Consider the following 115,343-nt stretch of genomic DNA (forward strand, 5'->3'; position numbering starts at 1 on the left):
CGGGGAACGCAGGCAGGTTGGCGGCGAACCGGGGGTTCGAGGGCGTACCGCCGGGGATCTTGTAGCCCTTGACGTCCCAGGGCTGCTGAGATTCGGGGTGGGCGTCGATGAAGGCGCGCGCCTTGGCCAGCATCTCCTCGGGCGTGGCGGCGACCTCGTGGACGAGGCCGTTCTCCAGGGCGCGCCGCGGGGAGTACTGGGTGCCCTGGAGCAGCACCTTGAGCAGGGCGTCCGTGATGCCCATGAGGCGTACGGTGCGGGTGACTCCGCCACCGGCCGGGAGCAGGCCGAGCGTGACCTCGGGAAGGCCGATCTTGGAGCCGGGGGCGTCGAGGGCGACGCGGTGGTGCGAGGCGAGCGCGATCTCGTAACCGCCGCCCAGGGCCGCGCCGTTGATGGCGGCGACGACCGGCTTGCCCAGGGTCTCGATGCGGCGCAGCGAGTTCTTGATGGCGGTGCCGGTGTCGAAGGCCTGCTGGGCGAGCTCGGGGCCGACCTGGATCATGTCCTTGAGGTCGCCGCCCGCGAAGAAGGTCTTCTTGGCGGAGGTGTAGATGATGCCGCGGATGGAGTCCTTCTCGGCCACGGCGCGGTCCGCGATGGCGGCGATGGAGTCCTTGAAGGCCTGGTTCATGGTGTTGGCGGACTGATTGGGGTCGTCCAGTACGAGGGTGACGACGCCGGTCTCGTCCTGTTCCCAGCGGATGGTGGTGCTCTCGGTCATGGCTCGGATTCTCCGTATGAGGGTGGCCGGGAAGGACGGTCAGAGACGCTCGATGACGGTGGCGATGCCCATGCCGCCGCCGACGCAGAGGGTGGCGAGGCCGTAGCGCAGGTCGCGGCGCTCCAGCTCGTCCACGAGGGTGCCGAGGATCATCGCGCCGGTCGCGCCGAGCGGGTGTCCCATGGCGATGGCGCCGCCGTTGACGTTGACCTTGTCGAGGCTGAGGCCCATGTCCTTGACGAAGCGGAGCACGACCGCGGCGAAGGCCTCGTTGATCTCCACGAGGTCGATGTCACCGATGGTGAGACCGGCCTTGGCGAGCGCCTTGCGGGTGGCGGGCGCGGGGCCGGTCAGCATGATGGTGGGCTCGGAGCCGGAGACGGCCGCGGAGACGATGCGGGCCCGCGGGGTCATGCCGTAGCGCTCGCCGACCGCCTTGGAGCCGATGGCGACGAGGGCCGAACCGTCCACGATTCCGGAGGAGTTGCCCGCGTGGTGGACGTGGTTGATCTCCTCGACCCAGTGGTACTTCTGGAGGGCGACCGCGTCGAAGCCGCCCATCTCGCCGATGCCGGCGAACGACGGCTTGAGGGAGGCGAGCGAGTCGGCGGTGGTGCCGGGGCGCATGTGCTCGTCGTGGTCGAGGACGACGAGGCCGTTGCGGTCCTTGACCGGCACGACGGAGCGCGCGAACCGGCCGTCCTTCCAGGCCTCGGCGGCCCGCTCCTGGGAGAGCGCGGCGAACTCGTCCACATCGCGGCGCGAGTAGCCCTCGACGGTGGCGATGAGGTCGGCGCCGATGCCCTGCGGGGCGAAGTTGGTGTCGAAGTTGGTCATCGGGTCGGCGAACCAGGCGCCGCCGTCGGAGGCCATCGGAACGCGCGACATGGACTCGACGCCGCCCGCGAGGACGAGGTCCTCCCAGCCCGAACGGACCTTCATGGCGGCCATGTTGACCGCTTCGAGGCCGGAGGCACAGAAGCGGTTCTCCTGGACGCCGGCGACCGTGTCGGGCAGTCCGGCGGCGATCGCCGCGATGCGGGCGATGTCGGAGCCCTGGTCTCCGACGGGGCCGACGACACCGAGCACGATGTCGTCGATGGCGGCCGGATCCAGGCCCGGGAAACGCGCCTGGATCTCGTGGATCAGGCCGACGACGAGGTCGATCGGCTTGGTGCCGTGCAGGGCGCCGTTGGCCTTGCCGCGTCCGCGCGGGGTGCGGATCGCGTCGTACACATACGCTTCGGTGCTCAACGTCAGCAGCCTTTCCAATGAGGGTGGTTCGTGAGGTCTCAGCCGAGCAGGGAACGGCCGATGATCTCCTTCATGATCTCGGTCGTGCCGCCGTAGATCGTCTGGATCCGGCCGTCCGTGAAGGCCCTGGCGACCCGGTACTCGTTCATGTAGCCGTATCCGCCGTGCAGTTGGAGGCAGCGGTCGGCGACGCGCTTTTGCAGTTCGGTGGCCCACCACTTGGCCATCGAGGCGTGCACGGCGTCGAGCTCGCCGTTGGAGTGGTCCACGATGCAGCGGTCGAGGAAGGCGCGGGTGACGGCGCACTCGGTGGCCATCTCGGCGATCTCGAACCGGATGTGCTGGAGCTTGGACAGCGGCCGCCCGAAGGCCTCGCGCTCCTTGACGTAACTCGTGGTGATCTCCAGGAGGTGTTCGGCGGCGGCGATCCCGGCGACCGCGATGCCCATCCGCTCCTGCGCGAGGTTGGTCATCAGGTGGATGAAGGCGCCGTTGAGCTCGCCGAGGAGATTGTCCTTCGGGACGCGTACGTCGTGGAAGAACAGCTCGGCCGTGTCCTGCGACTTCTGGCCGATCTTGTCGAGGTTGCGGCCGCGCTCGAAGCCGTCGGCGCCGCGCTCGACCACCAGGAGCGACAGGCCCTTCGAGCCGCCCTCGGGGGTGGTCTTGGCGACCACGACCACGAGGTCGGCGAGGATGCCGTTGGAGATGAACGTCTTGGACCCGTTCAGGAGCCAGTGGTCGCCCCTGTCCTCGGCGGTGGTGCGGATGCCCTGGAGGTCGGAGCCCGCGCCGGGTTCCGTCATGGCGATCGCGGTGATCAGCGATCCGTCGCAGAAGCCGGGCAGCCAGCGGCGCTTCTGCTCCTCGGTGGCGAGCCCGGTCAGATAGGGGCCGATGATGTCGTTGTGCAGACCGAGCGCGAGCCCGGGGGCCCCGGCCCGGGTGAACTCCTCCGCGAGCACCGCGCTGTAGCGGAAGTCGGCCTGGCCGCCGCCCCCGTACTCCTCGGGCACGGCGAGCCCGAGCAGCCCCTGCCGCCCGGCCGCGAGCCAGGCCTCGCGCGAGACGATGCCGTCCTTCTCCCACTGCTCGTAGTGCGGCAGCACCTCCTTGGCGAGGAAGGTGCGGACGGTCTCGCGGAACGCCTCGTGCTCGGCGGTGAAGATCTGCCGTTTCAACTCAAGCCTCCTGTACGGGAGTTGCCGGATGGTCGGCCAGGGCCGGTACGTCCCAGTCGCGGGCCACCTCCGCCGTGTGGGCGCCCGGCATCGCGGGGGGACGGTGGACGGAGCCGGGCGTGGCGGAGAAGCGGGGCGCGGGTGCGGGCTGGGTGATGCCGCCGTGGTCGGTGAAGGTGCCCCGGGCCGCCAGGTGCGGGTGGTGGGGCGCTTCGGCCAGGGACAGCACGGGCGCGACACAGGCGTCCGACCCCTCGAACACCGCCGTCCACTCGGCGCGGGTGCGGGTACGGAACCGTTCGGCGATGGCGGTACGCAGTTCGGCCCAGCGCGCGATGTCCTTGCGGGCCGGGGCGGCGTCCTCGATGCCGAGGAGTCGGATGAACTCGTCGTAGAACTGCTGCTCCAGGGAGCCGACCGCCATGTACTGGCCGTCGGAGGTCTCGTACGTGCCGTAGAAGGGACAGCCCCCGTCGAGGAGGTTGGCGCCGCGCCGGTCCTGCCAGCCCCCGGCCGCGAGCATGCCGTGGATCATCGTGGCGAGGTGGGCGCTCCCGTCGACGATCGCGGCATCCACGACCTGCCCCGCTCCGCCGCCACGCGCGTGCTGGAGGGCGGCGAGCACGCCGATGACGAGGTAGAGCGAGCCGCCCGCGTAGTCGCCGACGAGGTTGGCGGGGACGGTGGGGCCTTCGTCGGGCTTGCCGATCATGTTGAGGGTGCCGGTGATGGCGATGTACGCGATGTCGTGCCCGGCCCGCTGGGCCAGCGGGCCCTGCTGGCCCCAGCCGGTCATCCGCCCGTAGACGAGCCGCGGGTTGCGGGCGAGGCAGTCCGTGGGACCGACGCCGAGGCGTTCGGCGACGCCGGGCCGGTAGCCCTCGATGAGGACGTCCGCTCGCTGGACCAGGTCCAGGACGCGGGCCGGACCGCCGTCCGCCTTCAGGTCGATGATCACGGAGCGCTTGTTGCGGTTGGTGAGGTCGTACGCCGGATCGATGGCGAGCCCGGCGCCGCCGGGGCGGTCCACGCGCACCACGTCGGCGCCGAGGTCGGCGAGGAGCATGGCGGCGAACGGGCCCGGCCCGATGCCCGCCAGTTCGACCACGCGCACCCCGGCCAGCGGGCCGGTTCCTGTCGCTGTCATCAAGCCCCCAGCACTGTGACACAACTGATGTAACATCAGTGATGCTAAGAACACGTTCCACTCCGCACAAGCCCCAACGAGCAAGCGCTTAGTGCGATGGAGCGCCATTCGGGTGCCGGTTGCCCCGATACGCCCGGCTCGACCACCCTCCTCCCCCGCCCTCGGCCGCGCCAGCGGCATGCCCCGGGCTGCCCCGACGGCCAACGCGCGCTAGCCTCGGCACCCGGCATCAGCCGACGTCAAACACCAGGCAGCAGAACTGCGGAGGCACACGGGTGGAACGGTCGAAGCGGGAATACGACATCGTGCTGTTCGGCGCGACGGGTTTCGTCGGGGCACTGACCGCCGAATACCTCGCGGCCCACGCGCCCGCCGACTGCCGCTGGGCGATCGCCGGCCGCAGCCGCGCCAAGCTGGAACGGCTGCGCGAGCGGCTCACCGAGATCAACCCGGCGTGCGCCACGCTCCCCCTGGTCACCGCCGACTCGACCGACGCGGCCTCGTTGCGCGCGCTCGCCGGGTCGGCTCGGGTCGTCGCCAGCACGGTCGGCCCCTACATCTGGTACGGCGAGGGCCTGGTCGCGGCCTGCACCGAGGCCGGCACCGACTACCTCGACCTGACCGGCGAGCCGGAGTTCGTGGACACGATGTACGTGCGCCACGACGCGCGAGCCCGGGAGACCGGAGCCCGCCTGGTGCACTCCTGCGGTTTCGACTCGGCGCCGCACGACCTCGGGGTGCTCTTCACCGTGCAGCAGCTGCCGACGGGGGTGCCGCTGCGCATCGACGGCTTCGTACGGTCGAACGCGACGTTCTCCGGCGGTACGCTGGCCTCGGCGCTCACCGCGCTCGGCCGCGGCGTGCAGACAGCGCGGGCCGCCCGGGAGCGCAAGCTGCACGAGCCGCGCCTGGTGGGCCGACGGGCCCGCGCCCCGATCGGCGCGCCGCACTTCAGCAGGGAGACCGGTGCGTGGGCGCTGCCGCTTCCCACCATCGACCCGCAGGTGATCGCCCGTTCCGCGGCGGCCGACGAGCGGTACGGGCCCGACTTCCGCTACCGGCACTTCGCCGCGGTGAAGCACCTTCCGGTGGCCATCGGCGGGGTCGCCGCGGCGGGCGCCGTCGCCGCCGCCACTCAACTTCCGCCCGCCCGCGCGTGGTTGATGAGCCGCTACGAGGCGGGACAGGGCCCGGATGAGGCGCGGCGGCAGCGCAGCTGGTTCACGGTCCGGTTCGTCGGCGAGGGCGGCGGGCGGCGGGTCTTCACGGAGGTGTCCGGGGGTGACCCCGGCTACGACGAGACGGCGAAGATCCTCGCCGAGGCCTCGCTCAGCCTGGCCTTCGACAAACTCCCCGAGCTGGCGGGGCAGTTGACCCCGGCCATGGCCATGGGCGACACCCTGATCGAGCGGCTTCGGGCCGCCGGAATGCGCTTCCGGGTGGCCGACATCCGCTGATCCGCGCCCTCGCGTTGACGGTTCAGGTTCCCCAACTCCTCATGAATCAGGGTGAGTTGGCCTCGATCTTCAGGGCGCGGCGGCACAGGGCGTCGGCGTGCCGGGTGGACTCGGGAAGGCGGTAGCGCCGGGCCAGAGCGAGGGTGTGCGCGCAGGCGTTGTCCAGGCTCACCCGGTGGCCGACCGAGACGAAGACGGGCTTGACGTCGTCCTGGGTGCGCAGGGCGCGGCCGACCTCGCTCCCGTCGTCGGCGAGCAGCGCGGCGCTGTCGCCGCGGCGGACCCCCGGCTGCTCGTAGTCGAAGGTGAACGGATTCTTGGCGACGCCAATGGTGGGCAGCCCCGTGAGCACGCCGAGATGGCTGGCGAGTCCGAAACGGCGCGGGTGCGCGAGCCCGTATCCGTCGCAAACGACCGTTCCGGGGCCGCGGTTGAGCCGATCGAGGACGGCGAGCACGGTGGGGATCTCGCGGAAGGCCAGCAGTCCGGGGACGTAGGGGAAGGCCACCCGGCCGACGGCGGTGGCCTCCTCGACCACCTCAAGGGTGGCCGCGTCCAGCACGACCGCGGCGGCGACCACCACGTCCCGCTCGTCGTCGTACGCCACGTCGACCCCGGTGACCAGCCCGACGCCGGGCGGCGGTCCGGGCTCGTCGAGCACGACGCGGCCGCGCAGGTCGTCCTGCACGGCGAGAGCGGCCTCCTCATCGGTCGGCCAGCCGTCCGGAATCCCCGTGATCATCTCCATGCCGCCACCCTAAGCGCTCCGCGGAAAGCACCATGGGCCGGATGTTGACCGGCCGTGGTCGCGCCGTTGGCCGCGCCCTTCAGAGCGCGCACCGCCCGAGGCCTCCCCGGGACCGAGTGGAGGGGCCCGGTGAAGCCGGTCCGGGCCGGGGGCTGCGGACGGGTCCCGAGTAGCCTTGTGATCATGTTCGTACTGGAGTTGACCTACACCGCCCCTCTTGAGCGCGTCGACGAGCTGCTCGAACCCCATGTCGCCTGGCTCACCACGCACTACGCGGCCGGCACCTTCATCGCCTCGGGGCGCAAGGAGCCCCGCGACGGCGGGATCATCCTCGCCGTCGGGGACGACCGTGCGGCGATCGAGCGGCTGACGGCGACCGACCCCTTCGTCGTCAACGGCGCCTGCGCGTACCGGATCACGGAGTTTCTCGCCACCAAGGTGGCACCCGAACTCACCGCGTACCGGCAGGAGTTGCCCAGCTAGGCGCGTCGCGGGAAGCGCCGTTCGCCGCGGACCGCGCCCTTCGGGGCGCGGTACCGCACCGGATCCCCTACTCGGCCAGCCGGGCCACCCGGCCCTGCTCGCCGGACGCCCAGCAGGCCCCCTCCGGGGTGCAGTCGACGGTGTCGTACGAGCCGGTGTCGACGGTCCGCCAGGTGCGGCCACCGTCGCGGGTCAGATCGGTGCCGGTCGGCCCGACGGCGAGCGCGGCCGACCGGGAGTGCGGCAGCCAGGCGACGCCTGAGCGGTAGGCGGCGACGGGCGTCGCGGCCTGCCGCCAGCCGCGTCCGCCGTCGCCGGTGACGGCCGCGGCCAGCGGTGAGCTCTGGCCCGCCCGGTAGTCGCCGCCGACGGCGAGCCCGTGCGTACGGTCACGGAAGGCGAGCCCGAAGACCCCGCGCGCCGGGTCGCCGGCCGGGATGGTGGATTCGGCCGCCGTCCAGGTGAGCCCGCGGTCCGAGGAGTGCAGGACGCGACCGGTGGCGCCGCCGCCCGTCGCGAGCCAGACGTCGCGCGGCCCCGAGCTCACCAGGCACTGGCCGCTCGCGGCGAAGGCCGCCTCGCCGCTCTGGGCGGCCGGCATCCCGGTGTTCGGCAGGACCGTCCAGGACCGGCCGCCGTCCGTGGTGGACAGGACGCGGTACTTGCCGTCGACCGGATCGCTCACCGCCAGCCCGTACCGCGCGTCCAGGAACGTCATGCAGTCGTAGAACGCCTTCGGGTCGGTGTTGCGGAACGACTCGCTCCAGCTGGCCCCGCCGTCCTCGGTGCGGTAGACGCGGGACGCCTCGCCCTCGCCGATGGCCAGCACGACGGCGTGCCGCCCGTCGAAGGCCTCCACGTCCCGGAACTCCAGACCGGCCGCGCCGGGGGGCGACACGTTCTTCCAGTCGCGGCCGCCGTCGGAGGTCCGAAGGACCGTGCCCTTGGAACCCGCGACCCACGCGGTCGACCGGCTCACCGCGGCCAGCCCACGAAAGCGCGCGTCGGTCTTCGTGTCCTTCACGTCCCACTTCGGTGCGTCGTGTCCGTGCCCGTGCGCCTGGGCCGGCGCGGTCATCGCCGCCGCCAACGCCACCCCGCCCAGCCCCACCGACAGCATCCGTCTCGTCTTCCCCATGGCCCTCATGGCGTCGGAAGCTAGCCGAGCGGGCCGGACCCGTCCAGAGCGCGCCCGCGCGACCGGGCGCCGACGCGCAGCGGACTTCGGCCTTCCGCTACCGGCCGAAAGCGGTGGGGTGATAGAGCTAGTGACACAGGTCACGTGAACCGCCGGTGCACGGAATCATGAATTCAGCCGTCTTTCCGGGCGGCAGGAGAACCCCGAGGCTGAGGGAGCAGGGCTTTGTCCACCGTCATCGAGCAGCCCGTCCAGGTACGCCTGATCGCGTCCGCGCCCCGCATGGAAACCGTGCCCGCGACACTTCGCTACGACCGCGACGACCCCTTCGCCGTGCAGATGGCCTTCCCTGCTCCGGCCACCCTCGAAGGCGCCGAGGTCGCCTGGGAGTTCGCCCGCGAGCTGCTCGAAGTGGGGATCGAGGCGCCCGCCGGGGTCGGTGACGTGCGGGTGCGGCCCTACGGTTACGACCGCACGGTGCTGGAGTTCCACGCCCGCGAGGGTGTCGCCATGGTGCACATCCGCACCTCGGAAGTGCGCCGCTTCCTCAAGCGGGCACACCTCATGGTGCCCCTCGGCGGCGAACACCAGTACCTCGACATGGACGGGGACCTCGCCGCGCTGCTGCGCGACGCCTGCTGACCTCCTCGCAGCCCCCCGCCTCCCCTTCCCCCCCCCCCCCGCCCCCCGCGCCGTCTCCGCTCCTGCCCGATCGCGACGGTGCGCGCCTCCCCCGATCAGGCGGACGCGTGGGCCGCGGCGCGCGCACTCGCCACGGCGCGGACCCCGGTTCGGCGACCAACTCAGGCGTTAATTCGTTTGCGGGCCGCGCGGGTGCGGCGTACGTTCGTGACTGGCCCTGTTGTCGTCGAACGGAGAAGGACGTTGCTCGTCTGAGGACCTGAGACACCGTTTCGCGCGCTCCCTTCCGTGTCGCGCGCCCGGTGTGACCTCTGCCTCCGAGCCATGTCCTCCACGACCAGGGCCTTCTTCGCGCCCTGAGCGGTGTCTCAGAACCCCCGTTGCCCTCAGAGCCCCGGCCTCTTCACGCCCCGGCTCTCCTTCCTTCCCCGCAACCGGGAGACCCGTATGTCAACCTTCCCCCTTCAGATCAGCTCGTCCGCGCTGTCCTTCGCGTGGCCGGACGGAACCCCCGTCTTCGAGGACTTCCAGCTGGCCGTCGGCCCCGGCCGAACCGGACTCGTCGGCCTCAACGGCTCAGGAAAGTCAACCCTGTTGAAGCTGATCGCCGGTGATCTGACGCCGACCGAAGGCCATGTCAAGGCCGTCGGCGAGATCGGCTACCTGCCGCAGAACCTGGTGCTCGACACCGCCCTGCGGGTGGACCAGGCCCTCGGCATCGACGCGGTCCGCGCCGCACTGCACGCCATCGAGGGCGGCGACGCGAACGCGCGGCACTTCGAGACCGTCGGCGACGACTGGGACGTGGAGGAGCGGGCCCGCGCCACACTCGACCAGCTCGGCCTCGGCGGCATCGGCCTGGACCGCACGATCGGCGAGGTCTCGGGCGGCGAGTCGGTGCTGCTGCGCCTGGCCGCGCTGCTCCTGCGGCGCCCGGACGTCCTGCTGCTCGACGAGCCGACGAACAACCTGGACCTGCACGCGCGGCAGCGGCTCTACGGCGCGGTCGACGCCTGGAACGGCGTTCTGCTGGTGGTCAGCCACGACCACGAACTCCTGGACCGCGTCGACCGGATCGCCGATCTGCGCGAGGGCCAACTCACCTGGTACGGCGGCAACTTCACGGCGTACGAGAGTGCGCTGCGCGCCGAGCAGGAGGCGGCCGAGCGGATGGTGCGGGTCGCCGAGGCCGACGTACAGCGCCAGAAGCGCGAACTGTCCGACGCCAACGTCAAGTTGGCACGGCGCAAGCGGTACGGGCAGAAGAGTTTCGAGAACAAGGTGGTGCCGAAGATCGTGGCCAACAACCGCAGGAGGGAGGCGCAGGTGTCGGCGGGCAAGCACCGCATCCTGCACACCGAACGCCTCGACCAGGCGCGGGAGCGGCTCGACGAGGCGGTGGAGGCGGTGCGGGACGACGAGGAGATCCGTATCGAGCTGCCGTACACCAAGGTGCATCCGGGGCGCGCCGTGCTGACCCTGCGGGACCTCCAACTCCCTTACGGGGCACGCGTAAAGGGAGAGCTTGAGGTACGCGGGCCGGAGCGGATCGCACTCGTGGGACGCAACGGGTCGGGCAAGACGACGTTGCTCAGGACGCTCGCCGGGCAGCTGGCGCCGGTCGCGGGCGAGGCGGCCGCGCATGTTCCGCTGCGGTTCCTGCCGCAACGGCTCGATGTGCTCGACGACGCGCTGAGCGTGGTGGAGAACGTGGCCCGGTACGCGCCCGGCGCCACGGACAACGCCATCCGGGCGCGCCTCGCGCGCTTCCTGTTCAAGGGACCCCGGGCCGCCCGGCCGGCCGGGACGCTCTCGGGCGGTGAGCGGTTCCGGGCCGCGCTCGCGGCGCTGCTGCTCGCGGAGCCCGCACCGCAGCTCCTCATGCTGGACGAGCCCACGAACAACCTGGACATGGCGAGCGTGCGGGCCCTGACGGCCGCGCTCGACGCCTACGAGGGCGCGCTGATCGTGGCGAGTCACGATGTGCCGTTCCTGGAGTCGATCGGGGTCACGCGGTGGCTGCTGCTCGACGGCGGGCTCACCGACACCACGGCCGAAGCGGTGCGGGACGGGGCCGCCGCGGGCTCCAGAGGGGCGGGCGACTAGTGACTTGTCTCTCGGGTCCACGGTGACGACCTGCACCTATAACAGAACGTAAACGGACGAAGGGGAGGGTGGGCTTGGCCTGGGGCTTACGGCCGCCTTAACCTACGGTCTCGTAACCTACGAATGCGTAGGTATGCCTACCGTCCCCGTTCCCGTCCCCCTGGAGCAACCCCGTGACGATCACTTCTCCCCACCTCGGCAGTTCGGACGCGTGGACCGACGCCCGACTGCTGTTCGCGCTGGAAGAGGTAGTCGAAAAGGAGCTCAACCGGCACCTCAAGGTCGCCAAGGACTGGATGCCGCACGAGTACGTGCCGTGGTCGGACGCCCGCAACTTCCCCGGCCTCTTCGAGGACGGCGAAGCGTGGGTGCCGCAGCAGTCCAAGGTCACGGACATCGGCAAGATCGCCCTGGTGGTCAATCTGCTCACCGAGGACAACCTGCCCAGCTACCACCACGAGATCGCGTCGCTGTTCGGCCGGGACGGCGCCTGGGGCACCTGGGTGCACCGCTGGACCGCCGAGGAGGGCCGCCACGGCATCGTGATGCGGGACTACCTGCTCGCCTCGCGGGCGGTGGACCCGGACAAGCTGGAACAGTTCCGGATGGCGCACATGAGCGAGGGCTTCGAGTCGGACAACCGGCACTCGATGCTGCACTCGGTCGCCTACGTCGCCTTCCAGGAGCTGGCGACCCGCGTCTCGCACCGCAACACCGGCCACCAGTCGGGCGACCCGGTCTGTGACCGGATGCTCGCGCGGATCGCGACCGACGAGAACCTGCACATGGTCTTCTACCGCAACCTGCTCGGCGCGGCCTTCGAAATCGCCCCGGACCTGACCATGCAGTCGGTCCGCGATGTCGTCGTGGACTTCCGGATGCCCGGTCACGGCATGCCGGGCTTCGAGCGCGCGGCCGCCCAGATGGCGATCGGCGAGATCTACAACATGCGGATCCACCACGACGACGTCCTGCAGCCGGTGCTGCGCTTCCTCAAGGTCCTGGAGATCGACGGGCTCGGCCCGGAGGGTCTCAAGGCGCAGGAGGAGCTCGGCATGTACATGGGCGGGCTCAACGCCGAGGCGACCAAGTTCGACGAGAAGCTGGCCGCACGCAAGGCGCGGATGGCCGCGCGCGGCTGAGCCCCTTTCGTCCCTCTGGAGGTGAGCGGCTCCCGGCCGCGCAGCGGGAAGCGGCCCACGTTGGCGAGCGAGTCCGCGCCGGTGAGGCTGACCGGCGCCGGGCGGGCCGGCATGGACCGCCCGGCGCCGCGCCGCCGGTGGACCTCGCCGGTCGGGAGCGGTCAGCGCTGCCGGGTGCGCTGGAGGCGGAGCCGCTCCTTCTCGGAGAGGCCGCCCCACACGCCGAACCGCTCGTCGTTGGCCAGCGCGTACTCCAGGCAGGCCAGCCGCTCGTCGCAGGCTCCGCAGAGCTGCTTGGCCTCGCGCGTCGAGCTGCCTGGGGCGGGGAAGAAGAACTCGGCTCCCGCCTGGGCGCACAACGCGCTCTCCTGCCAGGCGAGTTCGGGCCCGGTGGTGATCGTGTCGTTCAGCATGTGTTCCACAGTGCCCGAAGCTGATCAACGTCCGGTCAACGAACGTTGAACGCCGCCTGGGCCGGGCCGGCGCTCACCGTCCTCGCGGTCCCCGGGACTCGGCGCCTCCGGGCTGCCGCGGTGACCGGCATCCGCTACGACGACGCCATCGAGCTCTTGATGACGGCGAAGCGGGCGCCGTGCGGGTCGGCGAGTTTGGCGAGCCGGCCCACGCCCTCCACATCCGTCGGCGCCATGCGGACCGTTCCGCCGAGCTCCTGGGCCCTGGCGGTGATCGCGTCGGTGTCGGCCACTTCGAAGTAGGGCATCCAGTACGCCCCGGCCTCGACCTCCAGCGGGTCGCTGTCGAGCGGGACGACACCGCCGAACATCGAGTCGGGCCCGGCGCCCGAGGGGTTCACCGTCGTGTAGGTGCCGCCGGGGAAGGGTACGTCCGTGGTTTCCCAGCCGAACACCGTGTGGTAGAACGCGGTGGCCGCCTGGACGTCCGGCGTGTACAGCTCGATCCAGCCCAGCATGTTCTCCTCGTTGGTGGATTCCATACCGGCCATCTGGCCGGGCTGCCACGCCGAGAAGCCGACGCCGGCCGGATCGCGGAAGGACGCGCTGCGGCCGAGCTCCATGACGTCCACGGGTTCGTGGGTGACGCTGCCGCCGCCCTGTTCGACGGACTTGGCCGTGGCATCGGCGTCCGGGGTCCGGAAGTACACGTTCCAGGCCGGCGCGCTCTGCTCGGGGGGCACCGTCATGCCGCCCGCGATGGTCTTGCCGGCGGCCTGGAAAGTGCCGTATCCGCCGACTTCGGGCCCGCCGGGCCGCATGGTCCAGCCGAAGAGGCCGGTGTAGAACGCGGCTGCGGCGTCGAGGTCCGGGGTGGCCAGATCGATCCAGCTGGGAGAACCCGTGACATAACGGGTGGTGAGCATGGTGAGCTCCTTCGTGTGTCCCGTTGTCCTGCGTTTCCGAGTCTTGCACCGGGCACTGACAACGCGGCGCGAGCGCCCTCGCGGGCATGCGGAAGCGGGGCCCGCTATTTCTCCTTCGCGGCCCGGCTCGGCTGAACGCGTTTGGGCTCGCCCGGCATCTTGGGGTAGTCCGGCGGATAGGGCATGTCGCCCAGTTCGTGGTCGTGCTCGTCCCGTTCGGCGAGTTCCAGCAGCGGTTCAAGACCGAAGGCGTGGTCGTCCATGTCCGCGTGGAGGTCGCCGAGTTCGGCGTACCGCGCGGGCATCGTCCGCAGGTCGAAGTCCTTGGGGTGTACGTCGTCCAGTTCGTCCCAGCGCAGTGGAGCCGAGACCGGGGCGTGCGGCTTGGGTCGCACCGAGTAGGCGGAGGCGATGGTGCGGTCGCGGGCGGTCTGGTTGTAGTCCACGAAGATCCGCTCGCCGCGCTCCTCCTTCCACCAGGCGGTGGTGACCCGGCCCGCCATGCGCCGCTCCAGCTCACGGCCGATCGCGATGGCGCAGCGGCGCACCTCGGTGAACGTCCAGCGGGGTTCGATCGGGACGAAGACGTGGATGCCGCGCCCGCCGGAGGTCTTGGGCCATCCCGTGATGCCCAACTCGCCCAGCAGCGCCCGCAGTTCGTGGGCGACCGGCACCGCGTCATCAAAGTCGGTGCCGGGCTGCGGGTCCAGGTCGATGCGGAGTTCGTCGGGATGGTCGGTGTCCTCGCGCCGCACCGGCCAGGGGTGGAAGGTCAGGCAGCCGAGCTGCGCCGCCCACAGGACGGCGGCGGGCTCGGTGGGGCAGATCTCGTCCGCGTGCCGGCCGCTGGGGAAGGCGATCCGTGCCGTGGGGATCCAGTCGGGGACGTTCTTGGGGGCCCGCTTCTGGAAGAACGACTCGCCGTCGATGCCGTCGGGGTAGCGCTCCAGCGTGGTGGGACGGTCGCGCAAGGCGCGCGTGATGCCGTCCGCGACGGCCAGGTAGTAGTTCGCCACGTCCAGCTTGGTGTAGCCGGAGCCGGGAAAGTACACCTTGTCCGGATTGGAGAGCCGGACGGTTCGCCCGCCCACCTCCAGCTCGATAGCCTCGCCCTTGCCCATGCAGGCCACGGTAGGCGGAGGGCATCAATGCCGCATATCGGTGAGAATCGATTGTATGGATCTCCCGGTGATGCCACCCGTGAAGCCGATGCTCGCCAAGTCCGTGGCGAGGATTCCGCCCGGCATGCAGTACGAGGCGAAGTGGGACGGGTTCAGGGCGATCGTGCACCGAGACGGTCCGGAAATCGTCATCGGCAGCCGCAACGGCAAGCCGCTGACCCGCTACTTTCCCGAACTGGCCGAGGCTCTCGTGGAGCGCCTGCCCAGGCGCTGCGTCGTGGACGGCGAGATCGTCATCGCCCATGAGGGACGGCTCGACTTCGACCGGCTCACCGAGCGCATCCATCCCGCGGCCTCCCGGGTGAAGCTGCTCGCAGAACGGACCCCGGCGAGTTTCATCGCCTTCGACCTGCTGGCCCTCGGCGACGCCTCGCTCCTGGACACCCCGCAGGCCGAGCGGCGGTCGGCGCTCGAAAAGGCCCTGGACGGGGTCACCGCGCCGGTACACCTGGCGCCCGCGACGACGGACGTGGAGGTGGCCCGGATGTGGTTCGACCAGTACGAGGGCGCCGGACTCGACGGCGTGGTCGCCAAGCCGCTCGACCTCCCCTACCGGCCCGACGCCCGCCTCATGTACAAGATCAAACACGAGCGCACGGCGGATGTCGTGGTGGCCGGATACCGCCACCACAAGAGCGGCCCGGTGGTCGGCTCGCTCCTGCTCGGCCTGTACGACACGACGGGCAGCCTCCAGCACGTCGGGGTGTGCGCCGCCTTCCCGATGAAGCGGCGCGCCGAGCTCATCGAGGAGCTGGCTCCGCTGCTCATGGACGACCCGGTGGCCCAGGGCCATCCCTGGGCGGCCTGGGCCGAGGAAGCGGCGCACGAGAGCGCCCGGCTGCCCGGTGCGACGAGCCGCTGGACCGGCAAGAAGGACCTGTCGTGGGTGGCGGTGCGGCCGGACCTGGTGGCGGAGGTCGCGTACGACCACATGGAGGGCGACCGGTTCCGGCACACCGCGCAGTTCCGGCGCTGGCGCCCGGACCGCACCCCGGCGAGCTGCACCTACGCCCAGCTGGAGGAGCCGGTCCGCTACGACCTGGCGGAGGTCTTGTCAGGGGGTGGGTGAGGGGCAGGCCGGACCCGCCGGCGTTCCGGTGGGGGTGGGCGTCGCCGTCGCGGTCGGGGACGCGCCGGGACAGGCCGGCAGCCCGGGGCTGCCCGACGGCGAGGGCCCCGGGCTCCCCGAAGGACCAGGGCTCGCGGACGGCGAAGGAGACGGACCCGGGCTCTGGGACGGCGACGGCGGCAGCGACGCCGAGGCACTGGCCGCGGGCGGCGTCGGGACCGGGGCCGAGGGGTGGTCGCTGGGCTGCGGCCCGATGACGATGCCGCCGCCCTGCCCGGCGCCCTTGTCCGCGCCGAGCTGCCCGGCGCTGCCCGCGCCCGGCGTGGTCGGCAGTACCCCCTTCCCGTCCGGCACGGCATGGGTGCCCCGACGGTAGAAGTCCAGCCACGACAGGACGGTCCGCAGATAGTCGGCGGAGTTGTTGTAGCTGAGCACCGCACGGTTCAGGTCCGCCGAAACCGCCACGTCACGCGAGTCCGCGCACAGATAGACCCCCGCGGCCAGCGCCGAGTCGAAGACGTTGTTGGGATCTTTCACACCGTCACCATTGCCGTCCTGGCCCCAGGTTGCCCAGGTCGACGGGATGAACTGCATGGGCCCGACCGCGCGGTCGTAGCGCGTGTCACCGTCCAGTGTGCCGTGGTCGGTATCGGCGATGGCGGCGAAGCCCGAACCGTTGAGCACGGGGCCCAGGATCGGGCTGAGGGTCCTGCCGTGCGCGTCGACGCGTCCGCCGCCCGCGTGTCCCGATTCAACCTTGCCGATGGCGGCGAGCAGCTGCCAGGGAAGGTGACAGCGGGGCCGGGTCACCCGCAGCCCCGACTGCGCCTGCTGGTACGCGGCGAGCACGGTGGCCGGGATGCCCTCCTGCGTCCACACCGGATCGATCACCCCCACGGTCGGCGGCGCGCTCGGGGGCCGCGAAGACGAGACCGGCGGCGGCAGTTCGGTGTGGTACGAGCCGTCGGACGGGGGCTGTTCGGCCACGGGGACGGGCCCGCCTACCGCGGGCTTGTCCTGGTGCGGCGGCGCGGCGGCGTGCAGCAGCCCCGGGGCCTGCGAGGCGGTGAGCGCGGCCAGCACGGCGGCCGCGACCGTGGTGGCGGCCAGCCCGCGCCGCAACCGCTGCCCGCCGGGCAGCGCGCGCCCTGCACACCCGTTGCCGCTCAAGTACTCCAGCGCCTTCATGAGCCCTGCCCGAAGGTGTCGATGGCGGAGATCTGCCAGGTGCCGCTTCGTTCATGCACCACGTCAACGGCGAACATCGCTGCTGCGTACGTCGTTTCGGGCTTCTTGCCCGCGGTGCGCGTACTGCTCTGGTCGGCGTAGACGAGGACCCGGGCACGCGAGCCGTCGATCATCTCCACCCCGCTCTCCGTCACGGTCGTCGTCAGGACGAGTTTTTGGTCCTTGGCCTGTGCGCGCACGGTGGCGAGCATGTCGCGATGCTGCTGAACCGCCTTGCCGGTGAGGAGAGTTGAGGCCGCCTTGTCGGCAGGGGCGGTGTCCGCGTAGTTGTACGAGAACAGCGCGGCGACGGCTTTGGCGGTCTGGCCCTTGATCTCGCTGGTACGGGCGAGATCGGTGAGGGCGGCGTTCCGCACGGCCGGGTCGGACCGCAGGGCGTCGGCCCGGGTGGCGGCGAGCGCGCCGAACGCGCCGAGCAGGACGATGAGCGCGCACAGGACGGCGGGCAGCCGGATGGAAGGCAGACGGTCGAGGGACCTCCGGACGGCGGACGACCGCGGTGCGGGGTGCGGCGGCGAGGGCGCGCGAGCGGCCTTTCGGGATTCGTAACCACCCCGCGACTTGGGCGAGTTGGCAAGCACACTCGTCCGCTCCGGCGGCGGCTCGGTGACGGTGCGGGCGACACTGGCGTTCGCCAGACGGCGCCGGCGGTTGACCAGGTGGCGGGTCGTCGACATGGGCGGGGGCTCCTGTTCTGGCGGAAGGGCTGCGGAGGGGGCGAAAGGTGGGGATGGCCGCGGACGAGCCGGAAGAAGGAGGGGCTCAGTTGGGCGCGTTGCTGCCGACCGGGGCCTGGCCGAGGGCGCTCAGCTTCCAGCCGGCGGGCGTACGGGTGAGTTCGCCGAGCATCCGGCTGTCCTTGGCGGCGGGCTGCTGCTTGGGCGCCTGCACGGTGATCCGCAGTGACACCATCACCCTGGCCTTGCCCGCCCGGTCGTCCAGCTCGGTGACCGCGCCGTCCAGCACCTTGGCGGTGGTGACGGTCTGAGCCTGCCGCACCTGCTTCTCGAACTCGCCTCGTCCATCGGACAGTTGCTGGTGCAGATCACCGGTCGTGGAGGCCTGCCACAGATCGAGGCCGTGCGCCACGTCCTTGTGGTCGAGGGTGGAGAGGTTCTGCACGGCCTGCTCGCCGACCGCGAGGACCTCGTCACGGGAGGCGGCGTAGGCGACCGTGTCGTCGTGCGCCGCGCTGTACCAGGACCAGCTCGCCCATACCGCGAAGCCGCCCACGAGCAGGGTGAGCGACATCGCGGCGACGAGCAGTGGCTGGGCGGTGATGCGTGCCATGTTGGTTCTCATCCCTCTCGCAGGATCCGTGCGACGGCGGGCGGTTCGGTCGCGGCCCGTTCGGGGCGGTTCGGTTACGGAACGGTTCGTTGCGGGCGGTTCGGCTGCGGGCGCTGCGGTTGCGGGCGCTGCGGTTGAGGTCTAGCGGGCCTGGATATCCGTGATCTGCCAGTTCCCGCCGGTGAGTTGGGCGGTGATGGACAGCTGCGCGGCGGCGGTGGTGGCGGGCTTGCCCGCGCGCTGCGCCCGCTGGTCGAGGAAGACCAGGAGCTCCGCCCGGTCACGGGTGAGCCGGGTGACCCCCGCGCGTACGACATGAGTGGTCAGCGTCAGCTTCTGCTCGGCGACGCGCTGCCTCAGTTCGCCGAACAGTGCCGCATATTGACCGGCGGCCCTGCCCCCGAGCAGCTCGCGCCCGGCGTCCTGCGTCGAGCTGGTGTCCTGCGGGGCGTACGAGAACACCTTGCCGAGCGTGTTGCTGACGTCGCCGATGACACGCGTGGTGGCACCCGTGTCGGAGAGCGCGTGGTTCGCCAGGCCTGGGCTGTCCTCCAACTGCCGTGCCGCGAAGAGGAGTCCGCCTGCGGCCAGGAGGAGGGCGCTGGTCGCGACGAGGCCCAGCACACGGCGGGCGCGACGGCGACGCGGCTCGGGGTCGGAGGCGTTTTCCTGAGGGGCCTGGTCGTCGGCCGCACCCTCGGAAGCCGTGAAGTCGTCGTTGCCCGCGGGCCCGGGGGGCGCGGCGCCGCTACCGGTCGGCTCGCAAAACCCTGACGGTGACGGATCGACCGGCTCCTTCTCGGGCCGCCCCTTCACGGGGTGCGGTTTCGTTGTGCGCACGCGGTTTCTCCCTACCGGTCGGGGGTCAGGGCGCGGTGACCGGGACCGCGCTGAGTGCCTTCAACTTCCAGCCGGAGCCGGTGCGTTCCAGCGTGGCTTCCAGGCGTTTGCGGTCCGTGCCGGCCGCGCCCGTGGCCGCGGTGAGCTGGACTTGGACGGTCGCGATGACCTTCGCCGTGCCGGAGCGGTCGTCGAGTTCGGTGACGGCGGCGTCCGTGACGGTGCCGCGCGCCGACGCGGCCGGTCTGCCCGTACCGGCCCGGCTCAGTTCCTCGTGGAGCGGTCCGGTCGAGGAGTCGAGCCAGCCGCGCAGCGCCGCGTCGGGGTGGGCGGCATCCAGCGTGGACAGCGCGGCGATCTGCGTCCGCCCCGCCTTCAGCGCCGCGTCGCGCGATGCGGCGTACGCGACCGAGGAGTCGTCCCGGGCCTGCGCGTAGGTCAAGCCCGCGTAGGCGCAGAACGCGGCCGAGACCGTCAGGGCGGCGGCCATGAGGACGCGGCGCGGCCGGCCGGTCCTACCGAGGCCGTTCTCACGCTCGTCCCCCGTCACGGACGTCCCCCCTGTTCGCCGTTGCCGGCCGTCATGCCGAGGAGGCCCGCGAGGTCCGACGGGCCGCCGGCGGGGAGGGCAGGCAGGGCCAGCGCTCCGGGGAGCGGTGTCGACGGGGTCGCGGTGGCGGGCCTCGGGGGCAGCGAACCCGGGGTCGCCGGGGCCGGGACCGGACCTCCGCCGGGGGCGTGCGCCGAGCCGCGGACGTCCATGCCGCTGCTCGCGGGCGCGGCGCACCTGGCCTTGGTGTTGAGGTTCGGGGTGTCGAGCGTTTCGAGGCCGTTGCGGTACGTCGTGCCGCCGTATCCGTCGGTGCAGGGCAGCGGCGCGAAGAAGGTGACCGCCATGCCGAGGTTGGCCCCCTTGCCGTCGATGGCGGTGGCACCGGCGGCGGCCAACGGGGGCAGTTTCACCAGGAGTTCCTCGATTCCGCGCTGCCGGGTGACGGCCACGTCCGCCGTGGTCAGTAGGTTGGCGAGCACCACGCCGAGCTGCGGATCCAGGTCCCGCAGCAGTCCGCTGATCTGCCCGGCCGCATCCGGCGCGGCGGCGATCAAACGGCGCAGATCGGTGTCGGATCCCTTCAGCGTGGCCGCGAGCTGCTGTGCCCCCGACGCGAACGTCTTGATGGCCCGGCCCTCCTCGGCCTGAGTGCGCAGCACGGTTTCGCCGTCCGCGAGCAGCGTCGTGGTGGTGGGCAGCGCCTTGTCGGCCGCCTTCACGAAGTCGCCTCCGTTGTCGAGCAGCACTTGGAGGTCGTCGCCCCGCCCCTCGAAGGCCTTGCCGAACTCGTCGACGACGGTGCGCAGCGAGTCCAACGGCACTGACGCGGCGAGGTCGTTGACGCCGGTGAGCACGGTGGTGACGGGCGCCGGGGTCCGCGTCGCGTACTGGGCGATCTCCGCGCCGTCTCCGAGGTAGGGCGCCCCCGTGGACGTCGGCCGCAAGTCGATGTACTGCTCGCCGACTGCGGACAGGTTGGCCACGACGGCCTCCAGGGCGCTGGGTATGGGCGGCGCCGAGTTGTCGATGCGCAGCTCGGCGACCACCCCGTCGTCGGTGAGGTCGATGGGCCCGACGCGGCCCACCGACACGCCCCGGTAGGTCACGTTGGAGTGGGTGAACAGGCCGCCGGTCTCGGCGAGATGGACCTTCACCGTGTAGTAGTCGCGGATGCCGACGTAATGGCCGACATCGGCGTACGTGAACCCGGTGTAGCCGAGCACCAGCACCCCGATGACGAGGAACGCGAGGTTCTTGAGCCTGGTGGCGAGGGTCAGCATCAGCGCGTTCCCCCCGTGCCACCGACGGCAGGCAGGCCGAGCGGCGCCTTGGCCGCGGGCGGTGAAGTGATCGGCGGGATGATGCGGGTGCCGGGTACGGCCGCCACATCGAGATAGACGTTCAGGTAGTCGCCCTTGATGCCGCGCAGCACCTCGTCCGTGAACGGGTAGGTGAGCAGCACTTGAAGCGAGTCCGGCAGGTCCTTGCCGGAGTCCGCCAGCGCCTTGAGGCTGGGTGCGATCGCCTTCAGATCGGCCACCATGTCGTCCTTGCTCTTGTTGATCGTGGAGACGGCGACCGTGGAGAGGGTGTCGAGGGACTTCAGCATCGTGAGCAGTGAACCCCTTTGGTCCTCAAGGACTTTGAGGCCCGGGGACAGCCCGGTCAGGACGGTGCCGACCTGCTGCTTGCGGGTGGCGAGGGTCGTGGAGAGCCGGTTGACGCCGTCGAGCGCGTCGGTGATGTCGCCGCGGTGCCCGTCGAGATCGGTGACCAGGGTGTCGACGCGCCGGAGCATCGAGCGGACCTCCGGCTCACGGCCGCCGATCGCCTTGTTGAGCTCGGTGGTGATCGTCTTGAGCTGGTTGACACCGCCCCCGTTGAGCAGCATCGAGAGCGCCCCCAGCACCTCCTCCACCTCGGGGTTGCGGTTGGTGCGCGCGAGGGGGATGGCGGCACCGGGTCCGAGGCTGCCCCGCGCGGTCTCCTTGGTCTCCTTCGCGGGCGCGGAGAGCTGGACGAACTTCTCGCCGAGGAGGCTGGACTGTTCCAGCTGGGCATAGGCGTTGGCGGGGAGCTTCACGTCTCCCCTGATCCGCATGGTGACGTTCGCGGACCAGCCGTCCGGCGCGAGCGACACCTCGGTGACCCGCCCGACGGCGACGTCGTTCACCTTCACCGCGACCTGCGGCACCAGGCTCAGGACATCGGCGAAGTCGGCGGTGATGTCGTAGGGGTGGGCGCCGAGGTCGGCGCCGCCGGGCAGTGGCAGTTGGTCGATGCCGGAGAACGACGGCACCGAGCAACCGCCGAGGGTGAGGGCCAGGGCGACGAGCGCCGCGACGCCCGCGCCAAGGCCCGCGACGGCCCGCCTGCTGACCCTCCGGCCGCTCAGCGCCTGACGGGCGGACCGTATCCGGCGGGTGGCCATCGCTCTCATCCCCGGCCCCCGCCCGTGGCCGCGGCATCGGCCGCGCTCCCGTACACCGTCCCGACGGCGGGCAGCGGCAGCGCCGGGAGCGCCTTCAGGCGGGCTTGCGGCACCGGTAGGAGTGCCGCGCTGCCCGCTGTCGCGGGGTGGGGCGGGAAGACGATGTCACCGCCCATGCTGATCTCGTTGATGTCGCCCCGGCCGTCGAGGGTGCGGTGCGCCGGGTCGTAGGCGTTGAGCGCGTTGCCGGCGGCCAGGGGTGCGGTGTCCAGGGCTTCGGCGAGCGAGGCCCGCTGGTCGACCAGGATCTGGGTGAGCGGGACGAGCTTGTCGACCTCGGCCTTGAGGCTGCCGCGGTTGTCCTGGATGAACGTCTTCACCTCGCCCAGCGCCGTACCGAGCTCCTTGAGCGCGCCCGCCAGGTTGTCCTTGTTGTCGGCGAAGAACGAGGTGACGTCGGCGAGTTGGTTCTGGGCGTCGCGTACCGCGCCGTCCTTGTCCTTCAGCATGGTGGTGAACGTCTGTAGATGGGAGAGCGTGGCGAAGAGGTGCTCGCTGCTGCCGTCCAGGGTTTTGGCCGCCTTGCCGAACTGCTCGACGAAGTCCCCGATCGCGGCCCCGTTTCCGTCCAGGTTCTTCGCCCCGGTGTCGAGCAGGCCCGAGAGTGCTCCCGTCGCGTTCGCCCCGTTGGGGCCGAGGGACTTGCTGAGCTGGGTGATGGACGCGTACAGCTGGTCGACCTCCACGGGCGTGGCGTTGCGGGAGGCGGGCAGCTCTGCCCGGTCGGAGAGCTCAGGTCCCCCGGTGTAGGCGGGGGCGAGCTGGACGTACCGGTCGGCGACGACGCTGGGTGAGACGATCGCGGCCCGGACGTCCTTGGGCACCCGTACACCCCGGTCGAGTGTCACGACGACCTTGACCTGTTTGCCCTGCGGGGTCACCGAGTCGACCTCGCCCACTTTCACGCCGAGGATCCGCAGATCGGAACCGGGGTAGATCCCGACGGCGTGGTCGAAGTAGGCGGTGATGCGCTTCCCGCCGGAGTCGGCGAACACGCGCAGACCGCCGAGCACCACCGCGATGATCACCGCGAGGGCCGCGACGACCGTGAGGGCGCGTCGCCGGGTCATGAGTAGCCTCCGTTCTTCGGCGGCATGCAGCCGGCTTTCGGGAGGGAGCCCGCGGGGAGGTAGTTCCCCGGGACGAGCCCACAGAGGTAGGTGTCGAACCAGCGGCCGTTGCCGAGGGTGTTACCGACGAGCCGGTAGTAGGGGCCGGCGAGGGCCAGCGTGCGGTCGAGTCCCTGCTGGTTCTTGACGAGGACGTCGGTGACGCGGCCCAACGCCGCGAGCGTGGGACTCAGTTGGGCCGAGTTGTCCTTCACGAGACCGGTGAGCTGGGTGCCGAGGCCCCGGGTGCCGGTGAGCAGTGCCTGGATGGCGTCGCGGCGCTGCTTGAGTTCGCCGAGCAGCAGCCCGCCGTCGTCGATGAGGGTCTCGAAGCTGCTCTTCTTGTTGGCGAGGGTCTTGGTCAACTGCTCGCTGCCCTTGAGGAGTTGGGCGAGCTGGGTGTCACGCTGGGAGACGGTCTTCGAAAGCGCCGAGAGCCCGGACACGGCGGTGCGCACATCGGGCGGCGAGTCCTTGAAGGTCTCGGAGATGGTCTCGAAGCTCTTGGCGAGCTGGGCGGTGTCGATGTCGCCGATCGTGTTGCTGAGCCCCTCGAAGGCCTGGGTGACGTCGTACGGCGATGTGGTGCGGGCCAGCGGGATGCGGCTGGCGGGGTTCTGCCTGCCGCTGCCGAGCGGGTCGATCGCCAGGTACTTCTCGCCGAGCAGGGTCTTGATGGCGATCGCCGCCGTGGAAGCGTCGCCGATCCAGACGTCCTTCACCTTGAAGGTGACCTTCACCTTGGCGCCGTCCAGCAGGACATCGCGGACCTCGCCGACCTTCACCCCGGCGATCCGCACCTCGTCGCCGCCGCGCAGGCCGGCCGACTCGGAGAAGTCGGCGCTGTAGGTCGTGCCGCCGCCGATGAACGGCAACGAGCCCGCGTTGTACGCCGCGACGCCGACCAGGGCCAGGAGCAGCAGACCGACCAGGCTGACCGTGACGGGATTGCGCTCCTTCATCGGCTTCATGCGCCGCGGGCGCGGCAGGCCCAGGCGGCGCGGGCGCGGCGGACCGGAGCGGGCGAGCCGGGGGCGCACCGGTATGGGGAGTCTCATCCCTGGCACCTCGATTCGCTGACCGGGATGCCGGTGGGCGGGGCGCTGCCGTCCTCGGTGTTCACGCCGGACACCTTGGCTTCGCAGAGGTAGAGGTTGAGCCAGGATCCGTAGCTGGCGATGCGGGTGACGGCGCGCATCTTGTCGGGCGTCCTCTTCAGGAAGTTCTCGATCTGGGGCGCGCTGTCGGCGAGGTTCGCGGACAGTCGGCCGAGCTGTTTGACGTCCTCCTTCAGCGGCTCTCTGCCGTCCTGGAACAGCCCGGCGGTGACCGTCGTCAGATCGCCCATCGCGGCGATCGCCTCGCCGAGCGGCTTGCGGTCCCCCGCGAACCCCGATACGAGTTGCTGGAGCGTCACCACCAGGTCGTTGAAGCCCGCCTCGCGGTCGTTGACGGTGGTCAGGACGGTGTTGAGGTTGGTGATGACCTCGCCGATCACCTTGTCCTTGGCGGCGACGGTCGTGGTGAGCGAACCGATGTGCCGCAGCAGGCTGTCGACGGTGCCGCCCTCGCCCTGGAGGACCTGCACGATGGAGCCGGCGAGTTCGTTGACGTCCTTGGGCGAGAGCCCTTCGAACAGGGGCTGGAAACCGTTGAAGAGCTCGGTGAGGTCGAGGGCGGGGGTGGTGCGCTCGACCGGGATCGTCGCGCCGGGCGCCAGTGTCGCGCCCACCGCGCCGGCCCCCCGGCCCAGTTCGACGTACCGCTGGCCCACCATGTTGAGGTACTTGATGGCGGCGGTGGCCGTGCCCGGCAGGATCCGGCTGCGCTGCACGGAGAACGTGACCTGCGCGAGCCGCCGGTCGACGACCTCGACGCCGTCCACCTGGCCGACCTTCACTCCGGCGATGCGGACGCTGTCGCCCTCGATCAGACCGGTCGCATCGGTGAACCGGGCCCGGTACGTCGTGGTGTCGCCGACCCCGGTGTTGGCGATGGACAGCGCCAGGACGGTGGTGGTGAGTGCCGTCACCAGGACGAAGACCAGTGACTTGACGAGCGGACCCGTGATGCTGCGGCGGTTCACTTGATGGTCACCTCGCTCCCCCGCAGGACGGGTCCGACGAGCAGGCTGCTCCAGTTGGGCAGGGACTGCGGGGCCCGCTTCATGTCGGGGGCGAGCAGTTCGTTCACCAGTTGGTTCTCCTGCGGGGAGTTGGGCAGCCCGAGACCGGCGTCGCCGACCGCCGCCGTCCTGGCGGGAGCGCTCGCGGCGGGGAGCGGGACGCCGAGGTAGGGCACCGGGTAGCAGTGCGGGCCGTCGCCGGCCGGGTATGCGGGGGTGTCGCGCCCGGGGACGTACTTGCCGAGGGAGGGCACTGCCTTCACGGTGACGTGGAGTCCCGGCTCGTCCGTGCCCTTGCCCAAGGCCTTGTCCATGGCGGGGACGAAGCCGGAGAGGGTGCGCAGGGTGCAGGGGAAGGAGGCGGAGTACTCGGCGAGCAGTCGCAGCGTCGGGCGGCTCACCGCGCTGAGCCGGATGATGTTGTCCTTGTTCTGCTGGAGGAAGGCCGTGAGGTCCTGTGCGGTCGTGGTCGTACGGCCGTAGACGTCCAGGAGCCGGCTCTGCTGGTCGACGAGGGTGTTGGTGGTGGTCGTGGCGTCCGTGAGCGCTTTGAGGATGTCGGGGGCGGCGTCGCTGTAGGCCCGGGTGACCTGGACGAGCTGTTTCAGATCGGCGTTGAGGGCGGGCAGGTCCGGGTTGAACTTCTTCAGATGGGCATCCAGGGTGACGAGGGTGTCGCCGAGCTGGGTGCCGCGCCCGCGCAGCGCCTGGGCGACGGCGGACAGCGTGACCGACAGCTTCTCCGGCTTCACCGCGGTGAGCATCGGCAGCACGTGGTCGAGGACTTGCCCCAGTTCGATGGCGTCGCGGGAGCGGTCCTGCGGGATGACCGCATCGGCCGGGAGCGTGCTCGTGGACGGGTGCGACGGCGGTACGAGCGCCACGAACCGCTCGCCGAACAGGGTGGTCGGCAGCATCTGCGCGGTCACGTCGGAGGGCACGCGGCTGAGGCTGCCGGGCTGGAGGGCGAGGGTCAGCTTCGCTCCGTCGCCGTCGGCGCTGATGCCGCGGACCTCGCCGATGACGACGCCGCGCAGTTTCACCTCGGCGCCCGGGTGCATCTCGTTGCCGACGCTTCCGGTCTCGACGGTCACGGTGTCCGAGCGGGTGAAGTCCTTGTCGTACACGGCGATCGAGAGCCATATCAGCAGTGCCGGGACCAGCAGGAAGACGACTCCGGCGAGGCGTTGGCGTACGGTCCGCGCGTTCATCCGGCCACCTTCACGGTCGTGGTGGCACCCCAGATGGCGAGCGACAGGAAGAAGTCGGTGACGGCGATCAGCACGATCGCGTTGCGCACCGAGCGCCCCACGGCGACGCCGACACCGGCCGGTCCGCCGGTGGCGCGGAAGCCGTAGTAGCAGTGGGCCAGGATCACCAGCACGCTGAAGATGAGCACCTTGAGCACGGAGAGCAGGACGTCCGTCGGGGACAGGAAGAGGGAGAAGTAGTGGTCGAAGGTGCCGCGTGACTGGCCCTTGAAGACGACCGTGGTCATCCGGGACGCGAAGTAGGAGCTGAGCAGGCCGATCGCGTACAGCGGGACGATCGCGACGACGCCGGCGATGATTCGGGTGGTGACCAGATAGGGCAGGCTGCGTACGCCCATGCCTTCGAGGGCGTCGACCTCCTCGTTGATGCGCATGGCGCCGAGCTGGGCGGTGAAGCCCGCGCCGACGGTGGCGGACAGGGCGAGACCGGCGACCAGCGGGGCGATCTCGCGGGTGTTGAAGTAAGCGGAGACGAACCCGGTGAAGGCGGCGGTGCCGATCTGGTTGAGCGCGGCGTAGCCCTGGAGGCCCACCACGGTGCCGGTGAACAGGGTCATGGCGATCATCACGCCGATGGTTCCGCCGATGACGCCGAGGCCGCCGCTGCCGAAGGCGACCTCGGCGAGCAGGCGCTGGACCTCCTTGAGGTAGCGCCGCAGGGTGCGCGGGATCCACAGCAACGCCTTGACGTAGAAGGTGAGTTGGTCGCCCGACCGGTCGAGGAGGCTGAAGAGGCCCATCGTTCAGCCGCCCTTCGGGGGGACGATCTGGAGATAGATCCCGGTGAGGACCATGTTCACGAAGAAGAGCAACAGGAAGGTGATGACGACGGACTGGTTGACGGCGTCGCCGACGCCTTTGGGGCCGCCGCGCGGGTTGAGTCCCCGGTACGCGGCGACGATGCCCGCGATGAAACCGAAGATCAGCGCCTTGAACTCGCTGATGTACAGGTCGGGGAGCTGCGCGAGTGCGGAGAAGCTGGAGAGGTAGGCACCGGGGGTGCCGCCCTGAAGGATGACGTTGAAGAAGTAGCCGCCGAGCGTGCCGACGACGGAGACCATGCCGTTGAGCAGTACGGCCACGAACATGGTGGCCAACACCCGCGGTACGACGAGGCGTTGGACGGGTGAGACGCCCATGACCTCCATGGCGTCCAGCTCTTCGCGGATGGCGCGGGAGCCCAGGTCGGCGCAGATCGCCGAGCCTCCGGCGCCCGCGATGAGCAGGGCCACGATGAGCGGGCTGGCCTGCTGGATGACCGCGAGGACGCTGGCGCCGCCAGTGAAGGACTGGGCGCCGAGCTGCTGGGTGAGCGAGCCGACCTGGAGCGCGATGACGGCGCCGAACGGGATGGAGACGAGGGCCGCGGGCAGGATGGTGACGCTGGCGATGAACCAGAACTGCTCGATGAATTCCCGTAGTTGGAAGGGCCGGCGGAAGGTGGCTCCGACCACGGCGACGGCCAGCGAGAAGAGCCGGCCGGTCTGGCGGAGCGCGCCGAGGCCGGGAAGCGGGCGGCGCGGCACGGCGGGCGGTGGAGTGGGCGGGACCGGTGGGGTTCTCTCTGCCTCCGTCGTCATGACGTCGCCCCGCGGGCGGGCGCCATGCCGTCCTCGATGGCCCGCCGGGCCGCGGGCGGCAGCTGGTCGAGCATGCCGAGGACGCGCCGCTTGCGCCGCAGTACCGCACCGCGGGCGGGCAGTCCCGGCGAGGGTTCCAGTTGCGGCACCAGCGGGCGGGGTGGACTCGCCGGATTCCGGGCGCTGTTGAGCTCCTCCTTGGCGAGCGTCGCGGCGTCCTTCTCCTCGGACATCCCGATGGGGCCTTCGCGGCGGCCGCTGAGGAACTGGGCGACGACCGGCTCCTGGCTGGTCAGCAGCACCTCCCGGGGCCCGAAGGTGACGAGGTTGCGGCGGAAGAGCATCCCCATGTTGTCGGGGACGGTGGCGGCGATGTCCAGGTTGTGGGTGACGATCAGCATCGTCGCGTCGATCTGGGCGTTCAGGTCGATGAGGAGCTGCGAGATGAAGGCGGTGCGGACCGGGTCGAGTCCGGAGTCCGGCTCGTCGCAGAGGATGATCTGGGGGTCGAGCACCAGGGCACGGGCGAGTCCGGCGCGCTTGCGCATCCCGCCGGAGATCTCGCCGGGCAGCTTCTCCTCCGAGCCGAGCAGGCCGACCATGTCGACCCGCTCCATGACGATGCGGCGGATCTCCGACTCCTTCTTGCGGGTGTGCTCGCGCAGCGGGAAGGCGATGTTGTCGAAAAGGGACATCGAGCCGAAGAGCGCGCCGTCCTGGAACATGAGGCCGAAGAGCTTCCGGGTCTCGTAGATGTCGCGCTCGGGGCTGCTCACCATGTCGACGCCATTTATCAGGACCCGCCCGCGCTCCGGTTTGAGGAGCCCGATGATCGATTTGAGGAATACCGTCTTTCCAGTGCCGGAGGGACCAAGAAGGACGCTGACCTCACCCGCGGGCAGGGTGAGAGTGATGTCCTGCCAGATGTTCTGCTTGCCGAAGGACTTGGTCAGGCCCTCGACCACGACTTCAATTCCCATCCCACCTCCAGCAGGCCCGCACGAAGTGACACGAGTGCACCGAGAGGCGCACGGTAAGTTGACCAGTACCGCCGAAACAAGAACCCGGACCGTCACATCGGCGAAATCCCTTTTCCTTGTCACGCGTTGACAAGTTCCGGAGCCGGCCTCGCGGACGGCTGAGCAGAAAGTGAGCAGAAGCGGTGGTGCGCGAGGGCGGGGTGCCACGACCGAAGGGAGCTCGGCCGCGGCACCCCGGGGCAGCACCCTGGCCGGTAGGAGGGCCGGCCGGGAGCTTTGCCCGTGCGGATCCCGGCCGTTGGGGGGGCGGCGCCGGGAACGTGGACAAGCAGCGGATACGGGCCCGGACGAGCCGCCCCGGGCCGACCGCACATCGGACGCTACGGCCGGGTAACGTGGCTCGGCAATACCAGTTCCAGAAGTTTCCGCGAGCCCGGGTCCGGCCCTCGGCAACTTGTCACCGAAGTAGTAACTCCCTTCGCCAACTTGTCACCGATTGATGGGTTTCACCTGTCACCGCACACCGGGGCAGGGTTTATGCGCCAGGAACCGGAAGCCTGAGCAGGAATGCGGCGGTTCGCGACCTGGCAGTACGCACCGAACGACAAGAAAAACCGGCCGATTACTCAGCTGCGACACAAGGAACTCCCCTGCTCGGCACAATCTTGAACGGCGGGATTGTGCGCCGATGTTTCTCGCAAGTAACGTCCGCATCGTCACGGATCGTACGTGGCCGAATCCGTACCCGTAGCTGGTGAAATCGGAGGAAATTGCTGTGCGAAGCCCTCTTGGAAAGCTCGCTCTGGTATGCGGCGCCGCGACGGCCGCATTCGCCCTGGCGACCGCGCCCGCCATGGCCGCCTCGCCCACGAACTGGGTCGTCGGCCCCAACTCGCCCGAGAGTTTCACCGCCACGTCCACCAACGTGGTGCTCTCGATCAACGGCATCGACATGACGTGCACCTACGCGGACGCCGGGGGAACGCTCCAGAGCGCCACCGGGAACCCGGCCGCGGTCGGCAGCATCGACCCCGCGCACTTCGGCAGGTCCGGTGAGCCGTGCACCAGCTTCCTCGGCGCGGTGGACACCGTCGCGAACACGCCGTGGACGCTGGACGTGACCGACTACGACGCGGGCACCGGCGTCTCGCAGGGCTACATCTCAGGCGTCAACGCCCGTGTGTCCGTGGCGACTTGCGCCTTCACCGTGACCGGCACCGCGCACGGCACCTACACCAACTCGACCGGCGATCTGGCGATCGCGGCCAATCCGACCGAACTGACCGTCTCCGACCCGACGGCCGGCTGTTCGGGCGTGGTGGGCGCCGGTGACCACCCGTCGTTCCAAGGCGACTACTACGCGGTGGTCAGCGGGACCAGCACGCACCCCACCATCACCGGCTCGTAATGCCGCCTCACACCTCGCGCATGCCCGGGGCCGCCCGGTCCGGCCAACGGCCGGCCGGGCGGCCCACGGAATGCGGTGCGGGCACCGGCCGCCGTCCGGGCGAAGGGAGCTGAACGCCACGTGAAAGGAGCCCGGGGCTCGGCCGCGTGGCAGCCGGGAGTGCGCGCGCGCAGGTCCGTCGCGGCGGCCGTCGTGGTCCTGGCCGGTGTCGTGCCCGGCACGGGGGTGGCCCACGGCGATCAGCGGATCACCACCGAACTCACCTACAGCTGCGCGTTTCCGGCCGGGGCGCAGCCGGTGAAGGTCACGGTCGGCGCCAGGTTCCCGGACCGAGCCGCACCCGGCGTGCCCATCCGCGCCGCCGAGGTCAGCACGGCGCTCACCCTGCCCGATGCCGCCGTCGCCCAGCTCACCGCGCTCCATGCGACGACGACGGGCGCCACCACCCGGCTGACGACGCGGGTGACCCAGAACGGCGCTTTCGCCGACGCGTCCTGGCAGGGCACGGCGCCCTCCGTGCCGCTCGGCTCCCCCGACGGCGCGGTCCTCACCGCAACCGGCGAGGTTCCCACGGTCACCGCGAACAGTCCGGGCGACCTCACAGTGACGGCGACGACGCTGGCGATCGACTTCGCGCCGCGCACCGCGCAGGGCGCCGCCACCGACCCGGTCACCGTCCCGGTGTCCTGCACACCCGCCCCTGGAGCGGACGGCCTCCTCGCCAAGGTGCCCATAGCCGGGGCGTCGTCCTCGCCCACGCCGTCCCCCGGCTCCTCCGCGTCGTCGAAGCCCTCGCCCGACAAGGCGGCCGGCGCCTCGGCCGCCCCGCCCGAGATCGCCGCGCCCAAGGCGCAGGGGACGCCGTCCGCCACCGCGCCGGAGTGCCGCGGTGACACCACCCAGCCGCTCGCGCTCTCGGCGTACGCCACCGGGTACTCCAACGTCACCAAGCTGGGCGGCGCCTCGCTGATCCCGGTCTACTGCGCCAAGATCGTCCAGGGGCCCAACCAGCTCAAGCGCATCGAGGTCAGGCCCGGCGTCTTCGAACTCCATCTGCTCCAGCAGTCGCTCGGGCAGCTCGAATACCAGGGGCGCCGCGAGACACCACCCGCCCCCGCGACCTTCCTGACCTTCGGGTTCATGCCCACCACCGCCACGATGACACTGGAGCAGAGCGGGCCGATGACCATCGACTCGGATCTCAACAACACGGCGGGGCACGGCGAGACGTACATCAGGATTCCGTTGGTGCTGCACCTGGGCGATGTCAGGGTCAACGGGACACCGCTCGACGTCGGCCCCAACTGCCGTACCACCGGGCCGGTTTACTCCGCCGATCCGGATCCTGCGAAGAACACCAAGGACCACATGGTCCTGCTCGGGGTGCTGAAGAAGGGCACGGACACGGTCTGGCGCGGCTACTCGCTCTCCCGCGGCGGCCCGCTGGCCGGCTCCGTGACGATTCCGCCGTTCACCGGCTGCGGGGTGGGCGAGGACCTCAGCCCGCTGTTCACCGCCTCGGTGTCCGGGCCCGCCAACGCGGTCAAGCAGAACCAGGGAGCGCCGTGCGCCTCCGGCATCCCGGACGACCCCGCGAAGCTCTGCACCCCCGACAAGCAGCCGACGACCGTTCCGCCGCCGCTGCGCTGATTTCTGGCCAACTCAGCTGTACGTAGCGGCCGTTGACGCGGCCGATCACACATCCAGACGTCGCGAGCCGGGACGTCAGAGGGGACCGACCTCATGAGACCCGTATCCACTCGCCTGCGGGCGGGACTGCTGGCCGCAGGCACCGCCCTGACCCTTCTCCCGACGGCGGGGCCGGCCGCGGCGGACTCCGCTCCGGCGGCCCAACTGAACGGCAGCTGGGCCCCGTTCAGCCGTTGCCCGGTCGACGATCCGGCGATGCTGGCCGCCGACGGGCGCATCGACATCGTGCAGTGCATCGCCTCCCACTCGGCCGACGGCTCCATCAGACTGGGCAGCACCGAGGTCGTCACCGGCGCCAGCGACCTTCAGCTCGGCGTGGTGCAGCACGCCTCCGGCGCGCCCACCCTGATCGCCCCGGCGGGCGGCGCGCTCATCGCCGACCCGGCCGACATCCCCGGCGGGCTGCTCGGCCTGATGTGTCCCAGCGACATCCCCGTCATCAGCGACATCTGCCGGCAGATCACCAACAGCACCCTCAACCGGGTCACCGCGACCGTCGAATCGGCGGGCACCCCCAGTGACTTCAACCTCACGGCGGGCGCCACCACCGGTCGGCCGATCGTCGCGATACCCATCCGCATCCACCTCCAGAACCCGCTCCTCGGCGGCTCCTGCTACCTCGGCTCCGCCGCCCAACCCATCGTGCTGCGTCCGCAGAACCTCAACGCTCCGGCCCTCGGCATCCAGCGCTTCGACGCCGACGGCACGGTCGATGCGACCGGCGTCATGAACCGGCTCAGCCTGACCGGAGCGAACCAGGGCGACGCCACCTTCGCGGTGCCCGGCGCGAACGGCTGCGGTCTCGCCGGCCTGCTCGACTGGGCGGTCAACCTGAAGACCGGGCTGCCCTCGGCGGCCGGCCACAACAGCGTCGTACTGAACAGCGCGGCCACCTACCTGGCCGGACTGCACGCCCCCGGCACGGTCGTCCCCGACAACGGCAAGCTACTGGCGCAGTACTGGCACTCGGCGCTCCGCTAGCCCGCCCCCGCGCCCGGCCGGAGGCAGCGCGTCACCGGCCGGCCCGCGCGGAAACGGCCGACAACCGATCCCCCAAGAAGCTGACGGATCGCCAAGTGTTGTACCTCACACGGGAGTTGTTCTAGGTTCAGCAGTCCGCGAAGGTACGCACCTGTCGGCCGGTGAGAGCGCTTTGGCCGGCCTGTCTCCACCGGGCGCCGTAGTGCAAGGGAAGTGACATGCCCGCAGCCGCGCAATCGCCGGACATCCAGGACCCGTTGGGACCGCTCCCACAGGAGTTCGCCGCGATCCTGCGGCCCGAACTGCCGGGACTGCTCAAGGAGATCGGCGCGGAAGTCACCCGCGCCTACCCCGAGTACGCCCGGCTCCTCGAAGGGCCCTACGGCGAGGCGATCCGGGTCGGCGTGGAGCAGAACCTCACCGTCTTCGTCGACCAGGTCGCCTCGCCCAGCGCGCCCTCCACGCTCCGCGACGAGATGTGCCGCCGGTTCGGCCGGTTCGAGGCGTACGAGGGCCGGAGCCTGGAGACCCTCCAGGGCGCCTACCGCCTGGGCGCGCGGGTGGCGCTGCGCCGGGCCAAGAAGATCGGCCGCCGCTACAACCTCTCACCCGCCCTGATGCTCAGCTTCGCCGACGCCCTCTTCACCTATGTCGAAGAACTGGAAGCGCTCTCCCGCGAGGGCTATCTGGAGGTCACCTCCTTCTCCGGGGAGCGCTCCGACGCCCTGCGCAGACGGCTGTTGCACCTGATCCTCGCCGGGTCCCCGGTGCCGCGCGCGGCGATCGCGGAGCTCGCCGACCGCGCCTCCTGGACTCTTCCGGAACGGGTCACACTGATCGCGCTCCGCTCCGCGGCGGGGCTGACCCGCGCGGCGCTGGACAACGATGTCCTGGCCGACCCGGGCGAGCCGCTGCCGTACCTCCTGGTGCCGGGCACGGTCGACGAAGTACGAAGACGGATGCTGGACGCGGCCCTGCACGGCTGTCCTGCCGTAGTCGGTCTTGAGGTTCCCATCGGCGATGCGTCCGATTCCCTGCGCTGGGCCCGCCAGGTCCTCGAACTCGCCGAATCCGGCGTCATCGAGAGCCATGCGGCCACCCTTTTCTGCGAGGACCACCTCGTCACGCTGTGGCTGCGCTCCGACCCGGCACTCCTCGACCACCTCGCCCGGCGTGAACTCGCGCCGCTGGAAACCCTGACGCCGGGCCGGCGCGACCGGCTCATCGAAACCCTGCGGACCTGGCTCGCCACCCGCGGCACCGCCGCCCACATGGGCGAACTCCTCGACGTGCACCCGCAGACCGTTCGCTACCGGATGCGCACCCTGGAGTCCGTCTTCGGCGACCGGCTCACCGACCCCGAACACCGGTTCGCCACCGAACTAGTGCTACGCGCCAGAGATCTCGGACACCGCGATCGGGGCTGAACTTGCCCCGGTCGGCGCCATAATCATCCGAATCACTTCGAAAACAACGGATAAATCTCGTCAAGTCCCAAGGCCGCGGCGAACCCGCCGCCGGATATGCCCGTCTGGAAGGGCGGACGTCCGAAGGATGTCCGTACCACCCGCACTACGCCAGAGGCATACCGAATGTCTTCGCATCTGCCGGCCGTCTACCGCGGCGCCAGCGCCCCGCGCCCCCGCACCCTGCTCGACGTACTGGACGCGACGGCGGCCGCCCATCCGGGCGCGCTCGCACTCGACGCGGGCGGCGAGAGGCTCACCTACCAGGACCTGTGCGACCGGATCACCGAACGCGCCGTGCGGCTGACCCGCCACGGCATCGGCCCCGGCGACCGGGTCGGCGTCCGCATCCCGTCGGGCACCTGTGACCTGTACCTCGCCATTCTGGCGGTCCTGCTCTGCGGCGCGGCGTACGTGCCGGTCGACGCCGACGACCCCGAGGAGCGCGCGGCGACCGTCTTCCGCGAGGCCGGGGTGTGCGCCGTCCTCGAAGCCGACGGACGGATACTGCCGGGGCCGGTGGCGCCCATCGGGGCGCGCTGGCGCCCCGCGCTGCCCAGCGACGACGCATGGATCATCTTCACGTCCGGTTCGACGGGACTGCCCAAGGGCGTCGCGGTCACCCACCGCTCGGCCGCCGCCTTCGTCGACGCCGAGGCCCAACTCTTCCTGAACGAGAGCCCGTTGGGGCCCGGCGACCGGGTGCTCGCCGGCCTTTCGGTCGCCTTCGACGCGTCGTGCGAGGAGATGTGGCTGGCCTGGCGGCACGGCGGCTGCCTGGTGCCCGCGCCCCGCTCCCTGGTGCGCGCGGGCCACGAACTGGGCCCCTGGCTGATCGACCGCGGCATCACGGTGGTCTCCACCGTGCCCACCCTCGCGGCGCTCTGGCCGGACGAGGCCCTCGAACAGGTCCGGCTCCTGATCGTCGGCGGCGAGGCCTGCCCCGGCGCCCTTGCGGACCGCTTCGCGGTCAAGGGCCGCGAGATGTGGAACACCTACGGCCCGACCGAGACGACGGTGGTCGCGACCGCCGCCCGGATGCGGCCCGGCGAGCCGGTACGCATCGGACTCCCCCTGGACGGCTGGGAGTTGGCGGTCCTGGACGCCTCCGGGCAGCCCGTGCCCTACGGCGCCGAGGGCGAACTGGTCATCGCCGGGGCGGGCACCGCCCGTTACCTCGACGCCGCCAAGGACGCCGAGCGGTACCGGCCGCTCGCACTGCTCGACACCCAGCGCGCCTATCGGACCGGCGATCTCGTACGCGCCGACGCCGACGGCCTCGTCCACCTCGGACGGGCCGACGACCAGGTGAAGGTGGGCGGACGGCGCATCGAACTCGGTGAGATCGACGCCATGTTGCGCGCCCTGCCCGGCGTGCGCGCCGCGGCTGGCGCGGTGCGCGGCACACCGGCGGGCGGCCAGATCCTGGTCGGCTATGTGGTGCCCGACCAGGGCGGCTTCCACGCCGGCCAGGCGCGCGGGTTCCTCGCCGAGCGCCTTCCGGCCGCGCTCGTACCGCTGCTCGTGGAGGTCACCGAGCTTCCGACGCGCACCTCGGGCAAGGTGGACCGGGACGCGCTGCCCTGGCCGCTGCCCGCACAGCGCGGCTCCGCCGTCGGCCTCGGACAGGACGACGGCTCCACCTCGGCCCGCCTCGCCGGCGCATGGGAACGGATGCTGGGGGTACACCCCGAGCCGGACAGCGACTTCTTCGCCCTGGGCGGCTCCAGCCTCAGCGCCGCACGGCTCGCCTCCGAACTGCGCCGGCACTATCCGGGCCTCTCCGTCGCCGACCTCTATCGCCGCCCCGTGCTGCGGGACATGGCCCAGCACCTCGAATCCCTCGCGGGCCCCACCACCGACGCCCGGCCCGTCCAGCCGGTGCCGCGCAGCGCCGGGGTGGTCCAACTCCTCGTACAGAGCGCCCTGTTCGGCATCGCCGGGCTGCGCGGCCTGATCGGCCTGGCCACCGCCGACAATGCGCTCGGGCTGCTCGCACCGCACGCGTGGGCGCCGCACACCTCGTGGTGGTTCGTGATCATCGGCACCGTCGTCCTGATGAGCGCACCGGCGCGCTTCGCGATCGGCGCCGGCGCGGCGCGGCTGCTGACCCGGGGTATGACGGCGGGGGCGTATCCGCGTGGCGGCCGGGTCCACCTGCGGCTGTGGACGGCGGAGCGCTTCGTCGCCGCCTTCGGCGTCCCCTCTCTCCTGGGAACGCCCTGGGCCCGGCTGTACGCGCGCTCGCTCGGCTGCCGGGTCGGGCCCGGCGTCGCCCTGCACGCCATGCCGCCGGTGACCGGTCTCGCGACGATCGGCCACGGTGCGAGCGTGGAGCCGGAGGCGGACATCAGCGGCTGGTGGCTGGACGGCGCGACCCTGCACATCGGTACGGTCCACATCGGCGACGGCGCCCGGGTCGGCCACCGCAGCACCCTGATGCCCGGCGCCATCCTCGGCGCGGACGCCGAACTGGATCCCGGCGCCTGCCTGGACGGGCAGATCCCGCCGGGCCGGCGCTGGCTCGGCTCGCCGGCCCGCCCGGCCGAATCGTACGAACGCATCGCGGGCAACGGCTGGCCCGCGCCCCGCCCGCACCGCTCGCGCCGCTGGGCCGCCGCGTACGCGCTCTCCCTGGGCGGTCTGCCACTGATCGCGCTGCTTTCCACCGCCCCCGCGCTGGTCGGCGTCTACTACCTGGTCCGCTCCTGCGACACGCTCTCGCAGGTCGCCGTGCGCCTGCTGCTCGCCGCGCCGCCGATCGCGCTGGCCACCACACTGGTCTCGATGCTGGTGCTCGCCGCTCTCGTGCGGATCCTCGGCCGGGGTCTGCGGCCCGGCTTCCATCCGGTGTGCGGCGGTGTCGCCTGGCGCGCCTGGCTGGTGACCCGGCTCCTGAGCGGAGCCCGCTCCAGTCTCTTCCCGCTGTACGCGAGCCTCGCGACCCCGGTGTGGCTGCGGCTGCTCGGAGCCCGGGTGGGACGGCGCGCCGAGATCTCGACGGTACTGCCGCTCCCCTCGCTCCTCACGGTCGAGGACGGGGCGTTCCTCGCCGACGACACACTGGTGGCACCCTTCGAAATCCGCGGCGGCTGGCTGCGGTTGGGCACGGCGACCATCGGCCGCAAGGCCTTCGTCGGCAACTCGGGGATCGTCGGCCCGGACCGCCGGGTGCCGGACGGCGCGCTCATCGGGGTGCTGTGCGACGCCCCCGCGCAGAGCGAGCCGGGCAGTTCGTGGCTCGGCCGGCCGGCGTTGCCGCTGCCGCGGGTCCCGGCCGCCGCCGACCCCGGCCGCACCTTCGAACCGCCGCGCAAGCTCGTTCTCGCCCGGTCCGCGGTCGAGCTGTGCCGGGTGCTGCCGCTGGTGTGCTCGGTGCTGCTCGCCGAGGCCGTGCTGATCGGCGAACAGAGCGTTCTCAACCGGGGCGGCCTGGGGTCGGCCGCGCTGGCCGGGACCGTGCTGCTGCTCGCCGCGGCCCTGGTGGCGGGGCTGACCGCGACCGTCGCGAAGTGGGTCCTGGTCGGCCGGTTCACGCCGGGCGAGCATCCGCTGTGGTCGTCGTTCGTGTGGCGCAACGAGCTGTACGACACCTTCGTGGAGTCGCTCGCGGTGCCGTGGATGGCGGGCTCCTTCACCGGGACGCCGGTCCTCAACTGGTGGCTGCGCAGCCTCGGGGCGCGTATCGGGCGTGGGGTGTGGCTGGAGACGTACTGGCTGCCGGAGACCGATCTGATCACGCTGGGGGACGGGGCGAGTGTGAACCGCGGGTGCGTACTGCAGACCCATCTCTTCCACGACCGGATCATGCGCCTGGACACGGTGCGGCTCGCCGATGGCGCTTCGCTCGGCCCGCACAGCATCGCGCTGCCCGGCACCGATGTCGGCGCCCGCGCTTCGGTGGGTGCTGCCTCGCTCGTGATGCGCGGCGAGAGCGTACCGCGGGACACCCGGTGGGCGGGCAACCCGATCGCGGGCGAGCAGCCCAGCCTCCGGGCATCCCAACTCCCCCAGGATCAAGTGGTGATGACGGCACGTCAGGGTTCGGAACGGGAAGGGAGTGCCGCATGACCCGGTGCAGCCGGCGGTCCCTGGTGCGGGCCGCCGCCCTGTCCGCGATCGGCACCCTGGCCGTGGCCGACGACGAGGCGACCGGTCCCCGGGAGCGCTATTTTCCGCAGCACGGCTCGTACGGCCACGACACCCTCGCGTACGACCTGCGGATCGCCTACGACTCGGCCAGCGGCCGGCTCGCCGGCACCGCCCTCATCCAGGCCGTCGCCCTGCGGCCGCTTGAGCGGATCGAACTCGACCTGGCCCGGCTCAACGCGTACGCGGCGAAGATCGACGGCAAGCCCGCCCGGGTGCGCCAGCGCCAGGGCAAGCTGTATGTGACGCCCAGTCAACTGGTGTCGGCCGGCGAGGTGTTCACCGCCAAGGTGCAGTACGGCGGGCGACCCGGTCCGATCCGTTCGCCGTTCGGAAGCATCGGCTGGGACCGTACCGGTGACAGCCACGACGGGACCCTGGTCGCCTCCCAGCCCTTGGGGGCACCGTCCTGGTTCCCGTGCAACGACCGGCCCGACGACAAGGCGGCGTACACCTTCCGGGTCACCGTGCCGCGCGACCGGCAGGCGCTCGCCAACGGGACGCTCACCGAGTGCCGCAGCGAAGGCGCCACCGATGTGTGGACCTATCACCACCCCGGGCCGATGGCCACCTATCTGGCCGCGCTCTACACCGGTCGCTTCCAGCACGACAGCGTGCTCTCCCACGGGTCGGCAGGTGGTCCCGCGATCCCGGTGCACAACGCCTACCCGTCCCGGCTCGCCGAGGCGGCGCGGCACGACCTGGGCCGCCAGCCCGACATGCTGAGGCACTTCTCGGAGCTGTTCGGCCCGTACCCGTTCGAGGCGTACGGGGCGGTGGTGGTGGACGCCGACCTCGGCGCGCCCGTCGAGAACCAGACGCGTTCGGTGTTCGGCCGCAACCACATCGACGGGCGGCGCGGCTGGGAGACGCTGGTCGCCCACGAGTTGGCGCACCAGTGGTTCGGCAACAGTGTGGGCATCCGCGAGTGGCGGCACATCTGGCTCAACGAGGGCTTCGCGACGTATGCCGAGTGGCTGTGGTCGGAACACATCGGCGAGGACGACGCGGACGAGATCGCGCGGCGCGAGTGGCGGAGCCTGGCGCGGCGCGGCCAGAACCTGCGGCTCGCCGAGCCGGGTCCGCGCCGCATCTTCGACGACCGGCTCTACACCCGCGGCGCCTGCACCCTGCACGCGCTGCGCACCACGGTGGGCGACGACCGGTTCTTCGCGGTGCTGCGCGGCTGGCACGCGGCGCGGCGTGGCCGGATCGGCGACACCGCCTCGTTCATCGCCCACGCGGAGGCCACGGCCGGACCGGTGGTGCGCCCGCTGCTCAAGTCCTGGCTCTACGACAAGAAGCTCCCGGATCTGCCTGTCGAACGGGCCACCTGAGGCGTCCGTCGTATACGGAATTTCTCAACCGAGCTCCGTTCTGCCCGCTTTATCCGTCCTGCGGGCGGTATGAATCGCTTGCCCGGTCCCATATGGCACCCCTTACAGTGCACTCGGCCATTACCGGCCGATTTCGCGGGTGTTAGGGGGAGGGTCTCGTGCGCGTGCGGCGTACCGGGCGGGGGTGGCTGTTCGCGGTGCACGTACTGCGCGGCCAGGCCCAGGTGGACTTCATGCCCAGTGCGGTGACCGGCGCGATCTTCACGCTCGCGCTGTTCACCGCCGGCTGGCAGTACGGCCTGTACGGGCTGATCGGCACCGCGATCGGCACCGGCACCGCGCAACTGCTCGGCGTCGAGGGCGGCAGGGTGTCGGCCGGGCTCGAAGGCTTCAACGCCTGCCTCGTCGCGGTCGGTTTCGCCGTGTTCCTGGGCCCCGCCCGTCCGGCCACGATGGTCCTCGCGGCGGGCGGCTGTGCGATCGTCACCGTCGTGACCGCGGCCGCCACGACACTGCTGCGCGGCTGGGGACTGCCGACCCTGACCCTGCCGTTCTGTCTGATGGCGAGCGCCATGACGATCGCGGCGCCCGCCTTCGGACGGGTCCGGCACGGCGGCCGGGTCCCGGTCGCCTCGGGCCGGGCCGCCGAGGATGCCGTCGCCCTGGCCCTCGCCGATGTACCGCGCGCGTTCTTCGCGAACATCGCGCAGATCTTCCTCATGCCGCAGTGGTACGTCGGACTGATCTTCCTCGTCGGCATCTTCGCGGCCAGCCGGACCGCTGGGGCGATGGCCTGTGTCGGCAGCGCCGTGGGCGTCCTGACCGCCTGGGCGCTCGGCGCTCCCGCCGCCCGGATCGCGGACGGCACCATGGGCTACAACGCGGTGCTCGTCGCGATGGCGCTGTGCGGCGTGCTCCTCGCGGCCGATCGCTGGAGCCTCGGCTTCGCGGTGACGGGAGCGGCGGCGGCCACGGTGCTCGGGCCCGCGCTCAACGCCCTGGTCGCACCGGCCGGCGGGCACGCCTTCACCTGGCCGTTCGTTCTCACCACCCTGGTCTTCCTCGCCTCCGTACCGGCTCTGCCGAGGCTGCGCCGGGCCGGTGCGCCGAGCCTGCCGGCCCCGGCGGGGCGGACCGGTCCCAACGTGCCGCAGGGCGTCTGAGACCGCCCGTCCGCGGCCGCTCGGCCAGGCCCGTTCGCCCCACCCGCCCGGCCTACACGGCATGCGTGCCACCTGCGGCGGTGTGAGGCTGCCAGGGTGACCACCGCCAGCGATACAGCACCCGCTTCCGCGCCGCCCGTGCTCGATGTCCGGCAGCGGAACATCGTCTTCGCAACCATCATGCTCGGCATGCTGCTGGCCGCGCTCGACCAGACGATCGTGGGCACCGCGCTGCCCACGATCGTCTCGGACCTGGGCGGCGCGGCCCACATGTCATGGGTGGTCACCTCCTACCTGCTGGCCGAGACCGTCGCGACGGCGCTGGTCGGCAAGTTCGGCGACCAGTTCGGCCGCAAGCTCGTCTTCCAGGTGTCCGCGATCCTCTTCATCACCGGCTCGTTCCTGTGCGGTCTCGCCACCAACATGTCGTTGCTCATCGCCTGGCGCGCGCTCCAGGGCATTGGCGCGGGCGGCCTCATGGTGACCGCGATGGCACTGATCGCGGATGTGATCCCGCTGCGGGAACGCGGCAAGTACCAGGGGGCGATCGGCGCCGTGTTCGGCGTCGCGACCGTCATCGGACCACTGCTCGGCGGGCTGTTCACCGACCATCTGAGCTGGCGCTGGGCGTTCTACGTGAACGTACCCATCGCGATCCTCGTGGTGATCGCGGCGGCCCGGAACATCCCCTCGGTCCGGTCCGTCGCCAAGCCGGTCATCGACTATCTCGGCATCGGCCTGGTCGCGGCCGGGGCCAGCGCCCTGATCCTGGCGACGAGTTGGGGCGGCAACGAGTTCGCCTGGGGTTCGGCGACCATCATCGCCCTGTACGCGGGCGGTGTGATCGCGCTCGCCCTGTTCTGCTGGGTGGAGACCCGGGCCGTCGAACCGATGCTGCCGATGCGGCTGTTCCGCAATCCCGTCTTCACGGTGTGCTCGGTCCTCAGCTTCATCGTCGGCTTCGCGATGCTCGGCGCGATGATCTTCCTGCCGACGTATCTCCAGTACGTCGACGGCGATTCGGCGACCATCTCCGGGGTCCGCACCCTGCCCATGGTCATCGGTCTGCTCATCGCGTCGATCTTCAGCGGCAACGTGGTGAGCAGGACCGGCCAGTACCGGATCTTCCCCATCGTCGGCTCGCTCGTGATGGGGGTGGGCCTCTATCTCCTGTCGCTGATGGGGCCCGCCGTCGGCGCGGGGCTGGAATCGCTCTACATGTTCGTGCTCGGTCTCGGCATCGGGCTGTGCATGCAGGTGCTCACCATCGCCGTGCAGAACACCGTCGACTACGCGGACCTGGGCACGGCGACCTCGGGCGTCACCTTCTTCCGCACGCTGGGCAGCTCGTTCGGCACCGCGGTCTTCGGCACCATCTACACCAACACCCTCAAGCCGAACCTCCAGGACGGGGTGAGCGCCGCCGCGAAGCTCGGCGGCACGACCCCGGCCCAGCTGGCAAGGGCCGCGCAGTCCCCGGCCGAGCTGCACCGGCTGCCCCCGGCGGTGTCCGCCCCGATCGTGCAGGCCTACGCCGACAGCCTGCACACCGTCTTCCTGTGGACCGTGCCGGTGGCCGCGGTGGGCTTCCTGGTGGCGCTCTTCCTCAAGCAGGTCGAACTGCGCGACACCGCCCGGTCCGCCTCCACCGACATGGGCGAAGGGTTCGCGCGGCCGGGCACGGGCGACTCCGCCAAGGAGCTCGAACTCGCCGTCGGCACGATCGTCCGCGGTACGGACATGACCACCGCGCGCCGCATCGTCGCGGCCTCCGACACCCGGCTCGACGTGGCGGGCGCTTGGGCGGTCATGCAGGTCGAGCAGCACACGCGCATGGTCGGGCACGCGAGCCTCGGCCTGATCGCCTCCCGCCGCCATGTGCCGCCGGAGGTGCTGGTGCCGGTGTTCCAGCGGATGGTCGAGGAGGGGTTCCTGACCCACGAGGGCAACTATTTCTCGCACACGCCGTCCGGTGAGCGCGAGGTCGAGGCCATCACGCACTCCTGGGCGACCTGGCTCAACGAGCAGTTGGAGACGGACCGCGGCCGGCCGCGCAGCGCCGAACTGCGCGCGGCGGCGGACGCCATCGCCAAGCGTCTGATGGCGGAGGACCTGGCGAACGGCATGCCTTCGGTGCGCGAGAAGGTGACCGCGGCCGGCCGCGTCTGAGCTCGCGGACAACGCCCCCACAAGGCCTGATACGGTCGGCAACCGGCAGGTCAGGGACTTCACAGCAAGGGGTGGTGGCGCGATGTCCGCTCGTCGGAGCAGCGGTGCGGACCGGCCCACCTTCACCGAGCAGGCCCGCCACCAACAGCTGATCGAGGCCACCATCGACTCGATCGCCACCCGCGGCTACCCGGCCACCTCGCTGGCCGCCATCGCCGAGCAGGCCGGCGTCTCCAAGGCGGCCGTCCTCTACCACTACGCCTCCAAGGACAAGCTGACCGAGGCGACCCTGGCGCACGTCCTCGACCGGTTCATGGCGTACGTGAGCGAACGCGTCGAGCGCGAGGACGACCCCAGGGGCGCCCTCGTCGCCTATGTGCGGGCGATGATCGGCTACCAGCAGGCCAACCGGCGCCATGTACGGGTGATCGTCGAGATGCTGCTCGACGACCAGGGCGGCACGAAGCTGAAGATGCCGGGCTCTCACGACACCGGTGGCCGCTGGCAGGGGCTCGCGGCGTTGTTGACGGCTGGTCAGGAAGCGGGCGCCTTCCGGGAGTTCGACACCCGCACGGTGGCGCTGGCCATCGGCGGGGCGATCGACGGGGTCATCGCGCACTGGCTGGTCCACCCCGAGCTCGGCCTGGACGCCGCCTCGGAGGAGCTGGTGGCCTTCACGCTGCTCGCCGTGGAGCGCTGAGCCCCGGCGCCGCATGTCCAGCCCAACTAGCCTTGTCTGCGGGCGAATTGGGGGGCGCGCTCGGGCCGTACGCCGATACCGCCCAGGTACGCGGTGAGGCCGCGCAGGGCCGGGACACGGCGGACCAGACGCAAGGGCAACGGGAGCCGGTCATCGCTCAGCGTTCCGTCGAGTGCGGGCTTCAGCAGCATGTCGTGCTCGCCGCGCTGCTGCTTCTGCACCACGGTCACGGGCAGCTCGCGACGGCGCTGGACGCGCCCCAACTCCCGTACGGTGACGGCTTGTTGGCGCAGCGGGGTGGCGAGGATGCGGGCGGCGGCGACCGCGTCCTGGACGGCCAGATTGACGCCCACGCCACCCACCGGGGACATGGTGTGCGCCGCGTCGCCGATGCACAGCAGGCCCTCGCGGTACCAGCGGGGCAGTCGCCCCATCGTCACGTCGAGCAGTTTCACATCGTCCCAGGAGCCGATGGCGGCGGTCACTTCGGCGTCCCAGCCGAAGAGCTGGCCCAGGCGGTCGCGCAGCCACTGGATGTCATGGGTGCGCAGGGCCGCGTCCTGGCCCTTGGGGATCAGATAGGAGGTCTGGTAGTAGTCGCCCCGGTCCATGGTGACAGCCGCCTGGCCACCGCCGAAGCGGGCGAACACCCGGCCCTCCTTGACGCCGCCCCGGGGCGCGGGCACCTTCACCTGCCAGACGTCCATCGGCACCTCGAACGCGTCCTGGAGCAGCCCGGCTTCGCGCGCCACGACCGAGTCCCGGCCGTCACAGGCGACGGTGAGGTCCGCGGCCAGCTCGCCGGGCCTGCCGTGTTCGTCCACGTACCGGACACCGGTGATGCGGCCGCCCTCGGTGCGCAGTGCGGTCACCGCGGTGTGCATGCGCAGCGTGAACGGCGGCTCTTCGGCGGCCGCTTCGGCGAGCAGACCGAGGAAGTCCCATTGCGGAACCATCGCGATGTACTTGTGCCGTCCGGGGATGCGGCGGAAGTCGGCCATGACGACGGTCGTCCCGCCGATCTCCATGCGCATCTCCTCCAGCCTGCGCGCGGGCAGCGCCGCGAAGCGCCCGCCGAGACCAAGTTCGTCCAGGAGGCGCAGGGTCGAGGGGTGGACGGTGTCGCCCCTGAAATCGCGCAGGAAGTCCCGGTGCTTCTCCAGCACCGTCACCTCGATGCCGGCTCTGGCCAGCAAGAGCCCCAGCATCATCCCGGCCGGCCCCCCGCCGACGATGCAGCAGGTCGTGCGCTGTACCGGCGCCGCAGCCCCCACGTTCATCACTCCCCTCGTCGCGACTGGGCTCGACTCTAACCGATCGGTCAGCATTCTGACCGATCGGTAAGCGACGTTCGACTTCGGCGTGGGGGTCAGTCGGTGGGGGTCAGTCGGCGAAGACCGCGTCCAGGTAGACCCAGGCGCCGTCCACGCGGGAGAACCGGCTCTGCTCGTGCAGGGATCCCGCCTCGCCGCCGTGGGTGTAGTGCGCCCGGAAGGTGACCGTCGCCGTGGAGTGGAAGGCGCTGCCGTCGGTGGTGTCCAGGATCTCCAGGCGGGTCCAGCGCATGCCGGGGTCGAAGTCGATGCGCTCGGGCCGGGTGTCGGGGTGCCAGGTGCGCAGCAGGTAGGGCCCGTCCTGGACGGCGAAGGCACTGAACCGCGAACGCATCAGGGCCTCGGCGGTGGGGGCGGCGGCCGGGCCCGCGTGGTAGCGGCCGCAGCACTCGGCGTAAGGGGCGGGCAACCCGCAGGGGCAGGACGTCGGGACGGCGGGGCGTGCGGGGCGCTTGGTGCGACGGGACATGCCTCCATCTGATCACAGCCGCCCGCCTCCGCCCCGCCGTCAGCCCCACCGGGCGGCCGGGACGGGCCCGGCCGTGACGGCAGCGGCCTGGCCGTCCCGCCGTGACCGTGGCGCCAGAGGCCCGGCCCGGCCCGCCGTGACCGCAGCGAGAGGAGCCCGCACAGCCGTCCAGCAGGGCGGTGCACCACCCTCCCCGGCACCCGGCCCCGTCCCGCGGATACGCGGCGCGGCGACGGCAGGGCCCACTGTCCGAGCGCTCCCGATCTCACTACGATGCGCTCATGAGCGGGCCGCCCGCACGCATCTCCTCGGCGCCCTCGCCCGTGGCCTGCCGCCCGTCATCGGCCCACCCACGATCCGCCCGCGAACGCCCCTGACCACCGACGCCTTGACAGGGAATGCGACATGTCCACAGCACGGGACCTGCTGATTGTCAGCATGGACGTCACCGCCGCCGTCCGCCCCGTCGAGCAGGGCGAGCTCTCACTGGCCCTCGCCGGAGCCGAACTGCTCGACCTCGCCGACGCCGACACCCTCGCCCTGGACGGCGACCGCATCGTCCCCGGCACCCCTTGCGACCTCGGCGACCGACAGCTGACCGAAGCCGCCTCGGCCCTCACGCGCCAGGCCCCGTACGAGTCCGTGGAGGACTGGCTGTGGCGCCGGGGCCGCGGACTGCACGCGGCCTACCTCGCCACTCTGGAGACGGACGGGACCCTCACCCGGGCCCCCAGCCGCTGGATGCCGCTGCGTTCCGGCCGGGCGGAGGTGGCCGACTCGGCGGTCCGGCGCGACGCGATGGCCCGCTGGACATCGGGCGAGCCTGTCCTCGCCGGTCTCGCGGCCGCCGCCCGGCTGCGCGACGAGGCACCCGAGGACCTCGCGGACCGCACCGGCGAGGCGGTCGCGACCGTACTGGCCGCCGTGGACGACGCGGTGACGGAACTGGTCGCGGTACGGCAGCGGCGCAGCATCGAGGAGGCGGCCTTCGACAACCTCTGGCGGGGCCAGTGACACGGGGGCGCGCCCCGCACCTCGACTCCCTTTCGCGACAACGGCGTTCCCGACGCGGCGGTCCACCATCCGATATCGGCCATACGTGGAGTTACCGCGGTTAACCCTGTGCCACGACCCCTACGGTGATCCAGACGCGCCGCGAGCGCGGCAACGCGAGTCAGTGGGCAGGGAGTTGAGGCATGAAGCGCAGGTTGAGCATCCTGGTCGCGGTCGGTGTGGTGACGCTGGGGACGGCGGGCGCCGGGAACGCCCAGGCCGGTCCGGCGACACACGGCTGCCCGACGGCGGAGATCTTCGCCACCGACAACACGGCGATCATCACCGATCCGGCCGACCCGCGGCTCAAGACCCGCCTGACCCGCTTCGAGCACGACGTACGCAGGATCATCCACGCCCATGGCGCGCGGCCCGATGCCTCGAAGCTGCTCGACGGCGTCTTCTGGTCCGGCGACCTGAAGCAGGCCACCTATGAGCGCTCGCGCGAGTTCGACGTCAACAGGGTTGGCCCGGAAGGGCTGCACCACATCGCCGCCGTGATCGCCAAGCAGTACCACCAGGAGTCGGTACTGACCTTCCGCTGCCTGGCGCGCAACTCGCCGGAGGCCGACGCGGTGGAGATCCAGGCGCCGGGCGTCTCCGCGACGAAGCTGCACGACGCGCTGCTCGCGAACCCCGCGGCCCGCGACGGACTCGGCGGCGGCTCGGTCACGCCGGACGGCCGCCTCGTCCTGGTCGCCCCGATCGCCGATCTGCCGCTGGCCCAGAAGTTCACGAACGCCCTCGGCGTCGACTGGAAGACGGCTCAAGTCCGTTACGGGGACGAGGAGTTCGTCTCGTAATCGCCGGTAGGTGTGCGCCTGGTCCGTCTTGCCGGTCACGGAGGCGGGCGTATGCACTCGACAGCGGGAGGGCCCTGTCGCACCCGCGCCGGACCGGACCGTCACCACCGGCGACGGGGTCGGTCCGGCGGCCTCAGGCCTTGCGGGCCACGCCCGCGTAGACGGGAATCGTCGCGTCGCCCTCGGCCGCCGCCTCGCCGAGCTCCGGGTGCCAGGCGGCGGCCAGGCCGACGCCCGGGGCTACCAGCTCACGCCCGTCGAAGAACCGGGCGAACTCGGCCTTGGTGCGCGGTCGCAGGGTGACACCGCCCGACTTGTAGAGCTCGACGGCACGGGCCGCGCTCTCCGGGTCGAAGTCGCCGGTGATCTGCGACAGGACCAGATGGCTGCCCGGGGCCAGGACGTCGAGGAGCCGGTCCACGATCCCGTACACGTCGTCGGCGTCGCCGATGAAGTGGGTCAGGGCGATCAGCGAGAGCGCGACGGGCCGCTCGAAGTCCAGGGTGTTCCGGGCGAGTTCGAGGATGCGGTCGACTTCACGCAGGTCCGCCTGGATGTACTCGGTGACGCCCTCGGGGGCGGAGCGCAGCAGGGCCTCCGCGTGCCGCAGCACAATCGGATCGTTGTCCGCGTACACGATCCGGGCGTCGGGCGCGGTGCGCTGGGCGACCTGGTGGAGGTTGGGCTCGGTGGGGATGCCGGTGCCGATGTCCAGGAACTGGCGTACGCCCTGCTCGGCGAGCCAGCGCGTCGCGCGGTGCATGAACGCCCGGTTGACCCGCGCGATGTCCCGGCCGCGCGAGTCGACCGCGAGCAGCTGCTTGGCCAGCGCCTCGTCGACCGGGTAGTTGTCCTTCCCGCCGAGGAACCAGTCGTACACCCGGGCCGGATGGGGCTTGCTGGTGTCGAGCTGTACGGCGGTGCGGTCTTGCCCGGTCATGTGCGCTCCATGGGGGATGAACGTCAGTGAACAGGTACTGATTTCAAGGCAGTTGGGGGATCACCTGAGCAGGAAGTCGGCCTGGCCCGACTTCGCGCCCTGGATGAAGGCGGCGATCTCACCGGGGGTGTAGATCAGCGCGGGGCCTTCCGGATCGGCGGACTGGCGCACCGCGACCCGGCCGTCGGCCAGCTTCATGGCTTCGAAGCAGTTGCCGCCGTTCCCGCCGCTCCACGGTTTGTGCCAGCCCTCGGCGCCGAGTTCGGCGGCGGGCATGCCGTTGTAGATGCGCCCGTCCGCCGGCCCGCCGTCGTATATGTGATCCATTCACAGCTCCTCGCGGAGATCCCTGAGGATCTCCTTCGTGCGTTGTGCAGTCGCGGCCTGAGCCGCCATGCGGTCCATGACCTCCAGATGGGTGGCCACCTCGGGGCGCGCGTCCAGGTAGACCGCGCCGGTCAGGTACTCGCTGTAGACCATGTCCGGCAGTTCGGGCACGGCGAAGCGGAAGAGGACGAACGGGCCGTACGTGCCCGGATGGTGCCCGGAGGCGAACTCAGCCAGCTGCACGGTGACGTTGGGCAGCGCGGACGCCTCCAGGAGGCGGTCGATCTGGTCCCGCATCACCTGCGGCGAGCCGACCGGGCGGCGCAGCACCGTCTCGTCCATGACGACCCACAGGCGCGGCGCGTCGTCGCGGGTGAGCAGCGACTGGCGCTCCATGCGCAGCGCAACGTGCCGGTCGGTGTCGGCCTCGCTGGTGGCGCCGAGCGCCCCGCTGCGCATCACGCCGCGGGCGTACTCCTCGGTCTGGAGCAGGCCGGGCACGAAGTGCGGCTCGTAGGACCTGATCAGCGAGGCGGCGCCCTCCAGGCTGACGTACATGCTGAACCAGTCCGGCAGGATGTCGTGGAACCGCTGCCACCAGCCCGGTTTGTTGGCCTCTTCGGCCAGGGCGACGAAACCTTCCGCCTCGTCGTCGCCGATGCCGTACGCCTTCAGCAGCAGCACCACGTAGGGGATCTTGAGGGAAACCTCGGCCATCTCCATGCGCCGGATGGTGGCCGGGGCCACCCGCAGCACCTTGGCCGCCTCCTCGCGCCTGAGTCCGGCCCGCTCGCGCAGGTCCTGGAGGCGCCTGCCCAGCACGACCTGGCCCACGGTCGGGGCGGACCGGGGTTCACTCACTGCAGACCTCCCCATGTGCTGTTGCGAGCAGTGTGCCACGTCGTTGCAGATAGGAGAACGGCACTCTGCAATTTTCACAGTGCCCCTTGCCAAGTGTCCGTCGCGGGTACAAGGTAGGTCGGTGAAGGTGAACCAGTTCACACGCGGTCGTCATCCGCTGCCTTGGGGGAGGCGGCGCTCGGCTCCGCCTCCCCCATCGTGAGGATTACGGTCGTGGCTCCTGGTAACGCGCTCATCCCCCAGCTGACTGGCGCATGCTCCGGGATCTCTGTCCGGCGGCACACCTTCGACCTGGCGGCCCGTACCGAATCCGTCGCCGTCGCCCGGCGGCGCAGCAGGGACCTGCTGACCGGCTGGGGACACCACGAGGAGCTCCACGAGACCGCCGAACTGGTGATCTCCGAGCTCGTCACCAACGCCGTCGTGCACACCGCCGGCGACTACATACTGTGCGAACTCACCGACCACCAGAGCCTGTTGCGCATAGCGGTCCGGGATCTGGGGTGCGGGACGGCGGGGCCGAGGCTGTGCCACTCCGCCGATGAGGAGGAACGCGGACGCGGGCTGCTGCTCGTGGACGCGGTGAGCAGCTCGTGGGGCACGCACGACGCCCCGTACGGGCCCGGCCGGATCGTCTGGGCCGAGCTCGCGCACTGCGGCCCGCGCCAGGCGGGCCGTCCGTGCTGAGAGAAAGACTTCCCTGGGGACCCCGGTCCGGGCGGCAGGGCCCGCGACCCGAGGGGTCCGGAACCGCCGGGCCCGGTGGCCCCGTGCGCAGTGGGGGTGCGCACGGCGAGCTCGGGCCCGGCGGCTCCGCCGCGGTCACCGGCGGCACTCTGCTGCCGCCGGTGCTTCCCGCGACATTGGGCCGGGACGCGGTGGGCGTACCGGCCCTGCACGGTTTCCGGCTGCTGTCCCGGCTGCCCCGGTCCGGCTGCGTCTTCGCTTCCGCGGACTGGTGGTGGTGGATCGTTCCTGCGGGCTCGGACCATGAGCTTCCCTGGCCGCGACCGGTGCGGTACGCGCCCGGCGCCCTGGTCCCCGACGCGGACCGACCCCGCCTGATCAACTTCCCCGAGGGCTCGACGCCCTACACCCCGCCGATCCCCCTGTACCTGGTGGTCTGCCAGCTGACCGGGACGGCTCCGGCCTGGGCCTGAGCGCCACCAGGCTCCACCCGGCGGGCACGGCGCTCAGTCCACCGGCAGGTCGCGCGCCGCCTCTGCCAGGGCTTCCAGGACCGGGCGGAACAGGGGGTGGCGTTCGGCCCCTCGGCGTACCGCGGCGAACACCCGGCGGGTTGCCGCCGGGCCCGCCACCGGGCGTACCACCGTGTCCTTCTGCTCCATGCCGCGCAGTGCCGAACGCGGCACGAGCGCCACGCCCGCGCCCGCCCCGGCCAGCGCGACCACCGCCCGGAAGTCGTCCGAGGAGTGCACCAACTTGGGCTGGAATCCGGCGAGTTCGCAGGCGAGCAGCATGACGTCGTGGCAAGGGTTGCCCGGGTAGGGCCCGATCCAGTCGTCCTCGGCGAGTGCCGAGAGCGGCACGTCCGGCGACTGGGCCAGCGGGTGGGTGGCGTGCAGCACGGCGTCGAAGGGCTCGGCGTACAGCGGGACGCGGGAGAGCCTGCTGTCGTCCTCGCGGGGCGCGCCCCGGTATTCCACGGCGAGGGCCAGATCCGCCTCGCCGTCCAGGACCAGGGGAAGTGCCTCGTCGCCCTCGGCGTCGCGCACCCTGACCCGGATCGCGGGGTGCGTCTCGCGCAGCCGCGTGATGGCGGGTGCGAGCACCTCCGCGATGCCCGTCGCGAAGGCCGCCACGGTGACCTCACCGGCCACGCCGCCCGCATAGTCGGCCAGCTCCGCCTCCGCCCGCTCCAGCTGGGCCAGGACCGCGTTGGCGTGCTCCAGGAGGATCTCGCCCGCGGCCGTCAGCCGCACCCCCTTGCCGCTGCGGGTCAGCAGGGTGTGCCCGGTCTCCTGCTCCAGCGCGGCGAGCTGCTGGGAGACGGCCGAGGGAGTCAGATACAGCGCTGCTGCCGCGGCGGTCACCGTACGGTGGTCCGCCGCGGCACGCAGGATGCGGAGCCGGCGGGGGTCGATCACCCAGCCATTGTCCCGCTCGTCAGCCCTTCATCGACGCGCGGGCCTGGTCCCCGCGCCGCACCGGCACTCGGGCGTCAGCCCTTCATCACCGCCCGCGCGTCGACGAACGCGGCGACGGTCTTCTCGATGTCTCCGGTGGAGTGCGCGGCCGAGAGCTGGACGCGGATGCGGGCCGCGCCCATCGGGACCACCGGGTAGGAGAAGCCGATCACGTACACCCCGCGCTCCAGGAGCAGCTCGGCCATGCGGCCCGCCTCGGCGGCGTCGCCGATCATGACGGGGGCGATGGGGTGCTCGCCGGGCAGGATCTCGAAGCCCGCCTCGGTCATCTTCGTACGGAAGAGAGCGGTGTTCGCGGCGAGCTTCTCGCGCAGGTCACCGGCCGATTCGAGCAGGTCGAGGACCTTGAGGGAGGCAGCCGCGATGACGGGGGCGAGCGAGTTCGAGAACAGGTACGGGCGGGAGCGCTGGCGCAGCAGGGCGACGATCTCGGCGCGGGCCGCCACATAGCCGCCGGAGGCGCCGCCCAGCGCCTTGCCGAGGGTGCCGGTGATGATGTCGACGCGGTCGCTCACCCCGTGCAGGGCCGGTGTGCCGGCGCCGCCGGGGCCGGTGAAGCCGACGGCGTGCGAGTCGTCGACCATGACCATGGCGTCGTACCGGTCGGCGAGGTCGCAGATCTCCTGGAGCGGCGCGATGTAGCCGTCCATGGAGAACACGCCGTCGGTGACGATCAGGCGGCGGCGGGCGCCGGACGCCTCCTTGAGCTTGGCCTCCAGGTCGGCCATGTCGCGGTTGGCGTAGCGGAACCGGGCGGCCTTGGACAGCCGGATGCCGTCGATGATCGAGGCGTGGTTGAGGGCGTCGGAGATCACCGCGTCCTCGGCGTCGAGCAGGGTCTCGAAGACGCCGCCGTTGGCGTCGAAGCAGGACGAGTAGAGGATCGTGTCCTCCTGGCCGAGGAACGCCGACAGGCGGGCCTCCAGCTCCTTGTGGACGTCCTGGGTGCCGCAGATGAAGCGGACCGAGGCCATGCCGTAGCCCCAGCGGTCCAGGGCGTCCTTGGCGGCGGCGACGACTTCGGGGTGGTCGGCGAGGCCGAGGTAGTTGTTGGCGCAGAAGTTCAGTACGTCGCCCGACGGCACGGAGACGGAGGCGCTCTGCGGGGTGGAGATCACGCGCTCGGGCTTGAAGAGACCGGCTTCCTTGATCTCGTCAAGGGTCTTCTGGAGGTCGTCGCGGACGTTCGCGTACATGCTCGGGGCTCCTAGGGGTGTCCGGTGGGTCCGGCGGGGACTCAGACGGTCCAGTCGAGGATGATCTTGCCGCTGCGGGCGGTGGCGGCCTCGTCGAAGGCCGCGTCGAAGTCCTGGTAGCCGTACGAGCCGGTGATCACGGGGCTGAGGTCGAGGCCGCCCTCCAGGAGGACGGTCATCGCGTACCACGTCTCGAACATCTCGCGGCCGTAGATCCCCTTGACGGTGATCATCGAGGTGACGATCTTCGCCCAGTCGACGGCGAACTCCTGCGACGGCAGGCCGAGCATCGCGATGCGGCCGCCGTGCGTCATGTTGGCGACCATGTCGCGCATGGCCTCGGGGCGGCCCGACATCTCCAGGCCGATGTCGAAGCCCTCCTTGAGGCCGAGCTGCTTCTGGGCGTCGGCGATGGTGTGCTCGGCGACGTTGAGCGCGAGGGTGGCTCCGGCCTTGCGGGCGATCTCCAGGCGGGACTCGCTGACGTCGGTGATCACGACGCTGCGGGCACCGGCGTGCTTGGCAACGGCGGCGGCCATGATGCCGATCGGGCCCGCGCCGGTGATCAGCACGTCCTCGCCGACGAGCGGGAAGGACAGCGCGGTGTGCACGGCGTTGCCGAACGGGTCGAAGATCGCGGCGACGTCCAGGTCGACCTGGGTGCGGTGCACCCACACGTTGGAGGCGGGCAGCGCCACGTACTCGGCGAACGCGCCGTTACGGCCGACGCCCAGGCCGATGGTGGAGCGGCACAGGTGGCGGCGTCCGGCCAGACAGTTGCGGCACTTCCCGCACACGAGGTGACCCTCGCCGCTGACCAGGTCGCCCACCGCGATGTCCTGGACGTCCGCGCCGATCGCGGCGACCTCGCCGACGAACTCGTGGCCCAGGATCAGCGGCGTCTTGACGGCGCCCTGCGCCCAGCCGTCCCAGGAGCGGATGTGCAGGTCGGTACCGCAGATGCCGGTGCGAAGGACCTTGATCAGCACGTCGCCGGGCCCCGTCTCCGGCTCGGGCACGTCCATGAGCCACAGTCCGGGTTCGGCGTGCTGCTTGACAAGGGCCTTCATGGGCGCGGCTCCCGGCGTACGGAGAGGGGCGAACGGTCACGGATCGCGACCGGACGGTTATGGAGTGGCTGCCGGATCGGGACCTGACGGATCTGGCTGATCACCAATCTGCCGAGACCGGGCCGCCGAGTCCATCGAGGATTTCTTAAGCGGGCCAACAGTCGAGCTTCACGCGCGCCCCTCGCGTCACATCGGCGACCCCCGCGGATCGCCCGTACGGCCCGGACGTCGGCCGTCCGCGGGTGCCCGCTGTGACGGTGATGGCCGGAACGTGAGGCGCTCGCCCGCGAGAACGAGGAACAGCCGGATGGAGCAGCCCAGTCACCGCCGGTCCGGGCCGAGGGGCCGGGTGGCTCGGCCGAGAGACGAGGGGCTCCGGGCGAGGGACGGGGGGGCTCACGCCGCCGGACGGGAGGCTCAGCCTGAGGGACGGGCGGCTCAGGTCGCGGGATAGGCGGTTCACGCCGACGTACGGCGGCACAGGGCGAAGAACCGGCGGCTCAGACTGAGGGACAGGTGGCTGAGGTCGGGGGATGGACGACGGCGGCACAGGGCGAAGAACCGGCGGCTCAGACTGAGGGACGGGTGGCTGAGGTCGGGGGATGGACGACGGCCGCACAGGGCGAAGGGACGGGCGGCTCACGCCGCAGCCGCGGTCACACCAGGGCCGCGGCCTCGCGCACGTCGAGTTCCGCGCCTTCCGCGTGGGCGCGTTCGTAGGACGCCGTGTCGAGGACCGCGCGCACGGCCTCCTCCGCGTCCCGCCGGGTCTCGGACTCGGCGGGCAGCGGGCGGAAACCGAAGCTCACGCGACCGGTGGAGTTCCGGTCGTACGCGCCGAGCAGCCGGGCACCGTCCCGTGCGGCGCCGAGTCCGGCCTTCGCCCATGCGGCGGCGAGGAACTGACTGATGATCAGGTTCGGGGCGACCAGATGGGCCTGGGCTTCCAGCTGACGTACCGCGTCCTGGATGCGGTCCTGCGCGTCGGCGTACTTTCCGTCCAGACAGTCCAGCCAGCCGTGCATGCCCGCGATGAGCCCACGGAAGAGATCGGGCGTCGAGCGGCTGAACTCCCCTTCGATCGACCGGAGTTGCTCGCGGGCCGCGTCGGGGCGGCCGGTACGGCCACAGTGCTGGGCAAGGAGCAGGCGGACGGCGGAGATGCCGTTCCCCGGAAAGCGCCGCGACTGCGCGTCGGCTTCCCTGAGCAACCGTTCCGCCGCGTCGCGCTCGGCCGGAGTGCGGGCCGTCTCCAGTCTGACGGCGGCCAACCGCGCGGTGAACTCCGGCACTTGGACGTGCGGGCCCGTGCCGGTGATGCTTTCCAGGGCCCGCTCGAAGACGGCGGCGGCCTCCTCGTACCGGCCTTCCCGCTCGTACGACTCGCCTTGCCCGGAGAGGGCTTCCGCGATGGCCCACGGGTCGCCGAGCCGCTCGAAGAGCGCGAGTGCCTCGTCGGCGTCGCGGCCGCCGAGGAGCTTCGCACGGAGCAGGAGGGTGAAGGCGAGGTCCCAGGGGTCGCCGTGCGTCCGGGCGTCGGCGACCATCGCGTCGACGGCCTGGTCGAATCCGCTGAATCCGCCGGTCAGCAGGCGGGCGAAGTACCAGACGGAGCCGGGTTGCCGAGTGTTCTGCGCAAGACCCGTGCCGTACGCGGAGACCACCCGGCGCAGATACGCCACGGTCTCGGGGCTGTTGAACGCGGCGGCGTCACCGCCGGCCGCGAACACCATGAGCTCCACACCGCGCCGTGCCTCCCAGAGCTGTTCTTCGGACCACGGCGGCGGACGGTCCGTGCAGCGGTCGGCGAGCGGGACGGCGGGCCGTACGGGTTCGGCGAAGGGGTCGGGACCGAGCGCGGCGACGGCCCGGGACCAGCCGCGCGCCTCCGCATGGTGGCCACGCAGCTGCCAGAACCAGGCCATGGCGAGGGTGAGGCACAGCGCGTCCTGCTCACACCGTCGGTCAACTGCCGTGCGCAGAGCGGCTCTTACGTTGTCGTGCTCGACCTCGAAGCGCTCCATGACCTCGTGCTGACGCGGGCCGCGCAGCACGGGCTCCCCGGTGCGGACGAGTTCGCGGTACGCGGCGAGATGCCGCAGCTCGGCCGCCGCCCGCTCCCCCGCCTCCTCCAGCCGCTCGAAGGCGTACTCCGCCACGGTCTCCAGCAACCGGTACCGCATGGCGTCGTCGCCTCCGGGCGCCGCGATGACGAGCGACTTGTCGACAAGGGAGCCGAGCAGGTCCAGGACGTCGGTTTCGGCGACCGCGGATCGCACACCGCCGGGCGACGGGGCGAGCGCGCTCTCGCCTTCCGGGACGGGATCCGCGCAGACGGTCTCCGCCTGGGCCAGGGCGAAGCCTCCCGCGAAGACGGCCAGCCGCCGCAGGACGGCCCGCTCCGGAGTGTCGAGCAGTTCCCAGGACCAGTCGACCACCGCACGGAGCGTCTGCTGTCTCGGTTGCAGGGTCCTGCTGGTGCGGGGGCCGGTGTTGAGCAGCCGGAACCGGTCGTCGAGCCGGTCCGCGATCTGGCGCGGGGTGAGCATGCGCAGCCGGGCGGCGGCGAGTTCGAGGGCGAGGGGCAGCCCGTCCAGGCGCCGGCAGATCTCGGCGACAGCGTCCGGATCGTCATCGGTCCTGAAGTCCGTCCGGGCCGCGGCGCCGCGCTGCCCGAACAGCCTCAGAGCGCTCTCGTGCGGCAACGGGCCGACCGCCCTCACCCGCTCCCCCGGCACGCCGAGCGGTTCGCGGCTGGTCGCGAGGACGGTGACACCCGGGCAGCCGGTCAGCAGTTCCTGCACCAACTCGGCCGCAGCGCCGATGACTTGCTCGCAGTTGTCGAGCACGATCAGCACGCGGAGGCGGGCGCAGTGGGCCAGCAACTGGGTGACCGGATCGCGGGGCGCCGTCTCGGTGGGGCCGCCGAGCCGCGTCTCCCGGGCACCCAGCGCGGTGAGTACGGCCTCGGGCAGGCTCTCCGCGTCCCGTACGGGTGCGAGCTCGGCCAGCCACACCCCGTCGTCCCACTGCCCGGCCAGGCCGTCGGCCGCCTCCACCGCCAGCCGCGTCTTACCGGCGCCGCCCGGCCCGGTGAGCGTGACCAGGCGCGCCCGGGTCAGATCGCTGTGCAGCGCCCGCACCTCGGACTCCCGCCCGACGAAGGAGGTGAGCCGCGACCGGAGGTTCCCGGCGGGCCGCCGGGGCGGCGTGCGCGGCTCGGCCGCGCTTCCTCGTCCGGGGAGCCCGGCATTGGCAGGGGAGACTGTGCGAGAGGGGTCCGTGCGGGTCCGGCCCGCGAGAGCGCTGTCGGCATGCCGCTCGGGGTTCAGCAATTCCGTGTGGAGGGCCAGCAGCTGCGGCCCCGGGCCGGTACCCAGGCGGTCCGCGAGCGCGCTCCGTACGGATTCGTAGGCGGCCAGGGCCTCTGCCGGGCGGCCCGCTGCCCGCAAGGCGCGGATGTGGAGCGCCTGGAGGGGCTCGTCGAGCGGGGCGGTCGCGGCCAGCGCGGACAGCTCGCCCAGAGCGCTCTCTGCGTGCCCCAGCTCCACCTGCGCCGCGAGCCGGTGGCGGCGTGCGTCGGCACGGTGCCGCTCGGCCCGCACCACGGCCGGATCGCCGTCCCGGGCGGGGAGGTCGGCAAGTACGGGCCCCTGCCACAACGCGAGGGCGTCGTGCAGCAGCCCCGAGGCCCTCAGCGGGTCCCCGGCGGCCAGCGCCGCCACGCCCTCCTGTGCGAGCCGCTCGAAGTGGAAGAGGTCGATCTCCTCGGCCCGCGCGGCGAGCCGGTACCCGCCCGGCACGGACTCCACCGCGTCCCGCCCCAGTGCCCGTCGCAGCCGTCCCACCAGCGCCTGAACCGCCGCGATCTCGTCGGCGGGCAGCGCGTTCCCCTCGCCCCACACCTGCGCGACCAGCACGGACTGCGGCACCGCGCGCCCCGCGCCCGCCGCCAGCGCGGCCAGCAGCGCTCTCAGCCGGGCTCCGCCGAGCGGCACTTGGCTGCCGTCCGGGTGCCGGGCACGCGTCGGTCCGAGTACGTGGTAGCGGATCATCACCCGCCCATTCTCCCCGCGCGCCGGCCCCGTCCTGAACCGGCTCGTGGGAAGAGCCGGGCCCGCGGCGGGCGAACCCCGCTCTCCCGCGGAGCGCTCAGCGTGGGGGGACCACGCTGAGGTGGGCGCGGGCGCGCCGGGCGGCGGGCTCGGTGTCGCGCAGTACCAGGGTCAGCCGTCGCATCCCCAACCGGCGTAGCGTACGCGGGGATTCGACGACCAGTCGGCAGCTGGTGCGGCCGCGTTCGGGGTCCGGGTGGCGCACGTGCCGCAGCGCGCCGTCGTGGTGCACGGCGGCGTCGCCGACCGCCCTGACCCAGTACGGAAGGCCGAGGCGGAACGCGGCGTCCATGATCGGGTCACCGGCGATCTCGCTGCGGATGTCGCTCAGCCCGGGAGCGCTCTCGTTCCCGGCGTACGCCTCGGCGAACTGGGCCAGCATCGGCAGGCACCAGGCGGTCTCGTGCTCGGCGAGCACGTCGGCCGCGTCCGGGTGGAAGAGCACGAAGCGCAGGAAGTTGTGGCCCGGCATGGCGGTGGGGTGCGGTCCGACACCGCCGAAGAGCGCGTCGTAGGAGGCGTTGGCGTGGGTCACGCCCCACCCCTGGTCGAGGACCACGGAAGGGAAGGGCAGGGCGTCCGTCATCGCGAAGTAGTCGTGGAGATAAGCCCTGAGTTCGGGATCGTCCGGGAGTCCGGGGGCGCCGGTTCTCGCGGTCGTCGTGTTGTCGGCGGCTCGCTCCCCCGCGGCCGTCTGCTGTTCGGCGGGCTCCGGGACCAGCGCGAACGGGCGCCCCACCACCAGGGCGTGCACTGCCGGAACCTTCGTCACCGAATCCTTCGCCACCGATTCTTCCGCCATCGAGTACGCGACTCCTCTTGCTGGCCCGCGAGTGCGGCGGCCGGCCTTCGGGCCCGCCCTCGGGGCTCGGAGGGCGATCTTCACCCCGCGTTGCGATCCTGATACCGCTACCCCGATGATGTCAAGCATTGTGGCATTCCAGCCCCCCTAAGCTTCAATTGCGCCACAACTGTGGCAAGTTCTGGTTGTTGTTGCCGGGACCCGCTAGCCTCCGGAGCATCCACTGTTGTGCCCACCGACCACGCATGATCTAGGAGAACTACTGGTGACGGACGGCTTCCTGGTTCCGGGACCGGCGGCCACGGGCCCCCTCGCGGCCGTCGTCGCCCGTGTGGCCGAGCTCGCCGGAAAGCTCGGAATGAGTCATGCGGAGGTCTTCGACATCCACCGGCTCTCCGAGGCTTCGGGCGTTCCCGCCGAGGTGGTGGGCGCGCTGCTCGAAGGGCGGCCGGCCGGTGAACCCGACCTCCAGGCCCGCTTCTTGCAGCGCTTCAGCCTGCTGCGCAGCACGCGGCGCAAGCCCAACGGGCGCCCGCACACCCAGCAGGAGATCGCCGACGGCGCGGGCATGTCGCGCCAGCAGGCGGGCGCGCTGATCAACGGCGACCGGCGCCCGACGATGGAGCACTGCGACGCGATCCAGCGGTTCTTCGGCGTCCACGCCGGCTTCCTGACCGCGGACGACACCGACGCGCTCGGCGGCGCGCTGCTGCGCACCGAGCAGGAGCTCCTCCAGCAACTCGCGGGCCGCGAGCGCGAGGTGACGCTCACCGGCACGCCCGGCGGCGACGCGCTGGAGCGGCTGCTCCAGGACCACGGGGTACGGGGCATCGCCTGGCGCGCCGCCCAACTCCCCACCGACAAGCACCGCGACAAGGTCACCGAGTGGCTCGACATGCTCCTGGAGAGCGTCAAGCGGTCGGAGTCCTGACATGCCTCTCACCTCGGCGCGGCGGCGCTCCGCCGCGTCTTCAAGCAGGTCCGGCCGTCGTCGCCCGTTCGTTTTCGGCCTGAGAATGATGCCGGGTTCAACGAACTCCGGCTCAATGTTGACTGGATCAATCGCGTGCGGCTCGGCAGGCTGCACAATGACGGGCTGCTCGACGAAGTGCTGCTCCATGAACGGCTGGCGGGGAGAACGGTGGGCATAGGCAAGGACATGCGCCGGCTGTGCGGCGAGCTGATCGCGGGCATCACGGTCCCCGCCCCGGCGGAGCCGACCGCTCTGTACGCCGCCCTGTGCGAGGGCATGAGCCGGCGCCGGGGCCGCCCCGTCGAGTTCCGCACCGCCGCGTTCCCGCCCGGCACCGCCAGCGGGCTCTGGCTCGACATGGCGGACCGGGACCTGGTGGTCCTGGAGGAGCGCACCGCACCCGACCACCAACTGGTCATCCTGGGCCACGAGTTGTGGCACATGAACGCGGGGCACGGCAGCCACCACGTCGACGGCGGCACTGTCGCGGCCCGGCTGCTGTCCGAGGAGGGCGACCTCGGCGCCGCCGTACGCAAGGTGGCCGCCCGCACCCGTTCCCACCTGGCCGAGGAAATGGAGGCGGAAAGCTTCGGCCTGCTCCTGGGCAGCAAGTGCCGGCCCTGGCTGGAAGCCTCCGGCGCTCGGGGGCCCGACCGCGACCTGCTCGCCGGCCGCATCGAGGCCTCACTGGGCTATCGCTGGCCACAAGGCTGATGCGTGAAGGACCCTGAGTTCTATCTGCCGGCCATCCTGCTGGTCACGGCCTTCGCTTGCCGGTTCCCGGGGATGCGGCAGACTTGGCGCGACCCGCTGCTGCGGACGGTCAACGCCCTGCTGGCCGTGGCCAGCTCGGTGTTCTTCTTCGCCGCACCCACCACCATCGCGGCGGTCAACAAAATCACCGGGGTACCGAACTTCTCGGCTCCGCTGGTGTATTCGATCCTCACCGCCTTCAGCGCCTCCTGCCTGGTGCTCATCATCAACTGGCGGGGCGGGCCCCCAGAGGCCGCGCGCCGGGCGACGTTGCGGTGCATCACCGCCTACTCGGTGGTGATCGTCGCCCTGTTCACTCTGTTCGCGCTCGCCCACGCCCCGGTTGAGCGGCTCCGCGACCTGGACACGTACTACGCCAACACGCCGTACATGCGCGAGATGATCGTTCTGTATCTGGTGGCGCACACCGTCGCGGCGCTGGTCACCACCTGGCTGTGCTGGGGGTGGTCGGTGAAGGTGCACGGCTGGCTGCGCGCCGGTCTCGTCCTCATCGTCATCGGCTACCTGCTCAACCTCGTCTTCGATGCGGTCAAGTACACGGCGGTCGCGGCGCGTTGGTGCGGGCGGGACCTGGACTTCCTCAGCACCGGTGCGGCCCCGCCCGTGGCGTCGATGTCCGCTGTGCTCATCGGCTCGGGGTTCATCATCCCGTTGGTCGGGCCCCGCTTCTCGGACACCTGGCGGTCTTGGTCGGCATATCGCAAGCTCGGGCCATTGTGGCGCGCCCTGCACGGCGCGCCGGCCTCACCGGGTGCCGCGATCAAAATGGCCTGGTGGTCACCGGTTGAGCTGCGGCTGACGCAGCGCGAGTCCGGCATCCTCGACGGATTCCTCACGCTCGCCCCGTACTTCGACCGGTCGCTGCACTCCAAGGCCAGGGGTGCCGCCAGCCGCTCGGGAGCCGATCCGAAGCAGGCCGAAGCGGTCGCGGACGCTGCCATGATCGCCGCCGCCCTCACCGCCAGGGCCAGGGATCCCGAGGGCAGGGCCTTGGAGTCCACCGGCCAGGACGCCGCCCCCTCCATCGAGCGCGCTCGCGATCTGATAGGTGTCTCCCAGGCGTACCGCCGTTCAGCCATTGTCGAAGCAGTCCGCCGCAACGCGGCACGGTCGGAGAACACGTACTCATGAGCGCATCGGACGAAACGCCGTCGGAACCGTCCCACAGAGGCAGAGCGGTGGTCATCGGCGGCGGGCTCGCCGGCATGCTGGCCGCCGCCGCGCTCAGTGGCTCGGTCGGCGAGATCACCGTGATCGAGCAGGACGCCCTTCCCGCGGGCCCCGAGCCGCGCAGGAACCTTCCGCAGGCTCGGCACGCCCACGTACTGTGGTCCGGCGGGGCGGAGGCGATGGAACAGTTGCTGCCCGGCGTGACGAGGGGCTGGCTCGCCGCCGGCGCCCACCGTATCCCGCTCACGTCCGGCATGGTCGCGCTCTCTCCCCAGGGCTGGTACCGGCGTTGGCGCGACTCCCACTATCTGATCTCCTGCGGCCGGGATCTCCTGGACGCCACGGTCCGCGACCTGGTCCTCGCCCTTCCCAGCGTCACGCTTCTCGACTCCACCCGGGTGCTCTCACTCGAAGGCGACGCGAGCCGGGTCACGGGCGCCCGAGTGCGGACGGCGGACGGCACGGAACGGGTGCTGCAGGCCGACTTGACGGTGGACGCGAGCGGCCGCGGCACGCACACCCGGCAATGGCTCGACGTCCTGGGGGTGCCCGCCGCGCGGGAAGAGGTCGTCGACCCCGGCGTGGTCTATGCGAGCCGGGTCTTCCGTTCGCCCGCCGGGGACCAGCCGTTCCCGGTGGTCAACGTGCAGGCGAACCCGCGCATGATGGAGCCCGGCAGGACCGCCGTGGTGCTGCCCATCGAGGCCGGCCAGTGGCTGGTCACGCTCTCGGGCACCCGCGGTGTCCGGCCCACCAGCGCCCCGGACGCGTTCGGGCCGTTCGCCCTCCAAGCCCGGCACCCGGTCGTGGGCGACCTCATCGCCGACGCCGAACCCCTCGGCGAGGTGGCCACGTTCGCCAACAACGCCAGTCGGCGGCACTTCTTCGAGAAGGTCAAACAGTGGCCGGAGGGGTACGTCGCACTCGGCGACTCGGTCGCGGTGTACAACCCGGTGTACGGCCATGGCATGTCGGTGGCGGCGCAGGGTGCGCTCGCGCTGCGCGAGACGCTGGCCGAGCATGGTGTCACCGCCCAGGGGCTCGCACGGCGGGTCCAGCTTGCCGTGGCCCGCCCGGTGGGCACGGCATGGATGCTCGCGGGCCAGGACATCTTCTATCCTGGCGCCACCGCCAGGCGCCCCCGCCTGACCGAACGGGTCCTCGGCCGTTGCGTCGACCGGCTCATGCGCACGTCGACCAGCAGCTACACCGTCGCCACCGCGCTGACGGACGTCATGACGCTTTCGACTCCCGTCACCAGGCTGGTGCGGCCCAGGGTGCTGCTCGCGACGCTGGCCGGGCCCAGACGGCCGCAACTGATGGACCCTCCCCTGACGGGACGTGAACTCGCGCTGGCGAAAGGCGCCCAGAAGACCCCTTAGGCCGCGCCCAAGCGCCTGCCGTGCCAGTGGATTTGGGGGCCGGATCCGATCTTCCATAAGATCCGGCGATGATCACCAGAAAACGGCTGGCGGCCGGAGTGTGCGCGCTGGTCGCCACCTTCGCCACCGGCATCCTCCCGGCCGTGGACACGGCCCCGGCTTACGCGGCCGCCCGGCCCGACGGGCAGTCCGCCGAGAAGCCGGCGCCCAAGGTCGACCTCGTCCTCGACGTCTCCGGCTCGATGCGGACCGCCGACATCGACGGCAAGTCCCGGATGGCCGCCGCCAAGCAGGCGTTCAACGAGGTCCTCGACGCGGTCCCGCCGGAGGTCCAGCTCGGCATACGGACCCTGGGGGCCAACTACCCGGGCGAGGACCGCAAGGTGGGCTGCAAGGACACCCGCGCGCTCTACCCGGTCGGCCCGCTGGACCGTACCGAGGCGAAGACCGCCGTCGCCACCCTCGCACCCACCGGCTGGACGCCCATCGGCCCGGCCTTGCAGGGCGCGGCCCAGGACCTCAAGGGCGGGGACGCCACCCGCCGGATCGTGCTCATCACCGACGGAGAGGACACCTGCCAGCCCCTCGACCCGTGCGAGGTGGCCCGCGACATCGCCGCCCAGGGTCTCCACCTCACCATCGACACGCTCGGCCTGATCCCGGACGCCAAGACCCGCGAGCAGCTCACCTGCATCGCGGAGGCCACCGGCGGCACCTACACGTCGGTGCAGCACACCGACCAACTCTCCGGCAAAGTGAAGCAGTTGGTGGACCGGGCGGCCGATCCCGTCGCCGTGCCCGTCGCCACCAGCGGCACCGCGAGCTGCCAGGACGCCCCGCAGCTCAAGCCCGGCCTGTACACCGACCGCGAGAAGTTCGCCGAGCACCGCGCCTACAAGGTGGACGTGCTGCCCGGCCAGGAGCTGCGCGCGTCCGTGAGCGTCGGCGTCGACCGGCAGACCAACCCCGACTACGGCGTCCTGCTGCGGGCGGTGACCGCGCACGGCCGCGAGATCGTGCGAGGCGCGGAGGCGGGCGACGGTCGTACGGACCTCATCTCCACGGGTCTGCGCTACCCGAAGGCCCCCGCCGACGACTCGGCCGACAAGTCGACCCCGGAGTCCGTGTGCCTCCAGGTCTCCAACTCCTTCTCCGCGCCGCCCGGCGTCAAGACGGACCCGGGTCTGCCGGTCGAGCTCGCCATCGACGTGGTGAACGGACCGGACAGAGCCTCGGACGTCGCCTCCTTCGGCCTCGGCCGGGGCTGGTGGCTGCTCGGCGCGCTCGCTCTGACGGGCCTGGTCGCCGGTCTGGTGTGGGGCTGGGTCTCGCGCTGGCGCATCGCGGTCTGGCGGACCCGCTGATGCCGAAGACCACCTCTCGCCCTGGGGGCCAACTGATGCGTACCGTACGGATGTTGACCGCGGCCGCGCTGATGGGCGCGGCGCTTTTCGGGGGCGCGGGTCCCGCGCTCGCCGATTCGCCCTCCCCCAGTCCCTCCGCCTCGAAGAGCGGTGCGGCGCCCACCGAGGCGGGCACGGCGTTCCGTACCGCGGTCGCCGTCGGGCAGGGCCAGAAGGCGACCGCGTCCGGGTCGACCGGCGACTACCTGTACTGGATGTTCCCCGCCGACGCCGGGCAGCGCCCGACGGTCACGGCCAAGGTCACGCTCCCGGACGCGGCGACCCGGCACGGCTCCGCCACCTGGCGCATCGACGTGTACGACGGGCTGCGCCGCCGCCAGCCCTGCATGTACGGGACGCAGTCCCGCGCGGCGGCGCCGGACGCGGCCGCCGTCGAGCTCTCCTGCACGCTGCGGCCGACCGTGGCCTGGGCCGACACGTGGTCGAACGACCCGCTGCCGGGCAGCTACTACATCCGGCTGACGGCCGTCTCGCTGCCCGAGACCGACCGGGGTCTGCCGTTCAAGACGGAGGTCGTGCCGACGGTCCTGGACACCGGGGGCGCGCACGCCGTGGACGGCAAGCTCGCCGCTCCGCTCGGTGCGAAGTCCGCGGTCGAGCCGGACGGCGGCTGGGCGTCGGGCTGGTGGACGGACCGCTGGGTGTGGACCGCCGCGGGAGGCCTGCTGGCCGCGCTCGCGGGCGTGGGCGGCTACAGCCTGACCCGCGGCCGGGGCCGCCCCTCGCACGTGCCGCGCGGGATGTGAGGGCGCTCTCACACCGCTTCCCTGCCCATCGCCCCACCCAGGGGCGGTGGGCAGCCGCATGTCCGGGAGCCCTCTCGGACGCGGCCCCGGCGCCGCGGTCGCAATGCCCCCGGTCATCACACCGCGGGTTTTCCCGTGTCCGGGACCGCTCTCGGACACGGCCCCGGCGCCGCGGTCGCAGCGCCCCGGTCATCACGCCGCCGCTTTTCCCGGCGCGGCACTGCACCCCCGTACCACCCCATCCGTACGAGACTCGGACGTACGCGACCGAGCACCACCAGCCGTGAAGGAGTTCCTCGTGTCCTCAGCTTCGAGTGCCCCCACCGTCGCCGTACTCGGCACCGGCCTCATGGGCTCCGGCATGGCCCGCAGTCTGCTGCGGGCCGGACTGCCCGTGCGGGTCTGGAACCGGACCCCGGCCAAGGCGCAGGCGCTGGCCGGCGACGGAGCCGTGGTGCACCCGGGCGCCGACGAGGCGGTGCGCGGCGCCGACGTCGTGCTGACCGCCCTCAACGACGGCCCGGCCGTCGAGGCCACCCTCGACGCCGCCGCTCGCGGCCTGCGCCCCGGCCAGCTGTGGCTCCAGACCTCCACCGTGGGACCGGACGCCACACGCGAACTGGCCGCGCGGGCGGCCGAGTTGGGGGTGGTCTACTACGACTGTCCCGTCCTGGGGACCCGGCAGCCGGCCGAGGACGGCAAGCTGACCGTCTTCGTCTCCGGTCCTCCCGAGGCGCGCGAACGCCTCGCGCCGGTCCTCGACGCGATCGGGCAGCGGACCGTCTGGGTGAGCCACGAGCCGGGCGGGGCGTCCCGGCTGAAGCTGGTCGCCAACACCTGGGTGATCAATCTGGTCGGCGCCGTGGCCGAGTGCCTCGGTCTCGCCGAGGGGCTGCACGTGGACCCCCGCCTGTTCCTGGACGCGATCGCCGGCGGCCCGCTGGACACCGCCTATCTGCACACCAAGGCAGCCGCCGTCCTCACCGGCGACCTGACGCCCAGCTTCGCGGTGTCCACCGCCCTCAAGGACACCCGCCTGATCCTCGAAGCGGCTCAACAGGCGGGCGTACGACTCGACTTGACGGCGGCGTCGGCCGAGCGGTTCAGCCGGGCCGAGGCGTCCGGACACGGCGACGAGGACATGATCGCGACCTATTTCGCGGGCCACGCCCAGTAGGCGGACCACCGCCGGTATGCGGGCGGCGCCGCTCTCGCCGGGGCCCGCAAACTCCGGCGAGAACGGCTCGGGGGGTTCGATAGCATGGCCCGGTCCACCGGGCGGGGCGTCACCAGGCGTGATCCTCTCCTGCGGGGCCTCCCGACCTGGGTTCGCCGCGGCCTCGCCGCGGTGCCGTACGCACGAAAAAGAGGAGCATCCGAGGATGTCTCGACACCTGATCACCAGCGCGCTGCCGTACATCAACGGAATCAAGCACCTGGGCAACATGGTCGGGTCGATGCTTCCCGCGGACGTGTACTCCCGCTACCTGCGCCAGCGCGGGCACGACGTCCTCTACATCTGTGCCACCGACGAGCACGGCACCCCCGCCGAGCTGGCCGCCAAGGAGGCCGGTCTTTCCGTCGCCGAGTTCTGCGCGCAGGCGCACGACACCCAGAAGGCGATCTACGACGGCTTCCACCTCGCCTTCGACTACTTCGGCCGCAGCTCCTCGCAGCAGAACGTGGAGATCACCCAGCACTTCGCCCGGAAGCTGAAGGAGAACGGGTTCATCGAGGAGCGGGCCATCCGCCAGGTCTTCTCGATCGCCGACGACCGCTTCCTGCCGGACCGCTACATCGTCGGCACCTGCCCGCACTGCGGCTACGACAAGGCGCGCGGCGACCAGTGCGAGAACTGCACCCGCGTCCTGGACCCCACCGACCTGCTCGACGCCCGCTCCGCCATCAGCGGCAGCAGCGACCTGGAGGTCCGCGAGACCCGGCACCTGTTCCTGCTCCAGTCCAAGCTCCAGAGCGAGGTCGAGGAGTGGATCGACCGGGTCGGCGGGGAGTGGCCGCAGCTCGCGTCGTCCATCGCCCGCAAGTGGCTCACCGAGGGGCTGCACGACCGCGCCATCACCCGTGACCTGGAGTGGGGCGTGCCGGTCCCGGCCGACACGTGGCCGGAGCTGGCGGCCGAGGGCAAGGTCTTCTACGTCTGGTTCGACGCCCCGATCGAGTACATCGGCGCGACGAAGGAGTGGTCGGACCTGGACCCGGCGAACCGCGACTGGAAGTCGTGGTGGTACGAGCCCGAGGGCGCGGCCGACGTGCGCTACACCGAGTTCATGGGCAAGGACAACGTCCCGTTCCACACCGTGATGTTCCCGGCCACCGAGCTGGGTGTGCGCGAGCCGTGGAAGAAGGTCGACTACGTCAAGGCCTTCAACTGGCTCAACTACTACGGCGGCAAGTTCTCCACCTCGCAGCGCCGTGGTGTCTTCACGCACGACGCGCTGGAGATCCTGCCCGCCGACTACTGGCGCTATTTCATGATGGCGAACGCCCCCGAGTCCGACGACACGTCGTTCACCTGGGAGCACTTCACCGCGACGGTCAACAAGGACCTCGCGGACACCCTCGGCAACTTCGTGAACCGGGTGCTGTCCTTCTCGCGCAAGCGCTTCGGCGACGACGTCCCGGCGGGCTCCGCGGCCGGCGCTGCGGAGGCGAAGCTGGGCGAGGAGATCGCCGGGCTGCTCGCCGAGTACGAGGGCCACATGGAGGCGCTCCAGTTCCGCAAGGCGGCCGCCTCGCTGCGGGCGCTGTGGTCGGCGGGCAACTCCTACCTGGAGGAGAAGGCCCCCTGGCTGGAGATCAAGACCGACCCGGAGGCCGCCGCGCTGACGCTGCGCACCGCGATGAACCTGATCCACCTGTACTCGGTGGTCTCCGAGCCGTTCATCCCGTCCTCGGCGAAGGCCATGCGCTCGGCGTTCGCGCTGGCCGACGACACGTCGACCTGGGTGACACCGGAGCAGGCCAGGGCGCTGGAGGCGGTTCCCGCCGGGACGGCCTTCACGGTGCCGCCGGTCCTCTTCGCGAAGATCACGGAGGAGGACCTGGAGTCCTACCGCGAGCGCTTCGGCGGAGCCGACGAGGCGTGACGGGCAACTGAGCCGCATATCCGAGGGCCCTGCCGGACATCGTCCGGCAGGGCCCTCGGCTGCTGCCCTCAGGCCGTGATCAGCGCCGGGTCGCTCACGCCGGTCGCGCCCGTCTCGACGTGTCCGGCGAAGCGGCGCAGGAAGGTGGTGTCGGCGCCGGAGGTCACCGACACGTCGTACCACCTCTTGCTGGCGCGCAGGTTCACCGTGTGCCTGACGGTCGCGCCGGCGGCCACGGTGAAGGTGTGCGCCGTGCCTCCGTAGGCGCTCGCGTTCGCGACCTTGAGGTGGACGGCGGTCTTGCCCGCGTTGGTCATGGTCAGATCGAGGTTCCCGGTGGCCGCGTTGTGGCGGGCGGTCACCTCGGGGCCGGCGGTCTTGCCGGGGCCCGTGAAGGTGCGCAGGAAGCCGTTCGGCCCGAACACGCTGAGGTTGGTGACCCCGCTCGAATAGGCCGTGTTCCAGGTGTCGGAGAGCGTCTTGCCCGCCTCGGTCGTGTACGTCCACGGGCCGTCGGTGCGGTTGGCCGAGGTCACCAGGAACTGCGCGCCGGACGAGGCGCCGCTACCGAAGGTGAGCGTGAACTTGCCGGTGCTCACGTTCGCCGCGCCGTCCACGAACGGCGCGTAGCGCAGCGGCCGGGTGCGCCGGGAGCCCCGCTCCTGCTTGGGCAGGGTGCCGGTCGCGGGCGGGGTCGGCACGAAGTCGGGGTGGCGGTTGTGGTCCGGCGGAATGTACGCGGTGGTCGAAGGCAGCGCCGGGGCCGAGGAGTTGGTGCGACTGAAGTCGAAGGCCGAGGTGAGGTCGCCGCAGATGGCGCGCCGCCAGGGCGAGATGTTCGGCTCGTGCACACCGAAGCGGCGCTCCATGAACCGGATGATCGAGGTGTGGTCGAAGGTCTCCGAGCAGGTGTAGCCGCCGGTGCTCCACGGCGAGATGACGAGCATCGGCACGCGCTGGCCGAGCCCGTACGGTCCGGCCGCGTAACTCGCGTTGCCCGGGAAGTAGTCGGGTCCGGTCTCGACCGTGGACAGGCCCTGGTCCGCGCTGGAGGGCACGAACGGCGGGACGACGTGGTCGAAGAAGCCGTCGTTCTCGTCGTAGGTGATGAACAGCGCCGTCTTGGCCCACACCGCCGGGTTGGAGGTGAGCGCGTCCAGTACCTGCGAGATGTACCAAGCACCGTAGTTCGCGGGCCAGTTGGGGTGCTCGGTGAAGGCCTCGGGGGCCGCGATCCAGGAGACCTTGGGCAGGGTGCCCGCCTTGACGTCGGCCTTGAGGATGTCGAAGAAGCCGTCGCCGTTCTTGGCGTTGGTGCCGGTACGGGCCTTGTCGTACAGCGGATCACCGGGCTTGGCGTTGCGGTAGTTGTTGAAGTACAGCAGCGAGTTGTCGCCGTAGTTGCCCCGGTAGGCGTCGTTGATCCAGCCCCAGCCGCCGGTGGCATCGAGGCCGTCGCCCATGTCCTGGTAGATCTTCCAGGACACCCCGGCCTGCTCCAGGCGTTCGGGGTAGGTGGTCCAGCCGTACCCCTTCTCGTCGTTGCCGAGGACCGGGCCGCCGCCGGTGTTGTCGTTGCCCGTGTAGCCCGTCCACATGTAGTAGCGGTTCGGGTCGGTGGAGCCGATGAACGAACAGTGATAGGCGTCGCAGATGGTGAACGTGTCGGCGAGCGCGTAGTGGAACGGGATGTCCTCGCGGGTGAGGTAGGCCATCGTGGTGGCCGTCTTCGCGGGGACCCACTGGTCGTACTTGCCGTGGTTGAACGCCGCGTGGCTGCCGGTCCAGTCGTGGTTGAGGTCCTGGATGAACTGCAGGCCCAGGTTGTCCGCCTTGGGCCGGAACGGCAGCACCTCCTTGCCGCCACCGCTCTGGTGGAACACGGACTTGCCGCTGGGCAGGGTGACGGGTCGCGGGTCGCCGTAGCCGCGTACGCCCTTCAGGGAACCGAAGTAGTGGTCGAAGGACCGGTTCTCCTGCATCAGGACGACGATGTGCTCGACGTCCTGGATGGTGCCGGTGCTGCCCGCGGCCGGGATGGCGGCGGCGCGCGCGATGCTCTGCGACAGCGCGGCGAAGGCGGCGGTGCCGCCGGCGAGCTGTATGAACCGGCGCCGGTTGAGTTCAGCCATGAGTAGGGGCCTCTGCAAGGGTGAGGGAACAGGGGGGCGAAAGGGGTGTATCAAGAACACCGAGGTCCGCGAAAGCCCCCATGTCGTCACTGTGACACTGCGGGGTACGGCAAACGAACAAACGAACAGAACCCCTGGTGGCCGAGGGGCTGGTTCAAGCCGTACGCCGGCCGGTGCCGGCTACGCCATCCAGAAGAAGACCGCGGTCATCCGCTTATCGTCGATGGTGCTGCCGCAGTAACCGGTGGCGCTGTGCATCGTGTTGGCGGTGTAGAGCAGCAGCCGGTTGTAGCGGTGGGCGACCCGCACGTCCTCGGTGAAGGAGTCCGGCGGCACGAAACGGGTGCCGAGCGCCTCCACGAGGTTGTTGTGCGGCGCGGTGACCATGTTGCCGCCCAGCACGCCACCGGGCAGGCTCTGCCGGAAGAAGCTGGTCCCGCAGTCCTTGGGTGCCTGAGGGTTGAGGTAGAGCACCGCGGCGTAGCGGCACAGCGCACGCGAATCGGTGTGCGGGCGCGGCTCGCTCTCGCCGGCGCCGACGACCTGGATGCAGTTGTGGTTGAGGGTCGCGCCCCCGGGGGCGGTGGCCTGCCACAGCTCCTTGGCACCGGTGTGCTGCTTGACCAGGCGTTCCACCCGGGCCAGTTCGGCGGGCGCGAGACCCGGCATGGTGCGCAGGCCCGGCCATGACTCGGGCTTGTGCGGGTAGCCCTCCACCCAGTCGTCCTTCGCCAGACAACGCGCCCTGACGTCATCCACGTTGGGCAGTACGTCGTCCAACACCCAGTAGTCGCGGCCGAGTTTGGGCTTGCGATAGGGAAGGACCGGCAGCACCGGACGGTTGGGGGGCATGCGGCCGACCATACTGGCGCCTCGTGTCGCCACTCTCCAATGAACGGGTCAACCTTTGATCAACAGAGCGGAATCGCCCCTGGCCACCGAGGGCGGCCACCCGCTCGGGGGGCGGCCCTCACCCCGGTCTCGCCGGGCTGCTCCGATGACCTGTTCGGCGCGTGCGGCGGGGCTCCGGCCAAGCCCGCCACGCAGCCCGGCACAGGGGCACAATGCAGCCATTCACGCCCTTTCGCACACTTGTCGGCGACAATGCCGTACCGCAGTCTTGACGGGCTCGCTCAACAGACGGGACGGACGCGGCACATGACCGAAACCGAAGCGGATCTCAGGACGCCGAAGGCGCTCGCGGCGGCGTTCCGGCTGCGCGAGATGGTGGTCCGCGAGCTCGAAGCGCGCTGGCCGGCCGGGACGACCCCGGTCGAAGAGGCCTGTCGGCACGCGCTGCTGCCCACCGGAAAGATGTTCCGCCCCTGTCTGCTGCTCGCGAGCGCGCAGGCGGTCGGCGGTGATCCGGTGACTGTGCTGCCGGCGGCGGTCGCCGCGGAGTGCGGGCACGTCGGCAGTCTGATCCACGACGACATCATCGACGCGGACACGGTGCGCCGCGGCCGCCCCGCCGCGCACCGCAAGTACGGCGTCAACGAGGCCATCGTCGCGGGCGACCTGCTGTTCTTCCGGCTCTTCGAGTGCCTGACGGAGTGCCGCGACCGGGGGGTGCCGGCCGACCGTGTGGTGACGGCGGTCGCCGCGATCGCACGGGCCGGGACGGACCTGTGCCGGGGCCAGAGCCTGGAGTCTCAGCTCACCGGGGGCCGGGTGTTCGAGGTCGGCCCCTATCTCGAAATGGTCCGGCTGAAGACGGCGGCCCTGTTCCGGGCGGCCTGCGAAGTGGGCGGCATTCTGGGCGGGGGTACCCCCGACGACCTCGCTGCCCTGGTCTCTTACGCGAACCATCTGGGCACCGCCTTCCAGGTCCATGACGATCTGCTCGCCTACACCAGCGACGCGGACAGCATGGGCAAGCCCCCGACGAGTGACATCAGGAACGGGCGGCTCGTCCTGCCGGTCGTCCTCGCCCATCGCGGCGCCTGCGGGCCCACCCGGCGCGACATCGAGGCGTGCCTGACGGGTCACGCGGAACCGGCTCAGGCGCTGGCCGCGCTGACCGCGATCCTGCGTGACTCGGGCGCGATCGATGAGGCACTCGCGCTGGCGGACGACAACGCCCGCTCGGCGATCGAGGCACTGGACGCGCTGGGGCCCGGCGAAGCACGGGACCTGCTGGCCGAGTTCGTGACGCGGGCTCTGGCCGCACTGGCCGGCGCACCGAGCGCGGCGACGGGCACCGGAACGCCTGCGTGCTGAGGTGCCCAACTCCCCTTGTCCACTTGCGACTTGACGCGGTTCGTCCGCCCCGGCTCCCCGTCAGCCCGCAGGGACCTCGTCGGCGGTCGGGTAGGACTGCTGCGCGCCCCGCCGGGTGACGGCGGCCGCGCCGACCCGTACCGCGAACGCGGCGGCCCCGGCGAGCTGCTCCCCCAGGCCCAGGCGCCAGGCCAGTGCCGCGGTGAAGGCGTCACCGGCGCCGGTGGTGTCGACCGCCTCGACCCGCGGGCTCGGCACCCATACGCAGCCGTCGTCCCGCCCGTCGGCGACGAGGGCTCCGGCCGCCCCCAGTGTGACGACCACCGACCGCGGCCCGAGCGCGAGCAGTGCCCGCGCCCAGTCCTCGGGGGTGTCCCCCGCCGCCTCGCCGAGCAGGAACCGCGCCTCGTGCTCGTTGACGATCAACGGGTCGCAGACCGTGAGCACCCCGGCGGGCAGCGGCGCGGGCGGCGAGGGGTTCAGCACGAGCCGGGCGCCGGGCGCCAGGCCGCGCGCCACTTCGGCGACGGTCTCCAGGGGGATCTCCAGCTGCACCGAGACGACGGGCGCGCGGGCGAACAGGTCCCGGGCGGCGCGGATGTCGTCGGGGGTCAGGTGTGAGTTGGCGCCCGGGGACACGACGATGCTGTTGTCGCCCGAGGCATCCACGGTGATCAGCGCGACTCCGGTGGGCGCTTCGCCCACGAGGACGGCGGCGGTGTCGACACCGGCCGCCCGCAGTGAGGCGCGCAGCAGGCGCCCGTGGTCGTCGTCGCCGACCTTGGCGAGCAGGGCCGTACGGGCTCCGAGGCGGGCGGCGGCGACCGCCTGGTTCGCGCCCTTGCCGCCCGGGTGAACGGCGAGGTCGGAGCCCATCACGGTCTCGCCGGGCGCGGGCCGTCGTTCGACACCGACGACCAGATCGGCGTTGGCCGACCCGACGACGAGGAGGCCGTAGTCGTGCATGGGGATGCCCCTGCTTTCTTTCCTTGCGATGGCCATTTACTGACGAAACGTCAGATATTGACGTTTCGTCAGAATGCGGCGACGTTCTTGCGGGTGACGACCTTGACCGGCACCTTCACCATGCTGTCGGCCTTCTTGCCGCGGGCCGCCCGGACCGCGTTCTGCACGGCCATCCGGCCGAGCTCCTTGGGCTGCTGGGCCACCGACGCGTAGAGCGTCCCGGCCTCAACCGCCTTGAATCCATCGGGAGTTCCGTCGAATCCGACGACAGAGACGGAGCTGCCCGCCCGGCCGCCGAGTGCCTTGACGGCGCCGAGCGCCATCTCGTCGTTCTCGGCGAAGACACCGGTGACGTCGGGGTGGGACTGGAGGAGGTTGGTCATCACGTCCAGGCCCTTGGTGCGGTCGAAGTCCGCGGGCTGGCGGGCGACCACCTCGATGCCCGGGTACGCCTTGAGGCCTTCGGCGAAGCCCGCGCCGCGCTCCCGGCTGGCGGAGGTGCCGGCGGTGCCCTGGAGGACCGCGATCTTCCCCTTGCCTCCGAGCTTTTCGGCGAGGGTCTGCGCGGCGAGCTTGCCGCCCGCCACGTTGTCGGAGGCGACCAGGGTGGCGATGTCGGCCTTGTTGACCCCCCGGTCCGCGGCCACCACCGGGATGCCTGCCTTGTCGGCGGCGCGCACGGCGGGCCCCACCGCGTCCGAGTCCACCGGATTGACGATGATCGACTTCATGCCGGTCCCGGTGAAGTTCTGTATCTGGTTGGCCTGTTGGGAGGCGTCGTTCTGGGCGTCCGTGACGGTGAGGTCGATGCCCTCGGCCTTGGCCTCCGCCTGTGCGCCCTCCTTCATCTGCACGAAGAAGGGGTTGTTGAGGGTCGAGAGCGAGAGGCCCATCTTGGTGGTGCTACTGGAGGAACCGGGGTTCAGGAGCGCCACGCCGCCCACGACGGCCGCCACGCACACCGCGGCGACGGCGAGTTTCACCGCTCCGGGACCGCCGCCCCGGGACCCGGCCGTACCCGAGGGAGCTCCGGGGGTGGCCCCGGCGCGGCGGCGCAGGGTGTCGAGGAGGACGGCGAGCGCGATGACGACGCCGATGACGACCTGCTGCCAGAACGCCGACACGGAAAGAAGGTTGAGCCCGTTGCGCAGCACGGCCAGGATCAGCGCGCCGATCAGGGTGCCGGACGCCTTGCCGACCCCGCCCGACAGACTGGCCCCGCCGATGACGACCGCGGCGATCGCGTCGAGCTCGTACCCCTGCGCGGCCTGCGGCTGCGCGGAGACCAGACGGGCGGCGAGCACGATGCCCGCGACGGCGGCGAAAAGGCCCGACAGGGCGTAGATGGCGAGCTTCTGCCGCTTCACCCGCAGCCCGGAGAGCCGGGCCGCCTCCTCGTTGCCCCCGATCGCGTACATCGAGCGGCCGAGGTAGGTACGGGACAGCACGAGCGCGGTGACGAGCCCCGCCGCGATCATCACCAGGACCGGCGCGGGCAGCCAGCCGCCGAGCGTGTCGCCGAGGACGGATACGGGGTCGGGGAAGGCGATGGGGCTGCCCTGGGAGATCACCAGGGACAGGCCGCGGCCGACCGACAGCATGGCCAACGTCGCGATGAACGGCGGCAGTTTGCCGTACGAGACGAGCACGCCGTTGACGAGCCCGCAGGCGGCGCCGGTGGCGACAGCCATCAGGACGGCGAGCCAGACCGGGACGCCCTCGGACGTCGCCGACCAGGCGAGCACGGTCGCCGAGAGCGCGGCCACCGAACCCACCGACAGGTCGATGCCCGCCGAGACGATGACGAAGGTGACGCCGAACGCGAGGATCGCGGTGACCGCGGCCTGCACGCCGACGTTCAGCAGGTTCTGGGTGGTCAGGAAGTCGCCGGACAGCAGCGCCATCGCCACGACGAGGACCACCAGGGCGCTGAGCGCGCCGTTGTCGAGCAGCAGGCGGCGCACGACCGCGGCCCCGCTCGCGCCCGTACGGTTGTTGAGCGTGTCAGTGGCCACGGGAGCCCTCCGCTTCGTCTTCTGTGTTCGGTGTGGCGACGGCGAGCGCCATCACGGCGTCCTGAGTGGCAACGCGGGCGGGGAGTTCTCCCACGATGCGGCCCTGGGCCATCACGAGGACCCGGTCGCTCATGCCGAGCACTTCGGGCAGATCGCTGGAGATCATCAGGACCGCGCGGCCGGAGGCCGTCAGCTCGTTGATGAGCTGGTAGATCTCGACCTTGGCGCCGACGTCGATGCCGCGGGTCGGCTCGTCGAGGATCAGGACCTGGGTGTCGGCGAGCAGCCACTTGCCGATGACGACCTTCTGCTGGTTGCCGCCGGACAGGGTGCGGACCCGCTGGTCGAGTCCGGCCATGCGGACGCCGAGCTGCCCGGCGACGCGGGTGGCGTCCGCGCGCTGCCCCTTCAGGTCCACGAGGCCCGCACGGGTGGCGGAGCGCAGGGTGACCAGACCGAGGTTCTCCTGCACGGAGGCGTCGAGAACCAGGCCCTGCCCCTTGCGGTCCTCGGGCACGAGCCCGACCCCGGCCCCCATGGCGGCGTTCACATCGCCCCTGGCCACACTCTCGCCCCGCACGTCGACGGTGCCCGCGTCGTAGGGGTCGGCGCCGAACACCGCGCGGGCGACCTCGGTGCGGCCCGCGCCGACGAGCCCGGCCAGGCCGACCACCTCACCGGCCCGCACCTCGAAGCTGACGTCGTGGAAGGCACCGTGCCGGGTCAGCCCGCGCACGCTGAGCAACGGCCGCCCGGGATCGGGCCGTTCGCGCGGGTACTGCTGCTCGATGCTTCGGCCCACCATCAACCGTACGAGCTCGTCCTCGGGGGTGGCGGCGGGCACCTGGCCGACGCTGCGGCCGTCGCGCAGCACGGTGACCCGGTCACCGAGCGCCGCGATCTCTTCGAGGTGGTGGGTGATGAAGACGGTACCCACCCCGTCGTCCCGCAGGTCGCGCACGATCCGGAAGAGCCTGTCGACCTCCTCGGAGGTGAGCACGGCGGTCGGCTCGTCCATGATCAGTACCCGCGCGTCCAGGCTGAGCGCCTTGGCTATCTCCACCATCTGGAGCCGCGCGATGCCGAGTTCGCGCACCTTGACCCGCGGTGAGACGTCGAGACCGACCCGCTGGAGCAGGGCCTGCGCGTCCGCCTCCATCCGCCGGCGGTCGATCATCCCGAACCGCCGGGGCTGGCGGCCGAGGAAGATGTTCTCGGCGACCGTCAGCTCGGGCACCAGGTTGAACTCCTGGTGGATCGTGGCGATTCCCAGGCGTTCGGCGTCCTGCGCGCCGTGGATGCGCACCTCGCGCCCCGCGGCCAGGATCCGGCCGCCGTCCGGCCGGTGGGCGCCGGAGAGCACCTTGATGAGCGTGCTCTTGCCCGCGCCGTTCTCGCCGAGCAGGACGTGCACTTCGCCGCGGCGCAGATCGAAGTCGACGCCGTCGAGGGCGACCACTCCGGGGAAGGACTTGCGGATGCCTTCGACGCGCAGCAACTCCTCGGCGGCGCTCACCTGTTGCTCCTCGGGTCGGGCGCGTCCTCGCCGCAGGAACTGCGCACGACGAGTTGGGCGGCCAGGGTGACGGACTCGGGGCGCCTGCCCTCGATGAGGTCGGCGAGCGCGTGCACGGCGGCCCGGCCGAGTTCGCCGGTGGGCTGGGCGATGGCGGTGACGGGCGGGTCGGTGTGCACGAACCACGGGATGTCGTCGAAGGCGGCGAGCGCGATGTCCTGCCCGATGCGCAGGCCACGGGCGCGCAGGGCGTCCATCGCGCCGAGCGTCATCAGGTTGTCGGCGGCGAACACGGCGTCGGGCGGCTCGGGCAGGGCCAGGAACCGTTCGGTGGCCCGGCGTCCGCTGTCCGCCTGGAAGTCGCCCTGGCCCACGTAGTGGCCGGGGAGCCCGATTCCGTACGCGGCGAGCGCCGCGCGGAACGCCTCGACGCGCTCGCTGCCGGTCGTGGTGGCCGCCGGGCCCGCGATGATGGCGAGCCGGCGGCGGCCGAGCTGGTGCAGATGGGCGACCAGGTCACCGATGGCGGCCCGTCCGTCGGCGCGCACCACGGGTACGTCGATGCCGGGGATCCACCGGTCGACGAAGACCATGGGGGTGCCGCCGCGCGCGGCCTCCAGCATGAGCGGCGAGCCTCCGTCGGTGGGCGAGACGAGCAGCCCGTCGATCCGGCGGTCGAGCAGCGTGCGCACATGGTGGTCCTGGAGTTCGGGCCGTTCGTCGGCGTTGCCGATGATGACGCTGTAGCCGAGCGCACGGGCCGCTTCCTCCACGGAGCGCGCGAGTTCGGTGAAGTACGGGTTCATCACATCGCTGATGACCAGGCCCAGCGTGCGCGTCTGGTCCGTGCGCAGCGAGCGGGCCACGGCGTTGGGGCGGTAGCCGAGCGCCTCGACGGCCGCCAGCACCCGGGCGCGCGCCGCCGCGCTGACCGACGGATGACCGTTGAGCACCCGCGACACCGTGGCGACGGACACCCCCGCCTCGGCCGCGACATCCTTGATGCCCGCCATCACCGGACCACCTCCTCGTGGAACCTCGAACGCCGATTCCCGCGGGCCGGACCGGCACGTGGAATCGATTACACGCAGGCATTGGAATCGATTACACGGCGATAGGCAAGACCTGGCCGCAGGAGCGAGACCGGATCGTGACGCAGAGGTGGCGCCCGCCCCTGCCCCGCCCCCTCGGCAGGGGCGGGGCAGGCCGGGCACCCCGGCGGCTACCGGCCCAGCAACGCGTCAGCCGCCGCCGGCGGTACCGGGGCCAGCGGCGCCGGGCGGGTCGTGAAGGTGCCACGGCCCTGGGTGCGGCCGCGCAGCCGGGACGCGTACCCGAAGAACTCGGCCAGCGGAACGGCCGCCGTGATCACCGCGGTCCCGGCGTGCGCCGTGGACCCCGAGACCCGGCCGCGGCGGGCCGCGAGATCGCCGAGCACTCCCCCAACTCCCTCCTCCGGTACGGTCGCCGTGACCTCGACGACCGGTTCGAGCAGCGCCATCGTGCTCGCCCGCAGCGCCTCGCGGAGCGCGAACCGGCCCGCCGTGCGGAACGCCAACTCCGATGAGTCCTTGGAGTGGGTCGCCCCGTCGGTGAGCGTGACGCGCAGACCGGTCACCGGGTAGCCGCCGAGCGGGCCCTCCTCCAGCGCGTCACGGCACCCCGCCTCCACGGCACGCGCGTACTCCTGGGGGACACGACCGCCGACGACCGTCGAGCGGAACTCGAAGCCCGGCTCGTCCAGCGGCTCGACATCGAGGACCACATGGGCGAACTGCCCGGCGCCGCCGTCCTGTTTGACATGCCGGTGGATCAGCCCGGTCACGCCCGTGACGACGGTCTCCCGGTAGGAGACCTGCGGGCGGCCGACGGCGACCTCCACCCCGTGACCGCGGCGGATCTTCTCCACCGCGACCTCCAGGTGGAGCTCGCCCATCCCCGACAGAACGGTCTGGCCGGTCTCCGCGTCGGACCGCACCACCAACGACGGGTCCTCCTCGACCAGCCGCGCCAGCGCCGCCGAGAGCCGCCCGGTGTCGGTGGCGCGGCGGGCCTCGACCGCCACCGACACCACCGGCTCGGCCACCGACGGGGGTTCCAGGACCACCGGCGCCTCCGGCGCGCACAGCGTCGTACCCGCGCGGGCACCCTTCAGCCCGACCACGGCAACGATGTCCCCGGCCACCGCCTCCTCCTGTTCCTCGTGGCGATCGGCCTGCACCCGCACGATCCGGCCGACCCGCTCGGTGCGGCCCGTGGCCGGATCGCGTACCCGGTCGCCCTTGCGCAGGGTGCCCGAGTAGACCCGCACATAGGTGAGGCGCCCGCTCGCCGTGACCGACACCTTGAAGGCGAGCGCGGCGAACGGCTCCGCCGGATCGGGGGCGCGCTCCTGCTCCGCGCCGTCCGTCGTCCCGCGCACCGCCGGCATGTCGGCGGGCGACGGCAGATACGCCACCACCGCGTCCAGGAGCGGCTCGATGCCCCGGTTGCGGTACGCCGATCCGCACAGCACCACCACGGCGTCCCCGCTGAGCGTCAGCTCCCGCAGAGCGCGGACCAGGGTCCGCTCGGTCAGGGCCGATGTCGCGCAGAACTCGTCCAGCGCGTCGGCGTGCAGTGCCGCCACCGCCTCTTCGAGCGCCCGCCGGCGCCGGTCCGCCTCCTGACGCAGCGACTCGGGCACCGGCCCCCGCTCGTACGTGTCGGAGTCGGGGTGCCAGAGCAGCGAGCGCATCGCGAGCAGGTCGACGACGCCGGTGAAGCCCTCTTCCCGTCCGATGGGCAGCTGGACCACGAGCGGCAGGGCTCCCAGCCGCTCCCGGATCGAGGCGACGGCCGCGTCGAGGTCGGCGCCGGCCCGGTCCAGTTTGTTGACGAACGCGATCCGCGGCACCCCGTGGCGGTCGGCCTGCCGCCACACCGACTCGCTCTGCGGCTCCACTCCGGCGACCGCGTCGAACACGGCGACCGCCCCGTCCAGCACTCGCAGGGAGCGCTCGACCTCATCCGCGAAGTCGACGTGGCCCGGTGTGTCGATCAGGTTGACGCGATGTCCGCTCCAGGCGCAGCTGACGGCCGCGGCGAAGATCGTGATGCCGCGGTCGCGTTCCTGAGGGTCGAAGTCGGTGACGGTCGTACCGTCGTGGACCTCGCCGCGCTTGTGTACGGTGCCGGTCGCGAACAGGATCCGCTCGGTGAGCGTGGTCTTGCCCGCGTCCACGTGGGCGAGGATGCCGAGGTTGCGGACCGCGGTGGGTGTGGTGACGGCGTGGGGTTGCCTGATGGCGCGCATGGCCCGAGGCCTTTCGGATACGGAGGAGAAGGTCAGCGCGATTCCCGAACGCGGGGGTCCCTCTTCTCCGCACGCCGACGCCCCTGTTCCCTTGAGGGGTGGAGCTTTTCCGCGGGAGCGGGCGATCAGCGGGAGCTGGTGAAGGACTACAGATGCGTCACGGGCATACGGTGGCGGCCGCGCAGCCGGCACCGCGCGCCACCAGACACCAAAATCACGTCGTACCGGGACGGGGAAGCGGGGGCCGCGCTGCGGTGCGTACGCATGGCCCAACTCCCCTTCTCTTGGCTCGACTTGAGGCGCACGCCGCTCGCTCGTCGGCAGCGCGTCGCAGGGTGAGTCTAGGGAGCGGGACGAGCGCGGGGCACGTGGTTTTCCGGCGCGGGACCCGCCGCCTCCTCTTCGCCGAGTCCGGCTTTCCCGGCCGGTCGACACGGCCGCCGGAAAGGGCCGCGCCGTCTTGTACGGGACACGTAAGGCGCTCAGACTCGTTTCTTCGATGGTTCACCTGGTTCGTTGGGCGACGCGTCTGATTCGGGGGAGCACGATGGAACGATTAACGACGGCCGACCCGGCGGCAGTCGGGCGGTATCGCACGATCGCGGAGCTGGGCCGGGGCGGAATGGGCCGGGTTCTGTTGAGCAGCGCTCCCGACGGACAGTTGGTGGCGCTGAAGCAGGTGCGTACGCAGTTCGTGGAGGACGACGGTTTCCGGGCCCGGTTTCGCCGTGAGGTGGAAGCCTCCCGCAAGGTTTCCGGCGCTCACACCTCCGCGGTCATCGACGCCGACTCGGACGCGGCCGAACCGTGGCTGACATCGGAGTTCGTGCCCGGCCCCTCACTGCAACAGGCCGTGGACGCCCTCGGCGTACTACCGGAGGAAGCGGTCCTGCGGCTGGGGGCGGGGCTGGCCCGCGCCCTGGTCGACATCCATCGGGCGGGCCTGGTGCACCGGGATCTGAAGCCGTCCAACGTCCTGCTCTCCGACGACGGCCCCCGGGTCATCGACTTCGGGATCGCCCGAGCGACCGACAGCGAAGGCGGCAGCGAGCTCACCCACTCGGGCTGGCTGGTCGGGTCCCCCGGTTTCATGTCCCCGGAGCAGGCCGAAGGGTTGTCGCCGGACACCGCCAGCGATGTGTTCTCGCTGGGGACCGTGCTGGTCATGGCGTGCACCGGCAGGTGTCCGTTCGCCGGTCCCGGCACGCCGCAGACCTTGTACAACGTGGTGCACAAAGAGCCGGATCTCAGCGTGCTCCCGGCGAGGATCCGGCCCATCGTCGCCCAATGCCTGGCCAAGGACCCGGGCGCGCGGCCCAGTCCGGCCCAGTTGCTGGAAGCCATCGGCCGTCTCACGCCCGCGGCGCGGTCCTGGCCGACCGAGGTGCACGAACTCATCGCGGCACAGCAGGCCGAAATCGAGCGGCTCAAGGGCGAGTTGGAGGAACAGGCGAGCGTCCAGGAGGACGAGTCGGCGGTCTCCGTCGAGCAACTCCCCGCGGATCCCGTCCCACCGGCTGGCCCGGTCTCATCGCCCACGTCAACGCGTACCGGCGCCGTCATCGCCGCGGTCATCGCCGTCTGCATGGTGATCACCGCAGCCGTCCTCGCCGTGACAGCCGGGCACGGCGGCGGCACGTCCACCACCGCCGACCCCACCCAGACCGACGCGACGGTTCAGGAAGCGAGTGAAGACCCGGTCGGCACCACACTCGACAGATCGACCGAGGACCCGGCCACCTCCGATCCCGAACCGTCCACCGCCACCGAGCCCTCCTCCCAAGCCCCGACGCCCCAGGACACCGAACCGAGCAGGCAGCCGGCCACGATCTTCAGCTGCGGCGGCCTGCCCCTGGACGAGCCCTCGTCCCTGCTGATCGCCTGCGGCGACGGGGAGGACACGCTCAAGGAACTGACCTGGACGGACTGGGGAACGCCCACCGCTTACGCCACGGGGGTGAGGTACCAGGTGTCCTGTGTCCCCAGCTGCGCGACCGGCAGGGAATTGCGCTTCCCTGCCACGGTGTACCTCACCGGTCTGGTCGAGGGGAGCTACACGGCCATGCAGGTCCGCTCCCCGCAGTCACCCATCAGCCCCGTCAGCGACTACCGGCTCGACTCGCACGGCCCGGTGGACACGGGCTGAACGCGCACCGAGGCCGCGGCTCACGCTCCCCACACGGTGAACGCGCCCCAGTGGACGGGAGAGGCGAAAGGACGCTCGTCCGTCGGCGCCGGCTGAAGAGCGTACCGCTCGGTGAGGGCCGCCAGATGCCGGTGCGCGGCCGTGTACCGCGCGAGGTCCTCCCCCGTGAGGCGGCGCAGCCACCTGCGTGTTTGCCGCAGTGCCGCCACCGGGTCGTGGGTGTGGTCGAGCACTTCGTACAAGCGGGTCATCAGCAGCGCGGTCACCGCGTCGTTCACCGGCCACAAGCTGGTCACCACGCAGGCGGCGCCCGCCTGGAGGAAGCCGGCCGGCAGCCCGAGGAACTGGTCGGGATTGCTGACGACGGCGTAGTGGCCGGATTGGCAGGCGCTGGCCACCGCCATTCTGCACAGGGGCAGTTGATGCCGTACGAGGGTGTCCATGTCCAGGCGGCCGTCCGCGAGCGCCAGCGAGCCGCCCCTGCCGATGTCGGCGCTGCCGTGGCAGCTCAGGTGGAGGTGGGACGCCTCGGCGAGGTGGTCGAGCAGCCACTCCACCGTGGCGTCGGGCCCCACCGCACAGCTGGACTCGCCGCCGTGCCCGAACAGCGTTTGGATCTCGGCGAGTTCGCTTCGACTGCCGGGGAGCGAACCGTCGGGGTCGGTGATCGCGACCAGGCGCGGCACTGTTTCCGAGGGCCGCCCGGCTCTGGTGCGGGACGCCGCGTAGGCCGCCGCGGACGGGACGACCGTCAAGGTGCCGATGTCGTCGACCACTTCGTCCGACGCCGAGCCGGTCGGCACGGCGTGGAGGGGAACCATGCCCAGAAGGCCGGTAGGGACGACGACCGCCGCGCGCCCGGGGCTGCCCGTGAGGAGAGTCGCGACGGGGCGCAGGAGCGGTTCGAGAACGCTCAGGCGCCGCATGACGACGGGAAGCTCGCGCCGGCGGCGAAGTGCCCCCGCCGCCTGGACGAGGAGGAGGCCCGCGCGGCCCGGTTCCTCCTCTCCGTCACCCGTCTCCATGACGAGGAGGCCCAGGACGGTGATGCTGCTCACCGCGGGGACGGGGACGGCCAGTACCCGTGGCATCGCGTCCTCCGTCCCGGCTTCCCCGGAGGCGATCGACGTGCCGGGCAGAGTGAGGACGTAGCCGCCCCATGGCGCGGTCACCAGGTAGGCGAGCGGCATCCCACCGCAGGCCCGGAAGATGTCCGCGATCTCGGCCGTGCGCAGGAAGCGTTCGAAGCCCGGAATCGCCCGGATCTCCTCAACCACGGAACGCAACTCCCGTTCGGAGGCCGCTTGTTGATCCGTCACGTGGGCGGGCCCGTCGGACCTCGCCGAGGGCGGTTGCGCGACGGAGGACCGGTAGCGGGCATGCGCCCGGCGGTAGCGGCGGGCCGTGGCAGGGTCGATTCGCTCAAGCTCTGCCAGATCCACCGCTCCTCGCCCGGTCACGACCGAGAGCTCGCAGGCCAGTCCCCGTTCGATCGCCTCCACGGCGCGTTCCGGACGGCCCGCTCGGGCGAGCAGGTAGGCGGCCCAGCGGGCGAGGCGGTCCAGCTGTACGAGCACGCTTCGACGGCCGGCGGCGGTGACCTGGGCGTCGAAGAGCGCGTTCACCGCGGTCAGCATGTCCGTCGCCACGTCCGCGGCCTCGATCCAGCGCTCCGACGACGCATGGGTGTGCAGCAACTCCCGGGCCATGCTGATGTGCAGCGATGGTGAGACCTCGGGCGGTGCGGCGGCCAGCGCCGCTCCGTACAGCCGGCGGCTCGCGACGCTGTCGGGCCCTTCCAGCCGGGCGGTGGCGCGGGCCAGCACCCACGTGAGGCGTGCCGTGTCGAAGGTGTAGGAGCGTGCCGCGCGCAGGTCGAGCGCCGAGGTCGCCGCCCGGATGGCGCCGCGGACGTCCGCGGGATCGCGGGCCAGCAGGACATCGGCGAGATTGCACTGCAGTTGCGACCAGAGCGCGGGATCGTCGTCGGCGTCGAGATGCCCCAGGGCCTGTCGGTAGCACTCTTCGGCTTGCGAGCGATGATCCGACCCGGCACCTCGGTGGAGGCATTGGAGGAGCAGGCCGAGGTTGAGCATGGAGTACGCCCAGTTCACCCTGTCGCGTTCCGGGCTTCGCTCCTCAAGACCGGCCTTGATGCGGGCGATGCCGAGAGCGAGGTCCTCGGGGCCGCCACCGGGACGCTCCGCCAGCAGCAGCCCGTAGTTGGTCTGGATCCGTGCCCAGATCTCGGGGTGTTCCCGGCGGTCCAGCGCGGCCGCCCGGGACAGCAGGTCACAGGCGGTAGCCCAGATCTCCATCCGGTCGCCGTCATCGCGTTCGTGGTGTGCGGCGGCGAGGTTGCCCGCCACCTCCGCCCACCGCAGACTGCCTTCGGGCAGTCGGCCCAACGCGAGTTCGAGCACCCGCAGCGCCTCGGACAGGTCCGCGTCGAGTCCGGCGCGCACCGCGTCCACGAGCAGCCTGCCGAGCCGCGCGGCGAGTTCGGTCTCGATCCGCTCCTCGCCGATTTGGGCGGCGAGGGTCAACGCGTCGCGGACGAGCGGGATACCCGCGGGCCCGCTGACACTCCGGGCCTCGCGGTACATCGCGTACAGCCGTTCCCGCAGGCCTGCGCCAAAGCTGTTCAGCGACTCGAAGTAGTTCCGTATCGCCGCTTCTTGGGGCGTCCGGCCGTCGCACAGCTCGTCCAGGAGCCGTTGGCGCATGCGCAGCACGGCTTCGAGCGGGGCTCCCTCGGCGGCCCGCAACTCCTCGCGCCCTGCGTCGCGCACTCGGGTGTCGCCGGTCAACTGCGGGTACACCACGACGAGTTGCGCGAGTTGGTCCGGGGCGGTCGTCGTCACCAGGCGCAGCAGGGACCTCACCGCGGCGTGGTCGGTGTCTTCCGTCAAGTGCTCCAGGAAGATCCGGTAGTTGGCGACGGTCGGCGCACCTTCGGGCCGTAACTGGCGGCACGCCTCCTCGGGGTCCGTCAGGTCGCGCTCGACGTCCCGGGTCAGCGCGAACGGAAGCAGCCGACGGGGCAGCGGGATCACCTGTCCGAAGAAGCCCCCGCCCCGGAAGGCCCCGGCTCGCTCGGCCTCCTCCAGCAGCGGGGGCGCTGACGGCGGCGCGCCGCCCTGGAGTTCCGCGACGGAGACGGCGAGCAGCATCGGGGCCACCGCACCGGGGCGCAGGACCAGGAGCGGCGCCTCGATGTGCTCCCTCGTCCCGCAGATGGGGCAGTCCAGCCAGGACACGCCAGGGTCGGGCGCCACCAGAACGTCAGCGCGTTCACGGGCGTCGACGATGCGCCAGACCGGAGCGTGCCGCTCCTGGCCGCATCGCTCGCAGTCCCACGTGTAGGCCGCCCGCACCGAGATCGTCACGTCGTCGCTCCGCCCTTGGGCCGACGGTTACTCACCGCCGGTGATCCGTGAGAGCAGGCCCGTCAGCACCTTTCCGAGAGTCGAGTTCCGCAGGGCCCGCTTATGGATGGTGAGGCTCCACTTGCCGTGCCGGTCCCGCTTCACGATGACCTCGGTCTGGAGGATCGCGATGACGAGCGCGGTGACCGGGAGGCCGACGGGATCGAAGCGGTCCATCGGCGATCGTGCGTACGCCACAGCCTCGCCGACCGTACCGGCCAGGTCATCGCTCCGAGCGGCGTACTCCAGCACGGCACGCGCCAACTCGCCCTCGGATACGGTCAGTTGTGCTCCATCGGGCAGATAGGCCTCCAGGTCCGCGGCATCCACTCCGGCCGCCAACTCGGCCGCTCTGGAGGCAAGTTCACTGGCCTCGGTGAGCACGCCGCGCTCCTCCGCCACGGCCATGAGCGCGCGCACAGCCGCTTCGTCGGAGAGTCCTTGTATGCCCTGCTCCAGCTCGCCTCGCCTCGCCATCTCCCCATTCTGACCATCCCGCCGGCCGCTCGGGCACGATCGGGCAAGTTGACAGGCAACAGGCCGGGGTGGAGGCGGACCCGTTCCATGACACGGACCCGTTCAATGTCATGTGGTGAATCCGGCGTGGCAGTGTCGGCACCGGGCCCGCCCCTCCCTGCTCCTGTCCGGCGACCGGGGCCTCGTTGTGTTCGGTGTCCTGGTCGGCGTCGGGGCGGCGGTGTCCTCCGTGCTGTAGCGGCAGGAGTACGTCTCGACGTGGTGCGCGCTCGCGGCGGTGTGCTCGGTGGTCCTGTTGCTCTGGGTGAGAAGGCGTCGGCCGCCGATCGCACAGCGCTCGGACCGCCTCGGACCCTGAAGAAAGGGACGGAGGTCCGATCGGGCTCTGTGCTCACGCACGTGCTTGCGGTGGGTTCGGGAGCGAGCGCGGCGTGACCTTGATCGGTGCGGCCGCGGTTCGTACCCTCGCCCGATGGGACATGACGACGGCCTTGCGACCCTCGAACTCGCCTTCCCGGGTCCAGAACGTGACCGTGGCGTGGCGGCGATCCTGAGCGGCCGGAAGACCGCGCTCACGGGCCTCCTGGAGAGCTACGAGCACGCCGAAGAGGCAGTACCGGTGGCCGGTCAGCGGTTCGCCGTGCTCGACTCCGACGGCCGTCCGGCTGTCACCATCGAGCTCGTCGACGTACGCGTCGTTCCCATGAAGGAGATCGACGACGACTTCGCGCGAGCCGAGGGACGCGGCTACTCCGGCGTGGCCGAGTGGCGCGCAGCCCACGAGGAGTTCTTCCGGAGCGAGGGCGTGAGCGGGTACCTGCGACGCACCCCAGTCATTGACGGCGACACTCTCGTCGTCGCGCAACGCTTCCGAGTGGTCGAACCCGATGACGCGGGTGGTCGGTGACGCGCCTGCGACTCCACGGTCCCGAAGGCGCGGCGGGACAGGTCCTGTGGGTGCGGGGACGGCCGCTGGCCACGGCGCGGCTCTGGTGATGGGCCGGTACGCGGTCGGCGATCGCGGGACCGGTTGGCCGGTGCGATCGCGCCCCGCTCACCCACACCCGCGTCATCGCCCGATCGAGCCGTCGATCTGCTCGCGCAGGATGTCCGCGTGCCCCGCGTGCCGGGCGGTCTCCTCGATCATGTGGACCAGCACCCAGCGCATCGACGGCGGCGGGGTCTCGCGCAGCGAGCGGGCGCCGGGGCGGTCCAGGTCGGTGCAGGCGAGAGCGACCTCGTTGGCTCGGGCGATCGCCTCGCGATAGGCGTCGGCCAACCCCGAGGCGGTGTCGTCGGCGCAGACCGCGGCCTCGTCCTCCCAGGTCTGGCGGTCGGCGCCGGCATAGGCCCAGACGAACCAGTTGAGCTCGACGGCCGTCAGATGCTTGAGCAGTTGGAGCAGGCTGGTCCCGGAAGGGACGCCGGCCGTGCGGACCGTCGGCTCCGGGACGCCCTCCGCCTTCGCGAGGACGGACTCGCGCAGGTAGTCCAGAAAGGTCAGCAGCGTGGTCTTCTCGTCGGCGTTCAGGCCGGGTGGCCGGAGATCGAGCCGGGGTTCCGAAGTCGTCATGGCGAAACCGTAGATGACCGATCCACGTCGTCAGCGAGCGCTACCCAGTCGATCGGAACACGACACCCGCCTCCCGCGCGGCCGAACGACCTCTTCCAGCCCGGCGAAGACGAACGGGCGATGAACCACCACACGGCAGCACCATCTCTCACCTGTGACGATGCTCCAGGGGCATCACACGATGCGGACATCGTGCTTGTTCACGTCATGAGCCTGAGTGAGGATCCTGGTGAGCGGCAGGAAACACGCCTGATACACGGGGGAGGCGTTCCGAGGCGTTCTGTTCTGCCTGGGCGAAATTCGCGGCTCCCCCGTTTGGGCTCTCCACCCTTATTCCCACGGGGGAAGCATGCCTCACCAGCCCTATGCGTATCAACGCAAGGAATTGACCGAACCCGACTGGCACCGAATACCCGGATGGCGCCGGACAACCCCACAGCAATGGCGTGACCCGCAGTGGCAGCGCGTGCACTGCGTCAAGAACGTGCGGCAACTGAAGGCGGTCTACGGCGACCTGCTCTCCGAGAGCTTCTACCACGATCTGGAGCGGGATCAGGCGGAGCGGGCCACGATGTCCCTGCTCCTGCCGCCCTATGTGCTGAGCATGATGGTGCCGGACACCGTGCCGACCACCGAGGCCATGTATGCCGACCCGGTACGCCGCCACATGTTGCCGGTCTTCTCCGACCGCGACGCCGAGTGGCCGTCCCATCCGTATGCCTCCCGGGACTCGCTCCATGAGGCCGAGATGTGGGCCGCGGAGGGCCTGACTCATCGTTACCCGACCAAGGTGCTCGCCGAATTGGTGTCCACCTGCCCCCAGTACTGCGGACACTGCACCCGCATGGACCTGGTCGGCAATTCCACTCCGCAGGTCTCGAAGGTCAAGTTCTCGGCGAAACAGCCGGACCGCTACGAGGCGATGCTCGACTACCTTCGCCGTACCACCACGGTGCGCGATGTCGTGGTCTCCGGCGGGGACGTGGCCAACGTCCCCTGGCCGCGCCTGAAGTCCTTCGTCTCGGCGCTTTTCGAACTGGACCACATACGGGATGTCCGGCTGGCCTCGAAGGCGTTGATGGACCTTCCGCAGCACTGGCTCTCCGACGAGGCGCGCCGCACCGTGGGCGGCCTCGCCGAGACCGCGCGGAAGCGGGAGGTGAGCCTGGCCGTGCACACCCACGTCAATGCCGCCCAGCAGGTCACCCAGCTCAACGCCGATGCGGCCCGCACGCTGTTCGACCTGGGTGTGCGCGACGTCCGCAACCAGGGCGTGCTGATGCGCGGAGTGAACGACACCCCGCACCAACTGCTCGACCTGTGCTTCGCGCTGCTCGACGGCGCCGGGATCATCCCGTACTACTTCTACCTCTGCGACATGATCCCGAACGCCGAGCACTGGCGCGTCTCGCTGGGCGAGGCCCAGGAACTCCAGCAGGCGATCATGGGATACCTGCCCGGCTTCGCGACGCCGCGTCTGGTGTGCGACGTGCCCTTCGTCGGCAAGCGCTGGGTCCACCAGGTCGACCACTACGACCGCGTGCGCGGCCTCTCGTACTGGACGAAGAACTACCTCACCTCGATCGAGCGCGACGACCCGTACGCGCTCGCGAAGACCCACGAGTACTACGACCCCATCCAGACGCTCAAGCCGGAAGGACAGGAGTGGTGGCGCCGGCACGGCCGGCTTGCGGAGAAGTCCGGGGACGCGGCCACCCCTTCCGTCACCATCACCCAGGGGGAGACAGCGTGACCGACAACAGTCCCATCGCACCGTTGCCCGTACGCGAGAAGTTCATGACCGAACCGGGCCTCGGTGCCGGCAACTTCCTTCAGTACGCCCTGAGGCACAACCCCAACCTCGACGCGCCTCTGGTCTACGACCATCGTCTCGACGAGCGCGGCCATGTCGCGCTGCGCGGCTACAGCCTGCGCGAACTGGCGGAGATCCGCGACCAGTACGCCCGCTGGTACTGGTCCAACGGCGTCCGGCCCGGCGAGCCGGTGGCGTTGTACATCGCCGAAGGGCTCCAGCCGATCCTGCACTTCCTGGCGCTCACCGCGCTCGGTGCCATCCCCACGCTGGTCAACGACGCGATGCCGGTCACGACGGCCCGGCGCTACCTCGACCACGTCGGGGTGGCGGGGGTGGTGGCGGACGACCCGCGGTTGATCAGCGCCACTTACCGCCCGGGACAACAGCGCCCGCGCTTCATCGTCCCCAGTTCCGAGATCCGCGCCCACGACCCGGAGTCCGGCGCGCTGCCCGAGCAGTACCCGTACCGCCACACCGCCGACGAGGTGGTCGCGCTCATCCACTCCTCGGGCACCACCGGCACCCCCAAGTCCACGCAGGTGGCACACCATCAGTTCTGGGTCGGCAAGGAGACCCGGATGGTCCGCTTCCCCGCGGAACCGGGCGACCGGCTGCTGTCCCTGATGCCGCACACCCATGCCGGTGGCCTCAGCTATCTACTGACCACGATCCTGCTCGGCCTGCCCACCCTGACCATGGGCGACTGGCGGCGCAGCGCCGTGGAGCCGGTGATGGAGGCGTTCCAGCCGACCATGGTCGCCTCCTTCCCGCGCACCTTCGTCCAACTGGCCACCGGTGGGCTGCCGGTGAAGGCGGCCGCGAAGGTGCACACCTGGTTCAACACCGGGGACGGGGCGCACTACGGGCACATCCGACGCCTGGTCGGCCTCGGTGAGCGGCCGGTCGGGCTGATCCAGCCGTGGCTGCTGCCGAAGGGCGAGGCCGGGACCGGGGCCCTGCCCGGCTCCCGGTTCATCGACGGCCTCGGCTCGTCCGAGATGGGCATGGCGCTGTTCGGCCAGGTCACCACCCCGGAGTCGGAACGCGACGACCGCTGTGTCGGGCTGCCCGTCGAAGTGGTGGAGAAGGCCGCGGTCCTGGACGACGAGGGCAACGAGGTGCCGGACGGGACGGTGGGCTACCTGGCGGTGAAGACGCCGACCCGCACCCCGGGCTACTGGAACGACCCCGCTCTCACCAAGAGCTTCGAGCTGGCCGGCTACTGGCTGACCGGCGACGTGGCGCTGCGCAAGCCCGACGGCCGCTTCTACCACCTGGACCGGACGGCCGACGTCATCCACACCGCCGACGGGCCCGTGTACAGCCTGCCTGTTGAGGAGGTGCTGATCGCCGACTGTGCCGAGCTGGTCCAGGACTGCGCGGTGGTCGCGGTGCCCGGACCGTCGGGCGACGGGCACCTGCCGGTCGCCGTCATCAGGCCGCAGACCAACAGCCCGCTGAGCGACCCCAAGGAGATCCTCGACGTGGCCAACCGGCAGCTTGAGGCCGCTGAACTGCGTTCTCTGGCCGCGGTGTTCATCGCCGAGAGCGAGAGCGACTACCCGACCGGCCCGACCGGCAAGGTCCTCAAGCGCGAGCTTCGAACACGGTACGCCTCCGCCCTCACCGGCGGCTCGGCCCGCTGAAGAAGGCGTTCGGGGGACGGGAGAGCAGTGGAATTCGACAAACGGCCCACAACCGGCGGCGTGCTCGGGGCGGTACCGCGCGGGCTCCGCGTGGACGAGCGCCGGTACGCGAGGGGCGCGGCGTCGTCCGGGCGGCGGAGCGCGGTCCACGTGGCGAGCCCGTACCTCACGGCCCGTGTACTGACCCGCCAGGCACCGGAGGAAACCCCATGAGCCCCACGTCCCCACGCCCCGGGCTCTCCCGAGGCTTCTCCTTCTGGCTGATCGCCACGGTCCAGTGCCTGTTGCTGTTCGCGTCGAGCGCGCCCTCGCCGCTGTACGGCGTGTACCAGGCCGAGTGGGGGTTCTCGGCCGGCACGCTGACCGCGATCTTCGCGATGTACGCGGTCGCGCTGCTCGTGGCGCTGCTGGTGGTGGGCAAGCTCTCCGACCACATCGGCCGCCGCAAGGTCCTGGGGGCGGCCCTGGTGGTCGAGGTGGTGAGCATGCTCTTGTTCATCACCGCCGGCGGCGTCGGCCCGCTCCTCGCGGCGCGCGCCGCACAAGGCCTCGCGACGGGCGCCGCCACCGGGGCGACCAGCTCCGCCCTCCTCGACCTCCAGCCCCCGGACCGGCCCCGGCTCGGGCCGCTGGTCAACAGTCTGGCGCCCATCGTCGGCCTGGCCCTGGGCGCCCTGGGCTCCGGGCTCCTCGTCCAGTACGCGCCCGCGCCGAAAACGCTGGTCTACGCGCTGCTCCTGGCGGCGTTCGTGCTCGCGGCGCTCGTCGTACCGCTGCTGCCGGAGACCTCCCCCGGACGGCCCGGCGCGGCAGCGTCGCTGGTACCGCGCATGGCGGTGCCGCAGCGGATCCGCCCGCTGTTCCTCACCGTGGCGCCCTCCTTGTTCGCGGTCTGGGCGGTCGGCGGGCTTTACATGTCGCTCGGCCCGTCCATCGCGGCTCGTACGCTCCACCTCGGTGGCCATCTCGTCGGCGGGCTCGTCATCTTCGCCCAGACGGGATCGGGCGCCCTCGGCTCGCTGCTGCGCCGCAACCAGCCGCCGCGGCGCACCATGACGCTCGGCTTCGTGGCCTTCCTCGTCGGCATCGCCACCACGCTCGGCGCCCTCGCGCTCCCCTCCGCGGCGCTCTTCTTCGTCGGCATCGTCATCGCCGGTTACGGATTCGGCACCGGCTTCCTCGGCGCCTTCCAGACGATCGCGCCGCTGGCCCGGCCCGACGAGCGCGCCGGACTCATGGCCGGCATGTACGTCGTGTGCTACCTGGGCTTCAGTGTGCCGGCGGTGATCGCGGGCCTCGCCGTGCAGAAGTTCGGGCTCGGCCCGACCACCACCGTCTACAGCGTCTCGGTCATGGTGCTGGCCGTCGTGGCCTGCGCCGGACTGCTCCGCCAGGAACGCCAGGAGAAGCGAGCGGTCACCACCGGGCCGTTCGAGCCGCGTTACGCCCCGCCGACCGCCCGCGCCGCCGACGCCGATCAGCATTGACCACCGGAGACTCGCCATGCCCGAAAACGCCCCGGACGTCCTCCAGCTCTTCCTGCGCACCGCCGAGCGGCACCCGGACACCGTCGCCGTGATCGACGGGAGCGGCTCCTGGACCTACGGCCAACTGCGCGCCCGCGTCCACCGTGTGGCCGCCGCGCTCGGCCCGCGGCCGGGCACCGTTGGCGTGCTCACCGACCGCAGCGCGAACACCGTCGCCGCGCTCCTCGGCGTTTTCGCCGCCGGCGGCGCCTACTGCCCCATCGACCCGTGCTTCTCAGCCGATCGCAAGAAGATCCTGGCCGATACGGCGGGGTGCCGGACCGTGCTGGCCGTGCGGCCGGACCCGGAGCGGTTCGGCCCGCCCGTCCTCGGCCCCGAACTCCCGGACAACCGCGACGCGTTGGAGCGGGAAGGTCTCCTCGTACAGCCGCGGCCGGACGATCCCGCCTACGTCCTGTTCACCTCCGGCTCGACCGGAAGGCCGAAGCCGGTGGTGACTCCTCGCGGGGCCATCGCCGCCGCGGTCGACTCCCTGGCCGGGCTGCTGGACGTCCGCCCCGGCGAGCGAGTGCTCCAGTTCGCCTCGCTGAACTGGGACACCTCGTTCGAGGAGATCCTGCCCACCCTCACCCATGGGGCGACCCTCGTCTTCGACGACGACGCCTACGCGGGCTCCATGCCGCGGTTCCTGCGCATGCTCGACCGCCTCGGTGTCAGCGTGCTCGACCTGCCCACGGCCTTCTGGCACGAGCTCGTCCACCACATGGTGGAGGCGGCCGGCCTCGCGCTGCCCGAGAGCGTCCGTACGGTCGTCATCGGCGGCGAGGCGACGAGCAGGGCCCGGCTTGACGACTGGCGCGGCCTGCCCGGCACCGACCGGATCCGGCTCGTCAACACCTACGGCTGCACGGAGACCACCCTGGTCACGCACGCCGCCGACCTGCACGGTCCGCGCGCGCGGCCGCGCGGTGACGGCTCCGCCCCGATCGGCCGGGCCCTGCCGCACGTACGGGAGCTGATCGCGGAAGAGGGCGAACTCCTCGTCGGCGGGCCCGCCCTGGCGCTCGGCTACCTGGATCTCCCGGAGGCCACCGAGGATCGCTTCACCGTCCTCGCGTCCGGGCGGTACTTCCGCACCGGCGACCGGGTCCGGCGCGCGGCCGACGGCGAACTGCACCACGAAGGGCGGCTCGACGACCAGATCAAGGTCCGCGGGATTCGCGTCGACCCGGCCGAGGTGGAGGCCCAGCTCTGCGCTCACGCGTCCGTCGCGTCCGCCGCCGCCACCGGCGTGCCCGCCGGTGATCACACGATCGTGGTCGCCTACGTGACGGCGAGCCGGCAAGCGGACGGCAGCGACCTCGTGGCCGAACTCCGCGCACATCTGCGTCAGCACAGCCCCAGCCACCTGAGGCCGAACCGCATCACCGTGGTGCCGGAGCTGGTCCACACCGCGAGCGGCAAGGTCGACCGTCGCCGCACCCACCACCGCTACACCACCGGCGCTTGAGCCGGCGAACCCGAGGAGAACGCCACATGTCCGCCGCAGAGCCCAGCACGATCGAACGGGTCACCGAGATCTACCGGCGCGTCTTGGACACGGACGCCGTACAGGCCGAGTCCGACTTCTTCGACCTGGGCGGGGACTCCCTGCTCGCCACCCGGGTGATCAGTGCCATCGCCCGCGACCTCGGCACCGAGCTGACCATCACCGACTTCCTGAAGGCCCCCACGCCACGGAGCATGGCCGAGCTGATTGCGAGCGTGACCGCGTGACCACCCTCATCGTCGGGGCGGGGCTCGCCGGGCTCACCGCCGCCACCGCACTGGCCGCCGCGGGACGGCAGGTGACGGTGTTGGAGGCCCGCGACCGGGTGGGCGGACGTACGCACGGCATCGAGGTGGCCCCGGGCCAGTGGGCGGACGCGGGCGCCGCCTACCTCGGCTCCCGTCACACCGAACTGAAGTCCGTCATGGCCCGGCTGGGCCTGGGCACGACGCCCACCACCACCGACGGCCGGAGCAGGTTCTCCCTCGGCGGCAGCCCGCAGGGCAGCGAAGGCCGGTTCCCACCCCTGAGCGCCGTCGCCCTCGGCCAGTTGTTCGATGCTCTGGACGAGGTGACCGGGCCGGTCCGCGCCGACGCTCCGTGGCTCACTCCGGACGCCGAGCGCCTGGACCGGATCAGCGCGGCGGATTGGATCGGGCAGCACGTCGACCACGCCGATGCCCGGCTGTTCTTCCCGCTGTTCCTGGGCGAGATGATGGCCGCCGACCCGGCCGACGTGTCCGTCCTGCACATGGCCTTCTATCTGAAGTCCGGCGGCGGCATCCGCTATCTCAACGCGTTCGCGGGCGGCGCGCAGGAGGACCGGGTGGACGGCGGCGCCCATCAGCTGAGCGAGTTGCTCGCCGCCGAGCTGGCGGGCCGGGTCCTGCTCGGGGAGCCCGCGCGCGTGGTCGAGGAGCACGGCTCCACGGTGCGCGTGCACACCGACCGGGGTGTCCACGAGGCCGACTCCCTCATCGTCGCCGTGCCCCCACTGCTCTCCGACGCCATCGAGTACCGTCCGGGGCTGCCCTTTCGCCGCTCCGGTTCCGCCACCGTCCCGGGCTGCGCCGTCAAGGTGCACCTCGTCTACCCGCGCCCGCTCTGGCGCGATCACGGGCTCTCCGGCTGGTCGGTGAGTGCCGAGGGCCCGCTGCTGTCCACGGTGGACGACTCCCCGCCCGGCGACGGCGTCGGCATCCTGACCGGCTTCGTCACCGGACGTGAGGCGCGCCAGTACGCGGCTCTGCCCCCCAAGGAACAGCGGGACGCGGCCGTCTCCCAGGCCCGGCGGCTCTTCCCGGAAGTGCCCGAGCCGATCGCCCACCACGTCACGGACTGGATCAACGAGGAGTACAGCAGGGGCTGCTACGCCGCACTGTTCGGCCTCGGGGACTGGGTCTCCTTCGGTCCGCACCTGGCCGCGCCGCACGGCCGTATCCACTGGGCCGGCACGGAGACCAGCACCGAGTTCTTCGGCCTCATGGAGGGTGCCATCCGTTCCGGACAGCGCGCCGCGGCCGAGGTCCTTCAGGCATACGATCACTGATGTCACGTCAATTCCCGTTGGAGGGGAGGCAGATGAAGGAGACACCGCAGAGCCGGGCGGACGCCATGTACAGCGCGGACCGGACCTGTCAGGAGCTCGGCATCAAGATCGACGGCATCGCGGAGGGCCGCGCCACCGCCCGCCTGTGCCTGTCGCCCGCGATGGTCAACGGCCACGGCACGGCCCACGGCGGCTATCTGTTCCTGCTCGCCGACGTGGCCTTCGCCTATGCCTGCAACACGCGGGGCGCGACCACCGTGGCGCAGGCGGCGCAAGTGGTGTTCCTGCGGCCGGCCTCGGCCGGTGACGAACTCGTCGCCGAGGCCGTCGAGCGCTCCCGGTTCGGTGCGAACGGCATCTACGACGTCACCGTCCGCCGATCCGACGGCACGGCGATCGCCGAGTTCCGGGGCCAGAGCCGTTCCCTGCCCAAGTGACCCGTACACGAGATGAGTGTGATGACTGACATCCGTCCCTTCGACCGCCGGGCGCTGGAGATCACGGAAGCGATCGTCGAGCAGGTCAAGCCCGAGCACCTGGGCCTGCCGACGCCCTGCGCGCAATGGTCGCTCCGGCAGCTGCTGGCCCATATGGCGGGCCAGAACCACGGGTTCGCGGCCGCCGCCGACGGGGAGGTCACCGACGCCTCCGTCTGGGCGGACCGCGTCGTGGACGACGATCCGGCAGGGGTCTTCCGGGCCTCCTGCGCGCGGGTCACCGCCGCGTTCGCCCGGGAGGGCGTGCTCGACGGCGAGTTCTGGCTGCCGGAGGTGCGCGGCGGGCAGATGTTCCCGGCCCGCACCGCCATCGGCTTCCACTTCGTGGACTACGTCGTGCACGGCTGGGACGTCGCCGCCACGCTGGGAGTTCCCGCCCCCTTCGACGACGAGACGCTCGCCGCCGTCCTGCCGTACGCGCGGGAAGTGCCGGACGGGGCCAACCGGCGCGAGCCGGGCGCGTCCTTCAGGCCCGGCCTCCCCGCGCCGGCCGGCGGCCCCCTCCTGGGCGGCATCCTGGCCATGCTGGGGCGCTCGCCGAAATGGCCCGCGTAACTGACGACGGTGTGGCTGAACCGGCGGACGAAACCCCTTCCGCCGGTTCAGCCACGAGGCCTGGTCAGCTCCTTCGGGGCCGGCTTCCAGGCCAACACGCTGTCCGGGACGCCCTGTTCGCCGCCGATCTGGCGGCCGCAGTAGGCGAGGGCACGAATACGCGCGTTCTCCTCGGCGGTGCGCCAGATCAGGGCGACCGACGTGGCCGGCAGATCCCGGATGGGAACGAAGGCGACATCCGGCTGCGCGTAGTAGCGCGCCACCGACTCGGCCAGTGGAGCGACGCCCTGGCCCGCCGCCGTCAGGGAGAGGATCTCCTGGCAGGTCTGCACTTCCTGGCCGAGCCGCATGGTGCGGCCGGCCGGGGTCACCCGCGGCACCTGGTGGTCCTGCCAGTAGCCGGGCGCCGTGCTGGCGAGCCGGAAGATGGTCTCGTCGGCGATGTCCTCGATACGGACGAAGCTCCGCTGCGCCAGTGGATGGTCGAGTGCGACGGCCAGCACCCGACGTTCCGTGCCGAGCACCGGACCGACCGTCAAGTCCGCCTCGTTCAAGGGGAGTCGGGCCACCAGTACGTCCACCTCGCCGCGGCGCAGTGGCCCCAGGAAGTCGCCGCACGGCACCTCTCGCAGCACGACCTGACACTCAGGGGCGCATATGCGCGCGGTCCGGATCAGCCTGGCCGCGTACCCTCCGCCCGCGGCACCGGTGAACCCGAGCCGCGCGGTGCCCGCAGTGCCGCGCGAGAGGGCGACGGCATCGGCGTACGCCTCGTTCAACTCCTCGTACAGCGGCCGCAGTCTGTCTATCAGCAGCTTCCCCAGGGCCGTCATCCGCACATGCCGGCTGCTGCGGTCGAAGAGCTGGCCACCGACCTTCTGCTCGGCATCCCGCAGCATGCGGCTGACCCGCGACTGCGAGATGCGCAGTTTGCCGCCCGTCCGCCCGAAGTGGAGCTGCTCGCTGAGGGTGATGAGGCACTCTATTTCACGCAGTTCGAGCACGGTTGCCCCTTGCCGGTGGGACCGAGCGGACCAGCAGAACGGGTGTGAGTAAGTCGGGTACGTCACGGACGCCGTCTTGGACGCGGCGTAAGCGAACGTCGCGGAAACACCGGTCGGCAGGGCTGTTGTCCGCTAAAGCAAGTGCAGTCCAAGCCGAACTCTTTGTCATCGCTGCTCCGTTGCTGGCGAGGGGTCCTGCGATACCCCCCACATGCAATCACGTCGCCGCGAGGGCCCCCGGCTCCGCCGTGAGCGCGGTCTCCGAAACCGGCCTATCCGTTGATCGCTCCGGGATCGTCGCGGGGCCCGCGGCGAGTTTGCCGTCCCGTACAGGATCCGGAGTTGATGCCCGCAGGCTTTGCGGGTACGGGGCGGCCACGCCGCGGATGCCGGATCGCTTGAGCGGAAGAGGGAAGCGGGGTCACATCAGTTGGCGCAATTTTTACCGCTCCATCGAATTCAGCCCCCGATAGAAAATTCACAAACCATTTTGATTCATGGAGAATCGGGCGAAAAACTTTGGCCTGAACCCGATGATTTTCGATGGCTTATCCGCACGGCTGGGCCGGGGCGGCTTGATTCACTGCCGCTCGTCAGCACGAGTATGCCGGATAGGACCGCACAGCCCTGCATGGCCCGCGAGTTGCCGGTTCCCTGTCCGTGAGTGGCCCCGCGCGTTGCGGCACGAGAGCCTTCACAGACCGCTGGGGCAGCCCAGGACGCCGGCCGACACCGGTGCGGCTCGGGATGGCCGAATCCCAGGACGTTGTGATCCACGAGCACCACAATGGCCGTAACGGTCCGCTGTCGCCATGGCGGTCGCCACAACTGCTCGTCCAGGACGCCTCGCGGGTGAGCGTGAAGAAAGGGAAAGACGTGAGTGAGAGCCAGTACCCGTCAGGTGCGTCGGGCAGGCTGAACACCGGGGTCGCGCACAACGCACGGGTATGGAACTACTGGATCGGCGGCAAGGACAACTACGAGGTCGACCAGCAGGTTGGTGACCGGGTCGCCTCGATGTTCCCGGTGATCCGGGACGTGGCCCGCGCGGACCGCGCCTTCCTCGGCCGCGCGGTCCGGTTCCTGACCGCCGACCGTGCGGTGCGGCAGTTCCTGGACATCGGCACCGGACTGCCCACCCTGGACAACACCCATGAGATCGCCCAACGGATCGCACCCGAGTCCCGGGTCGTCTACGTCGACAACGACCCCATCGTGCTCGTCCACGCCCGCAGCCTGCTGACCGGCGCTCCCCAGGGAGCCACCGATTACATCGACGCCGACGTCCACCACCCCGACAGCGTCATCGAGGGCGCCTCGGCGACCCTCGACCTTGAGCGGCCCGTCGCGGTCATGATGCTGGGCATCCTCAACTTCGTCCTCGACACGGACCAGGCACAGGACATCGTGCGCCGCATCATGGCCTCGGTCCCCTCCGGCAGCTATCTCGTCCTCACCCACCCCACCACCGACACCGACCTCGGCGGCGAGGGCAACATCGAGGCCATGAAGTTCTGGAACGAAAACGCGACACCGCCGATCACCGCCCGCACCCGCGCGGAGGTCAGCGCCTTCTTCGACGGCCTGGACCTGCTCGCTCCCGGTCTCGTGTCGTGCTCGCAATGGCGCGCCGAGTCCAGCTCAGCCGCCGCACTCCCCCAGTTCGGCGCGGTCGCCGTAAAGCCCTGACGGACACCGGCCTGTGCACGCTACAACGCGGCGCAGGGCCCGGAGGCGGCCGCCTCGCAGGTCGGCGCGAGGACGTCTCCGCCACGGAGGGGGCCGGTCGGTGGCGTCGGCCGCACCACGGCCCGTGCCGGTTCTGGACGTGGTGCGGGAGGTCAGGGGCCCGCCATCCAGGAGGTCGCGGGCACGTGAGCCTTCCAGGACCGGTCCCAGTACGCTCTGGACGTCCTGCGTTCCAGTTCGGCCCGCTGTTCGGCTGTCACCCCGGCAAGCGCACTCAGGACGACGGTGAGGGCCGCGATGTCGATGGCGCTGGGATGACCACGGTGTATGTGCAGGTGATGGGGCATCCCTTCACGTTGCTCCGACCGGCGCGGCGGCTCATCTCCAGTTCCGCCGTCCGGTCCAATCCGGCACACCCATGGGAGTAGATCGCGCTCCTGCGGCTTGCGCGATCCCCAGGACCGTGCGTGCCACGGCCGGGCGGGTCCGCGCGCGCCGCTTTTGTGGACGTACCCCCGTCGCCTCCCCACACGGCCGCAGCCCCGGCCGACGCAGGGTTGCTGCGCGGCGGGGGCTGCGGACGGATCTGGCAGTTGAACGCGGTCAGAGCAGCTTCGACGGGGCCTGGAACTGGTTGACGGGCGCGACGTTGCACGCCGGCTTGATGCCGCCGAGCAGGTGGCCGCCGATGCCCTCACCCTCGGGCAGCGGCACCCCGCAACGGCCATCGGCGCTGGCGAGCGGGGCGCCGTGACTGTTGAGGATGCCGCCCGATTCGCCGGTGATGACGGAGCTACCGTTGCGGGTCCCGAACTGGGTGGCACCGGTGCCGCCCGCGGTCGCGCCGTCGGCGAGACGGGTGTTGAGGATGCTGTCGAGCGCGTTGGTAGGGGTGTTCTGGGCCTTAGGAGTGGCGGTGTGCGCCGACGCCGACGCGGGCGCGGCGATGGCCATCGTCGCGGCAGTGGCAAAAACGGCGCCGGCCAGAACGTGCTTGATCACGGTGGTGTCCCTGTTCGATGGAGGCTTGCGGTGGCAAGGCCTCGCCGTGATGAGGCCTTCGCGGACCAAACAAGGCAGACGCGGCGTTGGTTGCGGTATATGACCCATTCAGTCCAACGGTGGGGCGTGCCACTGCTCCACATGTGTACGGAGCCGGTCTCCATGACGCCGGGCGAGAACGCGGCCACGACCGGGTTGCCGGAGCTCGCCGAAGGCCGGGCCGCGAGGCGCGCGGCCCGGCGGCGCCGGGTCAGGCGCGCGGGTCCGTGGGCCGCTGTCCGCGCCTGCGGTCCACGACCGCCGGCAGTTTGCCACTCGTCGGCGTGCGGAACAGCGCGGCGCCGTCGACCGTCTCGATGGTGAAGTCGAGCAGCTTCTCCGCGACTGCCGAGCGCACCTCCGGGTAACCGGCGAGGAAGGCTTCGCGCGCCGTGTCCGGGTCGGGGGCGTGGGACCGTTCCATCCGCAGGGTAAGGCCCTCGCGGACGCCCCCGCTGGTCAGGACGGCCTGCATCTCGCCGCTGTAGCACAGCTGTTCCGCCGCGATGGCGACGAAGCGGCGGTAGTTGAGGAAGTACGTCGCCACGCGCATCACCTCGCCCAGCCGGCCGAGCAGTTCGAAGCGCGGGGCGTGGCTGCCACACGGGCAGCGTCCGGGCAGGGCCCGTCCGAGGTCGCCGATGACGTAGCGGTCGAGGTGTTGGCCGCGGCGGGCACGGGTGGTGAAGACGAGCCGGCCGGTCTCTCCCGGTGCCACCGGGCGGTCCGCGTCGACCTCGACGACCTCCAGGGTGTGGAGGTCGGCGTGCAGGTGGTGGACGCCTCCGGTGCTGCGGGTGCACTGGTAGCCGAGGGGGCCGAGGTCGGTACTGCCGTAGGTGATGGAGTGGACGACCTCGATGCCGAACGTCTCGGTGAGGACGCGGCGTTGTTCGTCGGTGAAGTGCTCACCGCCGTAGTAGATCTTGCGGATTCCGCCGTAGGAGCGCAGCAGGTCGCCTTCCTCGTGCAGGAGCTGCCAGAGGTAGGAGGGCATCCCGAAGAGGGTGTCCACCTCGTACGCGACGATCATCTCCGCGGTGGCCCGGTGGTCGGGGCCGGCGGCCATCGGCATCTGGACGCCGCCCAGGCGCTCCAGGATGGAGAAGAAGCTGATGAATCCGCCGTACATGCCGCCGCAGTAGAAGAGGTTGGCGGTGCGGTCGCGTGCCGGGTCGTAGCCGGCGGCGAGCAGGCCGCGCGCGGCGGCCCGCATCTGCGTGTCGTAGTCCTCGTACGTGAAGAGGGACAGGGCGGGCGTGCCGGTGCTGCCTCCGCTGCGGAAGTACAGCTCCGCGTCGCCCCGCTCGACGCCGCGGTTGAGGTCCTGGACGGCGGCCTTGTCCAGCAGTGGCCCGGTGGGGCGCGGGAAGGCGGCCGGGCGGGCGAGGTCGTCGAGGCAGGCGGTGGTGGCGAAGCGTTCGTCGGCCTGGACGGCGACGCGGCGGCTGTAGCGCTGGAGCGCGTAGACGCCGTCGTGCGGTTCGCCGCAGTAGCCGGCGGTCATGGCGCCGACGGGTGTGACCCGGGTGGCTCCGGCGGCCAGGACCAGGGTGGAGAGCTCGGCGATGTCGGTACGGCTGCCCGCGAGGCCCGCCGTCTGGAGGTAGCGGCGCATGGGTCGCAGCGTCGCCATGAGGTTTTCGCGGGGCAGCGGCTTGACCCACACGGTGCGGTGCAGCGGAGAGGCGGTGAGGGCCGGGCGGATGTCGGCCATCACGCGCCACGTGCGGTCGGGGGCGGCGAGGACGCGGGTGAGGCCGAGGTGTTCCTCCAGGCGGGCGAGGTGTTCGGTCGTGGTCAGTTCCGCGTACTCGGCCGGGTCGAGCTCCTGCGCCGCGGGCGCCGGCCGGGCGGCGAGTGCCGCGGCGAGCCGGTCGCAGAACGCGTGGAGTTCGCCGGTGTCCTCGGTGTCGAGGTAGACGACCTGGGGGCTGGAGCAGGCCTGCTGCTCGAAGAGGCAGACGTCCTCGGCCAGGGCGTTCAGGGTCGCCTCGTCGGCCCAGGCGTCCCGGGTGAGATAGGCGAAGGAGATCTTGTGTCCCCACTCCACGAGGCGGCAGCCGGCCGGGACGTGGGCGGCGACGCCCGCCACGGCCGCCTCGCCGCCCCAGACCGCGACGGCGTCGGCGGGTGCGCACATCAGACGCAGCCAGTCCTGGCGGGAGGAGGGGAAGCGCAGCACGATGACGCGCTCGGCGAGGGCACCGGTCGGGTCCTGCGCGACGAGTTCGGCGAGGAGGTGTGCGGCGAGGAGGGTGTCGGAGCTGCTGGTCTTGAGGACGTTCACGTTGCCGGCGAGAAGTCCCTCGATCAGGCTGAGCGGGGCAACGGTGGCGGCGTTGCCGGGGGCTATGTGGGCGACCAGGCCGACGGGCGCCCAGGCCTCGTAGACCGTCTCCGTGGCATCGGGTCGGTTCAGCCGCTGCGGAGCGGTGCCGCCCAGTTCGCGGCGGAGTTTGCGGGTGAGGGCGCCCCGGTCGAGGAAGGCGGCGAGTTCGGCGTACAGCTCCTCGGCGTCGTCCGCGGGCAGGTGCAGGGCCAGCCGGCCCCGGACGGCGTGGCCCGGATCGCGCAGGGCTTGCGCGAGGGCGTCGCAGGCCGCCAGGACGGTCTCGGTGTCGAGCGGCACGGCGAGCGCGGCCCCGACGGCTGCGGGCAGCGCGGCCAGTCGGTCGGCGGCCTCGTCGTCACCGATGAAGGCGCCCTGCCAGTAGTGGTGGTTGATGGTGTCGGTCATGACATTCCCTTCATCAGTTCGGCGGCGGCCACGGCACAGCTGCGGTTGCGGCTGACTCCGGCGCGACCGTGGATGGTGAACCACGGGGTGGTCAGCTCACAGCCGCACTCCGCGCCCGGGTGGAGCGAGGCGAGGTCGCCCATGACGACGCTCTGCGCCGGTACGGAGGTGATGTACGGGGACACCAGGTGGAGGTAGCCGCGTTCGCCGTACGCGAGGGGTTCGAGGGTGCGGGTGGAACGGATGAAGACGCGGGACCACACGGGGGCGTGGAGGTTGTGGTGCGAGCACTCGATGTACGGGACGCAGTGCTCGACGGAGCCGAAGGTGTCGCGGATCCGCTCGGACGGCACGCCCAGTTGTTCGGTGACGCGGGCGTACAACTCGTGCTTGCCGATGCGGCGGTCGGCATGGCCCTTCCAGCCACCGCCGAGGACGATCAGGGAGCCCTCGGGCAGGCGCAGTGGTGGCAGGCCCATGGCGCGCATCCGTTCCAGGGTGAACCAGAGGAACGCGGGGAAGCCGAGGATGCGGACCGGCACGTCGTCCTCGGCGAAGCGGCGCAGCGCGGCGACGCAGCCGAAGGGGTCGAATTCGTGCCCGTTGCCGGTGTTGCGCAGGGCGTACTCGACCTGCCGGGCCGGGGCGAAGTCGCACAGGTAGTTGTCGGTGAACGAGGTGCCCAGGTTGAGGTCGCGGGCGGGTTCGTAGCTGTAGAGGAGGTAGTTGACCGGCTGGTCGGGAGTGATCCAGCCGTAGTGGTCGAAGATGCGGGCGACCATGCGCTGGGCGGAGCGGATCGTCCACTCGTCGAAGAACATCTGCGACTTCTGCCCCGTGGTACCTGAGGAGGTCAGGTGCAGGTGGATGTCGTCCGGGGGGATGGAGAGGACCTCGTGGCGCTTGAAGAAGTTCGCGTGCACCAGGGGTGCTTCGTACGGGACGCCGGGGAGGCCGGCGTCGCGCCGGTCGGCGTCCTGGAGGTCGCGGAAGAACGGCGACCGGTCCCGGTGCCAGGCGTTGATCTCCGCCATGGCCCCGCTGAACAGTTCCTCCTCCGCGGGACCGCAGGTGTAGGGATCGCTCAGGTCGCAGAGCTGTTGCAGCCGGGCGAGGGCGGCGGCGTCGGGGACGTCGACGGGGGCGAGATGGGGGTTGGGGTACGTCATGGGGCGACCTCACGTGAGGGCAGATGCGCCGACGCCCAGGCCGACACATAGGAATCGAGGAAGGGCTGGAGCGGCGGGTCGACGACCACGCCGCGGAAGTCGATGTGCTCGGTGGTGCGGGACATCACCACGTAGTCGTGGAAGCCGTCCTGGTCCCGGCGCATGGCCGGATAAACGGCCCCGGCGATGAAGCCCTGGGCGGCGAAGGCGGACAGCGCGGCGTGGTGTTCGAGGGGGACGAGCGCCTCGACGTAGCCGGCGCCGGCGCGGGTGAGGGTACGGGTGACCGGCTCCAGCCACCCCGCGGCGGCCGCCGGGTCGGGGTGGGCGGCGACCAGGGCGCAGTAGCCCCCGGTGCGGTTGAGGTAGGCGTACACCTCGAAGCCGCCTCCGTCGGCGGGGGTGAGGAGGATGTTCGGGGTGTGCAGGGGGTAGAACCAGCGGCCGCCGTCGGGGAAGTGGGCGTGGAAGCGGCGGCGGACGAAGGCCGGCGCCTCGATCACTTCCAGTGGCGCGGCCCCGGGCCCGGCGGGCAGCGGCGGCGGCGCCGTGGGCCGGGCCTCCGCATAGCTGATGCCGAGGCTCGCCCCGGCGGTGCGCAGGAGCGGTGCCAGGAGGGCGGGCACCTCGGCGACGGGCACCCGGCGCTCCAGCACCCCGGGTGAGTGGCGCGCGTAGAGCGCCAGGCTCTCCCGGCTGCCCAGGTCGACCGCGTTGGGCAGGATGCCCAACGGGCGGAAGCCGTGGCGGGCCACGACCCGCTGGGGGCCGGCGCTGACCGTCCGGACGGTGGCGTACACCGAGTCGAGGGTCCCGGCGTCGAGGGTGGCGGAGCACAGCGCCTCGGTCAGCCGTCCGGCGAGCCCCGATCCACGCTGGTCCGGGTGGACGGCGAGTCCTTCGAGGCGGCCTATGCGGGTGCCGGCCTCGCCGTGGATCGCGGCCGAACCGGCGAGGGCCCCGGTACGGGGGCAGCGGGCGACGAGCCAGAGGGTGTGCGGGTCGCGGATGAGCCGGGACATCTCGGCCGGGTCGGTGCCCAGTGCTGTGGGGTAGTGGGGTCCGTAGACGGCGTAGTACAGCTGGCGGAGGTCGGCGATGTCCGTGGGCGCGGCCTGTTCGATCACGGCGGTCATCGGGTGCCTCCGTCGGCGGGCGCGGGGGCGGAAACCGGCGCCGGGCGCGCCACGGTTTCGCCGGCGGGCTCGGGTGCGGAAACCGGCGCCGGATGCGCTGCGGTTTCGTCGTCGGGCTCAGGTGCGGAAACCGGCGCCGGGTGCGCCGCGGCTTCGTCGGCGGGCTCGGGGGCGGGTGCGTCCGCCGTACCGGAACGCCCGGGTAGCAGAAGCAGGGCGAGGGCGGCGGGCACCAGGCCGGCCGCCTGGATCAGGCACAGCGTCCGGGCGGAGAGATGGTCGCCCAGCAGCCCGAACAGCAGGGATGCGACCGGGAACGTCGCTCCCAGCACGGCCTGCATGACGGCGAAGAAGGCGGGCTTGTCGGAGGCCGGGACCAGGCGCTGGAACAGGGCCACGAAGCGGACGCCGATCACTCCGACGCACCAGCCCGTCACCAGGAGGGCGCCGGCGATGACGGGCCGGGCGGCGATCAGACCGGGTACGGCGAGGGCGACGGCCATCGCGCCGAGGCAGGCGGAGCCGACCACCGGGGGACGGCCGGGTACCCGGGCGCCCGTGAAGGAGCCGATGAGCGTGCCCAGGCCGAGGGACGCCTCCAGGAGGGACACGGTGGCGCCGTCGCCGTGCAGGACGGTGGCCGTGTACAGCGGCATGACGACGAAGACGGCGGTGGTGAAGAGGTTCGCCGCGGTGAAGCAGAGCAGGATGGCACGGACGTACGGCAGCGCGCCCAGGATCTGACGGAGCGTCCGCCGCGGGGCGGGCTCGGCCGGGTCGGCGCAGGGCGCGGTGCCGTCGGACGGGGCTCGGAAGCGGACGGTCGTGATGAGCACCGCGGCCGTGCCGTAGGCGACGGCGCAGCCCGCTGCGAGGCCGGCCACTTGGGCCGCGTCCACGACGAGGGCGCCGAGCAGGGCTCCGCCCAGGCTCGCGAGCGACTGGGTGGACAGTTCGAAGCCGGTGGCCGCTTCGATGTCCTCGTCGTCCACGAGTTGGGGCACGGAGGTGGTCAGGCACGGGTCGAAGAAGGCCTGGCAGGTCGCCAGGGCCAGGGCAGCCGCATAGACCGCGACGACCGGCAGGTCGCTCGCGGCGGCCCAGACGCTGAGTGCCGCGGCGGCCGTTCCCGCGCCCGCGGCCGCGGCACGCAGCAGCGCGCGGTGGGAGCAGCGGGCGATGGCACGGGCGACGAGCGGGGCCAGGGCCACGGCGGGCAGGGTGCTGACGGCCATGAGCAACCCGGCCGCGAGACCGCCGTCGCCGGAGGCCGCGTAGCCGATGAGCCACCAGGAGGCGCCCACCTGGAACATCCGCGTCCCGGCCTGGGTGAGCACCTGGCCCAGCCATACCGTCCCGAAGGCGCGGTTGCGCAGGACGAGCGGGAGCCGGCGGCCCGGGGCCTTGGTGAGGGCGCTCATGCGGTCGGCCTCTCGTCGAGGACGCGGACGAGCTTGCCGGAGCGGGAGTTGACGACGAGGTCGCGGTGGCGGGTCCACTCGACGCCGAGAGGGTGGACGAACCCCGTCGCGACGCTGTCGGGGTAGAGCGGCCGGGCCGTGTTCAGTCCGCTGACGACCGCCTTGGCCAGGACGTCCAATGCGCCCGGGTCGTGCCCGGGGGCGGTGGCAAGACGCAATATGAGGCCGTCGCGACCCGCCCAGCGGCGTACGACGAGTTGCGTGCCGGTGACGATGCCGTCGGTATCGGCTTCGGCGACAGCGCTCATGGCGTCGTCCCAGTACAGCGAGACGGGCCCGACGCGTACGCCTTCCTCGGCGCGGCCCAGGATGCGGAACGCCCCGCCTTCGGTGTCCGTCCACTCGGCGCGGTCACCGGCCGGGTAGCGGATGACGGGCATGAGGCTGCGGAAGAGCTGGGTGACGACGACCCGTCCGGGGCGGCCCGCCTCGCGAATCGGTTCGCCGGTCGTCTCGTCGAGGATCTCCACGACGGTGTGCGGGGCGAACGGCCGGTGCGTGCGTGTGTCGGGCCCTGCGACGGGCCTGCCGAGCAGGCCGCCGTCGACGCTGGCGTAGCCGAGCGAACGCGGTACGGCGTTGGGGAAGGCGCCCGCGAGAAGGCGACGCTGGTCGCAGAAGAGCGCCTCGCCACCGAAGAACAGCAGCTCGACCTGCGGGAGTTGGCGGCCGGTCGACGTCAGGTGCTCGGCGAGCCGGCACAGGGTGGTCGGCGTACCGGCGACGACGTGGGCGCCGAAGTCCTGGAGGGCCGAGACGGTCGACTCCAGGGGGGCTCCGCCGCCGATGGGCAGGCGTACGTTGGCCACGGGAGCGTGTGCGAGCGAGTCCAGGACGAACAGGAAGCTCGCGTACAGCTCACCGGCGTAGAACAGATCGGCCACCCGGTGACCGGGCCGCAGGCCCGCGTCGACAAGGCCGGCGCCGAACGCCGTGACGAACTCGCGCCACTCCTCGCGGGTGTAGCACGAGAAGCGCGGCGTGCCGGTGGTGCCGCCCGTCTTGAACACGACGGCCTCCGCCAAGGGGGCGGTCAGGACGCGGTTGTCGTGCAGGGTATTGGCGGCCCAGAACGCGTTCTGATCCACCACGGGCAGATCGGGGAGCCTGTTCACCTCGGGCGGCAGGTCGGCGTAGAGGTCGGCGTAGAAAGGGGAGCAGTCTCGGGCGAAACGCACGAGGTCTGAAATCCGCTGGACGGGCATGCTGCCTTTACCTGGAAGATGAAAGTTGAAAGGGAAAGGAAACAGGCGGCAGCCACGACACGCCGGTCCCCCGACTTATCTGTTGACCAATCAACAACGCATGCGCGCCCTGCACTTCGCAGGTGTGGGCCACGCCTGATCCCCACTCACATGATGGGACACCAGGAACGCACCACCAAATCGAAGGCAGATACCAGCCGGGCCGGGGAGCGGACTTTCGGCCCGCCTGACCGAAATCGCGACGCCGGGAAGATGACGTCGAGGCTGGCCGGAGAGCCGTTCCGGCGCCTTTTGAACGCGTGAATGAAGGGCCGCGACCATGAGGCAAATCACGGCGCCGTTCTCACGGGAGGAGAACGGCGGCGGGGGTGAATGGGCCGATATCAACGCGGCGCGGCACTTCCTCACGTCCGCGCCGCCATGGCGTGAACCAGCCGCCAACGCCCCCGAGGCATCGACCCCTCCCAACCGCGGGCCGCCGAGCGGGCCGAGGCGCGGCTCTGCCCGGCTCGGGGTATCGGGTCGACGGGCCTGGATCTCCGCCCGGCTCTGGGTGCCGGGCGACGGGCCTGGGTCTCCGCCCGTCCGGACGGGTCGCTATCGTCCCGGCATGACACACGAGTTCGACCTGCTCCGGACCCTCTCAACTGGCATTGCGGACCGAACGGGCGCCTGGGATTTCATCCGTGGTTTCGCGGCGCACTGGGCGACTCCGCTGGGCGAGGGGGACGGCTGGGGCGAGGCCGAACTGGTTGCCGTCGAGGAGCGGCTGGGCGTTCGACTACCGCTTGCACTCCGCGAGGCGTACCAGTTGTTCGGCCGGCGCCGGGACCTCAGCAGCAATCACGATGTCCTGCTCGACCCGGCCCAGTTGTACGTGGATCCCGCGCGGGAGGCACTGGTCTTCCGGCATGAGAACCAGGGCGCCGCTTCCTGGGGCATCCGGCTCGCCGATCTCGACCAGGACGATCCCGCCGTCGTCATCCGGGCGGATCTGGCGGACAAGAGTGCCGAGAAGTGGGAGAGCCGGCTGGACCGGCTCTCGCTGACCTGCGTGGAAATCGTCCTCTCGGAATCCCTGCATGCTCCCGAGGGACTCTGCGACTTCCTGAGCGATCTCGGCCAAGACGGCATCGACGTGCTGGAGCAGGGTTGCACTCGCTTGCCGTTTCCGGCCTGTCCGGTCGGCGAGGAGGAGCCCGGTGTCCGCTGGTTCCTGGGAACCGATGTCCTGCTGCGGAACGACGATGACGAGGTGCTGCTCGTCCGCGCGCGCACCGAAAGCGCCCTGGAGCGTGTACGTGAACTGATCCCTGGTGACTGGCTCAACGACTATTGGCAGGCCGACAGCCCGGCCGCCCGATCCTGCGAACAGTAAGGACGTGGTCCCGCGAGCAGTGAAGTCGTGGTCCCGCTGTTTGGGGACGTACGCAGACCCGTCGAAGGCTCCGCCTCCGCCCAAGAGGCCCGGCGAGCTACCCCTCAGGCAAGAGCTTGCCTGAGGGGGCTCGTGCCGGTATCTGCTACACCCTGTTCCCGACGGACGGCCGGAATGCCCGGCGTCGTGGTGATTGGCGTTGTGGTGATTGGCCCTGATGGGGGGCACGGTGTACGGCGGGCTGTGATGGTCCACCTTGGCCTGCGTCAGCCCGCCTTGGCCTAGTTGACCCGCCTTGGCCGGTCGCGTCCCGCGGGCCGGACGACGGGCCTGCGGGCCGGACGACGGGCCTGAGCAACCGTGCCCCTCTCCGGGTCCGCTAGCGAACGGTGACGTTGAAGACGGCGGAGGCCGTGGTGCCACTGATGATGCGCAGGTCGTTCTTGCCCTTCAGGCCGAGCTTGACGCCGAGCGAGTAGGAGCCGTTGCGGGATATGGGCGCGGAGGCGGGAAGGGTGACCCACTTGCCGTTCTGCTTCTGCTGGAGCGTGACGGTGCTGCCCGCCTTGAGACCGGTGGTGTTGCCGGTCACGCGGAACAGCTGCCAGGCGCGGACCGAGGACGCCGACGGCTTGGCGGTGATGCCGGCCTTGACGGCCGCGGCCTGGTGGGCGGCCGGGGTGGGCGTGGTGTGTGTGGCGGGGGTGGCGGCCATCGCGGTGCCGGCCAGGGCGACGCAGGCAGCGCTGAGGGCGCCGACGGCGACGATGCGAAGTGAGTGCCGCTTGGTGACGATCATGGTTTTATCCCTCTCGACATAGAACATCCGGCTGTGCGCCACAAGCGAGGTAAGTGCTCTTGGCGCGGTCTCACCAGGAATGACGGCTCTTCACACACATGCGTTGTCGGTGCGTTGTCACCGTCTCGTAACAGCCGTACCGGTCCCTGCGTACGGGCCCTGGACCGCGGAACCTACGCCGACTCCCCCAGGCGTACCCACGGCCACCGCGATGCGTCCGCCATGATGCGCCGCACCGGGGCACACTGCCGGGCATCCCCAACAGGCCCGCAGAATCGGCTAGTTCACACCATGATCCCGGGCCGCCATCCGGGCCGGCGGCCATGTGCGGCACCAGCTGACCACGCCCGATGTGCCCCCGCGGCTGCCCCTTCGGCCCTCGCGGGTGCCGGGCCAAGGCCCTAGTCTCGGGCGCTTGGGGCCGAACAGCGACCTGGAGGCTGGGCAGCGTGCGAGAGACAGGGACACCCGTGGTGCCGCCGATGCCTGAGGCGGCACCACGGAAGCCGGCACAGGACGCGTCCTCCGAGCGCGCCGCCGGACAGGCGCCGCACCCCACCAGGCTCGCAGCCCTCCAGCGGACCGCGGGCAACGGAGCCGTGACGCACTGGCTTCAGCGCACGGGAGAACCCGGGGTCAGGGAGCAGGCGCGGCAGCACGCCGCCGATCCCACGACGCACGGCGAGTGGGGCACGTTCCGCGACATGATGGCTCGGGCCGGCTTCTCCAACGACGTCACCGACGCCGCCTGGCAGCTCGTCCTCGGCGGCATCGCCGAACAGGGACAGCTCAACGACGAGGCCATGGCGAAGTTCTCCGAACGCCAGGAACAGCGCGACCACCGCGCGTCGAACAGTTGGTACCAGGAGCTGGTGAAGCTCATCGGCGACCACTTGGAGATCGACACGCCCACGCTGGCTCTCTGGTCGGGCGGTAGGGAGGTCAGTGACTACGCCCGCGCCAACGGCCACACCCCTCTGGAGTCCACCGCCTTCGGCGGCGTGGTCGACAAACTGACCCTGTCCTCGGACTGGATGCTCAAGACGCCGATGTGGAACGTCCTTTCCAAGGCATTCGTGAACCGCGCCCGCGGCCCCGTCCACATCTTCCTGCGGGCGTACAACCCCGAGAGTGTCCTCATCGCACAGGAGATCCCGCAGCTGCGCGTGGTCATGGCGCTCAACCCGGCGGTGCGGCTCATCTGGCACCCGGTGTACACCGCGGCCGACGGGAGGCTGATGGAGATCACCAACGACCTTGAACTGGCCCGCGACGCGTCCTATCCCACCCGGGACAAGTGCGTGCAGGTCCTCTACGACTACCTCCGGCTCATCCACGACCCGGCCAACGCCCGCTCCGAGCGCGCTTACACGGAGATGAGCGCCCGCCTCGCCGCCAACGGCAACCCGCAGTAGCGCCGCCGGCCCCACACCGGCACGGTCCGGTCCGACCGCCCGCGTATGCGAGCCGGACAACTCCGCGGCAGATCGACGCACACCGTGTGCCGCGAACTCGACGAGGAGATCGAGAACCTGGCGGTGCCCCGCGAATCACCGCTCGCCCTTCCGACGACCACACCGGAGACATACCGGAGGCTGCCTGGCTTGACCGCCGGCGTCAGCCCAGGAGGCCGATGTCCTCAAGGAGGCCGCCGACGTGGCTGTCGCTGCCGAGGAGGCTGATGGGCTCGTCGGGTTCGACCGGGGCTGCCATTGCGGTGGTGGCAGTGAGCCCAAAGATGCAGGCAGCTCCGAGGAGGACTGCGGCGATACGGCGCATGAGGAATTCCCTTTACTGTCCAGGCAAGCGAGGCTTGGCCCAGCGGATGTTCGAGTCCTCGCATGGTTGCCCGATCGAGCGGACAGAAATACGCTAATCACCCGAACGGCACGAACAGGGACACCGCCCCCTGCGTTTGGACCCCTGCGCGGCTCCCGTCACGTCACGGCCCGGCCGACCGCCCGACCCACGGCGCGCCCGGGGTCCGTGCTTCCCTGGGCCGTTGGCCACGCGGCCGATCACACCACTGCCCCGGAAAAGCAGAAAACCCCACGTAAGTGGGTCTCAGTTGGTGCCCGAGGCCGACACAGGGCATAGGCACACACCGCTGGGCAGTGGCGAAACTGAGCTTCTACAGCCCGCAGTGATCGTCGACCAGTGTGTCAACGGCGACCGTATCGGGGCCTCCGCGGCTGGGCCGGTACGTGTCCTTCACGATCTGCTTGTTGTCCTCTTCGCTGAACATCCGGTGGCCGCCGACCTGACGACAGGGAACGCGCCAGCTTGCGCCGACCATCACCTCTCAGGTGCCGGTGGGGGAACGCCGGGCGTCGTCGGTCCGGTACGTGATGTGTGCGGAGACGGAGACCACGCCGTCGACGCTCTGGCACAGCCGCTCGATGATGGGGATCAGGCTCTTGTACTCGACGGACCCGCTGAGGGTGACCTGCCCCGCGCGTACCTCGGCCGTCACCTCTGAGAGAGCGAGGCCCAACGTCCGCTCCAGCATGTCTCGGGTGATCTCGTCGCGGATGGCGTCGTCCCTGCGCAGGAAAATCCGCAGCAGGTCACCACGGCTGACGATGCCACGTAGTGTGTCCGTCTCGTCCACGACCGGCAGCCGCTTGACGTTGTGGACCTCCATCAGACGTGCCGCCTCGACCACGGTCCACTCCGGGCGTGCGCAGACCGCGGGAGCCGACATCAACTCCTCGGCCCTGGCGCCCTCGGCCTTGGCCCGCTCCCACGCCTCCAGATGGGGAATCGGTGTCCGGCCGGACGGGTCGGCCTGGTCTGCGCACTTGCGCAGCAGATCGGCCTCCGAGACCAAGCCCATCGGGCGGTCCAGGTCGTCCACCACGGGTACGGCGGTGACGTCGTTGTCCGCCAAGAGCTTGACGATGTCCTTGAACGGCGTGTCGCGCCGCGCCCGGACGACCTGCCTGGTCATGAGGTCTGCGACCGTTCGGTGCTGCATGTCGCCTTCCCTTCCGGGTCATGTTGGCCAGTCGTGGTCAGGTGTCCAGTTCCGTCGGGAACCACCCCGTGCGGCGGCACTTGGTACGTGGCACGTTGGATACAGCAGAATCTTGCGGAAACGGCGGCAATCATGCGAGCTCACCTCGGCGATCAACTCGTCATCGAAAGCGTGACGACCGGCGCTGCCAAGCGCGACGGCGAAATCGTGGGACTCCGCCATCCGGATGGCACACCGCCCTACGAGGTGCGGTGGTCGGACACGGACGAGGTGACTCTCGTCTTCCCCGGACCCGACGCGCATATCCGTCACACCGAGCACGCGTCCGGGACAGCCCACGAGTCTTCCCGGCAGGGCACGGACGAGGCGAACGCCACGTCCGACGCGACCCCGCCCGGTGGGGCCGCCAACCCTGGTGACATCGGCCGCCGCGTGTACGCCGAACGCACACGACAGGGCCTGACCCGCGAGGAAACGGCCCGCCGCGCCCGAATGGCGCCGAATTACCTGGCGTACCTGGAGGAACGGCCGGCCGACCCGAGTCTGGCGACGCTCATCAGTCTGGCCGCGACACTGGGAACCAGCACGGCGGCCCTGCGGGGGGCCGGTATCGATCTGCCACCCGGTCAGGGCCAGGCGCTTGCGCACCCCCAGCTGCGGGACCTCTCGGACGACGAATGCCGTGCCCTGCTCTCCACGCACGGTGTGGGGCGCATCGCGGTTTCGACACCCGACGGCCCGGCCGTCGTCCCGGTGAACTACGACGTCATCGACGACGCGATCGCCTTCCGGACCGCGCCGGAGTCGGTGCCCGCGGCGGCCGTGGAAGGGGAGGTCGCCTTCGAGGTCGACCACGTGGACGAGGCGATGAGCCAGGGCTGGAGCGTGCTCGCCGTCGGCCCTGCGCAGGTTGTCACTGAGCCCGCCATGGTGCAGCGGCTGGTCGAGCAGGCGCACACCGA

General features: G+C 71.2%; 96 protein-coding genes and 1 pseudogene (2 of these 97 running past the window's edge). 43 read left to right on the forward strand and 54 right to left on the reverse strand.

Annotated elements, in window-relative coordinates:
* The 4 genes in view from OG522_RS06010 to OG522_RS06025 are tightly spaced (at most 39 nt apart) and all read right to left on the reverse strand, a layout consistent with a single transcriptional unit that may run on beyond the window.
* A protein-coding gene (locus tag OG522_RS06010) for a 3-hydroxyacyl-CoA dehydrogenase NAD-binding domain-containing protein (protein ID WP_329461887.1) crosses the window boundary here: on the reverse strand, positions 1–724 show its start. Its footprint begins 1,451 nt before the window's first position; the window shows 724 of its 2,175 coding nt (coding positions 1–724); its start codon is at positions 722–724; the stop codon falls past the left edge of the window.
* 39 nt (positions 725–763) lie between these two features.
* The gene (locus OG522_RS06015; protein ID WP_329461888.1) at positions 764–1,978 is read right to left on the reverse strand and encodes an acetyl-CoA C-acetyltransferase; all 1,215 of its coding nucleotides are present in this window, start codon (positions 1,976–1,978) and stop codon (positions 764–766) included.
* A 38-nt stretch (positions 1,979–2,016) separates the two neighbouring features.
* The gene (locus OG522_RS06020; RefSeq protein WP_329461889.1) at positions 2,017–3,159 is read right to left on the reverse strand and encodes an acyl-CoA dehydrogenase family protein; all 1,143 of its coding nucleotides are present in this window, start codon (positions 3,157–3,159) and stop codon (positions 2,017–2,019) included.
* A 1-nt stretch (position 3,160) separates the two neighbouring features.
* Positions 3,161–4,306 (reverse strand): CaiB/BaiF CoA transferase family protein, encoded by a 1,146-nt coding sequence (locus tag OG522_RS06025; RefSeq protein ID WP_329461890.1) that lies wholly within the window; start codon positions 4,304–4,306, stop codon positions 3,161–3,163.
* A gap of 275 nt (positions 4,307–4,581) precedes the next feature.
* Here OG522_RS06025 and OG522_RS06030 point away from each other — a divergent pair, with 275 nt between their 5' ends.
* Entirely contained in the window at positions 4,582–5,763 is a 1,182-nt protein-coding gene (locus OG522_RS06030; RefSeq protein WP_329461891.1) for a saccharopine dehydrogenase family protein, read from the forward strand.
* A gap of 46 nt (positions 5,764–5,809) precedes the next feature.
* Here the strand turns inward: OG522_RS06030 and OG522_RS06035 are convergent, their stop codons facing one another.
* Positions 5,810–6,511: an endonuclease V gene (locus OG522_RS06035; protein WP_329461892.1), complete on the reverse strand. Its 702-nt coding sequence runs from the start codon at positions 6,509–6,511 to the stop codon at positions 5,810–5,812.
* 183 nt (positions 6,512–6,694) lie between these two features.
* Here OG522_RS06035 and OG522_RS06040 point away from each other — a divergent pair, with 183 nt between their 5' ends.
* Positions 6,695–6,994: a YciI family protein gene (locus tag OG522_RS06040; protein WP_329461893.1), complete on the forward strand. Its 300-nt coding sequence runs from the start codon at positions 6,695–6,697 to the stop codon at positions 6,992–6,994.
* Between the two features lie 67 nt (positions 6,995–7,061).
* Here OG522_RS06040 and OG522_RS06045 read toward each other — a convergent pair whose 3' ends face one another.
* Complete coding sequence (locus tag OG522_RS06045) at positions 7,062–8,141, reverse strand: WD40/YVTN/BNR-like repeat-containing protein (protein ID WP_329461894.1); 1,080 nt, start codon at positions 8,139–8,141, stop codon at positions 7,062–7,064.
* A 216-nt stretch (positions 8,142–8,357) separates the two neighbouring features.
* Between OG522_RS06045 and OG522_RS06050 the strand changes: the two genes are divergently transcribed.
* The 3 genes from OG522_RS06050 (at position 8,358) to OG522_RS06060 (ending at position 12,022) form a co-directional block, all read left to right on the forward strand.
* Positions 8,358–8,774, forward strand: coding sequence for an SsgA family sporulation/cell division regulator (locus OG522_RS06050; protein WP_329461895.1), 417 nt, complete (start codon positions 8,358–8,360; stop codon positions 8,772–8,774).
* A gap of 447 nt (positions 8,775–9,221) precedes the next feature.
* On the forward strand, positions 9,222–10,880 hold the full coding sequence (locus OG522_RS06055) for an ABC-F family ATP-binding cassette domain-containing protein (protein WP_329461896.1): 1,659 nt from the start codon (positions 9,222–9,224) through the stop codon (positions 10,878–10,880).
* A 173-nt stretch (positions 10,881–11,053) separates the two neighbouring features.
* Positions 11,054–12,022: an acyl-ACP desaturase gene (locus tag OG522_RS06060; RefSeq protein ID WP_329461897.1), complete on the forward strand. Its 969-nt coding sequence runs from the start codon at positions 11,054–11,056 to the stop codon at positions 12,020–12,022.
* A gap of 161 nt (positions 12,023–12,183) precedes the next feature.
* Here the strand turns inward: OG522_RS06060 and OG522_RS06065 are convergent, their stop codons facing one another.
* The 3 genes from OG522_RS06065 to ligD all read right to left on the reverse strand — a co-directional run bounded on the left by OG522_RS06065 (position 12,184) and on the right by ligD (position 14,482).
* Positions 12,184–12,435 carry a WhiB family transcriptional regulator gene (locus tag OG522_RS06065; RefSeq protein WP_329461898.1) on the reverse strand — a complete coding sequence of 84 codons (252 nt, stop codon included), beginning with the start codon at positions 12,433–12,435 and terminating at the stop codon, positions 12,184–12,186.
* Between the two features lie 134 nt (positions 12,436–12,569).
* Positions 12,570–13,361, reverse strand: a complete 792-nt coding sequence (locus OG522_RS06070; RefSeq protein ID WP_329461899.1) for a VOC family protein — start codon at positions 13,359–13,361, stop codon at positions 12,570–12,572.
* A gap of 104 nt (positions 13,362–13,465) precedes the next feature.
* Positions 13,466–14,482: a non-homologous end-joining DNA ligase gene (gene ligD, locus OG522_RS06075; protein ID WP_329461900.1), complete on the reverse strand. Its 1,017-nt coding sequence runs from the start codon at positions 14,480–14,482 to the stop codon at positions 13,466–13,468.
* A 55-nt stretch (positions 14,483–14,537) separates the two neighbouring features.
* Between ligD and OG522_RS06080 the strand changes: the two genes are divergently transcribed.
* A complete protein-coding gene (locus OG522_RS06080; RefSeq protein ID WP_329461901.1) occupies positions 14,538–15,611 on the forward strand; it encodes an ATP-dependent DNA ligase in 1,074 nt (357 codons plus the stop codon).
* Here the strand turns inward: OG522_RS06080 and OG522_RS06085 are convergent.
* The 14 genes from OG522_RS06085 to OG522_RS06150 form a co-directional block, all read right to left on the reverse strand.
* On the reverse strand, positions 15,597–16,799 hold the full coding sequence (locus OG522_RS06085) for a lytic transglycosylase domain-containing protein (protein WP_329461902.1): 1,203 nt from the start codon (positions 16,797–16,799) through the stop codon (positions 15,597–15,599). The genes OG522_RS06080 and OG522_RS06085 overlap by 15 nt on opposite strands.
* Positions 16,796–17,536, reverse strand: coding sequence for a hypothetical protein (locus tag OG522_RS06090; RefSeq protein WP_329461903.1), 741 nt, complete (start codon positions 17,534–17,536; stop codon positions 16,796–16,798). The genes OG522_RS06085 and OG522_RS06090 overlap by 4 nt, the downstream gene beginning before the upstream one ends.
* Before the next feature lie 85 nt (positions 17,537–17,621).
* Positions 17,622–18,149, reverse strand: a complete 528-nt coding sequence (locus OG522_RS06095) for a hypothetical protein (RefSeq protein ID WP_329461904.1) — start codon at positions 18,147–18,149, stop codon at positions 17,622–17,624.
* 141 nt (positions 18,150–18,290) lie between these two features.
* Positions 18,291–18,989 (reverse strand): hypothetical protein, encoded by a 699-nt coding sequence (locus OG522_RS06100; protein WP_329461905.1) that lies wholly within the window; start codon positions 18,987–18,989, stop codon positions 18,291–18,293.
* Between the two features lie 25 nt (positions 18,990–19,014).
* The gene (locus tag OG522_RS06105) at positions 19,015–19,479 is read right to left on the reverse strand and encodes a hypothetical protein (protein ID WP_329467502.1); all 465 of its coding nucleotides are present in this window, start codon (positions 19,477–19,479) and stop codon (positions 19,015–19,017) included.
* 56 nt (positions 19,480–19,535) lie between these two features.
* Entirely contained in the window at positions 19,536–20,822 is a 1,287-nt protein-coding gene (locus OG522_RS06110; protein ID WP_329461906.1) for an MlaD family protein, read from the reverse strand.
* Positions 20,822–21,973, reverse strand: a complete 1,152-nt coding sequence (locus OG522_RS06115) for an MCE family protein (protein ID WP_329461907.1) — start codon at positions 21,971–21,973, stop codon at positions 20,822–20,824. Before OG522_RS06115 ends, OG522_RS06110 begins: the two co-directional genes overlap by 1 nt.
* Before the next feature lie 5 nt (positions 21,974–21,978).
* Complete coding sequence (locus OG522_RS06120) at positions 21,979–23,103, reverse strand: MCE family protein (protein ID WP_329461908.1); 1,125 nt, start codon at positions 23,101–23,103, stop codon at positions 21,979–21,981.
* Positions 23,100–24,113, reverse strand: a complete 1,014-nt coding sequence (locus OG522_RS06125) for an MCE family protein (RefSeq protein ID WP_329467503.1) — start codon at positions 24,111–24,113, stop codon at positions 23,100–23,102. The genes OG522_RS06120 and OG522_RS06125 overlap by 4 nt, the downstream gene beginning before the upstream one ends.
* Positions 24,114–24,196: 83 nt before the next feature.
* Positions 24,197–25,228 carry an MCE family protein gene (locus tag OG522_RS06130; protein WP_329461909.1) on the reverse strand — a complete coding sequence of 344 codons (1,032 nt, stop codon included), beginning with the start codon at positions 25,226–25,228 and terminating at the stop codon, positions 24,197–24,199.
* Positions 25,225–26,478: an MCE family protein gene (locus tag OG522_RS06135; RefSeq protein WP_329461910.1), complete on the reverse strand. Its 1,254-nt coding sequence runs from the start codon at positions 26,476–26,478 to the stop codon at positions 25,225–25,227. Before OG522_RS06135 ends, OG522_RS06130 begins: the two co-directional genes overlap by 4 nt.
* Positions 26,475–27,278 carry an MlaE family ABC transporter permease gene (locus OG522_RS06140; protein WP_329461911.1) on the reverse strand — a complete coding sequence of 268 codons (804 nt, stop codon included), beginning with the start codon at positions 27,276–27,278 and terminating at the stop codon, positions 26,475–26,477. The genes OG522_RS06135 and OG522_RS06140 overlap by 4 nt, the downstream gene beginning before the upstream one ends.
* Positions 27,279–27,281: 3 nt before the next feature.
* Positions 27,282–28,118: an MlaE family ABC transporter permease gene (locus tag OG522_RS06145; protein ID WP_329461912.1), complete on the reverse strand. Its 837-nt coding sequence runs from the start codon at positions 28,116–28,118 to the stop codon at positions 27,282–27,284.
* Positions 28,115–29,098, reverse strand: coding sequence for an ABC transporter ATP-binding protein (locus tag OG522_RS06150; RefSeq protein ID WP_329461913.1), 984 nt, complete (start codon positions 29,096–29,098; stop codon positions 28,115–28,117). Before OG522_RS06150 ends, OG522_RS06145 begins: the two co-directional genes overlap by 4 nt.
* Before the next feature lie 775 nt (positions 29,099–29,873).
* Between OG522_RS06150 and OG522_RS06155 the strand changes: the two genes are divergently transcribed.
* The 9 genes from OG522_RS06155 (at position 29,874) to OG522_RS06195 (ending at position 44,181) form a co-directional block, all read left to right on the forward strand.
* The gene (locus tag OG522_RS06155; protein ID WP_329461914.1) at positions 29,874–30,506 is read left to right on the forward strand and encodes a hypothetical protein; all 633 of its coding nucleotides are present in this window, start codon (positions 29,874–29,876) and stop codon (positions 30,504–30,506) included.
* 120 nt (positions 30,507–30,626) lie between these two features.
* Complete coding sequence (locus OG522_RS06160) at positions 30,627–32,156, forward strand: DUF6801 domain-containing protein (RefSeq protein WP_329461915.1); 1,530 nt, start codon at positions 30,627–30,629, stop codon at positions 32,154–32,156.
* Between the two features lie 93 nt (positions 32,157–32,249).
* A complete protein-coding gene (locus OG522_RS06165; RefSeq protein ID WP_329461916.1) occupies positions 32,250–33,197 on the forward strand; it encodes a hypothetical protein in 948 nt (315 codons plus the stop codon).
* 218 nt (positions 33,198–33,415) lie between these two features.
* Positions 33,416–34,624 (forward strand): helix-turn-helix domain-containing protein, encoded by a 1,209-nt coding sequence (locus OG522_RS06170; protein WP_329461917.1) that lies wholly within the window; start codon positions 33,416–33,418, stop codon positions 34,622–34,624.
* A gap of 165 nt (positions 34,625–34,789) precedes the next feature.
* The gene (locus OG522_RS06175) at positions 34,790–38,734 is read left to right on the forward strand and encodes a Pls/PosA family non-ribosomal peptide synthetase (protein WP_329461918.1); all 3,945 of its coding nucleotides are present in this window, start codon (positions 34,790–34,792) and stop codon (positions 38,732–38,734) included.
* Positions 38,731–40,149 (forward strand): M1 family metallopeptidase, encoded by a 1,419-nt coding sequence (locus tag OG522_RS06180; protein ID WP_329461919.1) that lies wholly within the window; start codon positions 38,731–38,733, stop codon positions 40,147–40,149. The genes OG522_RS06175 and OG522_RS06180 overlap by 4 nt, the downstream gene beginning before the upstream one ends.
* 158 nt (positions 40,150–40,307) lie before the next feature.
* Positions 40,308–41,312 carry an urea transporter gene (locus tag OG522_RS06185; protein WP_329461920.1) on the forward strand — a complete coding sequence of 335 codons (1,005 nt, stop codon included), beginning with the start codon at positions 40,308–40,310 and terminating at the stop codon, positions 41,310–41,312.
* Positions 41,313–41,408: 96 nt separating this feature from the next.
* A complete protein-coding gene (locus OG522_RS06190; protein ID WP_329461921.1) occupies positions 41,409–43,481 on the forward strand; it encodes an MDR family MFS transporter in 2,073 nt (690 codons plus the stop codon).
* 82 nt (positions 43,482–43,563) lie between these two features.
* Positions 43,564–44,181 (forward strand): TetR/AcrR family transcriptional regulator, encoded by a 618-nt coding sequence (locus tag OG522_RS06195; protein WP_329461922.1) that lies wholly within the window; start codon positions 43,564–43,566, stop codon positions 44,179–44,181.
* Positions 44,182–44,207: 26 nt separating this feature from the next.
* Here the strand turns inward: OG522_RS06195 and OG522_RS06200 are convergent, their stop codons facing one another.
* Both OG522_RS06200 and OG522_RS06205 read right to left on the reverse strand, forming a co-directional pair.
* On the reverse strand, positions 44,208–45,461 hold the full coding sequence (locus OG522_RS06200; protein ID WP_329461923.1) for an FAD-dependent oxidoreductase: 1,254 nt from the start codon (positions 45,459–45,461) through the stop codon (positions 44,208–44,210).
* A gap of 103 nt (positions 45,462–45,564) precedes the next feature.
* Positions 45,565–45,984 carry a YchJ family protein gene (locus OG522_RS06205; protein ID WP_329461924.1) on the reverse strand — a complete coding sequence of 140 codons (420 nt, stop codon included), beginning with the start codon at positions 45,982–45,984 and terminating at the stop codon, positions 45,565–45,567.
* Between the two features lie 405 nt (positions 45,985–46,389).
* On the opposite strand from OG522_RS06205, the gene OG522_RS06210 reads away from it, so the two are divergent.
* Together OG522_RS06210 and OG522_RS06215 are read left to right on the forward strand one after the other, a co-directional pair.
* Entirely contained in the window at positions 46,390–46,998 is a 609-nt protein-coding gene (locus OG522_RS06210; RefSeq protein WP_329461925.1) for a GOLPH3/VPS74 family protein, read from the forward strand.
* Positions 46,999–47,180: 182 nt separating this feature from the next.
* Positions 47,181–47,840, forward strand: coding sequence for a hypothetical protein (locus OG522_RS06215; RefSeq protein WP_329461926.1), 660 nt, complete (start codon positions 47,181–47,183; stop codon positions 47,838–47,840).
* 133 nt (positions 47,841–47,973) lie between these two features.
* Here the strand turns inward: OG522_RS06215 and OG522_RS06220 are convergent, their stop codons facing one another.
* Genes OG522_RS06220 through OG522_RS06230 form a run of 3 tightly spaced genes read right to left on the reverse strand, consistent with a single transcriptional unit; the run spans position 47,974 to position 49,968 of the window.
* Positions 47,974–48,780 carry an SAM-dependent methyltransferase gene (locus OG522_RS06220; protein ID WP_329461927.1) on the reverse strand — a complete coding sequence of 269 codons (807 nt, stop codon included), beginning with the start codon at positions 48,778–48,780 and terminating at the stop codon, positions 47,974–47,976.
* 60 nt (positions 48,781–48,840) lie between these two features.
* A complete protein-coding gene (locus OG522_RS06225) occupies positions 48,841–49,107 on the reverse strand; it encodes a DUF397 domain-containing protein (RefSeq protein WP_329461928.1) in 267 nt (88 codons plus the stop codon).
* A complete protein-coding gene (locus OG522_RS06230) occupies positions 49,108–49,968 on the reverse strand; it encodes a helix-turn-helix domain-containing protein (protein WP_329461929.1) in 861 nt (286 codons plus the stop codon).
* Between the two features lie 213 nt (positions 49,969–50,181).
* On the opposite strand from OG522_RS06230, the gene OG522_RS06235 reads away from it, so the two are divergent.
* A complete protein-coding gene (locus tag OG522_RS06235; protein WP_329461930.1) occupies positions 50,182–50,655 on the forward strand; it encodes an ATP-binding protein in 474 nt (157 codons plus the stop codon).
* An 83-nt stretch (positions 50,656–50,738) separates the two neighbouring features.
* On the forward strand, positions 50,739–51,128 hold the full coding sequence (locus OG522_RS06240) for a hypothetical protein (protein WP_382799136.1): 390 nt from the start codon (positions 50,739–50,741) through the stop codon (positions 51,126–51,128).
* A gap of 33 nt (positions 51,129–51,161) precedes the next feature.
* Here OG522_RS06240 and OG522_RS06245 read toward each other — a convergent pair whose 3' ends face one another.
* From OG522_RS06245 to OG522_RS06265, 5 genes are all read right to left on the reverse strand, one after another.
* Complete coding sequence (locus OG522_RS06245) at positions 51,162–52,076, reverse strand: LysR family transcriptional regulator (protein WP_329461931.1); 915 nt, start codon at positions 52,074–52,076, stop codon at positions 51,162–51,164.
* Positions 52,077–52,150: 74 nt separating this feature from the next.
* Complete coding sequence (locus OG522_RS06250; RefSeq protein ID WP_329461932.1) at positions 52,151–53,332, reverse strand: glycine C-acetyltransferase; 1,182 nt, start codon at positions 53,330–53,332, stop codon at positions 52,151–52,153.
* Positions 53,333–53,373: 41 nt separating this feature from the next.
* On the reverse strand, positions 53,374–54,402 hold the full coding sequence (gene tdh, locus OG522_RS06255; protein WP_329461933.1) for an L-threonine 3-dehydrogenase: 1,029 nt from the start codon (positions 54,400–54,402) through the stop codon (positions 53,374–53,376).
* A 656-nt stretch (positions 54,403–55,058) separates the two neighbouring features.
* Entirely contained in the window at positions 55,059–58,457 is a 3,399-nt protein-coding gene (locus OG522_RS06260) for an AfsR/SARP family transcriptional regulator (RefSeq protein WP_329461934.1), read from the reverse strand.
* Positions 58,458–58,554: 97 nt separating this feature from the next.
* A complete protein-coding gene (locus OG522_RS06265; protein WP_329461935.1) occupies positions 58,555–59,319 on the reverse strand; it encodes an MmyB family transcriptional regulator in 765 nt (254 codons plus the stop codon).
* A gap of 265 nt (positions 59,320–59,584) precedes the next feature.
* On the opposite strand from OG522_RS06265, the gene OG522_RS06270 reads away from it, so the two are divergent.
* The 8 genes from OG522_RS06270 (at position 59,585) to metG (ending at position 68,895) form a co-directional block, all read left to right on the forward strand.
* Positions 59,585–60,250: a helix-turn-helix domain-containing protein gene (locus OG522_RS06270; protein ID WP_329461936.1), complete on the forward strand. Its 666-nt coding sequence runs from the start codon at positions 59,585–59,587 to the stop codon at positions 60,248–60,250.
* Positions 60,251–60,478: 228 nt separating this feature from the next.
* Positions 60,479–61,006, forward strand: coding sequence for a toxin-antitoxin system, toxin component (locus OG522_RS06275; RefSeq protein ID WP_329467505.1), 528 nt, complete (start codon positions 60,479–60,481; stop codon positions 61,004–61,006).
* Positions 61,007–61,009: 3 nt separating this feature from the next.
* Positions 61,010–62,197: an MAB_1171c family putative transporter gene (locus OG522_RS06280; protein WP_329461937.1), complete on the forward strand. Its 1,188-nt coding sequence runs from the start codon at positions 61,010–61,012 to the stop codon at positions 62,195–62,197.
* Entirely contained in the window at positions 62,194–63,618 is a 1,425-nt protein-coding gene (locus OG522_RS06285) for an FAD-dependent oxidoreductase (RefSeq protein ID WP_329461938.1), read from the forward strand. The genes OG522_RS06280 and OG522_RS06285 overlap by 4 nt, the downstream gene beginning before the upstream one ends.
* Positions 63,619–63,686: 68 nt before the next feature.
* Positions 63,687–64,982 (forward strand): VWA domain-containing protein, encoded by a 1,296-nt coding sequence (locus OG522_RS06290; protein ID WP_329461939.1) that lies wholly within the window; start codon positions 63,687–63,689, stop codon positions 64,980–64,982.
* Between the two features lie 35 nt (positions 64,983–65,017).
* Positions 65,018–65,788 carry a hypothetical protein gene (locus OG522_RS06295; protein ID WP_329461940.1) on the forward strand — a complete coding sequence of 257 codons (771 nt, stop codon included), beginning with the start codon at positions 65,018–65,020 and terminating at the stop codon, positions 65,786–65,788.
* 298 nt (positions 65,789–66,086) lie between these two features.
* Complete coding sequence (locus tag OG522_RS06300) at positions 66,087–66,965, forward strand: NAD(P)-dependent oxidoreductase (RefSeq protein WP_329461941.1); 879 nt, start codon at positions 66,087–66,089, stop codon at positions 66,963–66,965.
* A gap of 205 nt (positions 66,966–67,170) precedes the next feature.
* A complete protein-coding gene (metG, locus tag OG522_RS06305) occupies positions 67,171–68,895 on the forward strand; it encodes a methionine--tRNA ligase (RefSeq protein WP_329461942.1) in 1,725 nt (574 codons plus the stop codon).
* 68 nt (positions 68,896–68,963) lie between these two features.
* Here metG and OG522_RS06310 read toward each other — a convergent pair whose 3' ends face one another.
* Positions 68,964–71,027: a phosphocholine-specific phospholipase C gene (locus OG522_RS06310; RefSeq protein ID WP_329461943.1), complete on the reverse strand. Its 2,064-nt coding sequence runs from the start codon at positions 71,025–71,027 to the stop codon at positions 68,964–68,966.
* Positions 71,028–71,207: 180 nt separating this feature from the next.
* A complete protein-coding gene (locus OG522_RS06315) occupies positions 71,208–71,879 on the reverse strand; it encodes a DUF6445 family protein (RefSeq protein ID WP_329461944.1) in 672 nt (223 codons plus the stop codon).
* A gap of 306 nt (positions 71,880–72,185) precedes the next feature.
* On the opposite strand from OG522_RS06315, the gene OG522_RS06320 reads away from it, so the two are divergent.
* Positions 72,186–73,247, forward strand: a complete 1,062-nt coding sequence (locus tag OG522_RS06320; protein ID WP_329461945.1) for a polyprenyl synthetase family protein — start codon at positions 72,186–72,188, stop codon at positions 73,245–73,247.
* A 60-nt stretch (positions 73,248–73,307) separates the two neighbouring features.
* Here OG522_RS06320 and OG522_RS06325 read toward each other — a convergent pair whose 3' ends face one another.
* From OG522_RS06325 to fusA, 5 genes are all read right to left on the reverse strand, one after another.
* Positions 73,308–74,213 carry a ribokinase gene (locus OG522_RS06325; RefSeq protein WP_329461946.1) on the reverse strand — a complete coding sequence of 302 codons (906 nt, stop codon included), beginning with the start codon at positions 74,211–74,213 and terminating at the stop codon, positions 73,308–73,310.
* Between the two features lie 68 nt (positions 74,214–74,281).
* A complete protein-coding gene (locus OG522_RS06330) occupies positions 74,282–76,228 on the reverse strand; it encodes an ABC transporter permease/substrate-binding protein (RefSeq protein WP_329461947.1) in 1,947 nt (648 codons plus the stop codon).
* Positions 76,218–77,744: a sugar ABC transporter ATP-binding protein gene (locus OG522_RS06335; RefSeq protein ID WP_329461948.1), complete on the reverse strand. Its 1,527-nt coding sequence runs from the start codon at positions 77,742–77,744 to the stop codon at positions 76,218–76,220. Before OG522_RS06335 ends, OG522_RS06330 begins: the two co-directional genes overlap by 11 nt.
* Positions 77,741–78,757, reverse strand: a complete 1,017-nt coding sequence (locus OG522_RS06340; RefSeq protein WP_329461949.1) for a LacI family DNA-binding transcriptional regulator — start codon at positions 78,755–78,757, stop codon at positions 77,741–77,743. The genes OG522_RS06335 and OG522_RS06340 overlap by 4 nt, the downstream gene beginning before the upstream one ends.
* A 209-nt stretch (positions 78,758–78,966) precedes the next feature.
* Entirely contained in the window at positions 78,967–81,039 is a 2,073-nt protein-coding gene (fusA, locus tag OG522_RS06345; protein WP_329461950.1) for an elongation factor G, read from the reverse strand.
* A gap of 547 nt (positions 81,040–81,586) precedes the next feature.
* Between fusA and OG522_RS06350 the strand changes: the two genes are divergently transcribed.
* Positions 81,587–83,185: a serine/threonine-protein kinase gene (locus OG522_RS06350; protein WP_329461951.1), complete on the forward strand. Its 1,599-nt coding sequence runs from the start codon at positions 81,587–81,589 to the stop codon at positions 83,183–83,185.
* 20 nt (positions 83,186–83,205) lie between these two features.
* Here OG522_RS06350 and OG522_RS06355 read toward each other — a convergent pair whose 3' ends face one another.
* A complete protein-coding gene (locus OG522_RS06355; RefSeq protein WP_329461952.1) occupies positions 83,206–86,574 on the reverse strand; it encodes a CHAT domain-containing protein in 3,369 nt (1,122 codons plus the stop codon).
* A 27-nt stretch (positions 86,575–86,601) separates the two neighbouring features.
* Complete coding sequence (locus OG522_RS06360) at positions 86,602–87,090, reverse strand: hypothetical protein (RefSeq protein WP_329461953.1); 489 nt, start codon at positions 87,088–87,090, stop codon at positions 86,602–86,604.
* A 115-nt stretch (positions 87,091–87,205) separates the two neighbouring features.
* On the opposite strand from OG522_RS06360, the pseudogene OG522_RS06365 reads away from it, so the two are divergent.
* Together OG522_RS06365 and OG522_RS06370 are read left to right on the forward strand one after the other, a co-directional pair.
* A pseudogene (locus OG522_RS06365) lies at positions 87,206–87,448 on the forward strand (DUF6629 family protein).
* A 114-nt stretch (positions 87,449–87,562) separates the two neighbouring features.
* Positions 87,563–87,997 carry an ASCH domain-containing protein gene (locus OG522_RS06370; RefSeq protein ID WP_329461954.1) on the forward strand — a complete coding sequence of 145 codons (435 nt, stop codon included), beginning with the start codon at positions 87,563–87,565 and terminating at the stop codon, positions 87,995–87,997.
* A gap of 162 nt (positions 87,998–88,159) precedes the next feature.
* Here the strand turns inward: OG522_RS06370 and OG522_RS06375 are convergent, their stop codons facing one another.
* Positions 88,160–88,663, reverse strand: coding sequence for a DinB family protein (locus OG522_RS06375; protein ID WP_329461955.1), 504 nt, complete (start codon positions 88,661–88,663; stop codon positions 88,160–88,162).
* A gap of 484 nt (positions 88,664–89,147) precedes the next feature.
* On the opposite strand from OG522_RS06375, the gene OG522_RS06380 reads away from it, so the two are divergent.
* The 8 genes from OG522_RS06380 (at position 89,148) to OG522_RS06415 (ending at position 97,762) form a co-directional block, all read left to right on the forward strand.
* Entirely contained in the window at positions 89,148–90,416 is a 1,269-nt protein-coding gene (locus tag OG522_RS06380) for a KamA family radical SAM protein (protein ID WP_329461956.1), read from the forward strand.
* Positions 90,413–92,125 (forward strand): class I adenylate-forming enzyme family protein, encoded by a 1,713-nt coding sequence (locus tag OG522_RS06385; RefSeq protein ID WP_329461957.1) that lies wholly within the window; start codon positions 90,413–90,415, stop codon positions 92,123–92,125. The genes OG522_RS06380 and OG522_RS06385 overlap by 4 nt, the downstream gene beginning before the upstream one ends.
* A 209-nt stretch (positions 92,126–92,334) precedes the next feature.
* Positions 92,335–93,612: an MFS transporter gene (locus OG522_RS06390; protein ID WP_329461958.1), complete on the forward strand. Its 1,278-nt coding sequence runs from the start codon at positions 92,335–92,337 to the stop codon at positions 93,610–93,612.
* Positions 93,613–93,628: 16 nt separating this feature from the next.
* Complete coding sequence (locus tag OG522_RS06395) at positions 93,629–95,122, forward strand: amino acid adenylation domain-containing protein (RefSeq protein WP_329461959.1); 1,494 nt, start codon at positions 93,629–93,631, stop codon at positions 95,120–95,122.
* 26 nt (positions 95,123–95,148) lie between these two features.
* Entirely contained in the window at positions 95,149–95,388 is a 240-nt protein-coding gene (locus OG522_RS06400; protein WP_329461960.1) for a phosphopantetheine-binding protein, read from the forward strand.
* Positions 95,385–96,710 carry a flavin monoamine oxidase family protein gene (locus OG522_RS06405; RefSeq protein WP_329461961.1) on the forward strand — a complete coding sequence of 442 codons (1,326 nt, stop codon included), beginning with the start codon at positions 95,385–95,387 and terminating at the stop codon, positions 96,708–96,710. Before OG522_RS06400 ends, OG522_RS06405 begins: the two co-directional genes overlap by 4 nt.
* Positions 96,711–96,742: 32 nt before the next feature.
* A complete protein-coding gene (gene paaI, locus OG522_RS06410) occupies positions 96,743–97,147 on the forward strand; it encodes a hydroxyphenylacetyl-CoA thioesterase PaaI (protein WP_329461962.1) in 405 nt (134 codons plus the stop codon).
* Positions 97,148–97,168: 21 nt separating this feature from the next.
* The gene (locus tag OG522_RS06415; RefSeq protein ID WP_329461963.1) at positions 97,169–97,762 is read left to right on the forward strand and encodes a TIGR03086 family metal-binding protein; all 594 of its coding nucleotides are present in this window, start codon (positions 97,169–97,171) and stop codon (positions 97,760–97,762) included.
* A gap of 47 nt (positions 97,763–97,809) precedes the next feature.
* On the opposite strand, the gene OG522_RS06420 is transcribed toward OG522_RS06415, so the two are convergent.
* Positions 97,810–98,766 (reverse strand): LysR family transcriptional regulator, encoded by a 957-nt coding sequence (locus OG522_RS06420; RefSeq protein WP_329461964.1) that lies wholly within the window; start codon positions 98,764–98,766, stop codon positions 97,810–97,812.
* A gap of 876 nt (positions 98,767–99,642) precedes the next feature.
* Between OG522_RS06420 and OG522_RS06425 the strand changes: the two genes are divergently transcribed.
* Complete coding sequence (locus OG522_RS06425) at positions 99,643–100,455, forward strand: SAM-dependent methyltransferase (protein WP_329461965.1); 813 nt, start codon at positions 99,643–99,645, stop codon at positions 100,453–100,455.
* A gap of 152 nt (positions 100,456–100,607) precedes the next feature.
* Here OG522_RS06425 and OG522_RS06430 read toward each other — a convergent pair whose 3' ends face one another.
* From OG522_RS06430 to OG522_RS06460, 7 genes are all read right to left on the reverse strand, one after another.
* Entirely contained in the window at positions 100,608–100,802 is a 195-nt protein-coding gene (locus OG522_RS06430; RefSeq protein ID WP_329461966.1) for an acyl-CoA carboxylase subunit epsilon, read from the reverse strand.
* A gap of 256 nt (positions 100,803–101,058) precedes the next feature.
* Entirely contained in the window at positions 101,059–101,457 is a 399-nt protein-coding gene (locus tag OG522_RS06435) for a hypothetical protein (protein WP_329461967.1), read from the reverse strand.
* 250 nt (positions 101,458–101,707) lie between these two features.
* The gene (locus OG522_RS06440; protein ID WP_329461968.1) at positions 101,708–104,236 is read right to left on the reverse strand and encodes an aldehyde dehydrogenase family protein; all 2,529 of its coding nucleotides are present in this window, start codon (positions 104,234–104,236) and stop codon (positions 101,708–101,710) included.
* Positions 104,233–105,405: a LuxE/PaaK family acyltransferase gene (locus tag OG522_RS06445; protein ID WP_329461969.1), complete on the reverse strand. Its 1,173-nt coding sequence runs from the start codon at positions 105,403–105,405 to the stop codon at positions 104,233–104,235. The genes OG522_RS06440 and OG522_RS06445 overlap by 4 nt, the downstream gene beginning before the upstream one ends.
* On the reverse strand, positions 105,402–106,541 hold the full coding sequence (locus tag OG522_RS06450; protein WP_329461970.1) for a GNAT family N-acetyltransferase: 1,140 nt from the start codon (positions 106,539–106,541) through the stop codon (positions 105,402–105,404). The genes OG522_RS06445 and OG522_RS06450 overlap by 4 nt, the downstream gene beginning before the upstream one ends.
* On the reverse strand, positions 106,538–107,962 hold the full coding sequence (locus OG522_RS06455) for an MFS transporter (protein ID WP_329461971.1): 1,425 nt from the start codon (positions 107,960–107,962) through the stop codon (positions 106,538–106,540). The genes OG522_RS06450 and OG522_RS06455 overlap by 4 nt, the downstream gene beginning before the upstream one ends.
* The gene (locus OG522_RS06460; RefSeq protein ID WP_329461972.1) at positions 107,959–109,227 is read right to left on the reverse strand and encodes a phenylacetate--CoA ligase family protein; all 1,269 of its coding nucleotides are present in this window, start codon (positions 109,225–109,227) and stop codon (positions 107,959–107,961) included. The genes OG522_RS06455 and OG522_RS06460 overlap by 4 nt, the downstream gene beginning before the upstream one ends.
* Before the next feature lie 319 nt (positions 109,228–109,546).
* On the opposite strand from OG522_RS06460, the gene OG522_RS06465 reads away from it, so the two are divergent.
* Positions 109,547–110,605: an SMI1/KNR4 family protein gene (locus tag OG522_RS06465; protein ID WP_329461973.1), complete on the forward strand. Its 1,059-nt coding sequence runs from the start codon at positions 109,547–109,549 to the stop codon at positions 110,603–110,605.
* A gap of 379 nt (positions 110,606–110,984) precedes the next feature.
* Here the strand turns inward: OG522_RS06465 and OG522_RS06470 are convergent, their stop codons facing one another.
* The gene (locus tag OG522_RS06470) at positions 110,985–111,404 is read right to left on the reverse strand and encodes a hypothetical protein (protein WP_329461974.1); all 420 of its coding nucleotides are present in this window, start codon (positions 111,402–111,404) and stop codon (positions 110,985–110,987) included.
* A gap of 482 nt (positions 111,405–111,886) precedes the next feature.
* Between OG522_RS06470 and OG522_RS06475 the strand changes: the two genes are divergently transcribed.
* Entirely contained in the window at positions 111,887–112,819 is a 933-nt protein-coding gene (locus OG522_RS06475) for a hypothetical protein (RefSeq protein ID WP_329461975.1), read from the forward strand.
* 202 nt (positions 112,820–113,021) lie between these two features.
* Here the strand turns inward: OG522_RS06475 and OG522_RS06480 are convergent, their stop codons facing one another.
* Complete coding sequence (locus tag OG522_RS06480; protein WP_329461976.1) at positions 113,022–113,183, reverse strand: hypothetical protein; 162 nt, start codon at positions 113,181–113,183, stop codon at positions 113,022–113,024.
* A 523-nt stretch (positions 113,184–113,706) separates the two neighbouring features.
* Positions 113,707–114,381, reverse strand: coding sequence for a CBS domain-containing protein (locus OG522_RS06485; RefSeq protein WP_329461977.1), 675 nt, complete (start codon positions 114,379–114,381; stop codon positions 113,707–113,709).
* A gap of 132 nt (positions 114,382–114,513) precedes the next feature.
* On the opposite strand from OG522_RS06485, the gene OG522_RS06490 reads away from it, so the two are divergent.
* Positions 114,514–115,343: the 5' portion of a DUF1918 domain-containing protein gene (locus OG522_RS06490; RefSeq protein WP_329461978.1), read on the forward strand. Its footprint extends 88 nt past the window's final position; the window shows 830 of its 918 coding nt (coding positions 1–830); the start codon lies at positions 114,514–114,516; the stop codon falls past the right edge of the window.

The organism is Streptomyces sp. NBC_01431 (genome assembly GCF_036231355.1).
GTDB lineage: Bacteria > Actinomycetota > Actinomycetes > Streptomycetales > Streptomycetaceae > Streptomyces.

Coding starts and splice junctions, on each gene's coding strand:
- OG522_RS06025 (WP_329461890.1), bottom strand. CDS start 4,306: ATGACAGCGACAGGAACCGGCCCGCTGGCCGGGGTGCGCGTGGTCGAA.
- OG522_RS06035 (WP_329461892.1), bottom strand. CDS start 6,511: ATGGAGATGATCACGGGGATTCCGGACGGCTGGCCGACCGATGAGGAG.
- OG522_RS06040 (WP_329461893.1), top strand. CDS start 6,695: ATGTTCGTACTGGAGTTGACCTACACCGCCCCTCTTGAGCGCGTCGAC.
- OG522_RS06045 (WP_329461894.1), bottom strand. CDS start 8,141: ATGAGGGCCATGGGGAAGACGAGACGGATGCTGTCGGTGGGGCTGGGC.
- OG522_RS06055 (WP_329461896.1), top strand. CDS start 9,222: ATGTCAACCTTCCCCCTTCAGATCAGCTCGTCCGCGCTGTCCTTCGCG.
- OG522_RS06065 (WP_329461898.1), bottom strand. CDS start 12,435: ATGCTGAACGACACGATCACCACCGGGCCCGAACTCGCCTGGCAGGAG.
- OG522_RS06070 (WP_329461899.1), bottom strand. CDS start 13,361: ATGCTCACCACCCGTTATGTCACGGGTTCTCCCAGCTGGATCGATCTG.
- ligD (WP_329461900.1), bottom strand. CDS start 14,482: ATGGGCAAGGGCGAGGCTATCGAGCTGGAGGTGGGCGGGCGAACCGTC.
- OG522_RS06080 (WP_329461901.1), top strand. CDS start 14,538: ATGGATCTCCCGGTGATGCCACCCGTGAAGCCGATGCTCGCCAAGTCC.
- OG522_RS06085 (WP_329461902.1), bottom strand. CDS start 16,799: ATGAAGGCGCTGGAGTACTTGAGCGGCAACGGGTGTGCAGGGCGCGCG.
- OG522_RS06090 (WP_329461903.1), bottom strand. CDS start 17,536: ATGTCGACGACCCGCCACCTGGTCAACCGCCGGCGCCGTCTGGCGAAC.
- OG522_RS06095 (WP_329461904.1), bottom strand. CDS start 18,149: ATGGCACGCATCACCGCCCAGCCACTGCTCGTCGCCGCGATGTCGCTC.
- OG522_RS06105 (WP_329467502.1), bottom strand. CDS start 19,479: ATGGCCGCCGCCCTGACGGTCTCGGCCGCGTTCTGCGCCTACGCGGGC.
- OG522_RS06110 (WP_329461906.1), bottom strand. CDS start 20,822: ATGCTGACCCTCGCCACCAGGCTCAAGAACCTCGCGTTCCTCGTCATC.
- OG522_RS06115 (WP_329461907.1), bottom strand. CDS start 21,973: ATGGCCACCCGCCGGATACGGTCCGCCCGTCAGGCGCTGAGCGGCCGG.
- OG522_RS06120 (WP_329461908.1), bottom strand. CDS start 23,103: ATGACCCGGCGACGCGCCCTCACGGTCGTCGCGGCCCTCGCGGTGATC.
- OG522_RS06125 (WP_329467503.1), bottom strand. CDS start 24,113: ATGAAGCCGATGAAGGAGCGCAATCCCGTCACGGTCAGCCTGGTCGGT.
- OG522_RS06135 (WP_329461910.1), bottom strand. CDS start 26,478: ATGAACGCGCGGACCGTACGCCAACGCCTCGCCGGAGTCGTCTTCCTG.
- OG522_RS06140 (WP_329461911.1), bottom strand. CDS start 27,278: ATGGGCCTCTTCAGCCTCCTCGACCGGTCGGGCGACCAACTCACCTTC.
- OG522_RS06145 (WP_329461912.1), bottom strand. CDS start 28,118: ATGACGACGGAGGCAGAGAGAACCCCACCGGTCCCGCCCACTCCACCG.
- OG522_RS06150 (WP_329461913.1), bottom strand. CDS start 29,098: ATGGGAATTGAAGTCGTGGTCGAGGGCCTGACCAAGTCCTTCGGCAAG.
- OG522_RS06165 (WP_329461916.1), top strand. CDS start 32,250: ATGAGACCCGTATCCACTCGCCTGCGGGCGGGACTGCTGGCCGCAGGC.
- OG522_RS06170 (WP_329461917.1), top strand. CDS start 33,416: ATGCCCGCAGCCGCGCAATCGCCGGACATCCAGGACCCGTTGGGACCG.
- OG522_RS06175 (WP_329461918.1), top strand. CDS start 34,790: ATGTCTTCGCATCTGCCGGCCGTCTACCGCGGCGCCAGCGCCCCGCGC.
- OG522_RS06180 (WP_329461919.1), top strand. CDS start 38,731: ATGACCCGGTGCAGCCGGCGGTCCCTGGTGCGGGCCGCCGCCCTGTCC.
- OG522_RS06195 (WP_329461922.1), top strand. CDS start 43,564: ATGTCCGCTCGTCGGAGCAGCGGTGCGGACCGGCCCACCTTCACCGAG.
- OG522_RS06200 (WP_329461923.1), bottom strand. CDS start 45,461: ATGAACGTGGGGGCTGCGGCGCCGGTACAGCGCACGACCTGCTGCATC.
- OG522_RS06205 (WP_329461924.1), bottom strand. CDS start 45,984: ATGTCCCGTCGCACCAAGCGCCCCGCACGCCCCGCCGTCCCGACGTCC.
- OG522_RS06210 (WP_329461925.1), top strand. CDS start 46,390: ATGTCCACAGCACGGGACCTGCTGATTGTCAGCATGGACGTCACCGCC.
- OG522_RS06215 (WP_329461926.1), top strand. CDS start 47,181: ATGAAGCGCAGGTTGAGCATCCTGGTCGCGGTCGGTGTGGTGACGCTG.
- OG522_RS06220 (WP_329461927.1), bottom strand. CDS start 48,780: ATGACCGGGCAAGACCGCACCGCCGTACAGCTCGACACCAGCAAGCCC.
- OG522_RS06225 (WP_329461928.1), bottom strand. CDS start 49,107: ATGGATCACATATACGACGGCGGGCCGGCGGACGGGCGCATCTACAAC.
- OG522_RS06250 (WP_329461932.1), bottom strand. CDS start 53,332: ATGTACGCGAACGTCCGCGACGACCTCCAGAAGACCCTTGACGAGATC.
- tdh (WP_329461933.1), bottom strand. CDS start 54,402: ATGAAGGCCCTTGTCAAGCAGCACGCCGAACCCGGACTGTGGCTCATG.
- OG522_RS06260 (WP_329461934.1), bottom strand. CDS start 58,457: ATGATCCGCTACCACGTACTCGGACCGACGCGTGCCCGGCACCCGGAC.
- OG522_RS06265 (WP_329461935.1), bottom strand. CDS start 59,319: ATGGCGGAAGAATCGGTGGCGAAGGATTCGGTGACGAAGGTTCCGGCA.
- OG522_RS06275 (WP_329467505.1), top strand. CDS start 60,479: ATGCGCCGGCTGTGCGGCGAGCTGATCGCGGGCATCACGGTCCCCGCC.
- OG522_RS06285 (WP_329461938.1), top strand. CDS start 62,194: ATGAGCGCATCGGACGAAACGCCGTCGGAACCGTCCCACAGAGGCAGA.
- OG522_RS06290 (WP_329461939.1), top strand. CDS start 63,687: ATGATCACCAGAAAACGGCTGGCGGCCGGAGTGTGCGCGCTGGTCGCC.
- OG522_RS06295 (WP_329461940.1), top strand. CDS start 65,018: ATGCGTACCGTACGGATGTTGACCGCGGCCGCGCTGATGGGCGCGGCG.
- metG (WP_329461942.1), top strand. CDS start 67,171: ATGTCTCGACACCTGATCACCAGCGCGCTGCCGTACATCAACGGAATC.
- OG522_RS06310 (WP_329461943.1), bottom strand. CDS start 71,027: ATGGCTGAACTCAACCGGCGCCGGTTCATACAGCTCGCCGGCGGCACC.
- OG522_RS06315 (WP_329461944.1), bottom strand. CDS start 71,879: ATGCCCCCCAACCGTCCGGTGCTGCCGGTCCTTCCCTATCGCAAGCCC.
- OG522_RS06320 (WP_329461945.1), top strand. CDS start 72,186: ATGACCGAAACCGAAGCGGATCTCAGGACGCCGAAGGCGCTCGCGGCG.
- OG522_RS06325 (WP_329461946.1), bottom strand. CDS start 74,213: ATGCACGACTACGGCCTCCTCGTCGTCGGGTCGGCCAACGCCGATCTG.
- OG522_RS06340 (WP_329461949.1), bottom strand. CDS start 78,757: ATGGCGGGCATCAAGGATGTCGCGGCCGAGGCGGGGGTGTCCGTCGCC.
- fusA (WP_329461950.1), bottom strand. CDS start 81,039: ATGCGCGCCATCAGGCAACCCCACGCCGTCACCACACCCACCGCGGTC.
- OG522_RS06350 (WP_329461951.1), top strand. CDS start 81,587: ATGGAACGATTAACGACGGCCGACCCGGCGGCAGTCGGGCGGTATCGC.
- OG522_RS06360 (WP_329461953.1), bottom strand. CDS start 87,090: ATGGCGAGGCGAGGCGAGCTGGAGCAGGGCATACAAGGACTCTCCGAC.
- OG522_RS06370 (WP_329461954.1), top strand. CDS start 87,563: ATGGGACATGACGACGGCCTTGCGACCCTCGAACTCGCCTTCCCGGGT.
- OG522_RS06375 (WP_329461955.1), bottom strand. CDS start 88,663: ATGACGACTTCGGAACCCCGGCTCGATCTCCGGCCACCCGGCCTGAAC.
- OG522_RS06390 (WP_329461958.1), top strand. CDS start 92,335: ATGAGCCCCACGTCCCCACGCCCCGGGCTCTCCCGAGGCTTCTCCTTC.
- OG522_RS06395 (WP_329461959.1), top strand. CDS start 93,629: ATGCCCGAAAACGCCCCGGACGTCCTCCAGCTCTTCCTGCGCACCGCC.
- OG522_RS06400 (WP_329461960.1), top strand. CDS start 95,149: ATGTCCGCCGCAGAGCCCAGCACGATCGAACGGGTCACCGAGATCTAC.
- paaI (WP_329461962.1), top strand. CDS start 96,743: ATGAAGGAGACACCGCAGAGCCGGGCGGACGCCATGTACAGCGCGGAC.
- OG522_RS06415 (WP_329461963.1), top strand. CDS start 97,169: ATGACTGACATCCGTCCCTTCGACCGCCGGGCGCTGGAGATCACGGAA.
- OG522_RS06430 (WP_329461966.1), bottom strand. CDS start 100,802: ATGCCCCATCACCTGCACATACACCGTGGTCATCCCAGCGCCATCGAC.
- OG522_RS06440 (WP_329461968.1), bottom strand. CDS start 104,236: ATGACCGACACCATCAACCACCACTACTGGCAGGGCGCCTTCATCGGT.
- OG522_RS06445 (WP_329461969.1), bottom strand. CDS start 105,405: ATGACGTACCCCAACCCCCATCTCGCCCCCGTCGACGTCCCCGACGCC.
- OG522_RS06450 (WP_329461970.1), bottom strand. CDS start 106,541: ATGACCGCCGTGATCGAACAGGCCGCGCCCACGGACATCGCCGACCTC.
- OG522_RS06455 (WP_329461971.1), bottom strand. CDS start 107,962: ATGAGCGCCCTCACCAAGGCCCCGGGCCGCCGGCTCCCGCTCGTCCTG.
- OG522_RS06460 (WP_329461972.1), bottom strand. CDS start 109,227: ATGCCCGTCCAGCGGATTTCAGACCTCGTGCGTTTCGCCCGAGACTGC.
- OG522_RS06465 (WP_329461973.1), top strand. CDS start 109,547: ATGAGGCAAATCACGGCGCCGTTCTCACGGGAGGAGAACGGCGGCGGG.
- OG522_RS06470 (WP_329461974.1), bottom strand. CDS start 111,404: ATGATCGTCACCAAGCGGCACTCACTTCGCATCGTCGCCGTCGGCGCC.
- OG522_RS06475 (WP_329461975.1), top strand. CDS start 111,887: ATGCCTGAGGCGGCACCACGGAAGCCGGCACAGGACGCGTCCTCCGAG.
- OG522_RS06480 (WP_329461976.1), bottom strand. CDS start 113,183: ATGCGCCGTATCGCCGCAGTCCTCCTCGGAGCTGCCTGCATCTTTGGG.
- OG522_RS06485 (WP_329461977.1), bottom strand. CDS start 114,381: ATGCAGCACCGAACGGTCGCAGACCTCATGACCAGGCAGGTCGTCCGG.